Origin of the sequence: Scytonema hofmannii PCC 7110, assembly GCF_000346485.2 — a bacterium.
In the GTDB taxonomy this organism is placed as follows: Bacteria; Cyanobacteriota; Cyanobacteriia; order Cyanobacteriales; family Nostocaceae; genus Scytonema; species Scytonema hofmannii.
In genome coordinates, this window is the sequence record NZ_KQ976354.1 from 5,903,693 (window position 1) to 6,019,035 (window position 115,343).

At 42.4% G+C, this 115,343-nt stretch carries 104 protein-coding genes and 5 pseudogenes (2 of these 109 running past the window's edge); 54 read left to right on the forward strand and 55 right to left on the reverse strand.

The genetic code is table 11. The annotated features are described in order from the left end of the window. Positions 1–222: the final stretch of a GNAT family N-acetyltransferase gene (locus WA1_RS24570; RefSeq protein ID WP_017739879.1), read on the forward strand. Its footprint begins 354 nt before the window's first position; the window shows 222 of its 576 coding nt (coding positions 355–576); its start codon lies beyond the left edge, outside the window; the stop codon is at positions 220–222. Positions 223–251: 29 nt separating this feature from the next. After that, positions 252–584: a helix-turn-helix domain-containing protein gene (locus WA1_RS24575; RefSeq protein ID WP_017739878.1), complete on the forward strand. Its 333-nt coding sequence runs from the start codon at positions 252–254 to the stop codon at positions 582–584. A gap of 58 nt (positions 585–642) precedes the next feature. Here the strand turns inward: WA1_RS24575 and WA1_RS24580 are convergent, their stop codons facing one another. Continuing rightward, positions 643–3,411: an NACHT and WD repeat domain-containing protein gene (locus WA1_RS24580; RefSeq protein WP_017739877.1), complete on the reverse strand. Its 2,769-nt coding sequence runs from the start codon at positions 3,409–3,411 to the stop codon at positions 643–645. Between the two features lie 107 nt (positions 3,412–3,518). On the opposite strand from WA1_RS24580, the gene WA1_RS24585 reads away from it, so the two are divergent. From WA1_RS24585 to WA1_RS24635, 15 genes are all read left to right on the forward strand, one after another. Continuing rightward, positions 3,519–4,598: a CHAT domain-containing protein gene (locus tag WA1_RS24585; RefSeq protein WP_017739876.1), complete on the forward strand. Its 1,080-nt coding sequence runs from the start codon at positions 3,519–3,521 to the stop codon at positions 4,596–4,598. A 42-nt stretch (positions 4,599–4,640) separates the two neighbouring features. Continuing rightward, on the forward strand, positions 4,641–4,853 hold the full coding sequence (locus WA1_RS57235; protein ID WP_158516687.1) for a hypothetical protein: 213 nt from the start codon (positions 4,641–4,643) through the stop codon (positions 4,851–4,853). A 384-nt stretch (positions 4,854–5,237) separates the two neighbouring features. After that, positions 5,238–6,407: a metallophosphoesterase family protein gene (locus WA1_RS24590; protein ID WP_026134307.1), complete on the forward strand. Its 1,170-nt coding sequence runs from the start codon at positions 5,238–5,240 to the stop codon at positions 6,405–6,407. Continuing rightward, entirely contained in the window at positions 6,394–9,429 is a 3,036-nt protein-coding gene (locus WA1_RS24595; RefSeq protein ID WP_017739873.1) for an AAA family ATPase, read from the forward strand. The genes WA1_RS24590 and WA1_RS24595 overlap by 14 nt, the downstream gene beginning before the upstream one ends. Positions 9,430–9,579: 150 nt before the next feature. Then, positions 9,580–9,831: a UPF0175 family protein gene (locus WA1_RS24600; RefSeq protein WP_017739872.1), complete on the forward strand. Its 252-nt coding sequence runs from the start codon at positions 9,580–9,582 to the stop codon at positions 9,829–9,831. Next, positions 9,824–10,318, forward strand: coding sequence for a PIN domain-containing protein (locus WA1_RS24605; protein ID WP_017739871.1), 495 nt, complete (start codon positions 9,824–9,826; stop codon positions 10,316–10,318). Before WA1_RS24600 ends, WA1_RS24605 begins: the two co-directional genes overlap by 8 nt. 184 nt (positions 10,319–10,502) lie before the next feature. Further along, positions 10,503–11,693 (forward strand): P-loop NTPase family protein, encoded by a 1,191-nt coding sequence (locus tag WA1_RS24610; protein WP_272819219.1) that lies wholly within the window; start codon positions 10,503–10,505, stop codon positions 11,691–11,693. Between the two features lie 23 nt (positions 11,694–11,716). Continuing rightward, positions 11,717–13,225 carry a WD40 repeat domain-containing protein gene (locus WA1_RS24615; RefSeq protein ID WP_017739869.1) on the forward strand — a complete coding sequence of 503 codons (1,509 nt, stop codon included), beginning with the start codon at positions 11,717–11,719 and terminating at the stop codon, positions 13,223–13,225. Positions 13,226–13,538: 313 nt separating this feature from the next. Then, positions 13,539–13,691 (forward strand): hypothetical protein, encoded by a 153-nt coding sequence (locus WA1_RS58200; protein ID WP_169886876.1) that lies wholly within the window; start codon positions 13,539–13,541, stop codon positions 13,689–13,691. An 85-nt stretch (positions 13,692–13,776) separates the two neighbouring features. After that, positions 13,777–14,199, forward strand: a complete 423-nt coding sequence (locus WA1_RS53180) for a hypothetical protein (RefSeq protein WP_051076982.1) — start codon at positions 13,777–13,779, stop codon at positions 14,197–14,199. Continuing rightward, complete coding sequence (locus WA1_RS53185; protein WP_051076981.1) at positions 14,189–14,866, forward strand: hypothetical protein; 678 nt, start codon at positions 14,189–14,191, stop codon at positions 14,864–14,866. Before WA1_RS53180 ends, WA1_RS53185 begins: the two co-directional genes overlap by 11 nt. Positions 14,867–14,881: 15 nt before the next feature. Further along, complete coding sequence (locus WA1_RS60185; RefSeq protein ID WP_272819479.1) at positions 14,882–15,013, forward strand: hypothetical protein; 132 nt, start codon at positions 14,882–14,884, stop codon at positions 15,011–15,013. Between the two features lie 408 nt (positions 15,014–15,421). After that, positions 15,422–16,048 carry a hypothetical protein gene (locus WA1_RS24625; RefSeq protein ID WP_026134306.1) on the forward strand — a complete coding sequence of 209 codons (627 nt, stop codon included), beginning with the start codon at positions 15,422–15,424 and terminating at the stop codon, positions 16,046–16,048. A 23-nt stretch (positions 16,049–16,071) separates the two neighbouring features. Beyond that, positions 16,072–17,088: a DUF1822 family protein gene (locus tag WA1_RS24630; RefSeq protein WP_017739865.1), complete on the forward strand. Its 1,017-nt coding sequence runs from the start codon at positions 16,072–16,074 to the stop codon at positions 17,086–17,088. Positions 17,089–17,115: 27 nt separating this feature from the next. Beyond that, the gene (locus WA1_RS24635) at positions 17,116–18,498 is read left to right on the forward strand and encodes a CHAT domain-containing protein (RefSeq protein WP_017739864.1); all 1,383 of its coding nucleotides are present in this window, start codon (positions 17,116–17,118) and stop codon (positions 18,496–18,498) included. Here WA1_RS24635 and WA1_RS24640 read toward each other — a convergent pair. From WA1_RS24640 to WA1_RS24650, 3 genes are read right to left on the reverse strand one after another with little or no spacing between them, the layout of a single operon-like run. After that, positions 18,419–21,223, reverse strand: coding sequence for a CHAT domain-containing protein (locus WA1_RS24640; RefSeq protein WP_017739863.1), 2,805 nt, complete (start codon positions 21,221–21,223; stop codon positions 18,419–18,421). The two genes, WA1_RS24635 and WA1_RS24640, sit on opposite strands and share 80 nt — an antisense overlap. Continuing rightward, positions 21,208–23,205: a ShlB/FhaC/HecB family hemolysin secretion/activation protein gene (locus tag WA1_RS24645; RefSeq protein ID WP_017739862.1), complete on the reverse strand. Its 1,998-nt coding sequence runs from the start codon at positions 23,203–23,205 to the stop codon at positions 21,208–21,210. Before WA1_RS24645 ends, WA1_RS24640 begins: the two co-directional genes overlap by 16 nt. Then, positions 23,195–26,455 carry a beta strand repeat-containing protein gene (locus tag WA1_RS24650; protein WP_017739861.1) on the reverse strand — a complete coding sequence of 1,087 codons (3,261 nt, stop codon included), beginning with the start codon at positions 26,453–26,455 and terminating at the stop codon, positions 23,195–23,197. Before WA1_RS24650 ends, WA1_RS24645 begins: the two co-directional genes overlap by 11 nt. A 383-nt stretch (positions 26,456–26,838) precedes the next feature. Here WA1_RS24650 and WA1_RS24655 point away from each other — a divergent pair, with 383 nt between their 5' ends. From WA1_RS24655 to WA1_RS24685, 6 genes are all read left to right on the forward strand, one after another. Further along, the gene (locus tag WA1_RS24655; protein WP_017739859.1) at positions 26,839–27,423 is read left to right on the forward strand and encodes an RICIN domain-containing protein; all 585 of its coding nucleotides are present in this window, start codon (positions 26,839–26,841) and stop codon (positions 27,421–27,423) included. Between the two features lie 151 nt (positions 27,424–27,574). Beyond that, a complete protein-coding gene (locus tag WA1_RS24660) occupies positions 27,575–28,171 on the forward strand; it encodes a hypothetical protein (RefSeq protein WP_017739858.1) in 597 nt (198 codons plus the stop codon). Positions 28,172–28,322: 151 nt separating this feature from the next. Next, a complete protein-coding gene (locus tag WA1_RS58780; RefSeq protein ID WP_017739857.1) occupies positions 28,323–29,405 on the forward strand; it encodes a CHAP domain-containing protein in 1,083 nt (360 codons plus the stop codon). A 230-nt stretch (positions 29,406–29,635) separates the two neighbouring features. Further along, on the forward strand, positions 29,636–30,247 hold the full coding sequence (locus tag WA1_RS24675; protein ID WP_017739855.1) for a hypothetical protein: 612 nt from the start codon (positions 29,636–29,638) through the stop codon (positions 30,245–30,247). Positions 30,248–30,259: 12 nt separating this feature from the next. After that, on the forward strand, positions 30,260–30,451 hold the full coding sequence (locus WA1_RS24680; protein WP_272819220.1) for a hypothetical protein: 192 nt from the start codon (positions 30,260–30,262) through the stop codon (positions 30,449–30,451). Positions 30,452–30,636: 185 nt separating this feature from the next. After that, the gene (locus WA1_RS24685) at positions 30,637–31,422 is read left to right on the forward strand and encodes a Uma2 family endonuclease (RefSeq protein ID WP_017739853.1); all 786 of its coding nucleotides are present in this window, start codon (positions 30,637–30,639) and stop codon (positions 31,420–31,422) included. Between the two features lie 380 nt (positions 31,423–31,802). Here the strand turns inward: WA1_RS24685 and WA1_RS24690 are convergent, their stop codons facing one another. Both WA1_RS24690 and WA1_RS24695 read right to left on the reverse strand, forming a co-directional pair. Next, positions 31,803–35,834, reverse strand: coding sequence for a hypothetical protein (locus tag WA1_RS24690; protein ID WP_017739851.1), 4,032 nt, complete (start codon positions 35,832–35,834; stop codon positions 31,803–31,805). Positions 35,835–36,093: 259 nt separating this feature from the next. Then, positions 36,094–36,618 carry a DUF937 domain-containing protein gene (locus WA1_RS24695; RefSeq protein ID WP_017739850.1) on the reverse strand — a complete coding sequence of 175 codons (525 nt, stop codon included), beginning with the start codon at positions 36,616–36,618 and terminating at the stop codon, positions 36,094–36,096. A 137-nt stretch (positions 36,619–36,755) separates the two neighbouring features. Between WA1_RS24695 and WA1_RS24700 the strand changes: the two genes are divergently transcribed. Further along, positions 36,756–37,976 carry a DUF4336 domain-containing protein gene (locus WA1_RS24700; protein WP_017739849.1) on the forward strand — a complete coding sequence of 407 codons (1,221 nt, stop codon included), beginning with the start codon at positions 36,756–36,758 and terminating at the stop codon, positions 37,974–37,976. A gap of 309 nt (positions 37,977–38,285) precedes the next feature. Here WA1_RS24700 and WA1_RS24705 read toward each other — a convergent pair whose 3' ends face one another. Then, positions 38,286–39,191, reverse strand: a complete 906-nt coding sequence (locus WA1_RS24705) for a carbohydrate ABC transporter permease (RefSeq protein WP_017739848.1) — start codon at positions 39,189–39,191, stop codon at positions 38,286–38,288. 121 nt (positions 39,192–39,312) lie between these two features. Here WA1_RS24705 and WA1_RS24710 point away from each other — a divergent pair, with 121 nt between their 5' ends. Together WA1_RS24710 and WA1_RS55320 are read left to right on the forward strand one after the other, a co-directional pair. Beyond that, the gene (locus tag WA1_RS24710; RefSeq protein WP_017739847.1) at positions 39,313–40,035 is read left to right on the forward strand and encodes a DUF3891 family protein; all 723 of its coding nucleotides are present in this window, start codon (positions 39,313–39,315) and stop codon (positions 40,033–40,035) included. A gap of 751 nt (positions 40,036–40,786) precedes the next feature. Next, positions 40,787–40,948 (forward strand): helix-turn-helix domain-containing protein, encoded by a 162-nt coding sequence (locus WA1_RS55320; protein ID WP_158516690.1) that lies wholly within the window; start codon positions 40,787–40,789, stop codon positions 40,946–40,948. Positions 40,949–41,074: 126 nt separating this feature from the next. Here WA1_RS55320 and WA1_RS24715 read toward each other — a convergent pair. From WA1_RS24715 to WA1_RS24750, 8 genes and pseudogenes are all read right to left on the reverse strand, one after another. Further along, positions 41,075–41,629 (reverse strand): annotated as a pseudogene (locus tag WA1_RS24715) (iron uptake porin); the annotation flags it as partial. Positions 41,630–41,675: 46 nt separating this feature from the next. Then, positions 41,676–42,674, reverse strand: a complete 999-nt coding sequence (locus tag WA1_RS24720) for an ABC transporter permease subunit (protein WP_017739845.1) — start codon at positions 42,672–42,674, stop codon at positions 41,676–41,678. Then, on the reverse strand, positions 42,671–44,224 hold the full coding sequence (locus tag WA1_RS24725) for a sugar ABC transporter ATP-binding protein (protein ID WP_017739844.1): 1,554 nt from the start codon (positions 44,222–44,224) through the stop codon (positions 42,671–42,673). Before WA1_RS24725 ends, WA1_RS24720 begins: the two co-directional genes overlap by 4 nt. Positions 44,225–44,361: 137 nt before the next feature. Further along, positions 44,362–45,384, reverse strand: coding sequence for an ABC transporter substrate-binding protein (locus tag WA1_RS24730; RefSeq protein WP_017739843.1), 1,023 nt, complete (start codon positions 45,382–45,384; stop codon positions 44,362–44,364). A gap of 85 nt (positions 45,385–45,469) precedes the next feature. Beyond that, positions 45,470–45,841: pseudogene (locus WA1_RS24735) on the reverse strand (substrate-binding domain-containing protein); the annotation flags it as partial. A 798-nt stretch (positions 45,842–46,639) separates the two neighbouring features. Continuing rightward, on the reverse strand, positions 46,640–47,599 hold the full coding sequence (locus WA1_RS24740) for an inositol oxygenase family protein (RefSeq protein WP_017739841.1): 960 nt from the start codon (positions 47,597–47,599) through the stop codon (positions 46,640–46,642). A 137-nt stretch (positions 47,600–47,736) separates the two neighbouring features. Next, the gene (locus WA1_RS24745) at positions 47,737–50,001 is read right to left on the reverse strand and encodes a PAS domain-containing hybrid sensor histidine kinase/response regulator (RefSeq protein ID WP_017739840.1); all 2,265 of its coding nucleotides are present in this window, start codon (positions 49,999–50,001) and stop codon (positions 47,737–47,739) included. Between the two features lie 556 nt (positions 50,002–50,557). After that, the gene (locus WA1_RS24750; RefSeq protein WP_017739839.1) at positions 50,558–51,043 is read right to left on the reverse strand and encodes a gluconokinase; all 486 of its coding nucleotides are present in this window, start codon (positions 51,041–51,043) and stop codon (positions 50,558–50,560) included. Between the two features lie 81 nt (positions 51,044–51,124). On the opposite strand from WA1_RS24750, the gene WA1_RS24755 reads away from it, so the two are divergent. Then, positions 51,125–52,162: a LacI family DNA-binding transcriptional regulator gene (locus WA1_RS24755; RefSeq protein ID WP_017739838.1), complete on the forward strand. Its 1,038-nt coding sequence runs from the start codon at positions 51,125–51,127 to the stop codon at positions 52,160–52,162. Positions 52,163–52,174: 12 nt separating this feature from the next. Here the strand turns inward: WA1_RS24755 and WA1_RS24760 are convergent, their stop codons facing one another. After that, positions 52,175–52,414, reverse strand: coding sequence for a hypothetical protein (locus WA1_RS24760; protein ID WP_017739837.1), 240 nt, complete (start codon positions 52,412–52,414; stop codon positions 52,175–52,177). A gap of 151 nt (positions 52,415–52,565) precedes the next feature. Between WA1_RS24760 and WA1_RS24765 the strand changes: the two genes are divergently transcribed. Further along, the gene (locus WA1_RS24765; protein WP_017739836.1) at positions 52,566–53,009 is read left to right on the forward strand and encodes an AMIN domain-containing protein; all 444 of its coding nucleotides are present in this window, start codon (positions 52,566–52,568) and stop codon (positions 53,007–53,009) included. Between the two features lie 90 nt (positions 53,010–53,099). On the opposite strand, the gene WA1_RS24770 is transcribed toward WA1_RS24765, so the two are convergent. Next, a complete protein-coding gene (locus tag WA1_RS24770; protein ID WP_017739835.1) occupies positions 53,100–54,662 on the reverse strand; it encodes a cryptochrome/photolyase family protein in 1,563 nt (520 codons plus the stop codon). 8 nt (positions 54,663–54,670) lie between these two features. Further along, entirely contained in the window at positions 54,671–55,480 is an 810-nt protein-coding gene (locus WA1_RS24775) for a DUF4058 family protein (protein WP_017739834.1), read from the reverse strand. 245 nt (positions 55,481–55,725) lie between these two features. Between WA1_RS24775 and WA1_RS57245 the strand changes: the two genes are divergently transcribed. After that, the gene (locus WA1_RS57245; RefSeq protein ID WP_158516691.1) at positions 55,726–55,869 is read left to right on the forward strand and encodes a hypothetical protein; all 144 of its coding nucleotides are present in this window, start codon (positions 55,726–55,728) and stop codon (positions 55,867–55,869) included. A gap of 18 nt (positions 55,870–55,887) precedes the next feature. On the opposite strand, the gene WA1_RS24780 is transcribed toward WA1_RS57245, so the two are convergent. The 3 genes from WA1_RS24780 to WA1_RS24790 all read right to left on the reverse strand — a co-directional run bounded on the left by WA1_RS24780 (position 55,888) and on the right by WA1_RS24790 (position 57,242). Next, positions 55,888–56,127, reverse strand: coding sequence for a hypothetical protein (locus WA1_RS24780; RefSeq protein WP_201789118.1), 240 nt, complete (start codon positions 56,125–56,127; stop codon positions 55,888–55,890). Between the two features lie 46 nt (positions 56,128–56,173). Then, a complete protein-coding gene (locus WA1_RS24785) occupies positions 56,174–56,611 on the reverse strand; it encodes a hypothetical protein (RefSeq protein ID WP_017739832.1) in 438 nt (145 codons plus the stop codon). Between the two features lie 262 nt (positions 56,612–56,873). Continuing rightward, positions 56,874–57,242 (reverse strand): hypothetical protein, encoded by a 369-nt coding sequence (locus tag WA1_RS24790; RefSeq protein ID WP_017739831.1) that lies wholly within the window; start codon positions 57,240–57,242, stop codon positions 56,874–56,876. Between the two features lie 302 nt (positions 57,243–57,544). Between WA1_RS24790 and WA1_RS53195 the strand changes: the two genes are divergently transcribed. From WA1_RS53195 to WA1_RS60195, 4 genes and pseudogenes are all read left to right on the forward strand, one after another. Further along, positions 57,545–57,724 (forward strand): type II toxin-antitoxin system antitoxin, encoded by a 180-nt coding sequence (locus WA1_RS53195; RefSeq protein WP_033334403.1) that lies wholly within the window; start codon positions 57,545–57,547, stop codon positions 57,722–57,724. Continuing rightward, positions 57,693–58,073 (forward strand): hypothetical protein, encoded by a 381-nt coding sequence (locus WA1_RS24795; protein WP_017739830.1) that lies wholly within the window; start codon positions 57,693–57,695, stop codon positions 58,071–58,073. Before WA1_RS53195 ends, WA1_RS24795 begins: the two co-directional genes overlap by 32 nt. A gap of 456 nt (positions 58,074–58,529) precedes the next feature. Beyond that, positions 58,530–58,655 (forward strand): annotated as a pseudogene (locus WA1_RS60190) (IS701 family transposase); the annotation flags it as partial. 152 nt (positions 58,656–58,807) lie between these two features. Beyond that, positions 58,808–59,110, forward strand: coding sequence for a hypothetical protein (locus WA1_RS60195; RefSeq protein WP_272819221.1), 303 nt, complete (start codon positions 58,808–58,810; stop codon positions 59,108–59,110). Positions 59,111–59,283: 173 nt separating this feature from the next. Here the strand turns inward: WA1_RS60195 and WA1_RS24805 are convergent, their stop codons facing one another. Together WA1_RS24805 and WA1_RS24810 are read right to left on the reverse strand one after the other, a co-directional pair. Beyond that, positions 59,284–59,721: a type II toxin-antitoxin system VapC family toxin gene (locus WA1_RS24805; RefSeq protein WP_017739827.1), complete on the reverse strand. Its 438-nt coding sequence runs from the start codon at positions 59,719–59,721 to the stop codon at positions 59,284–59,286. Next, positions 59,718–60,101 carry a type II toxin-antitoxin system HicB family antitoxin gene (locus tag WA1_RS24810; RefSeq protein ID WP_017739826.1) on the reverse strand — a complete coding sequence of 128 codons (384 nt, stop codon included), beginning with the start codon at positions 60,099–60,101 and terminating at the stop codon, positions 59,718–59,720. The genes WA1_RS24805 and WA1_RS24810 overlap by 4 nt, the downstream gene beginning before the upstream one ends. A 178-nt stretch (positions 60,102–60,279) precedes the next feature. On the opposite strand from WA1_RS24810, the pseudogene WA1_RS24815 reads away from it, so the two are divergent. The 7 genes and pseudogenes from WA1_RS24815 to WA1_RS24835 all read left to right on the forward strand — a co-directional run. Beyond that, positions 60,280–60,420: pseudogene (locus WA1_RS24815) on the forward strand (transposase); the annotation flags it as partial. Between the two features lie 22 nt (positions 60,421–60,442). Continuing rightward, positions 60,443–60,595 (forward strand): hypothetical protein, encoded by a 153-nt coding sequence (locus WA1_RS60200; protein ID WP_272819222.1) that lies wholly within the window; start codon positions 60,443–60,445, stop codon positions 60,593–60,595. Positions 60,596–60,699: 104 nt separating this feature from the next. Further along, the gene (locus tag WA1_RS53200; RefSeq protein WP_081402936.1) at positions 60,700–60,951 is read left to right on the forward strand and encodes a DUF6760 family protein; all 252 of its coding nucleotides are present in this window, start codon (positions 60,700–60,702) and stop codon (positions 60,949–60,951) included. 199 nt (positions 60,952–61,150) lie between these two features. Then, positions 61,151–62,332, forward strand: coding sequence for a phosphoserine transaminase (locus WA1_RS24820; RefSeq protein WP_017739824.1), 1,182 nt, complete (start codon positions 61,151–61,153; stop codon positions 62,330–62,332). Between the two features lie 226 nt (positions 62,333–62,558). After that, positions 62,559–63,749 carry a glycosyltransferase family 4 protein gene (locus WA1_RS24825; RefSeq protein WP_017739823.1) on the forward strand — a complete coding sequence of 397 codons (1,191 nt, stop codon included), beginning with the start codon at positions 62,559–62,561 and terminating at the stop codon, positions 63,747–63,749. 485 nt (positions 63,750–64,234) lie between these two features. Then, complete coding sequence (locus WA1_RS24830) at positions 64,235–64,900, forward strand: SDR family oxidoreductase (RefSeq protein ID WP_017739822.1); 666 nt, start codon at positions 64,235–64,237, stop codon at positions 64,898–64,900. A 58-nt stretch (positions 64,901–64,958) separates the two neighbouring features. Continuing rightward, positions 64,959–65,210, forward strand: a complete 252-nt coding sequence (locus WA1_RS24835) for a hypothetical protein (protein ID WP_017739821.1) — start codon at positions 64,959–64,961, stop codon at positions 65,208–65,210. Between the two features lie 75 nt (positions 65,211–65,285). Here the strand turns inward: WA1_RS24835 and WA1_RS24840 are convergent, their stop codons facing one another. From WA1_RS24840 to ispE, 3 genes are all read right to left on the reverse strand, one after another. Beyond that, positions 65,286–66,050 carry a pentapeptide repeat-containing protein gene (locus tag WA1_RS24840; RefSeq protein ID WP_017739820.1) on the reverse strand — a complete coding sequence of 255 codons (765 nt, stop codon included), beginning with the start codon at positions 66,048–66,050 and terminating at the stop codon, positions 65,286–65,288. Between the two features lie 140 nt (positions 66,051–66,190). Next, positions 66,191–66,511, reverse strand: coding sequence for a DUF3082 domain-containing protein (locus WA1_RS24845; RefSeq protein ID WP_017739819.1), 321 nt, complete (start codon positions 66,509–66,511; stop codon positions 66,191–66,193). Between the two features lie 38 nt (positions 66,512–66,549). After that, a complete protein-coding gene (gene ispE, locus WA1_RS24850; protein ID WP_017739818.1) occupies positions 66,550–67,500 on the reverse strand; it encodes a 4-(cytidine 5'-diphospho)-2-C-methyl-D-erythritol kinase in 951 nt (316 codons plus the stop codon). Between the two features lie 173 nt (positions 67,501–67,673). On the opposite strand from ispE, the gene WA1_RS24855 reads away from it, so the two are divergent. Beyond that, positions 67,674–67,982 (forward strand): hypothetical protein, encoded by a 309-nt coding sequence (locus tag WA1_RS24855; RefSeq protein ID WP_017739817.1) that lies wholly within the window; start codon positions 67,674–67,676, stop codon positions 67,980–67,982. Positions 67,983–68,192: 210 nt separating this feature from the next. Next, complete coding sequence (locus WA1_RS24860; protein WP_017739816.1) at positions 68,193–69,254, forward strand: serine hydrolase; 1,062 nt, start codon at positions 68,193–68,195, stop codon at positions 69,252–69,254. Between the two features lie 63 nt (positions 69,255–69,317). Here the strand turns inward: WA1_RS24860 and rsmA are convergent, their stop codons facing one another. After that, positions 69,318–70,160 (reverse strand): 16S rRNA (adenine(1518)-N(6)/adenine(1519)-N(6))-dimethyltransferase RsmA, encoded by an 843-nt coding sequence (gene rsmA, locus WA1_RS24865; protein ID WP_017739815.1) that lies wholly within the window; start codon positions 70,158–70,160, stop codon positions 69,318–69,320. Positions 70,161–70,232: 72 nt separating this feature from the next. After that, positions 70,233–70,871: a bifunctional 4-hydroxy-2-oxoglutarate aldolase/2-dehydro-3-deoxy-phosphogluconate aldolase gene (locus WA1_RS24870; RefSeq protein WP_017739814.1), complete on the reverse strand. Its 639-nt coding sequence runs from the start codon at positions 70,869–70,871 to the stop codon at positions 70,233–70,235. A gap of 293 nt (positions 70,872–71,164) precedes the next feature. Between WA1_RS24870 and WA1_RS24875 the strand changes: the two genes are divergently transcribed. The 6 genes from WA1_RS24875 to WA1_RS24900 all read left to right on the forward strand — a co-directional run bounded on the left by WA1_RS24875 (position 71,165) and on the right by WA1_RS24900 (position 75,482). Then, positions 71,165–72,007 (forward strand): DUF2382 domain-containing protein, encoded by an 843-nt coding sequence (locus WA1_RS24875; protein ID WP_017739813.1) that lies wholly within the window; start codon positions 71,165–71,167, stop codon positions 72,005–72,007. Positions 72,008–72,225: 218 nt separating this feature from the next. After that, positions 72,226–73,167: a DUF2382 domain-containing protein gene (locus tag WA1_RS24880; RefSeq protein ID WP_017739812.1), complete on the forward strand. Its 942-nt coding sequence runs from the start codon at positions 72,226–72,228 to the stop codon at positions 73,165–73,167. 121 nt (positions 73,168–73,288) lie between these two features. Beyond that, on the forward strand, positions 73,289–74,176 hold the full coding sequence (locus WA1_RS24885) for a DUF2382 domain-containing protein (RefSeq protein ID WP_017739811.1): 888 nt from the start codon (positions 73,289–73,291) through the stop codon (positions 74,174–74,176). Between the two features lie 172 nt (positions 74,177–74,348). Next, complete coding sequence (locus WA1_RS58205) at positions 74,349–74,825, forward strand: hypothetical protein (protein WP_017739810.1); 477 nt, start codon at positions 74,349–74,351, stop codon at positions 74,823–74,825. Between the two features lie 153 nt (positions 74,826–74,978). Next, the gene (locus tag WA1_RS24895) at positions 74,979–75,176 is read left to right on the forward strand and encodes an NblA/ycf18 family protein (RefSeq protein WP_017739809.1); all 198 of its coding nucleotides are present in this window, start codon (positions 74,979–74,981) and stop codon (positions 75,174–75,176) included. A 57-nt stretch (positions 75,177–75,233) separates the two neighbouring features. Continuing rightward, entirely contained in the window at positions 75,234–75,482 is a 249-nt protein-coding gene (locus WA1_RS24900) for a hypothetical protein (protein WP_017739808.1), read from the forward strand. Positions 75,483–75,554: 72 nt separating this feature from the next. Here WA1_RS24900 and WA1_RS24905 read toward each other — a convergent pair whose 3' ends face one another. The 13 genes and pseudogenes from WA1_RS24905 to WA1_RS24960 form a co-directional block, all read right to left on the reverse strand. Next, positions 75,555–76,598 carry a S66 peptidase family protein gene (locus tag WA1_RS24905; RefSeq protein ID WP_017739807.1) on the reverse strand — a complete coding sequence of 348 codons (1,044 nt, stop codon included), beginning with the start codon at positions 76,596–76,598 and terminating at the stop codon, positions 75,555–75,557. Further along, complete coding sequence (locus tag WA1_RS24910) at positions 76,582–78,591, reverse strand: ATP-binding response regulator (protein WP_017739806.1); 2,010 nt, start codon at positions 78,589–78,591, stop codon at positions 76,582–76,584. Before WA1_RS24910 ends, WA1_RS24905 begins: the two co-directional genes overlap by 17 nt. 862 nt (positions 78,592–79,453) lie before the next feature. Continuing rightward, the gene (locus tag WA1_RS24915) at positions 79,454–80,383 is read right to left on the reverse strand and encodes an EthD domain-containing protein (protein WP_017739805.1); all 930 of its coding nucleotides are present in this window, start codon (positions 80,381–80,383) and stop codon (positions 79,454–79,456) included. A gap of 153 nt (positions 80,384–80,536) precedes the next feature. Then, positions 80,537–81,703, reverse strand: a complete 1,167-nt coding sequence (locus tag WA1_RS24920) for a low temperature requirement protein A (protein ID WP_017739804.1) — start codon at positions 81,701–81,703, stop codon at positions 80,537–80,539. Between the two features lie 39 nt (positions 81,704–81,742). After that, positions 81,743–82,003 (reverse strand): ubiquitin carboxyl-terminal hydrolase 14, encoded by a 261-nt coding sequence (locus WA1_RS53205; RefSeq protein ID WP_201789119.1) that lies wholly within the window; start codon positions 82,001–82,003, stop codon positions 81,743–81,745. 12 nt (positions 82,004–82,015) lie between these two features. Further along, positions 82,016–83,452 carry an ATP-binding protein gene (locus tag WA1_RS24925; RefSeq protein ID WP_017739803.1) on the reverse strand — a complete coding sequence of 479 codons (1,437 nt, stop codon included), beginning with the start codon at positions 83,450–83,452 and terminating at the stop codon, positions 82,016–82,018. A 175-nt stretch (positions 83,453–83,627) separates the two neighbouring features. Next, positions 83,628–85,286, reverse strand: coding sequence for a response regulator (locus tag WA1_RS24930; protein ID WP_017739802.1), 1,659 nt, complete (start codon positions 85,284–85,286; stop codon positions 83,628–83,630). Positions 85,287–85,400: 114 nt separating this feature from the next. Next, positions 85,401–87,572 carry an AGE family epimerase/isomerase gene (locus WA1_RS24935; protein WP_017739801.1) on the reverse strand — a complete coding sequence of 724 codons (2,172 nt, stop codon included), beginning with the start codon at positions 87,570–87,572 and terminating at the stop codon, positions 85,401–85,403. A 37-nt stretch (positions 87,573–87,609) separates the two neighbouring features. Next, positions 87,610–89,730, reverse strand: a complete 2,121-nt coding sequence (gene glgX, locus WA1_RS24940) for a glycogen debranching protein GlgX (RefSeq protein WP_017739800.1) — start codon at positions 89,728–89,730, stop codon at positions 87,610–87,612. A gap of 151 nt (positions 89,731–89,881) precedes the next feature. Next, positions 89,882–90,133: pseudogene (locus tag WA1_RS24945) on the reverse strand (DUF1830 domain-containing protein); the annotation flags it as partial. Positions 90,134–90,168: 35 nt separating this feature from the next. Next, the gene (locus WA1_RS24950) at positions 90,169–90,795 is read right to left on the reverse strand and encodes a DJ-1/PfpI family protein (RefSeq protein WP_017739798.1); all 627 of its coding nucleotides are present in this window, start codon (positions 90,793–90,795) and stop codon (positions 90,169–90,171) included. A gap of 73 nt (positions 90,796–90,868) precedes the next feature. Continuing rightward, complete coding sequence (locus tag WA1_RS24955; protein ID WP_017739797.1) at positions 90,869–91,435, reverse strand: hypothetical protein; 567 nt, start codon at positions 91,433–91,435, stop codon at positions 90,869–90,871. Positions 91,436–91,463: 28 nt separating this feature from the next. After that, positions 91,464–91,856 carry a carboxymuconolactone decarboxylase family protein gene (locus tag WA1_RS24960; RefSeq protein ID WP_017739796.1) on the reverse strand — a complete coding sequence of 131 codons (393 nt, stop codon included), beginning with the start codon at positions 91,854–91,856 and terminating at the stop codon, positions 91,464–91,466. Between the two features lie 1,180 nt (positions 91,857–93,036). On the opposite strand from WA1_RS24960, the gene WA1_RS24965 reads away from it, so the two are divergent. The 3 genes from WA1_RS24965 to WA1_RS57250 all read left to right on the forward strand — a co-directional run bounded on the left by WA1_RS24965 (position 93,037) and on the right by WA1_RS57250 (position 95,379). After that, positions 93,037–93,549, forward strand: a complete 513-nt coding sequence (locus WA1_RS24965; protein WP_017739795.1) for a glycine zipper family protein — start codon at positions 93,037–93,039, stop codon at positions 93,547–93,549. Positions 93,550–93,731: 182 nt separating this feature from the next. Further along, positions 93,732–94,274 carry an SMP-30/gluconolactonase/LRE family protein gene (locus WA1_RS24970; protein WP_272819224.1) on the forward strand — a complete coding sequence of 181 codons (543 nt, stop codon included), beginning with the start codon at positions 93,732–93,734 and terminating at the stop codon, positions 94,272–94,274. A gap of 928 nt (positions 94,275–95,202) precedes the next feature. After that, positions 95,203–95,379 carry a hypothetical protein gene (locus tag WA1_RS57250; RefSeq protein WP_158516693.1) on the forward strand — a complete coding sequence of 59 codons (177 nt, stop codon included), beginning with the start codon at positions 95,203–95,205 and terminating at the stop codon, positions 95,377–95,379. Positions 95,380–95,571: 192 nt separating this feature from the next. On the opposite strand, the gene WA1_RS61365 is transcribed toward WA1_RS57250, so the two are convergent. Beyond that, complete coding sequence (locus WA1_RS61365) at positions 95,572–95,820, reverse strand: hypothetical protein (RefSeq protein WP_336389857.1); 249 nt, start codon at positions 95,818–95,820, stop codon at positions 95,572–95,574. On the opposite strand from WA1_RS61365, the gene WA1_RS61370 reads away from it, so the two are divergent. From WA1_RS61370 to WA1_RS24985, 3 genes are all read left to right on the forward strand, one after another. Next, positions 95,796–95,987: a thiamine pyrophosphate-binding protein gene (locus WA1_RS61370; protein WP_336389811.1), complete on the forward strand. Its 192-nt coding sequence runs from the start codon at positions 95,796–95,798 to the stop codon at positions 95,985–95,987. The genes WA1_RS61365 and WA1_RS61370 overlap by 25 nt on opposite strands. Positions 95,988–96,142: 155 nt before the next feature. Continuing rightward, positions 96,143–96,991: a hypothetical protein gene (locus WA1_RS24980; protein WP_017739792.1), complete on the forward strand. Its 849-nt coding sequence runs from the start codon at positions 96,143–96,145 to the stop codon at positions 96,989–96,991. A gap of 100 nt (positions 96,992–97,091) precedes the next feature. Then, positions 97,092–97,310, forward strand: a complete 219-nt coding sequence (locus tag WA1_RS24985) for a hypothetical protein (RefSeq protein ID WP_017739791.1) — start codon at positions 97,092–97,094, stop codon at positions 97,308–97,310. Positions 97,311–97,884: 574 nt separating this feature from the next. Here the strand turns inward: WA1_RS24985 and WA1_RS24990 are convergent. The 13 genes from WA1_RS24990 to WA1_RS25050 form a co-directional block, all read right to left on the reverse strand. After that, complete coding sequence (locus tag WA1_RS24990; RefSeq protein ID WP_017739790.1) at positions 97,885–101,421, reverse strand: WD40 domain-containing protein; 3,537 nt, start codon at positions 101,419–101,421, stop codon at positions 97,885–97,887. A gap of 443 nt (positions 101,422–101,864) precedes the next feature. Then, the gene (locus WA1_RS24995) at positions 101,865–102,212 is read right to left on the reverse strand and encodes a hypothetical protein (protein ID WP_017739789.1); all 348 of its coding nucleotides are present in this window, start codon (positions 102,210–102,212) and stop codon (positions 101,865–101,867) included. A 596-nt stretch (positions 102,213–102,808) separates the two neighbouring features. After that, on the reverse strand, positions 102,809–105,577 hold the full coding sequence (locus WA1_RS25000) for an MGH1-like glycoside hydrolase domain-containing protein (protein WP_017739788.1): 2,769 nt from the start codon (positions 105,575–105,577) through the stop codon (positions 102,809–102,811). A gap of 30 nt (positions 105,578–105,607) precedes the next feature. Then, positions 105,608–106,375 carry a glucose 1-dehydrogenase gene (locus WA1_RS25005; RefSeq protein WP_017739787.1) on the reverse strand — a complete coding sequence of 256 codons (768 nt, stop codon included), beginning with the start codon at positions 106,373–106,375 and terminating at the stop codon, positions 105,608–105,610. A 128-nt stretch (positions 106,376–106,503) separates the two neighbouring features. Next, a complete protein-coding gene (locus WA1_RS25010; RefSeq protein WP_017739786.1) occupies positions 106,504–107,088 on the reverse strand; it encodes a flavodoxin domain-containing protein in 585 nt (194 codons plus the stop codon). Between the two features lie 72 nt (positions 107,089–107,160). Continuing rightward, positions 107,161–107,964: an MIP/aquaporin family protein gene (locus WA1_RS25015; RefSeq protein ID WP_017739785.1), complete on the reverse strand. Its 804-nt coding sequence runs from the start codon at positions 107,962–107,964 to the stop codon at positions 107,161–107,163. Further along, a complete protein-coding gene (gene pgl / locus WA1_RS25020; protein WP_017739784.1) occupies positions 107,957–108,745 on the reverse strand; it encodes a 6-phosphogluconolactonase in 789 nt (262 codons plus the stop codon). Before pgl ends, WA1_RS25015 begins: the two co-directional genes overlap by 8 nt. Positions 108,746–108,801: 56 nt before the next feature. Further along, positions 108,802–109,722: a class I fructose-bisphosphate aldolase gene (locus WA1_RS25025; protein WP_017739783.1), complete on the reverse strand. Its 921-nt coding sequence runs from the start codon at positions 109,720–109,722 to the stop codon at positions 108,802–108,804. Then, positions 109,719–110,654 carry a Cof-type HAD-IIB family hydrolase gene (locus WA1_RS25030; protein ID WP_017739782.1) on the reverse strand — a complete coding sequence of 312 codons (936 nt, stop codon included), beginning with the start codon at positions 110,652–110,654 and terminating at the stop codon, positions 109,719–109,721. The genes WA1_RS25025 and WA1_RS25030 overlap by 4 nt, the downstream gene beginning before the upstream one ends. Then, the gene (gene glk, locus WA1_RS25035; protein ID WP_017739781.1) at positions 110,651–111,673 is read right to left on the reverse strand and encodes a glucokinase; all 1,023 of its coding nucleotides are present in this window, start codon (positions 111,671–111,673) and stop codon (positions 110,651–110,653) included. The genes WA1_RS25030 and glk overlap by 4 nt, the downstream gene beginning before the upstream one ends. Beyond that, positions 111,670–113,184 carry a glucose-6-phosphate dehydrogenase gene (zwf, locus tag WA1_RS25040; protein ID WP_066613008.1) on the reverse strand — a complete coding sequence of 505 codons (1,515 nt, stop codon included), beginning with the start codon at positions 113,182–113,184 and terminating at the stop codon, positions 111,670–111,672. Before zwf ends, glk begins: the two co-directional genes overlap by 4 nt. 61 nt (positions 113,185–113,245) lie before the next feature. Then, entirely contained in the window at positions 113,246–114,226 is a 981-nt protein-coding gene (gene gnd / locus WA1_RS25045; protein WP_017739779.1) for a phosphogluconate dehydrogenase (NAD(+)-dependent, decarboxylating), read from the reverse strand. 27 nt (positions 114,227–114,253) lie between these two features. Beyond that, positions 114,254–115,343, reverse strand: partial view of a bifunctional transaldolase/phosoglucose isomerase gene (locus WA1_RS25050; protein ID WP_017739778.1) — the final stretch only. The gene runs 1,802 nt beyond the window's last position; the window shows 1,090 of its 2,892 coding nt (coding positions 1,803–2,892); its start codon lies beyond the right edge, outside the window; its stop codon occupies positions 114,254–114,256.

Here is a 115,343-nt window from a genome sequence, read left to right on the forward strand (position 1 = left end):
CTAATTAATTACTTATTTAAGGTTATTGGGTTAAATAAAGTGATGGCAGATACTGGTGCGTTTAATCAAGCTTCAATTGCTCTGCTCAAGTCTTTGGGATTTCAACTTGATGGCTGTTTGCGTCAGCATCAATTACTGGATGGCGTGTTGCATAACCAGTTACTCTTCAGTTTGTTAGCTCAAGAGTGGAAGGAGAACGGCTATAGTCGGAATATGAGTTAAAGGTGATATTTTAATTAGAATGGACTCCTATGAAAACTAAGCCTTTTAGCGAACTTCGTAAAAAAATGATGCCTCAGCAGCAGGCAGAAAGTGAGATGCAGGCAAATCTTGCACTATTACTATTCTATTTGAGATTTTCTGAAGTGAGAGAATCTGTCGGCAAAACTCAAAGTGAAGTTGCTGAAGAGATGGAAGTAGGACAATCTGCTCTTTCAAAGATTGAGCATCAAGAGGATATTCAGGTTTCCACGCTCTCAAGATATATTACATCTCTTGGCGGAAGTCTTACCATAACAGCACGTTTTCCTGACAGGGAAATTGTTATCACTCAATTTGGAGTGACAGACTCATTACAGCACTGATTTGAGGACAGGGCTAATTTGCTCATTTGCAATCCACCCTATGTCTGACATCATTAACTTACCAATTGGCGGAACGCACTTGTAACATGGTTACGATCGTCAAGCAACGCCATAGCCTGTGTAAGGGCGTTTCAACTGAACCAGACGTGACGACAAAGTTGCTATCAGGACTAAATGCTGCACTCCAAACCCAATTTGAATGACCCGTAAAGGTAGAAATCCTTTCGCCTGAACTCACATTCCATACTTGTGCTATTTTACCTCCACTAGCAGTAGCGATCAGTTGACTGCGAGAGTCAAAGCCTAGCCCATATACCCTGTCATCCCCAGTAGGTAGTTCATGAAAGAGTTCAAATGTAGCACCCTTTTTTTTCCAGATCCTGACTGTACCGTCAAATTCAGCAATACCGTCACCGTCCAAATCATACCCTCTAGCAAGGTAACAACCAGCTCCAAAACCACAGGCTGTTGCGATGTAATTGCCATTGAGACTGAACTGTACAACTGTCACCTCTCCTAGACTTTCCTTAGATGTATTTCCAGGTAACTCTCGGATAAACTCTCCTGTTTTGACATTCCACAGTCGTGCCTTCCAGTCATCACTAACACTGACCAAGAATTGGTTGTCAGGGCTGAAGCTTGCTTCTACCACATTTCCCGTGCTTTTGTTCAAGATTATCACTACGCCTGTGACAATATTCATTATCTGTCCTGGCTTTTCACCTCTGCCGATTAGGACAAATTTGCCGTCAGAGCTAAAGACGGCGTTAGTAACTTCTATCAATTTCTCATTCAAGGTTTGGACTTGATTGGTTCTGAAATTCCGTACCTCCGCTCTGCCGTTATCATTAACTACAAGCACAAAATCGCCATTTGTGAAAGCTTTACCTTTTGCTAAACTAGTGTGTCCATCCAATGTGTCGATATTCAACACCTTTACTGTGCCGTTTTCCATATTTGTTGCTACTACCTGCTTGCTATCAGAAGTGAAAGCTATTGTCCATATCAGATTATTGTGTTGGTAATTAGGAATTTGGATTTTAGCTCGCACACGCGATTCAAAAAGGGCTTTTCTCAAAATATCCTCGGCTTCAGGGGTATGATATGTGTCTATTGCACGAGTTGCCAACTGTAAACTCTGTTCGGGATCGATTGCCAGCTGCAATTTTGCGTTCGCTGCAAGTTCACGAGATACAGAAATTTCCCGTTGCCAAGCTGCAACTCCAGCAAACGTGAATGCCACTGCTGAAAAGCTAGTAAGTACGATCGTAGTTCTGCGTTTTCGCCGATCGCGCAACTCCAAACTAGCATCAATAAACTGGTTTGCCGTCTCACTAAATCCACCCAGCACTTGATTAAACGTCACGTCTTTCCTTAGTTCTCGAATTTTCTCCAACTTCGAGCCACTCCACAGTTCATCCTCTGCTTTAGAAGCTTGCCACCTTGCCACATCATCATTTAATCGATTACGAAGCGCTATAGCTTGACGATTTGTTTTAATCCAGTTATTTAAAGTTGTCCAAGAAGTAAGAAGAGTTTCATGGGCAATTTCTACAGTAGATTGTTGGGATTGCTTTGGGCGGTCACTCACTAACAAATTATTATTAATCAACTTAACCAGCACATCTTGCTCAAGCTCCACGCTAAACTCAGAACGCAGCGCCCGTCTGCGAACGGGCTTCCACTCAATACCAGAGTCTTCATCCCCACCAATATCAACCAGTTTGAGGAAGATTCTCTGGGTAGCAATTTTTTCCTGTGCTGGTAAATCCTCATAAATTTTATCCACCCGTTGCTGAAGCGCACCCCTAACCCCACCTAACTTCCGGTAAGTACTGCTATTCAATGTGCGGTCATTGATACTGCCAGTTTTTACTTCCGTTTCCCACAGTAGATTCAGTGTGTACTGCAACAAAGGCAAATAACCTGCTTGTCCTTGTACATCCTTAATGATTTCCTCAACGAGCCCTGTTTCAAAAACTACACCATGATGAGCCGCAGGTTGTTCTATCGCCAAACGCAACTCATCTGATTGCATTTCTGCAATCAGCGGACGATGTTTATTTGTAGCTTTCACCAATGCTGGATAGGGGCTTAACTTATCAAGAAAATCAGCCCGCATTGTTGCCATGATTTTGACTTTTAGAACATTGGCTTTGGCTATTTGTACCAAACTAGCGATAAAGCGATCGCGTTTTTCTGAGTGACTGGTAGTAAACAACTCCTCAAACTGGTCAATTAAGATAAACCAATAATCATCAGCTTGCTTTAGCCTCGTCACTACTTGAGTTAATGTGTCAGCTTTAGCCTCACGGGCGATTTGGGCTTTTTGTTGCGTATTTTTACTAAGTAAACTAGCATATAAAGATTCAAATGGGTCTTGGTCAGGGGTAAATATCAGGTTAACTAACCGCGTTCCGTGTTTTTGGGAAAGCCAGGGAATCAAACCCGCACGCACTACCGATGATTTGCCACTACCACTAGCACCTAAAAGTAAAACTAGGTTAGTTTGTTCGAGTTCATCCACCAACCCTTGTAGAAATTGGTCGCGACCAAAAAATAAGTCTTTATCCTCTGGCTCAAATTTCTTTAAACCTTTGTAAGGAGAAGTTTCTATAAATTTACGAGTTTTAATCTCATCAATAGAGATTTGCAAAATCTCCGTATTGTTGATAGTAACATTGTTACTATCACCTTGAATTTGAATATTATCATTACCTATTGCAGCTTGCACCCCACCACTCAAAGTAGAATTTTCTACCTGCTGCTGAATCATTGGCTTAGCTATGGGTAGTAAGTTTTCCTCGGAATGCTCTTGCTGGCTCATAGGCTATTTTCGGTCAAATTATCCTTGGAAATCAACATTCTAGATTAACAAGTTATAACATTCAAGAATTTTATATAATATTTTCATATTCTAAAATTTTATAGATTATGAATATTAAAAAAATCTTAATTTTATCTGCCAATCCCAAAGATACAAATCAGTTGCGTCTCAATGAAGAAGTGCGGAATATTCAGGCTGCACTTGAACGAGCCAAAAATCGAGAACAATTTGAAGTTTTCACCTCTTGGGCAGTCCGAGTTGAGGACTTGCGTCGTGCATTGTTAGACCATCAACCAACAATTGTTCACTTTTCTGGGCATGGTTCAGGAACTACTGGATTGATTTTAGAAAATAATTTTGGGCAAGTGCAACTGGTAAGTAGTGAATCTCTAGCCCGATTATTTAAGTTATTTCAAAACAAAGTTGAGTGTGTTTTACTGAATGCCTGCTACTCAGAAGTACAAGCAGATGCCATTTATCAACATATTGATTGTGTTATAGGTATGACCCGTCCAATTGGAGATGTTGCCGCCACTGAATTTGCTGTTGGCTTTTATGATGCATTAGGGGCAGGAAGTTCCTATGATGTTTGTTTTGAAGTCGGTTGTGCTTCGATCGATCTAGCGGGAATTCCAGAGTCAGAAACTCCTGTACTTAAGTTTAGACCGCGTTTACCTCAAGCTTTAGATAAACAGACAGAACAACAAATAGATACAGAAGAATATGTTGCTAAGGGAAAAAATTCACCACCAAGAAATAATGGTGGTATTTCTCAAAACGTTAATGGAGGAACTGTGTACGGTGGGATGCAGGCTGCTATTGGTAAGAATAATCAACAGAGAATGACAACCCAAGCAGCTACTGGCAAACAGCCAACTAAAGAAGAAGCGATCCAGATGCTTGCAGAAATCGAGCAGATGATTAGCAGCGCAGAACTCCCAGTAAATATAAAAGAAGAAGCGATGATGTATTTGGGTGCAGCGAGAATTGCAACTGCAAAAGCAGAACCGAACAAAGCACTGATTACAACCAACCTTGGAGGTGTTGTTGAAATCTTGCAAAATGCTAGTCAAAACCAAGGAAAGGGTGAAACACTTTGGGAAAAGACAAAGCCTGTCTTATTGAACATAACTGATTGGTTGAATCAAGCGATCGCTCTTTCGATACTAGGAATGCTTGTAAACTAAAATTGAATCACTTGAACTAAAGGAATATTTTAAACTTAATCAATGATGCCACACCAGCGATCGCACACGAATAGAGAGATGGAAATCCAATTACCGCAAGCTGAGCAATCTGAAAGACCTTGGATGAAATTTGCAGGCGTGTTCAAAGACGATCCAGACTTTGATGCAGTTCAGCAGTATATTCAAGAGTATCGTCAGGAATTGGATGCTGCTCTTAATTTAGAAGATTCCGATCTAGAGAGAGACGCCAGTTGAACCTTTGGATTCAAGGGAATCGATTTTGTTTCTCTTTTTCAAAGTTATTTGCCTCAAGGCAAATTTTTGTAACAAATCTTGCTTTAATTACCACTCTCTGAATAAAACAGACATCAAGGTAACTTATTTTAGTAAAACTTATACCATTTTGGATTTTATATTTTAGATTTTGGATTGAGAAAGTGTCTAACCTCACTTTTGACCAACTATCTGTCGCACTCTGTATTCAAACTGGTATTACGCACTGATAAAATAAACGAGATGTATGTTAGCGCAATAAAAATGAAGGGAATATACTAGATTTCTAATAGGGAATTTTATGTTGAGATGGAAGTAATCCAAAATCCAAAATCTAAAATCCAAAATCTAAAATCCAAAATATATATGCGCTTAATCCATACCTCTGATTGGCATTTAGGAAAACGACTCAAAGGTGAAGACCGCACGCCGGAAATTGCGGCTGCACTTGATGAATTGCTCGAACAAGCCATAGCGCGACAAGTGGATGCTGTTTTAGTAGCAGGTGATATTTATGATGTCCCAAATCCGCCTGCTGAAGCCGAACAAGTCGCCTATAATTTTTTCTGCAAGCTGAAAGAGGCGAAAATTCCTGCAGTTGCGATCGCAGGAAATCACGACTCTGCTTTTCGTATTGATGGGATCGCAAAGCTGCTATCATTTGTGGGAGTCCAAGCATTAGGTAGACCCCAACCGCCAAATAAAGGCGGTGTGATTCACGTTGATACTCCTGGTGGAAAGTTGTGCGTCGCAGCAATGCCATTTGCTTCCGAACGTAGATTATTGAAATATGACGATTTGTGGGATAAAGACGATCTAGAACAACGCCAATATTACCGCTTTGCAGTTCAAAAAATCTTGAGTAAATTAGCAACTGAGTTCCGAGACGATCGCGTTAACGTCATCCTAGCACACATGACAATTGAAGGGTCTTTACGCGCTCACTCGGAAGTCGATTACTATACACGAGATACATATCTTATCTCTGGGCAAACTTTACCACCCACAGCCCAGTATATTGCCCTCGGTCACATTCACAAACCCCAAAAAATTTCTCACGCCGCACCGACTTGTTATGCAGGTTCTTTAGTTCAGATTGATTTTGGCGAAGCAGGGGAAGAAAAAGGATTTTATCTTGTTGAAGTAGAACCAGGACGCCCTGCAAAACCCGAATTTATCCCTATTTCTTGCCAAAAGCCTTTAAAAATTGTTCGATGTCATGACAACGATTTAGAAGAACATTTAGAAGCCAATCGGACACATCCAGGATTTTTAAAGTTGGTAGTTGAACTAACAGCACCTAAAATAGGTTTAGCTGAGATGGTGCGTAAAGTTTGTCCCCAGACATTGATTGTTGAACCTCATTATTTAAAAACCGAGCCAGAAAATCCTACTGAGTACCGCGAAGACAATCAATTTGATGCTGTTGAAGAGTTTCGTCGCTACTACTTGCAGCGTCACGAAACCACAGTACCGCCATCAGTGTTAGAAGCATTTGAAAAATTATATCAGGAGATGAGTGATGCGAGCGCTTGAATTATCCCTTGAAGGTTTTACCAGTTTTCGCTCTCGGGAAACTCTTGATTTCTCCGAACTCGATTTGTTTGCCATCACAGGACCAACAGGCGCAGGCAAAACTTCTCTTCTTGATGCTATCACTTTTGCACTGTACGGTCATGTCGCTCGGTTTGGCAAGGATGCTACTGCTAAAGAACTTGTGAGTCTTGGAAGCCAAAATCTCAAAGTCAGTTTTCGCTTCTCAGTGCGTGGGGTGGAGTATCGAGTCACTCGGACTTGGCGAGATCGTCCTAAAACTCCTGAGAGTAAAGTTTTGTTGGAATGGCTCCAAAATGACACTTGGGAAAAACTGGAAACAAAGAATGTGACCAAGCGAGTCGAGCAAGTGTTGGCGATGGATTATGAAACTTTTACTCGTGTCATTTTATTACCTCAAGGTAAGTTTGATGAATTTATTAAAGGAAGTAAAGTTAAACGTCGGGAAATATTGCGTGATTTAGCTGGATTTCAGATTTTTGAAAGAATGCGCCAACAAACTCAAGGACAAGCTGATGGCTTAAAAAAGGAATACCAAATTCTTGAGCGTCAGTTGGAGGAGTTAGAGTTACCCTCAGCAGAGCTATTTGCGGAAAAACAACAGCAGTGCAAGACTGTTGAACAGCAAATACCTGGATTTAATCAAGCAGTCTTCAAAGCACAAAAAGCTCTGGATGAAGAGGAAACTCTGTTCAAGCAAATAGAGCGTTTAAATGATTTGCGATCGCAGTTAGCTCAACTCATTGCTAAATCTGGAAAAATTGAAGAATATAAATTACATCTGCAACAATCCCAAGCTGCTGACCAAATTAAGGACACTTATGCTTTGGTGAAAGCTGCTAGAGACAGATTTAAAAAAGCACAGGCTGATGTTGTCTCCACACAAAAGAATCTCAGTCAAGCTATACAGGAATTAGAGCAAAAGAAGACAAAACTTAATGAAGTTACAAAATACCAAAAACAGGTAGAACCTCAGTTCAAGGCGAGAGAAGAAGCTTTAACTTCAGCGCGAAATTATGAAGAACAAAGACAGCAGCATCAAACGGAATTAACACGCAGCCGTCAAACACTCTCCCAACGACAAAATAATCTAGCTTTAGCCAAGCAAGACTTAAGTGATGCTGAGAAGAAATTGCAAGCAGCTAGCCACCAAGTCGAAGAAGCGGAAAAGGAATTGACTCAATATTCTCTAGGTGGTACTCGTTTAGAGCAACTTCAGGAGGTTTCACAACGGCTTGGTTCTTATAAGTTATTACAGGAGCAGACTGATAATTTTCGGCAAAAATTAGAGAAAGCAACTTTAGAACGACAAAAATCTGAGAAAAAATATCAGGAAATTCTGGCAAAATTAGAAAAAGCAAAATTAGTTTTCCAACAAAAGCAAAAACTTTTACAAGAAGCAGAAGCAGTCAATCATCTCGCATTACAAAGTAACCATGCTGCTGCTTTACGTCAGGCATTACATGATGGAGATAACTGTCCTGTTTGTAATGGAACATATGTAACAGCACAGTTGCTAAGTTTACCAAATATTGAACAAGTTAATACAACAGAATTATTATCTCAGAAAGATGAAGCGGAACAACAATATACAGCAACAGAGAAAGCTGTTGCTAAAGCCGAAACAAATTTAGAAAACTCCAAGCAAAAAGAAGCTGAAGCCCAACAGGAATTAGCCAATTCTGAAAGTCAATTAACTCAGTTAAAACAGGAAATTAGCTCTGTACTGGAAACAGATGGTTGGGAAATCAATGCGTTGAACCAAGAGTTCAAAGAACTGCAAGAAAGCGATCGCTTATATCATCAAACTTTAGCCAAGCAAAAAGATGCAGCAGCACGGGTGCGCGAAACCCAACAAGCATTAGAAGCCACTCGCAAAACTCATACAACAGCTTTAACAGAATGTAACCAAGCTCAACAAGAAGTCCAACGTTGGGAACAGCAGTTACAAGAAGTGGAAACCAAACTGCATGAAATCACTGGGGGTAAATCCTATGCAGAGTTGCAAACAGAACTAGAAAAAGACAAACAGAAGCTGGAAAAACAACTGAAACAAATCACTGAGGCTTATCAAACTGCAGAGAAAAAAGTGATTCGGTGTGAAGCTGAAGACAAAAAAGCTCGCGATGATGCAGATGCAGCACGTCTTCAGGAACAACAGTTGGAATCGACTTGGCAAGTTGCACTTGTTTCTGAAGGATTTACAGAGGATAGTTTTCTGACAGCGCGGGCTGATTCCAAACAGCAAAGTTTTTGGAAAGGAGAGATTTCAGATTATGATACAGGGAAAGTGGAGATAGAAACACGAGTTGAAGAAGCCAAGTCACAGGTAGGTGATCGCACCACGAATTCAGGTACTATCCAATCTTTGCGTGATGCCAAAATTGCAGCTGATGAACGACTCAAGCAAGCACAAAATCAACTGGCTCAATTCATGGCTTGGATACAAGACGCTCAATCTAAACAGAAACAAGCTGAAAAACGCCAAGAAGAATTGTCTTTAGTGAGGACACAAGTGGATACTTATACAAATCTTGCTCGCAGCCTCAAAACTGATGAATTTCAAGCTTTTGCTCTAGAACATTTAGAAAGAGATTTGGTAACTCGTGCAACCCATGTTTTGCAAGAACTCACAGATTCTCGCTATGCGCTGAGAATTCAAGATGGAGATTACTCGGTTGAGGATAATTGGAATGGTGGTGAATTGAGACGAGTGCAAACTCTTTCAGGTGGTGAAACATTCGCTGCATCTCTTTCTATGGCACTTGCTTTGTCAGAAAAGTTATCCATGGGTGCAGAGTTAGGCAGTTTATTTTTAGATGAAGGATTTGGTACTTTAGATGCAGATACGCTAGAAACTGTCTACCAAATTTTACAATCTCTACGACAGCAAGACCGATTGATTGGGGTCATTACTCATGTTAAGGCATTGGGAGAGCGATTGCCGCAAGTCAAGGTTTATAAGCGTCCAGAGGGATCGAGGATAGAAGTTGAGATCTTTTAATGTTGCATAACCAGTTACTCTTCAGTTTGTTAGCCAAGAGTGGAAGGAGAACGGCTATGTTTGTGTAAATTAAGCAATCGCTATCCTGGTTGGACTGGTGTAAGCCATAATCAAGAAAGAATTAGGAACCAGGAACACTAGAGGCGAACCATGCATATTTTATCCCTTCATTATCCCGATGACTTACTCATTACCTCCGGCAAATCACCCCAAGCATTAGAAGCAGAACTCACATTTTTGCTCGCCGTCAAACTATTTGAGCTACGCCGACTATCGCTTGGTAAAGCCGCCGCCTTTTGCAGTATGAACAAACCTCAGTTTATGTACGAACTAGGGCGTTTGCATATCCCAGTTATCAACCTAGATGATGATCAAATCGCCGAGGAATTGCGCGATGATTAACTCTGTCATTGTTGCCGATAGTAGCCCCCTTATCTCCTTATCAATTATCGGGCAACTGGAGCTTCTACCCCAACTGTATGAGCGAATATTACTTCCCCCAGCTGTGTGGGATGAAGTAACAGTGCAAGGTGTGGGTTTAGCTGGCGCACAAGCCGTCAGTCAATTAACTTGGTTGGAAATTCAAACCCCTGAAGCCCTGGTATTAGAACCATTATCAATCCTAGTCGATCGTGGAGAAGCTGAAGCTATTGCCTTGGCTCAGTCCACTCCAAATAGTACGGTACTTTTGGATGATGCTCAAGCACGACGGGTTGCAGAACGCTTAGGAATTCGCCGGATAGGTACTCTTGGCATTTTGCGTAAGGCGAAAAAAGCGGGTTTGATTGTTGAGATTAAAGCATACGTTGAGCAGCTACGCACAAATGGAATTTATATCCGATCTAGCATCATTGATGCAGTGCTACGGGATGTCGGAGAAATAGACTAATTGCGGGTTCAGATAATTTAAGGGTAAAGAGAGGCGTGCTGTTTTTACGAAGATGCACTCGCTCTGGTACAAAGCATCGCTGGTTACACAGAAGTGCAGAGCAACTTATACGCTTGAATGAGATCGCCTTCCCTTCACTTTTGTCAGCCAACTAGTTACTTTGGGATGTCACATGGGAATACTAATGATAAACAAGGTTACGTATATTCTTATGAATGACAGCTTAAACACTTACACCGTTATTATGCTTGGGCCACGGGGTTCTGGTAAAACCGTCTATCTGGCTAGTATGTATAAAAAGCTATCTACACAAGGAAAACAGGGTTTTTTCTTGGAAGTTGATAGCGCGGAAAAACGTAAGCGTCTCTATAACACATACACCCAAATCGCCATTGATGAAAAATGGCCAAAAGGAACAACTTACGATGAGGTGTCAGAATGGACTTTCACCTGTCGTGTTCAGACAGAAAATTTACCGATTTATTCAGCTTGTCGATTTAAATATCTTGATTATGCGGGTGGCAGACTTACAGACGAGATGGAAGATGAGGATACTTCTTTTGAGAGTCAACTGCAAAATGCTGATGCTTTACTAGGACTGTTGGATGGTCAAAGACTAAGGGCATTAATGCGTAATGAAAAGCTAGGGTTATTTTGGGTAGTCAATGAATTACCTAATATGTTGAACATAATGCAGGGCAGTCAAAAACCCATTCATTTTGTCATTAGCAAATGGGACACTCTCATCAATGAATATAGCCTAGAGCAACTACGAGAGCGTTTACTAGAGATTGACGAATTTAGAAACTTAATTCAAGCACGTAATGAAGCCCGTTTACCAGTTCGACTTATCCCAATTAGTTCAGTAGGAATGAACTTTGCAGAACTTCTGCCAGATGGAAGTATGGCTAAAACAGGCAGTTTACCTAATCCATTTTTGGTAGAAATGCCTCTAGCTTGTATTTTACCTGACATGATTAAAATTACCTTAGAGGAATTGATAAAGAAAAAGGAAGAAGGACTAAGCAAAAGAATTGAAGTTAAACCAAATTTGAGTTTTTGGGAGAGGTTAGGACAGATTGCTGGGGGCGTAGGGAAAATTGGTATTGGCATAGTCAAACAATTTTTACCGAAAAAATACAGTTTTGCTGAAGATATTTTAGAGGACTTAATTGATTTTCTTGATGATCTGGAGAAACCAGCCAAACAAAAACAAGAAGCAGCACTAAGAAGAGCCGAGGAACTCCGTCGTAAACAAGCCGAATCTTTGAAAAAAGTTACTAATGAAGAAACAGCACTTAAGCACGTTGTGAATTGTTTTATTTCGCTTACGGATGAACTTGAATCTAAATTTCCTGCATCTAATCTAAAATAACTCTAGACAACCAAAGATTTTTTATGACAGATATTCAAGCTTGGGCTTTTCTAGTTGGGTGTAATCAATACCTTGACTATAGAACCATAGTTGCTCCCAGTTTTATGTGTGAATCAAAAACGACAAGCCTACTAGCTAAAGCAGCAGGTGGAGGCTTAACCGAAGTTGGAACGGCGTACTACCGTGAAATTCATAATTCTAAAGTGGATGAGATCACTTTGGTTTTCCGTATCATTGAAGCAACATCGGAAGATACAGGAATTGAAGGACAGGGAGTGTTGAAAGATTTATTTGGGAGAGAAATTGATTTAATAGAAGGTATTGTTTTTCAAGGATTACAACCAGATATTATAGTCACACAGGAAAATCTTGAAAAAATTCATCAAAAGATAATAGTTCATTATCGGGATTTTTGGAATACTACAACTTCTCAACCTGCTATCGCTTCAGAAACTCTGGCTTGGATAGAAGATAATCACTCAAATAACTGCTTGCAATATATTAAGCTCAAAAATTATTATCTAGATTTTAGACAACAGAAGGTAATTGAAAAATCATCTAAATTTCAGCAGAGCCAATCATGGAAGAGTTTGGGGACGAAAGAATATGATGGAGAAATTACTTCTGTAGTGTACGTACCTAACCAAGAAAGTATCATATATCGTTATGAAAGAACAGTGATGATTGCTAACTGGAAAAAAAAGCAATCTAAAAAATTGTTTGTACAGAGAAAAGTGTTTGGTGATTGTCCTACTCCTGTAAATATCAGTCAGAATGGTGAATTTGTGGCTACTGCAATTATTGAAAAGCAAGATAGAAACATTGTAAAACTTTGGAATATCAATAATATTTGGAAATCTAATGACGATAAAATAAGTCCTATTGTGGAGTTTGAAAGTTCTTCATTTGGAATATTTGGAAGTACGGTTTTGGGTAGAATTCATACAGTAACTTTTTCTCCTGATAACACTATTTTAGTGATTGCTGGTGCAAATCAAACAATTGTTGTGTTAGATGTCAGCAGTGGAGGTGAATTAGAAAGGCTATATGGACATTCAAGTACAATTAGAACTATAGCAATTAGTCCAGATGGAAAATTAATGGCTAGTGGCGATGAGCTTGGAGATATTAAGATTTGGAATTGGCAAACGAGACAAGAAATTGACCATATTAATATTCGTTTACCAGTTAGAACTATAGCAATTAGTCCTGACAGCAAAACTTTGGTGAGTGGTGGAGATGATTGTAGTGTAAAGCTTTGGGATTCTTATACAAGAAAAGAAATTACTACTCTTGCACAACATATAGAACCGATAAACACAGTGGTTTTTAGTCCTGATGGTCAAATGCTTGCTATTGGGAGTGATGACTGTACTATAAAACTTTGGGATGTTCAAAGACAAACAAAAATCGCTGAACTAGAAGGACATACTAAAGGAGTAACATCAGTATCCTTTAGCTCTGATGGTCGAACTTTAGTAAGTGGAAGCAAGGATAAAACAATTAGAGCGTGGGAACGTTTACCAGATTGAATAATAAAATTTCTCACTAATAATTACGTAATGTGTTAAAAAGTACCTATATGGGGCGTGCTGATACTCATCGAGGTAAACCTTTCCGATTTATCCTGAATCATTCAATGGTGACTGCAACTCTGCAATGGGTTGATCGGGGTGAGTTTACAAAGAACAAATTGTCAGACCTTTTGGATTATTGCCGGTTCCTTTAGTAGAGGTCTTCTATGTTGACCACCTTTACCAAGCAGTTGTTTAAAGAATGTATATCCAATTTGAGAAAATGATTGGTATGATTAAAAATAAAAGTATTGTGTAGATGTTCCTAGCTATGGAAACTAAGAAATACGTTTACTGGCAAGATGAAGAAATGTGGATCGGGTATTTGGAAGAATATCCGGATTACTGGACTCAAGCAGAAACTGAAGAGGAATTGAAAGAAAACTTAGTGGATATTTACAAAGAGTTGACAAATAGAATCTGAATATGCGCTGAAAAGCATAAGTTACAATATGATAAGATAAACTGAACATTTGTAAACATTGCTTGATATAGCGTAGAAGGGATTTATGAACGAACAAGAATGTGCAGTCGCCTATCAGGAACTTGTAGAAATCCTTAATCAGTTTCAGTTGGGGTGGTTAGTTGAAAAGGTAGCTGATGTTATTAAAAGAGGAAAACAAGTTATCGTGCAAGACAATGGTCAAAAGGCTTCTCACCTAGAAGTTGAACCATTAACAAACCGGGAACAATTATTTCTCTTAATAGATGCGATAGAACGGGCGTTAGTTGAAACGGCAGCGATGGAGGTGGAAATTTCTGATTTTTTGAGAGAACAAAATCTGGAGTCAAAAATTATTACTTCAGATGGTAAGCAAGAAACAGTACATGATTATCGAAGGTCGGTTGTTTATCCTCGGAAAGAAAATGCTGATGCGTTAAAAGAACTGCTTGAAGAATTGCGTCAGGATGCTTTAGCCCATGTCGATTAATTCTCGGTTAAAGCAAGCAATTAGCAGTTTGATCGCTGGATCTATAGACCCTGGTTACGCATCTGATAGTAAAACCTCAGAACTATATGAAAGATATATTTTTGAAATTATCCTCGGTGCTGCTAAAAATGAGGGGGCGTCAATTTTTTACTTAGATACTTTTGGAAATCAGCCTCAGTCTTTACTGTTTCGTGAAAGTCCGGGTCAAATTTATGCAACAGATAAACCTTATACCTACTCGATAATTGAATTTCCAGGTAAACCTTTATTAGAAGTTCATGTGGGAGTAAGAGTTCAAGGAGTTTCCCAGGTATCTCATGAATGCGATGTCTGTGTTTTGTATCAAGAAGAGGCGAATCGTTGTCGAGTAGAAAGACAAGAACCAGATTGTTCAAGAATTGTTATTGCGGTTGAATGTAAACATTACGAATCAGAACTGAATCTCGATTTAGCTCGTTCTTTTATTGGTTTAACTTCCGAGTTACAAGTAGAAGGAGATTGTTATTTTGTTTCCAATACGAACAGTACGTCTGTTGCTAAATTACTGGCAATTCGCCGTCTAAAGTGGGAACAAAATATGACTCCAGGTTCAAGGAATAACGTCAATCGGCTAAGGTACGCTTTTCAAAGTAACTTTAAGGATTTTAAGGCAAGATACGGAATCTAACACCAAGACGTGATTGTGGCATCTCTGGATGGGATGAAAATCCTGGATGTGGAGGTTTGCTTGCGCGATCGCCAAGGCTGGGTAGTATGGGAGGAAGAAGGGCGCTATCCCGATGTGATTATTGAGTTACTGCTTGCGCTTCTTTGAGCGACAGAAGAAGTTAATTTTGCTATCAGAAGAAATAGCAGAACAAGAGCAGCAACGATCTGAACGGCTTAGCTGTATTTAATGCAATCGCTATAGAATCAAATAAAAACTCCAGTTCTCAAGATGGATGAGGTTTATCATTAAGCGTGACTTCCTAGAAAAAAAATTCTGGCTATTTGAATAAAATCTCAAAAATCACTCCATAAGTAAATAAAGGGATGAGTTCCCAAGTAGGAAACCACAAACAAGGAGGTCTATAAGTCTGAAAAAATCTCAATAGATGATAGATCGCTAAGGTCTCACTCTGTTGCGCTTTATCTGCAAAAATTTGCCTTAAACAATGAGGATGGAGTTGGTGTTGTGATTTATGATACTTTAAAGCCTATCATTTTGACCAACCAGGATGCTATGGATAAATTGGACGAAAAGCTTTTTAAACTCATCGAAGATACCTGTCAACAACCGCGTGGCAGTCTTGAGCGCCAAAAAGGGTTGAATGAGATTGTTCGACTTATCAAAGGCAAACTGTGGAAAGATAACTCTCATCATTATGAGGATGCATTGCAAAGAACTTGGCTGTATCTCTGCCGCAATCTTTGCGAAGCAAATACAGGTAAAAAATTTGACACACATCAAACAAGTGTGATCACTTGGCTCAATGCTTATCTTAAATTTGAACTGCAAAAGTTTTACACTCAGGATCGGGAAAAATTGCAGCGGTTTGTAAGTGAAATTGTTTCAGATCCGGATGAAATCTTAGACTCTGTGGCAGCCCCTATCGATGTTCCTTCCATGCTGGAATTAACGAGAGAGTGGGTGGAGACAGATCCGACAGGAGAGTTACGCAGCACCCATATCAAAGGACACCCAGAAGTTAACTGCCAAGCTATTATATTGCGACGATTACCTCCGGAAATGAGTTGGAAAGAGATATCGGCAGAATTTAATGTTCCATTAGCGACTTTAAGTTCGTTTTATCAACGGCATTGCCTACCCCGTTCAAAGAAGTTTGCCGAAGAACAAGGATATTTGTAGAAGTTAATAAGAGGTTTTTTCGCATGGCTGGAATTACGGATGAAATGTTTGAACGTACTGTCGTGTTACCTATAACTAAGGAAGCACATTATATTGCCTGTCAGTTGGCAGATGTTCAGCTAACGCCGCAAAAAGCAGAACAGGTGCGGTTGAATACTTTAGCGGTGACGGTAGTCAATAACTACTTGCAGATGATGGATATTCCTACGGATGTTTCAGCTAGTTACAGCCGCAAACCTTTTATGCTTATGTTTAATGACGTAGCAGATTTGGTTATTCCAGAAGCAGGGCGTTTGGAATGCCGTCCGGTAAAGGCAAATGCGGAAACTTGTTATTTTCCGTTGGAAGTTTGGAATGACAGGATTGGTTATATTGCGGTGCAGATGGATGAAGCTTTGAAAGAAGCAGCGCTGGTAGGTTTTACGCCAAAGGTAGAAACTGAGGAGTTACTGCTTGAGCAATTTCAGCCATTACAAGATTTTCTTCAGTACATCAACCAACTTTTACAAGGAGTGGTTGCGTTGTCATCGGTAGATGCTGTTCAACTAACGAATCTCAGCCAATGGTTACAGGATATTTTTGAGCCTGGTTGGCAAACACTTCATTCGCTGATGAAAACATCACAAGCAAATCTAGCTTATGGGGGTGCGTGGAGAAGTACAAAAGATAGTGCTACATCCAATGAAGATACACAATCAAATACTGTCAAACGTGTCAAGGTTATCAATTTAAATACTCCGCAGGGAAATTACTCGGTTGTTTTAGAAGTTTCGATTACACCAGATTACAAATCTGTACCGATACAGAAAGAACAAGAAACAAATATTTGCTTACGAATCAAACCTGCTGTGCGCCAAACTTTTTTGCCTCTGGGGTTGGAAATGATGATTTTAGATGATAAAGGAGATGTTTTTGATCGAGTTCAAGCTGCGCGTGAATTTGATTATATCCAGCTACAAATAGGTGGTCATCCCGAAGAACGATTTAGCGTTCGGGTTGCACTTGATGATACCAATGTTACTGAGGATTTTATTATCTAACAGATATTTAATTTGTGAGGAAGTGCTGTGAGGAAATTAGTTGTATTTGAGATTGGAGAAGGAGACTTTGAGCGCGGGTTTCCGTTGACTTTGCAGATTGGAGAAGAGGGGAAAAACTCTTCGATGGCAATCCCAGGGAAGCTACCACCAAACCCTGATGTCCTTAAAAATTTTGAGTTGTGGCGGTCTGCTTATCTCGATTTAGAGAACTTATACCGTCTGTCAAAAAAACAAGAACAGCCCTCCAGTGGTTCTTTTCTCAATGATTGTAACCGCGCAGCTAATATATTAAGAAATAGCTTCAACGATTGGCTAAATTCTGATGCCCTACGGTCAATTAGGGAAAAATTTATCCAAAATGTTAAAGCATCAGATGAGATGCGGGTACTGGTGAAAACGGATGACTTACAAATACAACGTTTACCTTGGTCTCTTTGGACTTTATTTGAATCCTATCCAAAAGCGGAAGTTGCAGTAATTCCTTGTGCTTATGAATCTGTAGGCACAACATCTGTCAAGCCAAAGGTGAGAATTTTAGCAATTTTGGGTGATAGTACAGGCATTGATACGCAAGCTGATGCTAGTTCCTTAAAAGAGCAGCTACCCGATGCAGAGATTGAATTTTCCCCTGAACCAAGCCGTCAAGAATTAACTGAGCATTTATGGTCAGAAAAAGGTTGGCATATCTTATTTTTTGCTGGGCATAGTTCGAGTGAAATTAATGGTAAAAATGGCTGGATAAAGATTAATGAAAATGATAATTTAACAATTAAAGACTTAAAGCAGTCGTTAAAGAAAGCTGTTGATAATGGTTTAAAGTTAGCAATATTTAATTCTTGCGATGGGTTAGGTTTGGCACGTTCCTTAACAGAGTTATGTATTCCCCACATTATCGTGATGCGAGAACCTGTTCCCGATAAAGTTGCACAAACGTTTTTAAAATACTTTTTAGAAGCTTTTTACAGGGGCGAATCTTTATATGCTGCGGAGAAAGAAGCACGGGGAAAATTGGAAGGGTTAGAAAATGAATTTCCTTGCGCGACTTGGCTGCCAGTTATTTACCAAAATTCTCAAGAAGCACCACCAAGTTTGAAAGATTGGCTAGAAGATGGGATCCAAAATCAGCGCCGTCGCTTGAAACTGCGTAATGTGTTTGCTACAAGTTTGGTAGTTGCGAGTATGGTGCTTGGTGCTAGGTGGCTGGGGATGTTACAGCCTATGGAACTGGGTGCTTATGACCAATTAATGCGGTTACGAGCAATAGTTGAAGAACCAAAGCCAGATAATAAGTTATTAGTTGTTGCTGTAAACCAAGAAGACCGTGATTTACTTAATCAAAGTCCAGATGATACAGGGCGAGGAGCAAGAACTTTATCTGACCTAAATCTGGAAATAAAGCATTTATATTGATTGAAAATTTATCTATCTTTGTTTTATTGCCCTGAAAATCATTGTTATCTAACTTTATTTGAGGCTGGTCATCTGTCAATATAAAAGTGTTTTTTAGATTAGAGCTAAAAGTTCCATGAGTAATTAAATGAACTATGTTATAACTAGATTTATTGAGTTTTTCTTCAAAATTTTCTTTAGTAAATTCTCCATTAGAAAGAACTAAGGGATTATATTTACCTAAGGCTTTCTGAATTACTTCACTAGGTTTTGGGTTTTGTATAAGGGGATCATAGACATCTCCACGAGCCACGGTAGATTCTGCAATCAAAGCTTTAAATTGTAACTTTTGGGAATTATTTTGAGATGTTTTTAGCAATTGAACACTGGGAGAAATTGACACAGTATAATCAGTATCTATAAAAAAACTTTTACCATTATGAAGAGAGGCTATGGGTATACTGCGTAAAGAACTATCTAAGATGAATACTAGCTGTTTTAATTTTAAAGGTTTTGATTTCGCACTACTACTTTCTAAATCTTTACTATAAGGCTCAATTAACCATTGATATAATTCTTTATATGGTTCTATGATATCTGGCAAAAGCTCTTGTTTTTGGTCGCGTGTTAAATTATGTCTAACCTGAAGTATTTTATTTAGTACTTCTTTTGCCTTTTTTTTGGTTACATAGTAACTTAATTTTTTCGCTCCTGGTAATTTGACTATAACAGCCAGCTTATTCTTCAATATCAGTGGAAAAATTAATGCTGTATCTTTTTCTTTTTCCTGGAATTTTTCAAGATTATCTATTAATATCTCTTGATTGTCTTTTTGAGAGCTATTAAGGTTAACCTTCTCTATTCCAAGATTTTGTAAAGTGCAATCAAAAAAGTTTTCTAATTCTGCTAACTGAAGAGAATCAGCATAATATAAAGATTTTTTAAGATTAAGTTGTAGTTGTTCTAGGCTTAACTTATTTTGATAATTTGGCTTATCATCTGGCAATAACAAATCTATTAACTCTCGATAAACTGGTTCAATATTATCCCGGAAAGAAAACTGCACATCTCTATTATTCGCCAGCAAATCACCGCGAATTGTTCTCAGAGTCTCAGCAGCTTCTTCGTAAACTTTAATTGCTTCATCGAGTCTCTTTTCTCCTGAATTTTTAACTATTATGCGTCCTAATTGCCATTGCCATTGATAAGTTATATCAGGAGCACTAATAGATTGAGCTAGGGAGAGTGCTTGTCTGGTAACTTTTTCTGCTTCGGAAAACTGCTTTGTCTTCTCGTATAAGCGACCTAAACTACCAAGTGCATAAGACATTGCACGTTTATCTCCAACTTTTTTTCCATCTTTGTCTTCTTCACCTAGTTTTTGAGCATCTTTATATGCATCAGATATAAGTTCGGCACTTTCTTCGTATGAATAATTTTTGGATTGATTTTTGGATTCTTCTAAACACATCAAAGATTGTGCTAAATTTATTTGGGCAAATATTTTTATTCTACCCTCTGGTAATTCTTTTAGCTTTGGCTTAATTTCGCTGGATATCTTTTCAGCTTCAGACTTTGCATTACTTTCTAATAACTCAGAGAGTAAGCTAATTTGATTTAGCTGTATTTGTAGTTTAGTTATAAGTAAGTTATTTGAAGAATTGTTACTATTATTATTTACAGTATAAGCAATAGCTTGGTTTAAATTGTCCACAGCTTGTTGATAAGACTTGAAAGCATCTTTGATATATTGGCTTTCTGATTGTTTATCTTCATCCTGTTGCGTGATTTCTTGATTTTGCTCAGATTCGTACCATTTGCAGTCTTTATATTCTTTGTATTCGTTGGCTTCTCGTAATTCTCTTAAGTTTTTGGCTTTAGCTCTTTGGGTATTTCCTAAGCTCAGTAATACTGCTGCTTTTTCTTCTGCTGTCAAATTTAGGTTTTTTGCTTTTTGTAATACTTGTTCTGATTCATCTAAGTTTCCAAGTAGTGTATAAGTATTACTAAGAATGCGTAATCCTTGAGATTGGATTTTAGAATCAACTTGATTTTTTTGTGTAGGCTTTAATAATTGCCGCCAATTACTATTACTAGTTGTTAATATTTCTTTCCATTCGCAAAGAATTTTCTGTGCCTGCAGGTGAGAACCTAAAATTTGAAGCGCTTGAGCTTGGTTTAACTGGTTAACCATTAACCCAAAGTTATCTTTAATATGACTATATATTTGTTCTGCTTGTTTCCAAGTTTTTAAGGCTTCTGTCGGTAGACTTTGTGTATATGCTAAATTGGCTTGAATATCTAAAGCTTGAGCGTAGGCTTGCAATTGGTTGTAACTGGTATTTTGATTCTTTCCAGGACGTAATAGCTGAAGACTAGCTTGGATGTGTCTTTCTGCTTGTTTCCATCCCTCAAGTTTTTGATAGCTCAACGAAAGATTGCTAAGTGCCAAACCTTGATTTATCTTATCTCCTATTCTCTGGTAAGCTTTAGCTGTTTGTTCCCAGCTTCGGGCTGCTTCTTCGTATCTACCTGTTTCGTAAAGGCATTTACTTTGTGTTTCTAATACTATTGGACTTATAGAAGTTTTTAATTGACAAATATCGCCATTTTCTGAAGTCTTCGCAGATATTTTTGTAGTGTTAGATACTGGAATTTCTGAAAAGAAAGTTAGTAGCAGCGCTAAGGTTAGGATAGATATTGATTTAAATATTGATTTAGATACTAATTTTAAAAAGGATTCCATAGGACTGTAAAATATAAACCTTGTTCTTGTAATGTTTTGTTGTTATCTTTTGCGTAAATTAGGGGAATACCCCAATCAAAACGGGCGGTGAGATTGTTGCCCATTTGCCAGCGTAAACCCAAGCCAGTGGAGAGTAAATTACTGGGGTTTGGGTTTGGTCTATCGACGTTCCTGCCCATGCCAAACTCCACAAATGGAGTAACTTGTAATACACCCTTTATTTCAGGTATGCGGAGAATTGGTAAACGCACTTCGGCAGATGTAAAGAAGCCGTTGTCGGTAAGTAATGCGTCTTGACGATAACCGCGCACGCTGTCGAGTCCACCAATACCGAATTGTTCGCTAGATAACAGGGGACGATCTGCGAATTGTAAGTCTGTACGTAACAGAATTAATGAATTTATATCGCGTCCAATGACACGCACCCATTGTCCTTGTCCGCGCCAAGCAAAAAAGCGACTATCGGGTGCTTTGGGGTTGATGGTAGCATCTAAAGCATCAAGTCCAAAGATAAATTGGGAACGGAAGGCTAGTACCTGACGGCTGCTGCGCTGCGTCCATTCTTGAAAAAAGCGGATAGCTGAAATGCGGGTGCGTCCTTTTTCGTCAGTACCAGGGGAGAGGGGGTAGGGTCCAATATTTTCAAATTTCAATGAACTTTCACTTTCACGGCGGGAGGTGGTTAAGCCAAGGGTAAAATCTGATGTGGATGTTTTGAAAATGGGATGGCTGAGGGTCAGTTCGTAGTAGCGGGACTGAGATTCTATACCCAAAGTATCAAAGGGTGCTTCGATAACATTGCTGCTAGTAGTGCCATAACTGAGGGTAACTTTGGTATCGTAGGGGCTGATGGGTATGCTATAGCTGGCATTGATACTGTTACTACCTTCGGTGTTGGTGTAATCCAAGCTGATGTTATCTCCCAAACCAAGTAAGTTAGCTTCGCTCAGTTGGATACTGCGACGGAAACTACCGACACTGGGGGAACGTCCGTTATTAAGGTTAACTAGGGCATCAAAGGTTGGTGCTTCAACAACTGTGATTTCTAACAGACTTTTACCAGGGGTGGAAGTAGCGGATAATTCTGCCGATAGGCTTTTAAACAACGGGTTAAGGCGTAATACTTGCAGTCCTTTCACTAAACGCTTTTGATTGAGAGGATTGCCAGCAGCTATGGCAACACGACTGCAGATATAGTTGGGATTAAGACGGCGATTTCCTTGAATTTTGATTTCTTCTAGTTCTCCCTCTAGTACTTCAATAGTAATTTTATCTCCTTCTTGAAAGTCTCGTTGAAGTGGGATGTAAGCACCGGAGGTAATGTAACCTTCTTTGACATATAGTTGAGTAATTATAGAGCGTGCTTTTATTAAGTCAGCAAAAGAAATGGGAGCATTTTCAAAGTTGATCACTTTTTTTATTTCCGCAGTTAGGCGTTCGTCGCTAAATACGGTATTATCCTCAAATTTAAAGCCTCCTATAATGAATTTTTCTTCGGAAGTACCTGGTAATTCGTCCGGAGGTGTGTTCGAGGGAGAAGTAGGTTTGAGTAGTTCTTCTGAGGGTGGTAGGGGCTGTGGTTGAATTTCTTCCTGAGGTTTGGTTGAGGGTGGTTGCAAGTCTCTGTCAGTAGGAACGGGTTGGGTGGTGTCAATATTTTGGGCTAATTGTATCCTTTTACCGTTACTAAAAATATTGTCATCGAATTGCAGACCTAACTTCTCAACCGTGAGGGAAGGGGAAGACGGAAAGCTTTTGTCTTCTTCTCGTTTATCCTTCTGTTGTTCTCTGGCTGTTTCATGTGCTGTTAGCGTGGAATTTTCCCCGTTTTTTAGTTTTACATCTGTTAAAGCGTCAATAATTGAGAAAGAGGTAGTATCAGCAGCCTTAGTAGAAGTGATGCTGGTTGCAAGATTGGATAGGGTAGCAAAGGTAACTAGCAGCCAGGTTTGGTAGAATTTTTGTAAATGTCTAACGTACATAGCAACCAGAAGAACTCTGCCAATTTTGTTGAGGTGTAGCGGTAGAGGTTTGCGAGACAAATTTGATACGCCCATTCGGCAGTTTTGTCCAACCTTGCACTTCTACAATATTCTTGGGCTGATTGTTGTTTTGTTTTGGTAGGTTTGCCTGGGTTGAACGGTTTGCAAATTGATTGTTAATAGTTGCGAGTCGGGTAATAGTTGTGTCGTCGTTGAGGGGATCGCTAGGACTGGGTGGAAGTCCACCGCGTCCAGTGTTGATGAATTGGCTGGGGGTTTTGCTATTGCTAGTTGCAGTACTGTAACAACTTGTATCGATACGATTTGAAGGGTCGTCAAAAGAACTGGGAAGAGGTGTCAGTCCTCGGTTCAAGTCTATATCAAGTGAGTTGATAGCTAATACACCATTTAAAGAAGGATTTTGTTGCGAAATAGCGGTAATATCATTTGCTGACAAGCGTTCGGGTTTTAGTGGGTAAGAACCCAGTCGCTGTAATAACTCATCCCGACTAAGCGGTTCCATCCAAAAAATCTTTTCCGCTGTAATTTCAACTTTTCCTCCCTGACCGCTAAATGCATCAGCAGATATATCGCTATTTTCTAATGGAATCGAAAGAATAATTGGGGTAGAAATATTAATTCTTCCACCATTTCCACCTGCATTGGCTGTGCCTGCAGTAGTAGATATTCGACTTCCGGAACGCATGAACAGCACATCCCGCACTTTTAAGGATATATTCCCGCCATCTGTTGATTCTGTAGTGGCATTAATAGCACCTTGCTTAATTAGTGATATTGAAGCAGCATTCACTTTTATATTGCCAGCAGATCCTGTCCCTTCGCTTTCAACAGATATTTTTGCTCCGTTTCTAATACTCAAGTCTTTGCTAGTAATAATTTCAATGTTACCTCCCGTTCCATTACCAAGAGAACTTGCTAGTATAAGAGCATCATCAGCAATATAAAGTTTTCCGGTTTCTACTTCAATATCTCCTGCACTGCCTGATGCTCCTTCTAATATTCGACTGTAGACCCCACTAGAAAATGTATTAGCACCTTCACCAGTAATTTTAACCTCATCTGTTGCTTTAATATCTATATTTCCTGCTTTTTGTCTTCCAAAGGTACTAGTAGTTAAAACAGCACCATTGGTTACAGATAATTTTCTCGTATTAATACTAATATTGCCGGATTTTCTTGTATCTACTTTGTTGCTTTCATTGCGTTCTACTCGGCTAAAAGCACCACTAGAATACTTATCTGTTTGTATTGGATTGACTTTACCTCTTGGAGATATATCTTCAAAGGAAACAGTATCGCGAGCATTAATTATTATGCTTCCTGCATCTCCGTTTCCTAAACTACTAGTTTCTAACGTGCCTCCATAAGTCACATATAAATTATCGACATCAATAACAATACTTCCTCCTTGTCCTGCTCCTCCTTCCAGTATTCGACTATAAATACCACTAGGAAAAGCAGCAGGACTCTCTCCGGTTACTGTAACTTCTTTTGAGTTGATGTGTATATTACCTGCACCTTGTTTTCCAAAGCTACTGGTTGTTAAAACAGCGCCATTGGTTACAAATAATTTTCTCGTACTAATACTAATATTACCTGATTTTCTTGTATCATATTTATTACTTTCATTGCGTTCTACTCGGCTAAAAGCACCGCTAGCAAATTTATCTGTTTTTTGTGATTCTTCTGTGATCGCTTCACCACTTGGAGATACACTATCAAAAGAAACCGAATTATTAGCTATTATAGTAATGCTTCCAGTATCTCCGTTTCCAGAGCTAGTGCTTTCTAATCTAGCGCCTTTTTTCAATGACAGTGTATCTGTTTCAATTGTGATATTCCCAGCTTTTCCAATACCCGTATTCCCTACTTCACTGTATACAGCAGTAGGTACAAGCTTAGAACCAGAAACCCCCTCTCCTTGAAAAGAAATAATTAGGGTTTGAATGTTAATATTACCTGCATTTCCTTCTCCAAAAGTATATGTTTCTAATCTCCCACCTTCTCTTGCTTCAAGCGTTTTCGCTATAATATGGATATTACCACCCTGACCGATGCCACCACTTTCTACTCCGTTAAATACACCAGAAACTCTTTCGTTACTTATATCAGCGAACAATGCTTTGCCTTCAATCTCAATATTTATATTACCTACATTTCCTTCTCCAAAAGTACCAGCATATATTTGAGCACCGTTAGTTACAGAGAGTTCTCCTCCCTGAATATCTATATTTCCACCTTGTCCTACTAAACCATTTTTTTCCACAGCATTGGAAATAAAACTCTTGGCATCAGCTAGAGTAATTGTCCCAGTTGCGTTAATCTTAATATCTCCCGCTAAAGAGCTAGCAGTTCCTGTTTCTCCTATTCCAGCTTTCAATTGACTTCCTTGTGTCAAACTGAAGTCCCTAGCATTGATTGCAATGTCACCACCTTTTTTGTAGCGCACGTTGACCATAGAACCGTTTTTAAGCAAAACATCAGAGCGTTTTACCCCTAAAGGAAAACTGAAACTGAAGTTACCATCTTTATTTACCAAATTGACTGTACCTGCTTCAGCCAATCCTCCCAACTCAACTCGCCCTCCTCTAGCCCTTAAGTCGCTACCATCAAGTGTTACATTACCACCTACTAAAGCTCGTGTTACACCAGGTTCCACATCCAGCAAGTTAACATTTTGCATCTCAATACCACGGGGATTTGAGCCAAACTGTAAGCCGATGGGAAGGCTAATCTTCAGTAAAGGTAGTCCCTCGGGATTCGTAGCACTAAACTCTACTCCATCCTTAAACAGCAAACTACTAGCCGTACTCGCCACAAACGAGCCAGGAATATCCAACTTGGCATTAGGTCCAAACAGAATTCCATTCGGGTTGAGCAAAAACAAATTTGCGTTTCCCAAAACCTTTAGCGTCCCATCAATATTCGACGCATTACTACCTGTCACCCGACTGAAAATATTCTCAATTCCATCCAGGGGAGCAAATTCAACCCTTCTTCCTTCCCCAACATTAAATTCCTGAAAACTGTGGAAGAGACTCACACCCCGAACAGCGCCCCCTTCTATGCGGTCAATATTCGGACTTTGCTGTATGACGCTCGTTCCCAAAGTGCTGTCAGGTGTGATTTGTGCTACACATTTAAACTCAGTAAGTGTAAGAAGACAGCCAGTAAATAAAGAAACAGTAAGCCATGGCTTCAATAACGAACGTTGCCAGTTTATGTTCAACTTTAAACTACTCCAAAATCAATATAAGCGAATAGCCGAGCAAACAATCAGGTTGATTTCACAACTAGTGATATATAATACTAACTTTGATTTGTTTTTGCAAGCTTTTCTTGGTTCTTTTTATTTACTTAGTGTTAAAATTTACTTCTAAATATTGAGCGTGGGTAGGAAATGAACTTTTAGGTGCGATCGCCTAATTAGGTAGCTGCAAATACCGACAACCTTAAAGCTCCACAGTCGTTTACTTACAAGCTTTTCAGGATATTCGCCAAAAAAAAATCAAAAAGTTTTCGCTCATTTGAATAAAATTCTAAATTTCGGAGCATATGTTTATAGAGAGTTGCGGTTGCACCTCTAGTCAAAAAAACATAGAATTTTGGATTATGACCTGGGACAAGTTAAACAGAACTCTTGTTGTTGGTGTTGCATTAACCGTAAGCGCCATTGTAGCTCAATCTAATGCAATGGCACAAAATGAACAACAATTCAGGTTTCAATTATTCAAAGACCAAAGTTACTGCATGGATGTCGCTAATGGCAGAATTGCTAACGGCACGGCAATCCAAATTGCTAAATGCAAACAAAAAGGGCATCCTGCTCAAACATGGATAGGGGGCGACCGACTTGATATTCCCTGTGCTGACGCTGAGGGAGGATGCGCGTATCAATACAGACTAGCTGCCAATCCTGCATATTGTCTTGATTATACTTATAGTACTAGTCCACCAAAAAAAGACGGTTCTACGTTACTGCAATTGTGGCAATGTAAAGACGCAAAAGATGGAAATGCTGCATACTGGGGTGCTGTTCTTACTGCACAAGCTCAAGCGTATAGACTTTATCCTCGTATCCCAAATCATGATGTATTCAACGTTCAGATCGCGGTTCCTTTTGACGGCATTAGGGAAGGTACGAAGCTTAGATTAACTGAAGATCAAAATACTTGGCGGTTGTGGGTAGACGAATAATGAGTCAAAGCTTCGGCTGACTGGTACTTGTATAGTCTGATTTCTCATTGCTAAGTACATCTGACAAATATTCATCTTCAGATGTACTTACAGCACCACTAACCCCAACCGTTGTAGCTTATAGCTCTATGCGTTTCTAGGAGTCGTAGAGATGCTGCGTCATTTTCTAGGTTCTGCTTTTGTGGTGAGTTTCATCCTTTCTTTAATTTTTCCTCAACTTACTCAAGCAGGTGGTGGTCAAAACACTTCTACAGAAAGCAATTCTAGTTCAATTACTAACAACCAGAACACTTCATCAACATCATCTTCTTTAACTAATGTTTCTCCGCCAACTGGAGCGCCTCAATTCGATAACTTTAGCTCACATTATGGCTCTTATGGTTCCCTAAACTATCCCCATTGTAGTGGGTCTTGCATCTTTGGTATTACTAGATTTGCTCCAAGCACGAATGGAGGTATGACTCAAGAAGCAGTGATGGGTGTGGTAGTGGACTTGGACTCACCGAACAAAAGGTCTGCTCAAGCATATCAAAAGTACTACGAGGCTTTTAGTAATCGCATGGTTCAAGAAGATGAAGTTTCGTTGTTAAGCAAAATTGCAGATGCGGTGAATCAGTGTCAGGATAACCATGCAAATCTTCTTGCTCTTCCCGCTGCAAAAAGATTGGGTATAACCCCTGATGAGTTATTATCTCGCACGGATAAACAGCATCGAAATTGCAGTTCACCTCAAAATCCCGTTAAGTAACTGACTTAACTCGACGTATACGATTTTCCTGTTTTGGCACAGTCCACCCGTGAACTCTTTGGAAGTTTTTTAATGCAGATCTGATCGAGTGTGCCATGTGGATATCTATTTTTCCAATCCTACTTAATACTCAATCTTCAAGGATAGACTCATGAAATTCTTAAAACAGAACGTTGGTCAAGTTATTGCACAGGTAACGAAGCTTTCAAAACCAAACCTTCTTAAAGTCACTGCAATGCTTCTTGCAAGTACTGGAACAGGAGTTGTACAATTGACGTTTATCTTTACAGCAATGGCCGATGACTTTATGAACACCTATTTCCGCGATGGTCAAGTAATAAAGTTAGTTACGCCTAAAGGCTTCAACGTTAATCTGCCTTATACTCGGAATGGAGGAATGATTAACACTTTTGAGCCTGATAACACTGATGAATGGAAATTTCAGGTTATTAGAACGAGTAATGGTGTGAAGTTTAAGAGAATAGGTACCGACTACTTAATTACCGCTCAAAAATTTCCTTCTGACAACCTCGCTCTATTAGAAGCTTACAAAGATGTTGGAGGAGAAGATAAGTACCAAACTTGGATTCCCAAAGCCATAGAGTCTAAACCAGGTTTTTTCAATATCTGTTTGTTAGCCCAACAAGACCAATGCATGAACGTCCCTGGTTCTAACAACCGCACTAAGCTGACTACTTTTAAACATGATTTCAATGACCAAGACCAATGGTTTTCAGCGGTAGTTATTGGAAATAGCGGTTCAACGCCTATTAGTATAGGGCAACCAGATTTTAACAAGAAAGAGTACCGTCAAGATAATCCTCTTTGGAAAGCAGGATTTGCACCAAAGTCTGTTGATCCTTCCGTTTACAGTATGTCTAATCCAAACGCAAAAGGTAACTGCACTTGGTATGCAAGCGGTCGTGTCAAAGAACTCGGACGCAACACAAATCTAGTCAATCAACTTGTAGCTGACGCAAACCAATGGGATGACCAAGCTCGTGCTGCTGGTATTCAGACATCGAGAACACCTCAAGTGGGTGCAATTGCACAATGGGAGGCTAACAATAACAATGGATTTGGTCACGTAGCTGTAGTTGAGAAAGTTAATGGAGATGGAACAGTTGTGATTTCCGAATCAAGTTACTCCGCAACTAGCGGTTCTTCATGGGATTTCCTTTATAGAACAAGGACGATTTCAGCTAATAGCCCCAGTACCTACCTGCTGCCTTAATGACCGCTATTGACTCTCAAACATTTTTCAATAGAATGTTTGCATTATACACTTTGCTTGTACCAGCTTTGGTACAAGTATTTTCTGTACGCCAATACCACATTTCTGAATGTTTTAAATTAATGATTGCTGTAGTCTGACTTTCTACGTAGCAAGTTGCACTGGTTTCTGAAGGATTTACTGAGGAAAGTTTTCTGGCAGCGCGGGCTGATTCCAAACAGCAAACTTTTTTGAAAGGAGAGATCTCAGATTATGATAGAGGGCAAGTGGAAATAGAGACACGAGTTGAAGAAGCCAAATCACAGGTAGGCGATCGCACCACAAACTCAGGGACTATCCAATCTTTGCGCGATGCCAAAATTGCAGCCGATGGACAACTCAAACAAGCACAAAATCAACTGGATCAGTTAATGGCTTGGATACAAGATGCTCAATCAAAACAGAAGCAAGCTGAAAAACGACAAGAGGAATTTTCTTCACTGAAGACACAAGTCAATACTTATACAAATCTCGCTCGCAGCCTCAAAACTGATGAATTTCAAGCTTTTGCTCTGGAACATTTAGAAAGAGATTTGGTAACTCGCGCAACCCATGTCTTGCAAGAACTCACAGATTCTCGCTATGCGCTGAGAATTCAAGATGGAGATTACTTAGTTGAAGATAATTGGAATGGGGGTGAAAGGAGACGAGTGCAAACTCTTTCAGGGGGTGAAACATTTGCTGCCTCTCTTTCTATGGCACTTGCTTTGTCACTTAAACATACTGAGTGTGTTTCTAAACAAAGAATACATATCCAATTTGAGAGAATGATTGGTATGATTAAAAATAAAAGTATTGTGTAGATGTTCCTAGCTATGGAAACTAAGAAATACGTTTACTGGCAAGATGAAGAGATGTGGATTGGGTATCTGGAAGAATATCCAGATTACTGGACTCAAGCAGAAACTGAAGATGAATTGAAAGAAAACTTAGTTGATATTTACAAAGAGTTGACAAGTGGAGCAATTTCCAACGTCCGAAGATTGGCTGAACTTGAGGTATCGTGAAACGACGAGATTTAATCAAACATCTTGAAGAAATCATGCGATCGCTTTGGGCATTGGTTAAACTCTATATTCCACAAGCTTCTTTATATTATGATACGAGAAGCTGAACTGAAAAGAGAAATTGACTGTTTTCCCAGTTCAGCTAAGCCAAACCAGTCACTTGCGTAACCATACCAAAAAAGGCTATGTCCCCAGATACCACAGCTAAAAAACCGGAGACAAAATGGCCGATTGTTGAGCCATATTCGGTGCCAACACCACCGACAAATCTGATATTTGATGATGGAGAACCATTGGAAAGTAACCGCCACAGAATTGCCATAAATGTTTTGATTGATTCAGCGCAAGCGGCTCTCTGCGGACGGGAGGATTTCTTTGTAGGTGGCAATATGTTCGTCTACTACAGCAGCTTGCAGGTATTGAATCGGGATTTTCGAGGACCTGATGTGTTCGTGGTGCTGGATGTCGATGGTAAGCGCGATCGCCAAGGCTGGGTAGTATGGGAAGAAGAGGGGCGCTATCCTGACGTGATTATTGAGTTACTATCACCTAGCACAGCACGCGTAGACCGTGAGGACAAGAAGCACTTGTATGAGCGAACATTCCACACGGCAAATTACTTCATCTTCGACCCGTTTGACCCGCAATCCCTTGAAGGGTGGCAATTAGATAACCAGCAACGCTATAAACCCTTAGAGACTAATGAGTTGGGTTGGCTGTGGTGCGAAACTTTACAGCTATGGTTAGGGACATGGGAGGGACAGATTCGTCGCGAACCAGCGCAAGGTACGTGTCACTGGTTGCGGTTCTTTGACCAACAAAAGAACTTAATCCTGTTACCAGAAGAAATAGCAGAACAGGAGCAGCAACGAGTAGAACAAGAGCGACAACGAGCCGAACAGGAGCGGCAACGAGCCGAACGGCTGGCAGCACGATTGCGGGAGTTGGGAGAAGATCCAGATGCCATCTAAATTCTCACTGTAAAGCCAACATTTTTCCCGATCTGAGCGTACCATTTCCACATAGAATTGGCGCTAGTAGTCCACCACACCAACGCCTGCTAGGTTATTAAAAAACCACAAAGACGCTCATAGCACAAAGAAAGAGGGACATATGATGAGTTTGAATGTTGTTTTACCTAGCAAACTTAGTGTGGCGAAGTACTAGTAATTTCTCAACCCACTGTCGGTTTGCCTCTGATAATGCAGGATGTCTCATTATATACGATAAGATTACCAGTCTTTTTTCCTCTTTCTTCTCTTCGAGACGCTTCGCGAACGTGTCCTTTGCGTCTTTGCGGTTCATTTAAATAAGTAATCTTTGGTCAAGAAAAGAGTCAGCAAATTTGATATCATTCCCATGCTTGTAATTGCTGGCTAGCGTTGCGAAGTAAAGAATTCAGTTGTTCGCGACGAGTTTCAAAATTAGCAGCAATAGTCAGAAGTGCAATACCAACAAGCAAGCCAACAACCCATTTAAAAAATGAATATTGCAAACTCAACAGCACGAGTTGATAGAAGCTTGTGATAAAAAAGGCAGTCACTCCAATATATAGAAAAGCCCTGACTCGCAATGCTAATCCTGCAAAGACAGCAATGAGACTGAAAATTCCGGGTATGAATGGCGCATTTTGATTAAAAACAATTGCCCAACCACAAATTATACCGCAACCCAGAAGCCGCAGAAAATGACGGAAGGATTTCATGTTTGGTAATTTCAAATCGGGGTCAAATTGAGCTATGTACAGCAGTGATAAACCAATGGGTGTAACATACCACAAAGCACCAGTGAAATTTAGGACTGCAAACCAACGGAACAATGCCCAATTTCCCAAAGCTAGACTGATATATGTCAAGCGGAATTTATTACCAGTTTTGGCAACAATGGCATAAAAACTTGCAGCAACGATTAAGCTTATTGGCAAAACTTCTACTCTGGTTTGCCATAAAAATATCAGAGGTAGGAAGTATGCCGATCTACGCCAAGGTGTTCGATCCCACCCCCAAGTTTCCCAAGGCAAAATGTAGAGAAAGTAAGCAATCACGGATGCGATCGCACCAAGCCATGGAAGCAACTGTTTCTCTAGCAATTCTATAATTGGAATATCTGGTAAAAAAGCCCTCAGACAAGCGATTTGGAGTAAACCAATGTAAACCCAGAAAGAGGGAGTAGGGAGTGGGGAGTAGGGAGTAGGGGTAAGAGAATTTTTATTCTTTTGTGGCGTGATGCTATCAGATGACCGTCTACCTTGAAAGATGGCGTAGCGGATTAAAAATAACCCAGTTCCCAAACCGAGGGTTCTTGCTTCTATGGGACTCAAGCAAGCAGCAACTAACAAACTACTGCTGAAAAACCAGTGAATATGAGCGATCGCGCTGAGTTCTTGACTCGTTAAACGTAAGTAATTCAACAGCCAAGGTGAAAGAACGCGATAGGCATACATAATACCAGTTCCCAGAACAGACATGGCAATGAAACCATCGCCATAGGCTCCGGACGATGCTTGTAAGAGTTGGTATAACAAAAGTTCATATGCTGAAACCGAAACTCCAATCAGCCCTAAGTAAACCAATGGTTTATATTTTTGGTTGCGTCTCCCCACACCAATAGCAATCAAAGCTACAGCAAAGGATGATAAACCAGTCCAGTTAGTCAAGGTTTGCGTGCGTAACAAAACACCAAAAACGCCATACACTAAGGGCAAAATATGCCAACGATTTGGTAGTTTTGCCAATTGGTGTCGCCTTTGCCAGAACTCCCCTAAAAGTTGAGTCATCAAGCCTAAGGTAACATTGGCAATTGCAATCTGGATCAGAGAATGTTCGCCAAAACCAAGCAACTCAGCAATGAATAATTCCAGACACCAAGCAATACCATAAAATCCCCAATCATTGGGTTGCTGCCAACTGCGATATACAATTGCTGATAACGTGACTGTACTGGAAATTAAATACAAAAATCCTGGCTCCACGAGGTTTTGGTAGACTAACAGGGAGTGGATACTCAGCAACAATAACTCAGCAATGCATAGCGCCATCGCCCACCTATCAAATGCGATCGCGTAAATCTGTGGCAAGGTTGAGGAAGTATCGGGGACTTCGACCTTCTCTGTGTTTTTAGTTCTTTTATTATCAAACCACTTCCGTAATATCCACAAAATAGTTATGGTCACTGCTCCTACCACAAACCAACCTTGGGCTGATAGTTTTGGTAAACCAGGTACACCTTCCCATAATAAGGCTGCGATCGCACCCAACCCATACCCTACAGTCATCACCGCCCACGGCTTTTGTCGCAAATAATACGTATTAACAAACATCAAAGCGGTGGCGACAGCCAAACCAATTAACCGACCCCCAGCTAAAGGTAAAGTCAGTAACTGAGCAAGCCCCAAAGCAGCAATACTCAACCAAATGTTAGAAATGGAACGCGATGCAGCGCTGGTTTGAGTTTTATACCCCCAACTTGCAAGACTCGTCAGTGTCATTGGGGTTACGAGCCAAATAAGACCCAAATTTTCACTGCCATTACCAGAACCAATCCAGACTAAATGTGCGTTTCCCCATAATAGAATATAGCTGAGCACCGCTAACCCCAAACCCATGTGCCAAGCACTGCGCCGCCAGATTCCAAGCCCCGGACTCAATAACCACTCTGCGATCGCAATAACTAACAAAAGACTTGCCCAGACTTCCTGAGTTAAAGTTGGCAATATGCTGTCAACTACCGAGCAAATTGTCAGCACAAGAGCCATCTGAGTCATGTACACCAAATAATCTCTTGTCAGAGGGCGTCTTTGGCTAACTCTCCACAAAGCGATCGTGGATAAAACTAAGTTGACAGAACGTAGTGTAGGATTTGCCAAACTAATCGCTGTCAGTAGAATCCCAAACAGCAATGTTAGCAGTTCCGCAAAATGAGCCAATTTCACCTTGTTGGCGCGGTAACATCTATCCGCCAATGCCAACATAAGAATGATGTAGGGAAATAACGCAACACTCAATAATTCCCAAGGTGCATTCTGGGAACCAACGAGTTGAGTTGCCAGAGTTACAAGACTTTGCTGGAAATTGTCAGGTACTAACCGCCAACCCAGCCAAATTGTCTCCAACCCAATAATAAAAATTGCTCCCACATCTGCTCTGACACCATTGTGTTGCAAGCGACGATTGAAAAACCACAAACCCAAGAAACTCACCACTGTGGCTTGCCAAGGAAATGGTGTACCCACTGATACTAACCATCCCAGCAATAATAAGATACCGCCAAGAGGTTCCCAGGAAAGATGAGGAGAGGGTAAGGGAGTGAGGGGGCGAGGGGGGGATGATAACCAAGTCACTAACCAACCGCAAATGCCAAGCGCTAATCCTAGTTGCTGAATATCGACTTTGGCAATGAAGATCGCCCTGCCCAAGAGTACGATTAAGGCAAAAATAATGATGGCTGTATATAAATTAGTACTTTTTTCTTTGCTTTGGGTAGGGGAAGGAACATCACCCTCTTGTTTAAGGGGAGGCGCGCTGTTGTGAGGGCTATCCCCATAGAAGTGACTGCCTTTAGTTGGGGAGTTCTTCTGGTAATGAGTGCGATAAAGACTAGCGATCGCTGTTCCTATAGTTGCCAAATATACAGCTATAAGAGGAAATCCCGGTAATTGCCAACCCCAATGCAAGTATGATAACCCTAAGACATTAAATAAAATGGATTTTGTAATTTTATTGTTAGTTTCAAATAGGCGATTATGACTGGATAAGACGGTGACAACTGTGAGGACAGTCGAGGCTATGGCTATGACAATCCAGTTCAGGGGATTTTGCCATAGTCGAAAACTATCCATTGCCCAAAAGTTCACTGGTACTAACAAAAGGGTGACAATGAGCAACGCCCTAGTCGTCAAGCTTAAATTAGATTGTTTGCCAGTCCAAAAGCTAACTCCCCAAAAACTTAAGGTATAGGCAAGTAAAACCCCATATTGCCCAGAGGGTGGAAACCTATCCCATTGGCTAGCAGCAAGTACCCCAGAGGACACCACAACTAAGAACATCCCCAAAAACAGCAGCCAACGGACGCTTAATTCTTCTCCCAATGACTGTAACATTTGGGCAAGAATGTTGGGTTTTTGAGGTATTGGTTGTTTACCTTGAGGTAGAGATGCTACAAGCAACTTCTCTACATTATTATGGGCGACTGATTGTTGTAGTTTCGGTAATGCCTGAGGTTCTAACACCACACGACATACTAAGTGTTCCTGACAAATCTGCCGAACTTGGGCATCGGATATCAAACCCAAGTCCAGCCATATATCAAGCCCTTGCAGTAACTCAGGATGATTAGATGGCAGTCGAATTTCTATTTTGAGCGGAGGGTCAAGGTTTGGTGACATAAGCAGCACGCTAGTGGCGCGACATTTACATCATCTTTTTGATTTTGGTAAATGTGCCACTATTTTGTGCCAGTTAATTCGCTGAATGATGTAAATTTTTGCGATCGCTCGATCGCGCAAGCCGTACCCGGCTTATCGTCACTCTTGTTTCTCCTCGTAGTCTGTGGTGAGAAACAAGATCCCCGACTTCTCAAAGAAGTCGGGGATCTGAGTCTTTCAATTCTTACAAAAATACTTCTCAGACATCCTCTAAGAGAGGTTACCTTCCTAGATACCGACTCGCCATTTGCATAGCATCCATGATATCAACATCACCATCCCTATCAGAGTCAAGGAAAGAATTCAGTACAGAATTTCCTCCTGCTTGGGAACTTTGAGCATTTGCTCCCGATTTCAGTAGATTTAACACTAAAGGAACCAAAGTTGGTAAGAGTTGTTGAACCATACCAGCGTCTAAACCCGTGCGCTGAGAAACAACATCAGCCACTTGCTGCTGTATAAAAGGAGGAAATAACGAATCAACGGCTTGGGTGTTAGGAGAAGTACCACCGTATTGGTTCACCACCTCTTGTGCTGCTTCACTGCCTTCTGTATTTTGCTTTTCTTGTAACGCAGAACGCACGTAGTTCCCTACAATACCCACAGCTGACTGCATTGTTGAGGAATCTGTACCAGTACTGCCGCTTATTTGCTGTACTGTGTTAAGAATATCACCTAACTGTCCGGTGTTACCTTCTTGGTTAGGATTGTCAATTGCATTGATAATCTGGTCAAAAAGCCCCATAGGATTATTTCTCCCTTATTATGTGACCACCAAAACAAAATTGTAAAGGAATTGCGACGACTTAACTTGAAAATGGGGCATGGAGAAGCGGGCATGAGGTAAAATGACGATGACCAAAGTGTAGTGGCTCAACCTAAATGACGGTGCAGGGACAAGAGAACAATACTAGGGACTTCTCATGGCAATTCTGGCCTGCTTTGCCACTCTATCCCTTTGGTGAACGGCGGACAATTCGCAAAGAAGTGATAAAGGACACAATCTGGACTTTTGACCAACTTCAGGGTATTTTCTACGTCGTTGTGCCTATTCGCATGACAGTGGTAAAGTTAGAAGAGGGAGGGCTTCTCGTTTACGCCCCTGTTGCACCAACCCCAGAATGTATCCGCCTAGTGAATGAGTTGGTGGCAGAACATGGCAATGTCAAATACATCATCCTGCCAACCATTTCTGGTTTGGAACACAAAGTTTTTGTCGGTCCTTTTGCCAGATATTTCCCTGGCTCTCAAGTTTTTATGGCTCCCAAGCAGTGGAGTTTCCCTCTTAATCTTCCACTCAGTTGGCTTGGCTTACCTCAAAAACGCACTCAGATACTCCCAGAAGATAGCAGTCAAACTCCCTTTGGTAACCAATTTGATTATGCAATACTCGGTCCGATTGAACTGGGACCGGGTCGATTTGCAGAAGTCGCCTTCTTTCACAAGCGATCGCACTCACTCCTAGTTACAGATTCCGTCCTTTCCGTATCAGAAGAACCGCCCGCGATCGTGCAATTAGATCCATACCCCTTACTATTCCATGCCAAAGATAAGGCGTCTGATATCATCGAAGACAATCAAGCAAACCGCCGTAAGGGATGGCAGAGGATTTCGTTATTTGGTTTATATTTCCAACCAAGTATGCTGGAAATCATCAAATGGGGTGAAGTGTTTCGCAATGCCTTAAAAGCGCCTGAACGTTCTAAGAAAGCTTATTTTGGGTTATATCCTTTCAAATGGAAGCCTGATTGGAAGCAATCATTTGATGCACTGCGAGGAGATGGGCGTCTATTTGTAGCACCAATTTTACAAACTCTCATCCTCAATCGCGCACCTCAAGAAACTATCAATTGGGCTAATAAGGTAGCGAGTTGGGATTTTCAGTGGATTATTTCCTGCCATTTTGATGCACCAATTAAGGCAGAACCGCAGCAGTTTCGTCAAGCATTCTGCTTTCTGGAAAAGCATCCTGCTGTCAGTGCTGGTGTATTCACCAGTAGCAGTTATCCCCTACCTGAAGAAGATTTTAAAATACTTAGGAAACTTGATGAAGGGCTAAGCAAGTTTGGTATTGTGCCACCAGCAAAGGACAGTAACCAGTGACCAGTGACCAGTGACCAGTGACCAATGACTAGAATCCTTGCTTTGCAAAATTGTGAATACGGTGTAATTACTAAAATGCATTCAGGCTTATGACATGATGATTGGTTGTATATCAATACTACTCGGTTAACGATAATTGAGGTGTCAGAAACCGGTTTCGCACTTATTTACCGGGGTTCTAATTTCCGCTTATCCGAGTAGTATTAGGTTGTATATACGGTACAAGTCCATAAATTTATTTCTGAAAAAAGAAATTGATTCATTATTTCAATCCCCTACTTTAAAGTATGTATATTAACTGGTCACTGGTCACTGGTCACTGGTCACTGTTACACTGCGATCGAGTGCTAACCGTAAAACAGATAACGCCAAAATAATCAAAAATAGTACAAGCCCAATTGTACAAGCATAGCTAATTTCCAAGTTAGTAAATGCTTGCTCATATAAATAGTAAACAATCGTCTTCGAGCTATTACGCGGTCCGCCTTGGGTCATGATGTATATTTCTTCAAATACCTTAGTAGCAGAAATCGCTGATATCACTGCAACTAAACCCAAATAAGGTTGCATTAAAGGTACAGTCATATCCCAATGCTTGCGAATCCCATCTGAACCGTCAATGGCAGCTGCTTCATAGATATCGCTGGGAATGGATTGTAACCCAGCTAGATAAATCACCATGTAGTAACCCAATCCTTTCCAAACAGTCACAGCCATTACGCTGTACAGTGCAAATTGAGGACTGGTGAGCCAAGGAATTCCTTCTGGAAAAATACCCTTAAGCAATTGGTTCAGCAAACCTGTTTCTGCATACAACCATCTCCAAGCAATCCCAGCAACCACCATTGAAATAACAACTGGCGTGTAATAGGCAGCCCTAAACCAGTTCATGCCACGCAGTTTCTGATTAACTAAAATTGCCAGTACCAGGGGAGCGATGACCAGAATTGGTACCACACCTACAAGATATAATAGAGTATTACCCAAAGTTTTCCAAAAAACGGGGTCTTTCCACAATCTGTTAAAGTTGGCTAAACCCACCCACTGCGGCATCTGGGTTAAATCGTATTCATACCGGGTAAAGCTTAGGTAAAACGCTTGCAGTGCGGGCCAAAAAACGGTTAATCCTAAAATCACCATTGCTGGCAGCAAAAATAAGTAAGGAGTCAGTCGTTGGGTAATAATAATCCAATCTTTAGATGTCAATCTATTCATAGAATGCTTTTTTCGTAATTTTAAGTGCTAAATTCCTATCTTAGATAAGATGAATTTTCATATTGAGTCAGTGCAATATGAGAAAGCAAATCCATATTACACGAGCATCTAAGTTTAATTCATGATTGCTAATTTACACGAAAAAGGTTGGGAAGTGATTTACCATCGCGCCCATGCTTTGCTTGCTGCTCAAATTGCTGGACACTGGCATCCTACGAAACGTCCCCTACGTTGGCTGGAAACAATCGCTGCTATTTCCCATCACGACGATCTGGAGAAGGAATGGGAAGGCAATCACCTGACAGAAGCGGGCGCACCTTTAGACTTTACTCTCGCTACAAAAACTGATACAAGCAAGTTGCAACAACTCACGCACAATGCTCGATATCGAGGACGGTGGGTGGCAATGATGATTTCCATGCACATGAGCTTTCTTAACGAAGGTAAGCGTGGAGAATCGCCAGAATTGGATGACTATTTAGATGAGCAACTCCAGCATCAGGAACAATGGCGACAGGAGTTGAATATTTCAAAAGACGAAGCAGCAGAAGCCTACGAGTTTTTTCAGTGGTGCGATCGCCTGTCTCTTATCTTGTGCAATCGGATGTTACCTGTTGGCGAACGTGCTTTAGAAATTGCAACCTTGTCAGATGGCAATCGTTATGATGTCATAGAACGCAGCGATGGTGTTACAGTCAAACCATGGCCTTTTTTAGAGGACAAGTTTACTGTAAATGTAGAAGCTACTTACCTAGAGAAATTAAAATTTGACAGTAATGAAGAACTTACGCAGGCACTACAGACTTCACCCATCAAAACCTTGGAGTGGAAATTTGTTCGGTAGTTAACAATCACTCTCAATTGGAAGAGTAATCAGAAATTGTGTACCTTTACCAGGAACTGATGATCGGGGGCATCCCGTTTTGGCAACAGCCTGCAAGAATAGAATTCTAGGGCTATATAAACTAAGTACAGCTTTTCATAAACTCGTAGCGTTTTGGTTCGTAGTTGCGCTTTAGCGTATGCATCGCAACTACAAACGATTTGTACCATCTTTATTTCGTTACGAACTTGTAAAATTATGTACTAAGTCCGCCGACGCGGACTTAATATGAAGTCCACGTAGGTGGACTTTGTTTGTATAGACGCGATTTCCAATCGCGGGCGTGTTTATTATGTTGATCGACAATAATTTGATGGCTGATAGCTAATCCCAGTCCAGTTCCTTTACCTACGGGCTTTGTTGTAAACGATGGCTTATATCAAATCCGGTAGTATCGAACAATACCTTCGCCAAAAGTGAAGCCTAGACAAATTTTGCCATTTTTGCCTAGAACACAAACTTTTGCCACTTTCAACAAAAATTTCTGACTCATGTGTGTTCTTTCGCTCAAGTGCCAGAATCTCAATGTCATGCTGTGCAGGCTATTGAATCAAAATTCTTTCTGGAAAAACCTGAGGCGTTTTTAAAGGAAGAGTGATTTTTGCCCTGGAACAGAAGAACGGGCTTTCATGGTTAAAAGACCACCACTTTACCCTTCAAAAATGGCGAAGGTATTGATCGAAGTGATATAATTATTGCGAAAAAATCAAGGGTGCTGTCCTTACAAGCCATAGAACGCACACGCTTACAAATCATCTGGCTGATAGCCAAGGGGTACACAGCACAAGAAGTAGCTTTAGTTACAGGATATCGGCGCGGTTCGATTTATAAAATCGTGAGTCGTTACAACGCGATGCTACCGGATTTGATATGACTCCTTGCTTTTTAGCTTACTACATATGTGCCAATAGTTCTACCGCTTACATGGGTACACACATATTTGCGCTAAAGGCTAGGTTCTTTAATTAACAAGAGTTTAATGGTAATTAGTATATTTTAACTAGTGAAACTGAGTATCATTTTTGCTATTATTTTCTGGATTCAGAATCACCCAGAAACCAGGAGTGACTGAGATGTTGTTATTTAGACGCCAGCGATAGAATGCTTCAATATGGTAGACGCGATCGCTATCTTTACGAACATCGCTGTTAGAAACGCGTGGTGGTAACCCAAAGAGGATTCCTGGTAAATTGCCTTTCCCGCCGACATCTGGAAAGGACATACCGATTGCTCCATACCAGGCTTTTGCGTTGTCTCCACTTCTCACAAAGAGTGAATCCGTTCCACCAATCCCATTGGAAATATCGCTGAAACCAGAGTTTTTAGCATTTGCCCAGATATATCCACCCCAAGCATGGATCTGAAAATGTGGTGAAAAGCGATAGTATCCCTGCGTCCCTACTATATTGTTGGAAGTCGCAATATTGTTTCCAAAGGGAGAGTTTGCCAAGACACTACCCGTTCCACCTATAAGACTGACTGTTCCACCAGGATTATATCCGTGGGAGTAGGCGACGCCAAGCGCACCTTGTTTGCCATAATACACTAAGTGTGCTAGCGCATTGTATGGTCACTGGTCACTGTTCACTGGTCACTGTTTACTATCTTCTCGAACGTCTGCGGAGGCGATCGATCATCACCGCCACAATAATGACCAGTCCTTTGACAACGAGTTGCCAGAAGTAAGACATATTCAACAAGGTCAAACCATTGTTGAGAACAGCAATGATTAATGCGCCTAAAAGAGTTCCGCCAATAGTGCCAATACCGCCAGTAAAGCTAGTTCCACCCAAAATAACAGCAGCGATCGCATCTAACTCGTACCCCTGACCTAACATACCAGTGGCACTATAAAGACGGCTGGCACTCATGATTCCTGCCAAACCTGCTAGCAATCCACTGACACCGTAAACAAATAACAACACGTGATTGACTTTAATACCAGTCAGCCGTGCTGCTCGTTCGTTACCACCGACAGCATAAATTTGTACCCCCAAAACAGTCTGTCGCAGGACAAACCAAGTAGCGGCTACAGTTAGTAGGGCAATTATCACCAGCCAGGGAAGGGGACCTAAATAGTTATTACCTATCCAAGCAAAATTGATGTCACGGTTAATAACTGTTGTACCGTTAGCAACCAAAAAGGCAGCACCCCTTAAAGCAGTGAGCGAACCCAAGGTGACAATAAAAGGTGGCACATCCAAAAAGGTGATAAGAGCACCGTTAATTAATCCTAAAAGCAATCCTGTGAGCAACCCAGCAGGTACAGCCGCCCAACCTAAAGCAGGAAGTAGCGAGACTAACACTGCAACTACAGCCGAAACAGCCAATATTGACCCCACGGAAAGGTCAATACCTCCTGTCAGAATGACAAACGTCATGCCCGTTGCCAACACAATATTGATTGATGCTTGACGCAATATATTAACAACATTACCGACTGTGAGGAAGTTGGGAGAAACGACTGTAAATAAGATGCAAATCAGTACCAGAATTGGCAGAATCCCTGCAACCTCAAGCAGAGTGTTAATCGGTTTACGCTGGCGTGATGTTGAATTCTTGCTCAGTTTATTATTGGCAGGCTTTAAGGTTTGACTCATGATGCTAGTACCTCCGATGCTCCAGTTGCATAGTGCATAATGTTTTCTTGGGTAATTTCTTTACTAGGGCTACCATCAAGTTCGCCCACTAATTTTCCTTCCCGCATCACTAAGACGCGATCGCTCATCCCTACAATCTCCGGTAGTTCGCTGGAAACCATCAAAATAGCCACGCCCTGTGCTGCCAACTCGCTCATAATTCGGTAAATTTCGCTTTTGGCACCGATATCTACACCGCGTGTGGGTTCATCCAACATTAGGACTTTCGGTTTAATGGCTAACCACCTCGCTAGCAGTAGCTTCTGCTGATTGCCACCAGAAAGATCCACCGCTCTGATTTCCAAATTAGCAAGCCGGATATTGAAGTTTTCTACTGCTTCTGTTGCCAACTTATTCACTGAACCCCAGTTAACAACACCAGCTTTTGCATCCTCCTTGAGTGTGTTGAGGGCAATATTCTTGCGGGAACTCATTTCCAGAAATAAACCCTGGTCTTTGCGGTCTTCTGGGACGTAACCAATCCCAGCAGCAATGGCATCACTGGGTGAATGAATATTCAATTTGTTGCCATTTAGAAAAACTTCACCACTGACTTTGGGGTCTGCACCGAAAATGAGCCGGGACACTTCCGTGCGTCCTGCACCAACCAACCCTGAGAGTCCGAGAATTTCTCCAGCACGAATTTTAAAACTAGCTGGCTCAATCTTGCGTCCGTCGCTGATATTTCTGACTTCTAAAACCACCGAACCTAGATTGGTTTGCCTTTGATGCTCGTAAAAGTCCTGCATCGAGCGACCCACCATCATCTGCACCAATCGCTGTGGAGAAATTTCATCCCGTGTCAAACTACCAATGTATTGACCATCGCGCAGTACGCTAATTCGGTCAGCTAGGGCATATATTTCTTCCATGCGGTGACTGATATAGATAATAGCAATGCCGTTATTCCGCAGTTTGCGAACAATCTCAAACAAACACTCAGTTTCGCGATCGGACAGTGCTGCTGTTGGCTCATCCATCACTAAAATGCGGCTGTTGTCCTTCAGCGCCCTTGCAATTTCTACCTGTTGTTGTTCGGCGATGGACAAAGTCCCAACCACATCGCGATCTGTAAAGCTAGCTCCAAGGCTTTCTAGCACTTGCTGTGCTTCAAGTTGCATACTTTTGCGGTCTAAAAACTGACCCCGCCGCAACTCGCTACCCATAAAAATATTTTCGGCAACGGTTAAATTGGGTGCGACATTCAGTTCTTGATAAATGAGATTAATGCCCGACTTACGTGCTGTACCCGGATCGGTAATTTTTATCGGTTGACCGTTGATGCGAATTTCTCCTTCATCAGCAATGTAAGCCCCAGCAAGGATTTTCATCAATGTGCTTTTACCCGCCCCGTTCTCACCCATGAGAGCGTGAACTTCTCCCGGATAAATCGTGAGATTGACATTTTGGAGAGCAGATACACCATTAAATCGTTTCGTAATCCCTTGCATTTCCAATACAGGGGTAGTGGTGGATGCATGGGGAAACAAGGTTTCAGTATTTGTTGTCATGAGTAGACCTTGCAAAAACAAGTTACACAATTTTTATGGCTCATACCAATTTGAAACAAGAATGCGACAGATAGTTGGGTGAAAATAAGTCCAAATGAGACTCTTTCAATCCACGCATCCACGCATCCAAAATGGTATTACCAGCCTTTATAGCTGCTGACGTTCTCTCGCGTAATCAGCTTGACTGGAATTAAAATGTTCGGATTGCTGGGTTTTTTACCATACAGGATGTTGTTGCCAACCTCAACCGCTTTTCGAGTCATCCCTCTTGGATCTTGAGTCGCAGTTGCAGCATATAGACTGTTTTTGGATGCGATCGCGTCGATTGCTTCCGGCGCACCATCAACTCCAACAATGAAAAAGTCTTTGCGTTTTGCTTGACTGGCTGCGAGATCTACTCCAACACCGCTTGGATCGTTAATGGCAAAAACCGCATCAATAGACGGGAAGGTTGTCAGCAAATCGCTCATAACCCTCAGCCCTCCATCCCTGCTTCCTTCTGCGTTTTGGTCTTTTGAGAGGACTTTCATACCGGGATATTTAGACAAGACCTTTTCGCAACCACTCACTCGCTCAATAACTGAGGCGACTGGAGGACCGTTGACGATGACCACATTACCTTTGCCTTTGAGGCGATCGACAATGTATTGGCAACTCACCTCTCCTGCTTGCACATTATTGGTCGTTACTGTGGCATCCACTTCTCCACTAATGGCTGTGTCTACCGCAATCACAATCTTACCTGCTTGTCTTGCTTTCTCAACGGCTGGCGTAATTCCTTTACTGTCAGCAGCATTCAAGATGATGACGTCAGTATCAGCAGCAACGAAATTTTCGATTTGGTTGGTTTGTTGGTTCAGATCGTAGCCACTGGAAACCACCGTCACTTTGACATCATCACCTCCGATTTTCTGAGCTTCTTGCTCAGCGCCTTTCCCCATAAGAACAAAGAAGGGGTTACTTAAATCGCCAAGAGTGACGCCGACAGAGCGTAATTTTGCATCGCCGCCATCTTTGCTTTGTACACTGACGTTGGTAGCCGTATTAGTATCAGTGTTAGTAGCGGTGCTGTTATTTGGAGAAGTATTTGTGCATCCTACAATAGCACCACTGATGATACTTAATAAACTAGTTACAGTTGCGATCTTTTTCACATTCATCTTGCTCCTCAAGTTTAAATTCAAAACTTTTCAATCCAAAATCCACGCATCCAAAATTGGTCTCACCAACCTTTGTAGCTACTGAGGTTGTCAGCAAATCGCTCATAACTCTCAGCCCCCCATCCCGACTCCCTTCTGCGTTCTGGTCTTTAGAGAGGATTTTGATATCGGCATATTTGGATAATGCATTTTCGCAACCATTGACTCGCTGGATGACTGAGTCCATCGAAATACTGTTGAGGATGACTACATTGCCTTTGCCTTTCAGGCGATCGCCAATATATTGGCAAGCCAGTTCTCCCGCTTGTAGATTATTAGAGCTAACCGTTGCGTCTACATCTGCATCAACGGCTGCATCTACCGCAATGACGATTTGGGAGGTTTTTGTACAACCCATAACAGTACTGCTCATGAGAGCTAGTGTGTTGGCTGCGAGCGAAATTCTCTTCACGTTCATTTGTATTTAAATAAGGTATATCAAACAACTGCCAATGGTTATTGGTCACTGGTCACTGGTCACTGTTTTTAACTAAAGCTGATGTTATAAAGTTGGCAATTTTTTATTCTGTTTGAATTTACTTAGTTTATTTTTGTAACGTTACAAAAATAAACTCCCTTTATTGAAAGACTTTGACTAAATAAAGAAGGGTATTTCGTCTCTATGTAATTCAAACTCTTTATATCGGGGTCTTTAGAGGGCATTTATAAAGTAAATTCTCAATTTCTAAATTTATTATGTAGGTTGGGTTAAGCAACAGCAAAAACAAACATAATCGTATATTTGTTGGGTTTCGTTCCTCAACCCAACCTACAGATTCTGAATGTTTACTTTATAAATCATCCCTTAAGGATAATTAACCAATTGCGAGATTAAGTCTAATTTAACAATTTTATAGCCTAAACTTAAATTGCATTCACAAAATTTAACGGCAGAGTCGGTAAATCTTGCATTGTCAATTGTAATTTTGGTGGCTGTGAATTTGTAGTACATTATCCAATCTGAAAATCCTTCTACCTTGTTTTCAGACTCAACACAATTATACTTGCCAAATGCACTTAATTGTTATGTTAAGTTATCAAAGCTAGTTTTTTAATATATTGTTACATTAAACAAATCTTAGCAAAAACTAACTTTTCTTTTGACTGGTCAAGTGTGCAGTCGTTGCACCAAGACTTATTTGTTGATCAATAAAGCCCAATTGGATTATGATGTTTGTGCCGTTTTGTTTGAATCTTTGCCGCTACTAACGGATATTTAGAATTTTAATGTTAGAGGCAAATACTTAGCCAATAAATCTTCATAATAAGGTCTTAGTTCTTGCCAATTTGGAGGATTGGGATTTTTTGAATACAAATCGTAGGGATTGAATAACTTCACCCATTTAAACATTTGGCGATCGCGCTCGTCCATTAAATAATCGTAACCGTTTTCACGATGTTGGGGATAAAATGAATGATAGCGGAGGATATACAATGCAGGTTCGGGTAAATAGTTTTTCATCATGTGATAAAAATACTCGTCATGTCCCCATGACATATGGACTTGATTCAGCCCACAATTAGGTTTGTAAACACCATATTTAGTGTTATATTTCGGATTATTGTCATCGGGATTATGCTGGAAAAATTCAAAGAAGACAATTTTTTCGGAGAATGCACAACCTACAGGATAAGTATCGCCTACGGTAGCCCATTGGGGTTCCCCAAACAGACACAGCACCTTCCCCATATCGTGCAAGAAGCCTGTTAGTACTCTCCAGTCAGGATAACGATCTGCGTGAATAGCTTCTGATGTTTGCAAAAAGTGCTGTAATTGGTCTAAATATGTATCAGGATCTGAATCGTCCACCAATTGATTCAAAAATTCGACTGCATCCCAAACAGCCATTTCTTTCTTGTCAAACTTCAGAAATTCTGCTTTTTTCTGTAATACAAAGTCATATGTTTGGTTAATATGATTTAACCGATAGAACTCTTTGACTGTATCTCTAGTAGGCGTTTCATAATTCCTATACTCTTGAGCGGTTTTATCTTCTTTGACTATGCTAGCCGGATCGGGATAGCGGTTCAGTAAATCTTCTTCCCATTCTTCTAAGGAATCCAAGGGATTGTTTTGAGCTTGTTCGATGCAATCATTTAGAGTTTGAGACATACCTTCGCTACTTTTGTCGTTGATTTGTAAAATCGTACTTTCAGGTTTTAATTGGGGTTGCACAGGTGTGCATAAAGTGTTTTCTGCTTATTTTTTATTTTTGCACACGTGTGCAAAAGCGTGCATTAAGTTTTTTTACGAGCAGTTTTGGTCTATAGCTAAAATTGCTCAAGCTTAGGACTTAAGCATAGCCCCCTTTCTTACAGATTAAGAGCTGCTTGAGCTAACTGCATAATCCGATGGAACTCAAAGTTTTGTGATAAATGCTGTAGTTCTTTTGTCAAAGACTCGTGTTCGGGTGGAATTTGTTCAATGACAAGCAAAACCTCCTCGTCATTACACAATAATGCTGCCTGGTGTAATTGAGCAATCCAAGTTGCTGACATGACAGACAAATTGTCAGAGGTGAGTACGTTGTTGACAGGTAGGTCGCTGCTTGTTGATGGCGGTTCGCTGTCAGCATAAAGATAGGAAAGCCCTAAATATTTCGCCATCATGTTGAACAAGGTTTCTTCCTGAAAGGGTTTGCTAATATAGTCATCACAGCCTGCGTCAAGGGCAAGGTTGCGATCGCTTTCAGATGCATGAGCGGTCAGAGCAATAATCTTCGAGGGTTGGTTTTGATTTTTAGCTGCATTTTCTTGTTCTCGAATCCATTTTGTTGCTTTGTAACCGTTGAGAACGGGCATTCGGATGTCCATCCAAATTATATGGGGATGCCATACGTGCCAAAGTGCGATCGCTTCTTGTCCGTTTGTTGCTTCTTGCACGTCTAATCCCAAGTTAGTCAACAGCTTGACCAATAGCAAACGATTTTCTGGCTGGTCATCAACGACAAGAATGCGGTATTGAGGTTGACCGGGAACCAGCCCAATAACCTGACGGTTAATTTGTTCGGGCTGCATATCAGTACTGGTAGCAAGCCGAACTGGAAGGGTAAATTGAAAAGTTGTGCCTTGCCCAACTGTGCTACTGACTGTAATGTTACCTCCCATCAAACCCGCAAGGTTACGGCTAATGGTTAATCCCAACCCAGTTCCCTCTGTTGCTCCTTTTCCAGCTTCCGCTTGGACAAAGGCGTTGAAGATGAGATCCATATCCTTTGCTGGAATACCAATACCCGTATCTTTTACTTCAAACAGCAAAGAGACAGCAGAAGTTACGTTTTTCAGTTCTTGAAAGTTGGAAGTTCCTTCTTCTTCATTCACCTTGACACAGAGCGTAACATTTCCCTGCTTGGTGAACTTAATCGCATTACTGAGCAGGTTGATGAGGATTTGACGGAGTTTGCTGGGGTCAGTGGTGATGTATTGCGGCAGAATTGGGTCAATGTCGAAATTAAACTGTATGCCCTTAGCTACCGCTTTTTGCTGAAACATACTGCGAAGGGAATGTAACAAAGCAACGAGATCGATATTGTTAGTGTCAATCGAAGTATGCCCTGCTTCAATCTTCGACAAATCCAGTATATCGTTAATGAGATTGAGTAGATGATCGCCACTGCGACGAATGATTTTGAGGTTTTCTTGCTGTTCAGCGTTCAGAGAACGATCGCGCCCCATCACCTGAGTAAATCCCAGAATCACGTTTAGAGGAGTTCGTAATTCATGGCTCATGTTTGCCAGAAAAAGGCTCTTTGCTTGATTTGCCACTTCTGCGGTTTCTTTTGCCTGTTGCAGTTCTAATTCGGTTTGTTTGCGATCGGTAATATCTTTCATGAAACAGTGATGCCCAATAAATTTGTGCTGTTCGTTGTAAATTGAAATCATGACAAGCTGTTTGTAGAAAATCGACCCATTCCGGCGAATTCCTCTAGCATCAGTTTCAACCTTACCGTTTTGCAGCATCACATTGTAGGCAGCAATCATTGTTTCGATCTCGTCAGGATGAACGGTCTTTTGCCATGCCATCCCAATCATTTCTTCGGGGGTATAGCCTACTACACTAGCGTAAGCCTGGTTGACAAACACATACCGCCCCTCAACATCTAACTTTGCAATACCCGATACTGCATATTCCAGAGCCACGCTCATTTCTCGCAGTTCAACCTCTTTCTGCTTGCGTTCGGTAATATCAGTCAAAGTACCGACATATCCCTTCACTGTCCTATTAGCATCTAGTTCGGCAATTGCCTGACCCAACACCCAGGTTTCTTTACCGTCGGGACGAAGCATCCTGTACTCTGATTGAAATGGTAAATTTGATTGTGCGGCTTGTTGCCACTCGGAAAAAACTCGTTGGCGATCGTCTGGGTGCAAGCCATCGAGCCAACCTTCTCCCTGTGCTTCTGTAATTGTGATTCCGGCAACAAAACACCACCGGGGATTTACGTACAAACATTGTCCATCTGCATTGGTGTAAAAGATGCCAATGGGCGCAAGTTCTGCTAGAGCGGCATAAAACTGGGGTACACAACCCGGTGGACAATTAGGAGTGTCTTGCCCCAAGGGTAGAGTTATACTCATCACCAATCACCAATTATTTACTAATTATACTGACAAAGAACAACGATTAAGATTTTTTAAGAAATGCCTTGTGACTGTAGAGTTGGAAACAATAGCTGCTCTACAATTTTTATGAGTTTATGATAAAGATTCCCTTTCAATATCATTTTTATTATTTCCTCTTTTTCTAATTTTTGATAACGATAAAAATCTAGAATTTCTTCTTTTATACTCTATAAATTTTCTACCCAACTTTGTTGCAACAGAAAGAAGTAGAGTCTAACCATTAATTTTTATGTGTTCTTTTTTTATACTTATAATTTTACGTAATTTTACTAAAAAAAGATAGAGAGTCGATAGAACATGGCAAGTTTCTTAATATGAACCTTTTTGAAAAGGCAGATGGCAGATATACTTTGCACGATCATAAGCTGAGTATTCAAATGAACAACATGCTTTGTAGGGGCGCGGCAGCCTTGCGCCCCTACACCTGGGTTCAAAAGCGCAATCTATACTTGTGGGAAGTATAGTATTTTTCTTCTGCTTAACATCTGACGTACTTTTCGATCGCTATTTCTCACATTCCCAAAACCATTCTAATGTTTTGTACAATTACCAGGGGTGGCTCAGCAACGTCTATGTATATAGCATCTGATGGCTCTTCAAGAGTCTCAAACTGGGTGCTGAGCAATTTTTCACTCATGTAATGATTTTGACGCTCGTGCAATCGCTGTTGAATCAACTGGTAAGACCCCCTGAGGTACACCAGTTTGGTGCGATCGCTATCCAATACAAGAAATTGGCGGTAGCTGTCTTTTAATGCGGAACAAGCCAACACCATATTCTTATTTTCTTGCAACCAATGTTTAATAGCTGTCTGCAAATCTTGCAACCAAGGTTTTCTCTCGGCGTCACTTAGGGGGATACCACCTCGCATTTTCTCCACATTTTCTACCGAGTGGAAGTTATCAGCATCACTAAATTCCCACTGTAAAGACTCTGCTAGCAGTTTTCCTATGGTGGTTTTGCCAACTCCTGAAACACCCATTATGATAATAATCATTGATTTGTTGATCGCACTCACTAAAATTTTCTATACTCTATAGAGATGCACACGTGTGCAAGACAAAATTAAGTATAGCAAATGAGCAAACGAAAAATTTCCATTGAAGATATTGCTCGAAGAGCAGGCGTTTCTCATTCCACGGTTTCACGCGCCTTGCGAGATAACTCTCTCATTAGCCCCCAGGTGCGAGAGGAAATTAAGAAAATAGCGCGGGAAATGAACTATGTGCCTAATGCTGTTGCTCAAAGCCTGCAAACTCAACGTACCAATACCATTGGAGTAGTGGTCACTTCCATAGCAGATCCCTTTTTTGGGGAAGTTGTAGAGGGAATAGAACAGGTCGCCCGAACGGCGGGCTTGAGTGTGTTGTTAAGTGCTTCACACCGAGATTTTGAGCAGGAAATAGCAGCTATTGATAGTTTTCATCGCCGCAGAGTGGATGGTATCTTGGTAGCTGACTCGCGAATTACTAAACACCATACACAGCAACTCGCGCAAATTGCCGTACCAATAGTTTTTCTGAATAGTCAGACCCAAGACCAGCCCGAAATGTTTCACTTCATTGAAATAGACGACTATTTGGGTGCTCGATTGGCTGTAGAGCATCTTGTCAGTCTTGGACATACTTCCATTGGATACTTAGGCGTAGGCGATCGCAGTCGGTCAAACCAACAACGTCTAGAAGGATACCGCATGGCTCTTACGGAAACTGGTTTATCATCAAAGACTGATTGGGTTGCAATAAGTGATGAAGAATATGGCAGAACCGATGATGTTGCGATCGGTCAACAACAGCTACCTAAACTAGTCACGGCTGGGGTAACAGGCATCTTTTGTTATAACGATATGGTAGCAGTTGGTGCTTTGCTAGCTTGTCAGGAACTAGGTATTTCAGTCCCGCAAGATTTAAGCCTAGTTGGATTTGATGGTATTGCACTGTCCCGTTACGTTACGCCTCCACTGACGACAGTTTGCCAACCAATGTTGGAACTTGGTCGCTCTGCTATGCAAATGTTACTTGATGTGTTAATGGAAAAAAGTGTGGAAAACCTTGTTTTATCTCCTTTTCTAGTAAAACGGGGTAGCAGTGCGGGAACAGTGACCAGTGACCAGTGAACAGTATCGAATTCAGTAGTTATTACTATCAAAAGAATTTGAGATCAAAGTTGAACCCATCGTTTTGATTTTTAAACCAAGTTCTACCACCAAAATGCGGATAAATAGTTCAATTAATCTCGTCGCACTTTCATCTAGCGCTGCTAAAATTTGCTCGTAAGCTGGCCAACTGATATTGTGAAAAATTACTCGCTGTTCTGCTAGGAGCGTTTCTGGGGGAACATTGCTTGGTTTAGTGGGTGTACTAACCATAGAGTTTCTTTGAGTTTAGCTATTTCAAAGTATATCTTTATGGGGAATTTAAATGAAATTTATTCCCGTAGAATGATATTCTGAGAAAAATTATCAAAGATAAGTTTGTTTCTGCATCCAAATTTATTAGGATGCTGTGTGAGGAGTCATAGTGCAACAATTGCCCCTGTTAACAAGCTGTTCTATCGCAGGAGCGATCGCCTTAGTATCATTTCAGCCTGCGTGGGCTGAAATGAATCAAGTGAGTGTCGTTACTGTCAATCCTACTAAAGATGGAATTGAGGTCATCTTGCAAACAACAAATCCTCGGTTGTCAAAAGTTGTTACCTCTACCTATGAAAAGACTTATATTGCTGAACTGACCAATACTCAACTGAATTTGCGATCGGGTACGCCTTTGAATGTCAGCAATCCTGCTAATGGAATCACCAGTGTCAGTGTCACGTCCCTCAATGCAAGTAGTGTACGTGTTATAGTGACTGGCATTGATAGTCCACCTGCGGTCAAGATAGAGCAAAGCGATGGTAACTTAGTACTGACGGTTGCTGCACCATCACAGACATCCGCAAGTGCTGAACCACGATTTCTGGATTAAGCACAGACTAGAGTGAATGGGAAACATTTGAAGGATGAATATCATTTTTCCCAATCCAAAATCTAAAAATACTACCAAAAGTGAAGGTTTTCATGACAGACTAGCGTACCAATCTTGTGCTTGTTTGCGGATAATTTCTAATTCTTCTTGAGAAATGCGATCGAGGTGTCCCAAAATAAAACTCATTCGTCCTTGCGATTGTAGTTGATCGCGGTGACGGTCAAGAAAATCCCAGTAAAAGAAATTAAACGGACAGGCTTTTTCTCCAACACGTTCCTTTGGATTGCGATCGCATCCCTTACAATAATCACTCATCTTATTGACATAATTACCCGATGCTGCATATGGCTTTGATGCCAACAAGCCGCCATCAGCAAACAATCCCATACCAATAACATTGGTCTGCATCACCCAGTCATAAGCATCAATAAACGTGGCATGAAACCAATTTTCCACTTCTTGAGGTGAAATTCCTGCAATCAAAGCAAAATTACTCAATACCATTAACCTTTGGATGTGATGAGCATAGCCAGTGCGTTGCAACTGAGATAAAATTTGACGCAAACAATTCAAATTGGTGTCACCTGTCCAGAAGAATTCAGGTAAAGGTTGGGTGTGGTTAAACCAGTTTTTTTCAGGATAATCTGCACTGACAAAATGATAAATCCCGTGCATATACTCTCGCCAACCTAACACTTGACGGATAAAACCTTCAACACTATTTAAAGGCAATTTGTTTTGGTAATATGCTTTTTCTGCTGCTTGAATCACCTCTAAAGGTTGGAGTAACCCGATATTTAGATACGGAGAAAGCATGGCATGCCACATTGTTTCTTCGCCTGCGATCATTGCATCTTGGTAAGGACCAAAATTAGGTAGGCGGTTGTTGACAAACCAATCTAAGACTTCTAATGCTTCAGAACGAGTAACCGCCCAACGAAAGGGGAGTTGGGAATGGGGAGTGGAGAGTGGCGAGTTGGGATTGAGGATTTCTGTACCGTAGGTTGGGAAGGGTAAAGAATTGACGTGGGTAATGACTTTTTGAGTTATCTCATCCGGTTCAAACCATTTAGCTGGTGGTGTCTTTAACTTTCCTTTTGGAGGCTGACGATTATTTTTATCAAAGTTCCATTGTCCTCCCGTTGGTTTATTTCCTTCCATCAGAATTTGAAAACGTCGCCTTCCTTCTCGGTAGAAATCCTCCATTAACAATCGTTTGCGAGGCTTAGCCCAAGTTATAAATTCTTCAGAATTCCACAAAAACTGATTGTTGGGAATTAGGGTCAGTTGACAATCTAAAAACGAGAGGTAACGCGTTTCTAAATTTTCAATAATTTTCAGAAAGGGAATGTCATTGGGTACCATCACCCGTAATTCAGTGATTTGTTTTTCCTTAACCCACTGTTGAAGTGGGGTCTCAAAATCTTCTGACATTTGATAGGTAACTGAGTAACCAATCTGTCGCAATTCTTCAGCAAAATGCCGCATTGCTGACCACACTAAAACTAGCTTTTGCTTGTGATAGGGACGTGCTCGGACATGACACAGCGACTCAATCAGTATGACGTGTACGTTATCCCTCTCGCGACAACTTTGCAAAGCTGCTTGTTCTAACCAAAGTTGATCCCCTAATATCCAAACACCAATTGCCATTTTTTCTATTACTCAAAAACCTCTGAAATTAAATTACCATTACGTAGCCCTTTTTCTCGTAACAGTTCATCTGCCCAAACTTTGTCTTCTTTTTGAAGCGGTGGTACAGATTCAAGATTGTAGTCTATTGCCAAATCAAATCCTGCCTGTTCGTACACCTCTACTAACAAAGGTTGTAAATCTACCAATGGTTCTGTATCTTCTAATAGTAAAGGTAGGAGAAATTTAGGAATCTCCTGACGGACATTAAAAGCAAACAACTGAGCTAGAGGACGGCGATTTTTCCGAGCAACTAAGATGCGATAGTCTGTCTGTATGGTTTCACTAATGATTCTCATGGATTTCCCGCTTCTGAGCAAGTCAATCTCTATGAGATTGGTAGGACTACTTAATACAGAGCTTCGCTTTTCTTCATAAACGTCTCGTCCTTTTCCTGGACGTTTATTGGTGGGAGAAAGAACTTCAATGACTGTAACCACGCGACCAGTTGCTACTTCTCTAATTTCTAAATAACCTTCTCTGACTTCTTCTGGTACCGGAATTGTCACCGTGACACATTCAGATTGAGCAGCCAGAGTCGTAATAGATGGATTTTTAGTTGTTGACTTTTGAGTCAGTACTGATACATCAGGAATTCCTACCTCGACTGACTTTTCGCCATCGCTGAGATAGGTTCGTTTTTCAATTGCAACTCGGTATTTAGGGCGTATTGGGGGAGCTATGGCTATGGCGATCGCTGTAATCAGACGATGATGAACCTCAGGCCACAAATCAGGATTTTCTAAATAAGGGTTCATTCCAGGAAAAGGTGAAGGCATTAAGCATACCTCTGGTCATGGTGATTACATTTCCAATGATAGGAGCAATTTCTCCCTTTATCTTTGGCATGGAACAGCACTTGATGGTTTAATCAATTAATCTTTAAGTAGGACAAATGAGTTGCTATCATCGTAGAACCTGTCCTCTTCTAAGAGTAGCATGACACAGAGATAGGAGTAAATTACTGTAGGTAATTTTAGACAAAGAAGGGAGTCAGGTGACACTCACTTAGCCTAATTTAGAGTTGACAACTTCATCAATTCAAATAGGATTACTATATCACAGAAATAATGTGGGCTATGGAAACTGTGCTGTCGATGTCAATGAGGATGGTTCCGCCGTTGGAACGACAGAAGGATTCGTATTTGGTGGTTTGGGCTATGGCTAGACTACAGTTTGTGAACTGTCATTCTGGTGGATTAATAATTGAGAGATCGTAGGTGGAGAAAGCAGGTTTTTGTCTTTCAATAATCTTCCGGATGGATGCTTCATCAATTTGAGCGGGGTACTGTTGACGCAGTTCTACAATGAAATGATACGGGCGTCCACCTCCGAGCATTGAATCAATACCTATTTGGGTTGTCCCCAAAACAAAACCTTGCTCAAAAATTTCTCTAATTTTGATATGCTCCTCATCAAGTGGCAAGCCTGTGAACAAATGCAGGTAAAAGCGCAAACCCCACCGCGTACCATTACTGTGGTTCTAAAATTACCTCGATTTCAACACTGACTCCGACGTATTCGGGTGACTCTAATTTAACTTGCACTCCTAAAGGTTTGCGATCGCTCAAGTAATCCAGAATTTCTGATTTTAATTCATAGTCAAGGGCAAAATATTCTTCGGGTTTCATTCCCCGACGAAAATCAAAAGTATTTATGTCTGCCTTGTTTGGAATCAGAAGCAAGCGGACAATCCCTGCTGTAGTGTGTTCTGGCTGAGTGAGACAATGGGCGCGAGCAACTGCTCTTCCTGCCGCGCTCATGGCTAAGCGCTCAAAATTCTCTGGAGTGACGGCAGATTCAAAGGCTTGAGAAGCTTTACCATTACTTATCCCCAGCAATTCCTCTGGAACTCGGATACATTGAGTGGCATCTACTGCACCGCCAATGGCGCGTACAGCCAAACCCACAATACTAGGTGAGCTACTATAGGAGGGTTGAGCTTCATGAAGAATTGTGTAGACACATCGTATCCAATGACCGGTGTAGTTTGTGCCAAAGTTGGTTTCAGGCCATGTTTGGGGTAAATGGAGAACGACATCGGCTCCTTCTGTTGGTTGTGCTATTTCACTAAAGCTGAAACCTTTGGTTTTATCGTCGTCTTTATCTCGTAGAATCGGCTGCCAAGTTCTATCGTTCCAAGCTTCCCACTTGCGGGGAGGATCGTCCGGGTTAATCTATACCCTTTGTAAGGGCGCAATGCCTTGCGCCCCTACCCCGAATGGCACGCTCGAAGTGCGACGCGGAGACTTGGGGACGCGGAGACGCGGTGAGGAAGGACTTAATGAGTGAGAGGACTGTAAGATATGCTACTGTTCTATCTCTGGATGCTTTGCGTATTTTCCATTGCTCTCGCAGTAGTTCGGGGTAATCCAAGCGAAAATCTGGGACTTCCCGATAAGCGATCGCTTCGTAGCGTTGAATAGTTGGGCGAGAGGTTGCCAAAATTTGACTTAACGCTTGTTTTGACAGTGGCGAGTTTGAGTACAAAGCCTCTCCCACCGCAAACTCGCCCAAATTAAAGATTCTGGGGATTTGCACATATCCTCCTATGTTGTGCGATATGGACGATTTGATAATGATTTAACGGAGATGGGCGCATCGGAGCGCGATATGGACGCTTAATTATTTTTTAGAAGCCCGGAAAGCCTGAAAACCGCACTAGAGCTTTATTTATCTTCACTTCTTTGAATGATTTTGCGTTTGTCTTGGCACTCTGCTTGCGCTCATCCCTTACACTTGCTAATATAGCAATAAGTACTAATAAGTACAACACCTCTTTCCAAAACTCGCTGTAAGGGTGACAATTGCTGATAAGCGATAGCACTTATATGTACTTGTAGATGCCTACCAAAAAACCACGAGTGATGGTCTACCTCGATCCAGATAAGCATGATTTTCTTAAACAATGGGCTGAGGATGAACATCGATCGGTTAACAACCTTATAACAATGCTGTTAGAGCAAGCGATAGACAAGAAGAAGGAGGAAAATGACCAACACAGGACAACCGCCAACTACTGAGGAGCGACTTAGCCGCTTAGAGACACTGTTTGCCAACGTTGGCGAAACAGTGCTAGCCCAGAATGATGCGATCGCTGCTACTCGTTTTAACATCAACGGTCAAAGTAACACCATTGACGTTCTGGTTGCTAACATCCAGCAACTTACCGAGAATGTAGCCGCAGTCAACCAAAGAGTAGACGCACTGACTATCAATGTTGTTGAAGTAACCAACCGTGTAGATTCTTTAGCAGCCGAAGCAGCCCAAGACCGACAGCAAGCAGCTATTGACCGCCAAGAATTCCGAACCGAAATTCGGCAGATTTGGGAATATCTACGCGATCGCAATGGTGGCAGCAGTCCACTGTAAGAAATATGCTGGATTTTTCTGAATAAGCATAGAAATATTCTATGGATAACCTCATGCACGCATCATAGAAATATTCTTTGTTCACGCGAAACAGCATAGACAAAATCTATGAAAAGGTTTTTCCATAGAGATATAATCCTATAAAGACAAAAAACATAGACTTTTGTCTATAGTAAATAGCTAGCTCGCCGTTATGGAAAAGTTTCCGTAACGGTAAAGATTAGAATGCTAACTTGGAATACTAAAAAACTCAGAACGCTGTTGGCAAGCGCATCTTGACCGACGGTACAGAGCGATCTACCATTACAGAACTTACGCATTGACAAGTGAGACAATAAATGAAGTACTAAAAAACCGAAAAATATAGGTGATTCCTTTGGAGGGCTACGCCTTAGCTAATCACTAGGGAACAGAAAAGAAGGATAATTTACATTATCTCTATTGAGGGTACGGACAATGAGATCGATTACCAAGCCATCTACCGCCAAGTGCGATCTCAACATTTACACTCTGTTTTTACTAGCAGAATCAAAGTATCCAGGGTGTACACGTTTAGCAGAAATTATGAAAGATTTGTCACATTGTTTGTGGCTTGGGTGTGCGACTTACCTCACCACCAGCACAAGCGTCAGCCAGATTTCGCGATCGCGAAATCTGGCTGTACCCAGCTTATCGCCGTTGGTTAGAAATTCAACCGGGTATTGCCATTGACCTAGAGGGGAATCCAATTATTGTTGACCCCTCCACAGACCGTCAGCTATACAGCGCAACCCAAGGTATTGCAGATATCACCAGGTCAGAAGCGAATAGTTGCATTGAAGGTGAAACCTCAGAAGTGGTGGCGTCGTCACTGGCGTGGAAAAAGCTTACCCTTGACTTTTGATATTGAACTGGACAATGCTACTGTTGGGGGACAAGATTCCTTGACCCTAGCGTTACCGAAAAACTTGCCTCAAGGAACTTTAATCTGGGAATCTCATCCCTGGTGGCAATTATGGCTGTTTGTTCTATTGATAAAAGTAGCTCTGTCAAGGTAGCTCATAAAATTTTGATTCAGGTGGCAATTCCTCATCTTCACTCTCAGCGTACTCAGCGGTTCAAAAATCATTTATTTAACCGCCGAGACGCAGAGTACGCTGAGAAAAGAGGTGAGAGACCAATAGAGCGAATCCAACGAATATCTCCATCTTTGCGCCGAATTCTAGTCACGTTAAGGTATTGTCCAATCTTCTATTTGTAAATTAGGAACTTTTGCAAAATCTTTAGTATTACGTGTAACTAAAATACCTTTTATAGACAGAGTAATAGCAGCAATACGTAAGTCTCTCGTACCTATACGAATTCTCTGACGAACTAATTCTTGATAAGAATTGTAAGCAGGCAAGTCAAAGTCAAGTATTTTGAGTTTGTTAAGATATTCGACACCATCTCTTAATCCCTTGTAAGCCAGTATCAGTTTTTCAGATTGGGAAGGTCGATCGTTATACTTATTAATTACATTCAGCCATCCTTTCATTTGTTCTTCCAATGTCACAACTGTTATAGCTGTATTTACAAAATTAATTTGGTTGAGACGCCGTGTAACAGTTGGATGTTCTCTTTGAAAAAGTGATAAATGGTCAGTATCAAGCACCCGAACAACTGTCACTTTATCTCATCCTCTGCATCGATTTGCTTATAGTACTCCTCGATTTCTACATCAAGTTTATGGTGTTCTGCTTCTATATCAGCCAAAACCTCATCAAAGAGTGGATTATCTTTGTACATTCCAGCCACATTGAACCAAGGATTATCATTTTTGGGTGAATCAATTTCTAAAGTAACAATTCTTGAATTTTGTAAACGTTTCTGCAAAAGCTGCTGTAGGTTCTCCAACGCTTCATTTTCAGTTTTACCAGAGCTTTTACAGTCGGATAAGCCTAGTACCACTGCACTAAATCTACCATCATGCTCACTTTCAACCAGTACACTATAGGTTAGCTTAGACGTATCTCTCTCAGAACTCGTTGAAGGACTAAAACCGATCATACTTTTTCCTTTTATTTATATACTCTAATTTTAACGCAAAAGCCGTCCTGAAATTTGAAACGTAACTGAGAGCATACAGTCACACCTCACAGATGTAAAGCTCTTCAAAGCAAACCTCACAGGTGCAAAGCTCATGACTGCCGATCTGTGAGATGCTAATCTCAGGATGCGATCGCTCAGACCTACCAGTGGAGTAGTAGAAGGAATCAATAATAAATTGAAGTTAATAAAGAGAAGTGGATTTGGATTTAAAAACTTTCGCAATTTTGAGATTAGAGCTTTACTAGCTTGGCATTATCCTATCAATTTAGCACGTTAAGTACGCAAGAGCCGTTGTCGTTGTGGTAAACAACAACTCTACTACTATTGCCCTCTTCTTTTTTCAGGTTTTCTCACTTCACCTAGAACACCGATTCAGTAACAAGCGATCGCACTTACCTTATGATCGCTTAGCCGCAAGCCGTACCCAACTTATCGCCCCAAGAGGTGGTTGATAGCAAATTGTCTCGACCCCCTTCACCCAGCTATGTGATTTTCATTCTCTTCAACTCACTTTTGCTTTTGGATTCGTTCATACAACTATTACTTACCAACTTTTTTGACTGGGCTGACTGACTTACCTTACGATCGCCTGTTACTGAATCGGTGTTCTAGTACTACAACGAGACTTCTTACATTTCAGTGTGGAGTTAGTTTTATCGGGGGAGTCATAGGCTACCCCTTAGAGCAATTACACGAGGAGGTAGCCTGTATCGCTTATCACTTCCATTGGTCTTTAGAAGACATTCTTAACTTAGAACACGATAACCGTCGCCATTGGGTAACAGAAATAGCTAAAATCAAGCAGTAGAAAACATGAAAGGAGCTTTTTGTACATACGAACTGGGCATTGTTACTTTACCAGCTGCCTAAGATACCTACTAAGGTGTGACACCAATTGTCATTTTTTTTCCCAAACTACTAAAAAAATGTAAACAATTTTGAAGAATAAACTCGGTATGCTGTAAACTAGCTAACCTAATGCCATACTGCTGCACTAAGTTCTCTTTATGTCAGAGCATCTCTCTCTCCCAACTATTAAACCCAACATTTCTCATTTTTCCTCCGGTCCTTGTGCAAAACGCCCTGGTTGGTCGGTGGAAAAACTAGCCAATGCTTGTGTGGGTCGTTCTCACCGTTCTACAGATGGTAAAGCCAAGTTAGCAGAAGTGATTGAACGCTCCAAGAAAATTCTTGGTGTTCCCTCAGACTATCGTTTGGGTATTGTTCCTGCTTCCGATACAGGCGCAGTGGAAATGGCAATGTGGTCGTTGCTAGGAAAACTTCCCCTAGATATATTGGCATGGGAAAGTTTTGGTCAGGAATGGGTGAAAGATGTGGTAGATGAGCTAAAGTTGCCTGATGCTCGCATCATGAAGGCACCTTATGGTAGTTTACCCGATTTACACCAAGTTGATTTTAGTCATGATGTTGTGTTTTTGTGGAACGGAACAACATCTGGTGTGAGGTCACCTAATGGTGATTGGATACAAGACGATCGCCAAGGTCTGACTATTTGTGATGCGACTTCTGCGGTATTTGCAATGGATATCCCTTGGGAAAAGCTGGATGTCGTGACCTATTCTTGGCAAAAGGTCTTGGGTGGAGAAGCACAGCACGGAGTGATTGTGCTGTCACCACGCGCAGTCGAACGTTTGGAAAGCTATGACCCAGGTAGACCCATACCAAAGATTTTCCGTCTCACTCAAAAAGGCAAGTTGATTGAAGGTGTATTTAAAGGAGACACTATCAATACGCCATCAATGCTGTGCGTGGAAGATGCACTTGATGGTTTAATCTGGGCAGAAAGTATTGGTGGGCTTCCAGGTCTGATTCGCCGCAGTGAAGCCAATCTAGCAGCGATCGCCCGTTGGGTTGAGAAAAGCACTTGGGCTGCATTCCTAGCAGAGAATCCTGAAACTCGCTCCTGTACTTCTATTTGCCTGCAAATTAAGGATTCTTGGTTTGCAACTTTAAGCTCAGAGAAGCAAGCAGAATTTGCCAAAAAACTGGCTAAAGTTCTGGAACAAAAAGAGGTTGCTTACGATATTGCATCCTATCGTTCTGCTCCTCCAGGAATCAGAATTTGGGGCGGTGCAACGGTAGAAACTTCGGATATCGAAGCCTTGTTACCTTGGTTGGATTGGGCTTTTGCTACGGTTAAAGCTGATTTCGAGAAAGCAGGAGCATAAGCGATCGGCTCCATCGCAAAGCAACACTACCTGAAAAAAGAATGCGACAGATAGTTGTGTGAAATGAAGTTTAGGCTTATTCAATCCAAAATCCACGCATCTAAAATTCAAAATGCTATAAGGCTTGGTTGTATCCTCTGCAAACGTGCAGGGGAGTCATTTTGATGGCTACGCACGTCGTGCTTTAGGCTTCACTGTGAACTTTTCTAACAATTGGAGAATTTGTATGCATTCTACCGAAAAAAGAACCAAGCTGTTGCAAATATTTTCCTCCACTCAACGTGCTGGTGTTGAGGAATATGCTTTAACGATTGCATCAGCAGCAGTAAAAGAGGGTTGGGATGTTTCTGTGGCGTTTCCAAAAAGAGAAATGACCGCATCCCTAGTTCAAAATTTTCAGGAAAAGGGTGTAAGCTATCATCCCTTAGAGATAGCAGAGACAGATACCTCAACACTCAAGACAATAAGAACATACTTACCTTCCCTAATGCGTACAGTTCGTTTACTTCTGATAACGAAACCAGATGTGGTACATATAAGTCTTCCCTGGCCCGAAAACTGCTTAGGTAGCATAGTTGCATGTGGGCTATTAAAAATACCAACAGCAGTTGTGTTTCAGTTATGCCCTTTTCTGGTTCCAATGAATCAGAATCGTTTAAAAATCTATGATTGGGCAAGAGCTAGGAATCAGCAATGGATTGCTGTTTCAGAAAATAACCGAAGTATTATTTGTAAATTATTTCAGATGCCAAGCCATGAAGTTATTTGTATTTACAATGGTGCGAAAGTGACACCGACTGTCAATCAAGATAGTAATGAAGATATTGCCCTATTACGCCGTCAAGTGCGTCAAGAACTTCAAGTGCCTGAAAATAGTCAAATTGCACTAACAGTTGCTCGTCTAAATGCTCAGAAAGGACATGAAGACCTAATTCCAACCATTCCTGACTTGACTAAAGATTTCCCCGATTTGAGGTTTGTATGGATTGGAGACGGTCAACTAAGAGAACAATTACTCAATAAGGTTCGGGAGTATTGTGTAGAAGATAAAGTTTTCTTTCTTGGTTATAGAAGCAGAACTGAGGTTATAAAATTCCTCAAATCTGCTAATATTTTTGTTTTTCCTACCCGCTATGAAGGCCAGCCATTTGCACTTTGTGAAGCAATGGCATATGGGTTACCAATTGTTACCACCGATGCTAGTGGAATTCCTGAGATAGTTCAGGATAAAATGCACGGCTTACTATGCCGTAAAGAAGATAGTCGTGGATTGTTAGAAGCTATAAGTTGGGCACTTAGACATCCTACAGATATGCAGGAGATGGCTCACAAAGCGCAACAACGAATTCAGGAGTTTTCTGAAGAAAGAATGGTCACAGAGACTTTAAATATACTACACAAATTGTGTCAGTTCTAAGGGAACTTAATACAAATTAATGTTTGATATTCCGGCAGTCCTAAAGCGTTCAGCTATCCGTAAAGCAATGGGTGCTTGGTCTTCATGGAACACTAGTGATCAGAAATGGCTCACTACTGGCGTTTAGACTAAGACAGGCGATCGCGAGGAGCGAAAATTTAAATGTACGAAAAGCAGGGACGAGTGTACAGGTATAAAAAAATGATAGTCTACGGTTGATACAGAGGGATGGGAAGCATTTGTCTCTAAAGAACTTGAACACAGGACTGATGTGCTATTCACTACATTCTCTGAAAAAGCAATTTTGTACCAAAATTAGCAAGAACATGGAATATCGCGACTATTAAATCTTCTACTGTAAAGTTCAGCAGTTAAAATAATGAATGCCGCGCCAAAGATGATTTCTAACGCTTCAAAGTGAACGGTGGTGTAACGAAAGCCCTCTAATTCACTGAACTTGTCCTCTCTATATACCAGGAGAAATTATGAAACCACTTTGCATCATTGTTGGATTTGGAGCCGGAGTAGGGATGGGTATTGCTGACGCATTCGGCAAAGCTGGTTTTCAGCTAGGGCTAATTGCTCGCAATCCCTCTAAATACACCGATGCACTCCAGTCATTAACCGATATAGGCATTGAAGTGTCTATTGCAGCCGCCGATGTGAGCAATGAGTCATCGTTGACTGATGCGATCGCCAAGCTCCAACAAGAGCATGGCCTAGCAGAAGTCCTCGTTTACAATGTGGTGTCTCCGACTTTTGGTAAACCGACCACATTAACTACGACCCAACTTGCCCAAGATTTTAGTGTGAATGTTGTCGGGGCACTGGTGGCCGTGAAAGCCGTTTTACCAGCGATGCGATCTAAAGGGCAAGGAAGCCTGCTTTTTACAGGGGGTGGCTGGGCGCATTATCCTTGGGACGAAGCATCATCCATTAGTATTGGCAAGGCAGGATTGCGAAGCCTTGCCCTCACGCTTGCTCAGGAATTAGCTGACACAGGTATTCGGGTTGGCATGGTCAGTATTATGGGTCAAGTTGCTCCGGACACTCCTTTCGATCCCAATAAAATTGGAGAAGCGTTTTTGGAACTATATCGTCAGCCGACAGATAAATTTCAGTCAGAAATGTTGTTTCAAGGGGCAAGCTAACAACCGAATGGCACTAAGAAAACTCTAAAACCGTGTGACATGGAGACTTTAAGACGCAGTGACACGGAGAGTTGTCGAAACCTCTTTGACAAACGGTGCATTAGGTATTGATTTTAATCCAACTTCAATCGATTGGACATTGATAGATCGTCATGGAAACCTGAAAAAACATGGGTCAATCAAGATAAATGTCCAAGATAAACGCTCTCACCAAACTCAGGATATTATCGGTAAAACTGTTGCTCAATTGGTCAGGCTCGCCGAGCCATTTCAAGTACCAATTGTTATAGAAGACTTAGATTTTTGCTAAATTTAAGCTCAATGAACCTGCAACATGAGACGCATACAAGCGGACTCAATACCTAAATGGCAGACGTATGGAGACTTAATTTACGGAGCTGGACAAGATGAATTCGAGACCTGTTGGATGTAAACAAGCCCCAAGAAAGTTGGCTTTGCTAAAGTTCACTCTTCTTTCATTCAAATAACTCAGGTCATAGATTCCTAATTTTTCAAAATCAGGTGAACCGACCAATTTTGCATGACTGAGGTTTGCGTGTGTAAGATTGGCATTGCTGAAATCGGCTCCTCTCAAATCAGCATAGCTGAGGTCGGCTCCAAAAAGATTGGCTCCCTTCAAATCGGCGGCACAAAGATCCGCCCCAGAGAGATTAGCTCCATGAAGGTTTGCGTCGTTAAGATCTGCAAAGCGCAAACTGGCGTGATGGAGATTTGCATGACTGAGGTTGACTCCACTTAAACTCCCTCGAAACAAAAGACCGCAATCAATAACACATACCCCAAAGTCTGCTCTTGCGAGGTTTGCTCCACTCAAATTAGCTCCACTAAACTCCACTGACGCCAAAAACAGCCCATCACTAAGGTTAGCATGGCTCAGATTGGCTCCACTTAAGTCTGCAATGCTAAAATCAACACCACTTAAGTCTGCGTTGTTAAAATTCGCGTTTCGCAGTTCGGCTTCGTAAATTTTGACTCCTTTAAGATTTGCATGACTGAAGTTTATACCATCTAAGATAGTCGAAAATTCAATATTACTTAAGTCTGGTTTAATTTCAGGATTTTTTTCCCTCCATTCATTCCAAGCTTGGACACCGGACGAAATCAAAGCCAACAATTTATGACTTACCATTACAAGTTTACGTTAAGCTTCTTTAAAGATGAAATCTGAAAAATTTACTCCTTTTTGGTAGAAGGCAAAACAAATCCCTGTTTATCGTTAATTAGCTTTAATTCCTGCTGCTTTCATTTCGAGATCAAAAGCTCAGCAGTTTAGTTTTGTTTTTCTGTTTGTTTCTGCACAACCAGTTGCACTGCTAACGCCAACAATCCTATTGTTACCATGCCAAAGACTCCACTCCCTAAAGCAGTTACACCTATAACCAAAGTCCGGACAGCAGAAGCAATATTGGCCGCTAATTGGCTGTTTGATGCAATGGGTTTATTGGCATAGGTTGTAGCTATGGCAACCATTAGAGAGTACAATCCATAGGTTAATACCCCTGAAATCAAGGCTCCTATTATGCAGCGTAAAGGTGTTGCCGATACTTGCGCTTGAGAGTCTGTTTGTTGCGCGATCTTTTGGTCTGCCATAATCAGTTATTGGTTATTAGTTATCAGTTTAGCCGTAGTTAACGATTTACTGTTAACTGTACTCCATGTGTAATGGTTTGAGTAACGAATAATTCTAAATCCTTGTCAGGAATAGTTTCTCTAACACGAGTTTTCACTTGTTCCGCCTGCTGTTGAGATTCACAAATCCCAAACACGGTTGGACCAGAACCAGACATCATTGTTCCTAAAACCCCAGCAGCTGCAAATGTTTCTCGTAGTTGCAAGACTTGCGGATACTCTGGCAACACTACACGCTCTAAATCGTTGTGCAGCTTTTCGGCAATTTCTTTTGGATCTCTATTTACTATAGCTTTTACCATCGATCCGGAATGAACTGCCGCCGCACGGGCTGCCAAGCTTTCTGTATCTCTGAGATAAGTTTCCCCAAATTGCTGTCGATAGGTTTTGTATGCCCAAGCGGTAGAAACTTCTAGGCTGCGGTATTTCCCCAATACTATATATATGTTATCTAAAGCATTCAGTGGCGAAAGTTGCTCGCCTCTGCCTGTTGCGATCGCAGTCCCTCCCCCCACACAAAATGGTATATCCGAACCTAGTAGAGATCCAAGTTGCTCTAATTCTGTGAGAGTCAGACCTAAGTTCCACAGTAAATCTATTCCTACCAATACAGCTGCTGCATTTGCCGAACCTCCTGCTAACCCTGCGGCTATAGGGATCCGCTTTTGAATGTTAATGTCTACACCACCATATTTTGCGTAGGCTACTGGAAATTTTACTGTCATTAATTCAGCAGCACGGTATGCTAAATTACCTCTGTCCGTTGGTAATTCTGGATAGTTACAGCGAAGGCGGATGGCATCAATACTGCCTGCTTGTAAATGAATTTCATCTGCAAGGTCAATACTCTGGAGTATCATAACTAACTCGTGATACCCATCAGAGCGATCGCCAATAATTTCTAGATATAAGTTGATTTTGGCAGGGGCTATTAAGGTGTAACTACGCATACGTAAAGTTAAGAGCTAGGAGTTAGGAGTTGATCTTCAGCGCTAGATAAATAACAAACTCATTATGTCAGGCATTTACGTTTTTAGACCAAATGTAAATTATTTCTTGACACGACCGCTTCTTTAGTTCTAATATTACAACTACCTTAAAAAAGGAAAATTTTATCTTTCTGTTGCTAGCTGCGTACCGCACTCCTGATTTACAAAATAAAGTATTAGCAAGTTGTTATCTTGAAAAATTAATGACTCCTTACTTTTTCAAGCTAGTCCAAGAAAACGAGAACCTTTATCAAGCAGAACTGCTTAGGTATGGTGTGGAACAGAAGTTAGCATCTGAAGCGGCTAAGATTCTGGCGTCTGAAAAACCAGATGAACTCCTTAGTTCAGAAGAGTTGAGCGCGATTGTAGAAGCTTGTGAACAGTGGTCAACTCAATATTTGTACCGTAATGGGGGTCTACGAGAGAATCTGCATTTTCAATGAATTGTAAAGAAAAATAAATTCTAAATCACTATACTTTTGTCTCACGCAAAGGCGCAAAAGCAAAATTGTTGCAGAGAAGAATACATTAAAAATCTTTGAAGTGTAAAGGTTTCAAGAAAATTTTTCCCGATCTTGACAATTGCACTAATTTATGAATAAGATGCAAAAAAATTTGAGTAGCGATTACAGATAAAACCTCCTAGCACACGAATGAAATTACACTGGTTCGTATTAAACCTCACCACTATTGTATTGCTATGTTCTCCAGCAAAAGCAACTCTATCACAATCTACGTATAGTAACCAATCAAGAGCGATCGCTCAGGGTAAATACTCTAATAGCATTGCAGGTAATAATTATTCAAAAGAATTAACTAATTTACCGGAAATTGAATTTATTGCCCCAAAATCTGAAACTAATTCTGTAAATCTAGGCGATCGCGCTTCATTTGCAGAAATTGTTCCTTTAGGCAAAGAAATGTCAACGCTCAATTCTCAAATTCGAGCTTTAATGGAGCGTTACAGTTTTCTCCTCCCAGGAATGTTTTTCTTAGATTTACAAACTGGTGATTATTTGAATATTAATGGAGACAAAGCATTTCCAGCAGCTAGCACCATTAAATTCCCAATTTTGATAGCGTTATTTCAGGAAATAGAAGCTGGTAGAGTGCGTCTTGATGAACCTGTGGTTATGCGACAGGACTTAGTTGCTGGTGGTTCCGGAGATATGCAAAGTAAATCTGTTGGTAGTCGATTTACCATCTTGCAAACTGCAACTAAGATGATGACTATCAGTGATAATACCGCCACAAATATGATTATTGACCGTTTGGGTGGTAAGGCGGTACTAAATCAGCGTTTTCACAGTTGGGGATTGCAAAATACTACAATTCGCAATCTTCTAGCAGACGTTAACGGTACTAATACCACCAGTGCAAAAGACTTAGTGAAATTGTCTGCCCTAGTTACCAACAATCAATTAATCAATGACACCAGTCGTTCTCAAGTTTTGGAGATGATGCGTCATTGCCACAACCAAAGTATGCTTCCATCTGGTTTGGGTTCTGGTGCTATCATTGCCCACAAAACTGGAACGCTGAGATTTGTGCTTGGAGATGCAGGGATTATTCAGACACCAAGTGGAAAAATATACTTAGCAGGTATTTTGGTCAGAAGACCCAATCATGACTCCAGAGCAACAGAGTTTATTCGTCGAGTTTCCCAATTTGTGTATGAATACGAAAGTCATTCACAAGTAACAAGTTTGCCATAAACAGTGACCTGTGACCAGTGACCAGTAACCAGTGACCAGTACGTAGTAAGTAGAGGTGTAAGTTTACGTCGAACTCAAGTTTATTTTATTTGCTAATGTCACCCATTGTTCGACACTGAGTTCTTCTGCTCGAACTTGGGGATTTACGTCTAATTCTTCTAGCAACGTGGTTAAGTCATCGCGTTCTATAACTGATTGCAAATTATTTCGTAACATTTTGCGTTTTGCCCCAAAGCCCAACTTAACGAGTGTTTCTAACTTCCGTACATCCAAGGCTTGTGGTTCAAATTTACGGGGAACGAGGCGTACAACGGCTGAATCTACCTTTGGTGGTGGGTAAAATGCTCCCGCCGGAACCGTACAAATTAACTCAGCTTCTGCCAAATACTGGACTCTGACAGTCAGTGCTCCAAAAGCTTTTGACCCTGCTTTTGTTGTCAGTCTTTCTGCAACTTCTTTTTGTACCAGCAGCACAATTAAATCGTAGGGTTGAGGATTTGGGTTGGCTATTGTACCCAGCAATTTCTCAATAATCAGTCCTGTAATATTGTAGGGAATGTTGGCAACAACTTTGTTTTGGTTTTGAAATGCCGGAGATGATTTCAGCAGGGGTAGTAAATCTAGTTCAAGAAAATCCCCTTGTAGGAGTAAGAAATTTTCTTGATTTCCAAGCTCCTTAACCAAGCGCTTGCACAAGTCGCGATCGATCTCAACCGCTAACAAGGATTGTACTTCTGGTAAGAGGCGGCGAGTGAGAATACCTGTTCCCGGACCAATTTCCAAAACGCGATCGCAATTTTGTAGTTGTGCAGCCCGAACGATTTCGTTGAGGGCTTTATCGCTTTTTAGCCAATGCTGGGCAAAGGACTTGCGCGGTGCTATCTTTTGAAAGTCTTTACTAACCATTTTCATATCACTTATGTCATTTGTCATTGGTCACTGGTCATTGGTCACTGGTCACTGGTCACTGGTCACTGGTCACTGGTCACTGGTTATTTGTATCAAATTTCTTGCCTGTTGGGCGATCGCCTGCCAATTCCTTGCCTCTACAAACTTTTTAGGAAATAATTGACTGCTTAAACCAACAGCGATCGCACCTGCTTGTAAAAATTCCTGGGCATTTTCTAGAGTAATGCCACCTGTTGGAATCAGGGGAATATGACCTAAAGGACCTTGCAAACTTTTTATATAGCGAACACCTCCCAATGCTTCTACAGGAAACACTTTGACACAACTTGCGCCACTAGCCCAAGCGGTGACGATTTCTGTAGGAGAAAGCGCTCCCGGTACAATTGGGACATCAACAGCAACAGCGGCTTGAATCATTACTAAGTCAACGTGAGGAGTAAAGAGAAACTGCGCTCCTGCTCCAATAGCTTCTTGCATATGCTTGATATTTAATAATGTACCAGTGCCAATGAAGCAGTTAGGTAATTGTACTCTTAATTGACCAATCAGTTCAGCAGCACGATGGCTATTCCACGTAATTTCAATTAACTTGACTCCCTCAGATGCTACTGCTAAAGCCATTTGGTAGCCCAATGAAATTTCTGGAGCACGGATGACTGCGATCGCTTTATGTTCTTTTAGTTGTGATAGCCAAACTTGATTGGACATTTTTTTAGAATTTTAGATTAAGGCTAAAAACAATTAGTATTACTTATGATATTAAAATTCATATACGTTCTTTCCTGAGACTGATTTCTTCTTCTTATAAAAAGATAGCATAGCATCCTCTTCTATCTTTGGATATAAATATCGATGACTTCAAAATAATTAATAATTCTTTTCTAGGAATTCATAACTTTTGACTGCTGAAGCGTCAATTAAATTAAGTCGTCAGCAAGAGGGAAATTTTTCAATTTATTTTTACTCTACTAATTAGACGTTCTTAGTGCAGTAATAATATTATGCCTCTTTACAAGATTGCAGACTTCGATCCAAACTACAGAGATACTTTTGGCGGCGATGATGTTAAAGCTTTGGATCTCTATACCGAAGGTGGGACGAAAATTGGCTCTGTTGACGATGTGTTGGTAGATCCTGATGGTCGTTTTCGCTATCTCGTTATAGATACCGCATACGATTTTTCTAGCAAAAAGATTCTCTTACCAATTGGTCTTGCCCGTATTGATTATAATGCCAAGCGGGTTTTTGTAGATGGACTGAGCAAAGAGCAAGTACAACGTTTACCAGAATACAGAGAAAACTTGACGGTTGATTACGATTACGAAGAACAGGTGCGTAAGGCTTATCGTCCTCTATCTAGTACTACAAACCACAATCGCGATACCTACGACTACCAGCAAGACTCTGCGCTGTACAATTTAAACAACCAAAAGCAAGAAACATTCAGATTGTATGAAGAACGGTTAATTGCCAATAAGAACCGCGTTAAAACAGGCGAAGTTGCAGTTGGCAAACATATTGAAACTGAAACAGCAAGAGTTTCAGTACCCATTGAAAAAGAGCGAGTTGTAATTGAGCGTGTCAATCCTACAGATACAGGAACAGCAGTCAATCCTAGCAATTTACAGTTTCAGGAAGGAGAAGTTGCACGTATAGAAATCTACGAAGAAACACCTGATATTCATAAAGAAGCGTTTGTCCGCGAGGAAGTTCGAGTTAGAAAAGTTGTAGACCGAGACACTGTTGAAGCGCAAGAAACCATTCGTCGTGAAGAATTAGATATTCGGACTGAGGGAGATTTATTAACCAATAAATCGGATATAAATTCAAGCGATCGGATATAAGTTAGTAATTGTTAGTTGTTAGTTGTTAGTTTTTAGTTTTTAGTTGTAAAGACTATGATTTACTACTACGACGATGACTAACAACTATCCACTATCTACTATCTAATAACAACTATCCAATAACAAATTAAAATTCATTCGTAGGAGAGATGGCTAATAAGACTTATTTTTTTACCATTAAGTAACTAAGAGATGAAAATAGTTGGAGGGTAACGAGTATGCCTCTTTATAAAATATCTGATTTCGATCCAAATTATAAAGACACATTTGATGGCGATGACATCAAAGGAATGAGTGTCTATGAAGAAGCAAGCGACCAGAAAATTGGTACAGTTAGCGATGTTTTAGTTGAAGATGAAGGTCGTTTTCGCTATTTAGTTCTTGACTTAGGTTTTTGGATTTTTGGTAAGAAAGTACTGCTTCCTATTGGTCGTACTCGCATTGATTACAATACAAATCGTGTCTATGCAGTTGGAATGACTAGAGAGCAAGCAGATAATTTGCCAGAGTTCAACGAACGTGACACTGTTGACTACGATTATGAAGAGCGTGTACGCAACGTTTATCGTAATCCTGTAAATACTAATAGACCTGTAGAAGCATCTGCTCCTCTGGAAACATCCACTCCTTTAGAAGCATCTGCTCCACTAGATGCTAATTATGCGGCTGCATCTGCAATCAATCAGCCTGTAACTACAGCTAATACCCCCAGATACGATCGCGATACATACCGTTACGACACTGAACCATCTTTGTACGAGACAAACGATCGCGATCATCAAACTCTGAGACTGTACGAAGAACGATTAATTGCTAATAAAAGACGTATCAAATCTGGTGAAGTATCTATTGGCAAGCACATCGAAACTGAAACAGCAAGAGTTGCAGTTCCAGTAGAGAAAGAAAGAGTGGTTGTTGAGCGAGTGACTCCAACAGATGCAGGTAGAGCGGTTACTCCTGGCGAAGCTAACTTCCGTGAAGGAGAAGTGGCTCGTATGGAAATCTACGAAGAAACTCCTGACATCCGCAAGGAAACTGTTGTACGTGAAGAAGTCAGAGTTAGAAAAGTTGTAGACCGCGATACTGTAGAAGAACAAGATACAATTCGTCGCGAAGAATTAGATGTTAACGCTCCTGGTCTCCCAATTGACGAGCGCTAATCACTTGTGTTTTTACCTCTAGTTGAAAAGACTAGAACGGTCAGATCCCCAACTTCTCCAAGAAGTCGGGGATCTTAGAGCTTGTTAAAGCAACAAATTCTTAATATTCTTAAGAAAAACCATGAATAATACAATGCCTAGTATAGGTAATAAAAATCCTAGCAAAATTGCCAGAATTAGTACTATGCTGGAAAGCTTGCGCCAAAAAGTACATAAATTTACCGTTATAGATAGGCAACATCAGCTAGTAGGTGAAGTAAAAGATTTAATTATTGATGTCAATCGTCAAATTAGTTTCGTTGTAGGTATATCTCAAAATTTTGACGAGAATAATCAAATGTTTTTACTAAGTAGTAAGTTAGTAGAAAAAATTGATTCTCTAACTAAATCAATTTTTTTAAAAGTAAAAAAAAATGAAATAAAATATTTTTTGGAAACCACCTTAGATAAAGAAAGCAAAGTAAATACAATGGAAGAAAATTTAAAAAAATTAGAAGAAAATCCACAAGATACTTCACAAATATTAGACAAGATAGTAAATACAAATGATGGTGATAGAACTTCTGTAGACGAGATAGTTCGTTTACTTGGAGAACGCGTAATCATAGATCGCAGCAAAAGAAAAGTTGGTGAAGTGATTGTTCGCAAGCAAATAGAAACCCGAATGGTACAAGTACCTGTTCGGAGTGAAAAATTAATTGTGGAACAAGTTAGCCCAGAGCGCAAACAGCTTGCAGAAATAGATTTGAGACAAGGGGAAATATCGGCAGAATTGGAATTTCTTGAAGTAGATAACGCTCACCAAATTGATAGTTATGATGGTAGTTTAACAGTCAGTGGTGAATTTAGTTCTCCTAAAATTGCCAGTTTACTTTTAAATGCGATCGCTCTCGAACGTAACCACGGCTGTAAAGCAGTCAGAGTCACTATCGTTGTGGAAGATGAAGAACACCAGCAAACCTATCAAGAGTGGTTTGCCCGCACGTCAAAAAGTTCGTCAAAAAGTTAATGATACTAGCAATGCATACTTATAACGCTTAGAGCTAACAGGGTTATCTGTAGAAGTTACAGGTAACTCAATTTTATGAGAGCGAATCAACTAGGTGGACTTTAGCTCTACTTGTTGAGAAATGATATCCCTGCGGCTACAATCAAGAGAAACACGTCTGAGCGCAAGGAAAATGTCGGAAGAAGCCAAAGCCTTGAACGACGAGGGACACCCCATTAAATTAACTGACGTAACCAGAATAGAACCTCTCGATTTATCTCCTATCAATGTTAGAGAAATTTGTGGGGATGATAGAAAACTGCGGCTAAAAATGCATCTTGTGTTGACGCCCGAAATGGATGAAGAAAGTAAGCAACTCTTGGTTGTAGAAGAACCTCAGATCGGTCTTCACGTATTTGCGTACACTCGCGATGAACTCATCCACGAGATTAATGACCAAATATTCATGATGTGGGACGAGTACGCAAATGCTGATGTGGATGAATTGGAGTTGGATGCGCGACAATTACGAGAATCACTACTAGAAAAGTTAACAGCTTCTTGTGGGACAGCTTCTTGTGGGACAGCTTCTTGTGGGACAGCTTCTTGTGGGACAGCTTCTTGTGGGACAGCTTCTTGTGGGACGGGCATCCTGCCCGTCATTAATTAATATATTCCCACAGACAAATTTTTAACACGATAATCGTCCTTAAGATTGCCTACAGTTTAAACCTCTAGACAGGTCATTATGATGTTAAGAGAGGCTATTATCAAAATATAAATATTGAGTTCTTTTAAAAAGAATTGATAGGGTAGGTAAAAGATGAATCAGTCTGTGGAATTATCTCTAGAACAACAATTCAACCTAAGAATTTTTGAAGACTCTGTACGACAAATGTCCCGCGAACAAGCACAGAATTTTCTAATTGAGCTACACGAGCACATGATGCTTAAAGATAATATGTACAAGACTTTGCTAAAGCAAGATTGGGGAATTAATGCAGACCAAATGTCTGTGTAAAGAAAGTTCGCTTTGTTTTTAAGAAGTAAATTGAATTCATAAATAACGTAAACAGCAATGAAACCGCAACAAAACCTTGACGAAGTAACACTATACCTGACACAAACTTTGAGTGGATATGAAGTGATCCCAGCAAAATGGGGATGGCATATTCATAAAAGAGATATGTATTGTGGATATCTAGAATATCAAGATGCAAAAGGATGGAAAGGGAATGCTTTTAATTCCTTACCGGCAAAAATCAAAGAGCAACTTAAACGGTTTGTACTTTCAGCGTCTGCTCCCATATATCAAGTGATGGGTTAAAAGAACCCCGGTTTCTTCAAGAAACCGGGGTTCCAATTTTGTCAGGTTTCTAATTTTGTCACTGGTCACTGGTCACTGTACCGCAGGTTCCAGCATCCGAATTGTTCCAGCATCAGCATCTATTTCCACATCTAAACCAAGAGGTAATGTCAGCACATTTTCAAGATGCCCGATCGCAGCACCTGACCATGCAGGAATGCCTAAAGGTTTAATATGATCCCATAAAACCTCTTCAAAGGTCAAAGAGCCATAGTCAGCATCAGGCAAACAATCGGAACATTGCCCAAAAACAAAACCCGCCAGTTTATCAAATAAACCTGCTATTTTTAACTGAGTCATCATCCGATCTATACGGTATACATTTTCGTTCAAATCCTCTAAAAATAAAATAGCACCATTGAGATTTGGTAAGTAAGGAGAGCCTACAATCGCTGACAAAACTGAAAGATTACCTCCAATTAGCTTGCCTTTAGCTTTACCAGAAGATATAGTTTGGACTCGGTACTTAACCTGCATCAATCGGTCAGAATCACCGCCGTCTTTTTCATTTTTAAAGGTGACAGTTTCACCATTAAACAAAACGCGACGAAAACATTCTGTTTGAGTCGTTCTCCAAGAACTTAGCCCGTTGGGACCGTGAAATGTCACAAGATTAGTTTTCGCATTCAAGCCCAGAATTAATGATGTGATATCACTAAAACCCACGACAATTTTGGGATTTTTGCGAATGCGATCGTAATCCAGATAAGGCAACATCCGGCTGCATCCCCACCCACCACGAATTGGCAAAATAGCTGCTACAGAAGGATCGCCAAAAAATTGATTGATGTCAGCAGCACGGTCTTTGTCTTTACCTGCTAAATAACCATACCGTTCTAGAACATGAGGTGCGAGTCGGGGAACTAATCCTAAAGCTTTGACTGCATCTATAACAATATTAAGTTGTTCGCGAACAAATGTAGCACCAGCAGGGCTGACTATTCCCACGACAGATCCGGGTTGCAAGCGTTTGGGTTTTAACAGTGGTTGACTAGCTGCTCTCCCCAACTTTAACGGAGAGGCTAATACAGAAGAACTCGCAGCTAGTCCAATCAGAAAGTTACGGCGATCTATCATAAGAATTTTTGTATGAAATCGAGAGACTCGATTTATGACAAAGAACGCTATGTAGAGTCTGCAATAATTCTTCAGCCAGGTAAGGCTTGGAAATAAATGCTTTCACTCCAGTAGTCCCTGCTAATTTATCACCAGATAAACCGCTTACAGCAACAATCACAGCATTTGAATTCAGTTTTTGTATTGTGCGAATAGTGACTGCACCATCCATCAATGGCATCATCATATCCACTAACACCAAGTTGATTTCATGTTTGTGTTGGGCATAAAGCGCGATCGCGTCAATCCCATTGCCAGCTGTTAACACTTTGTAATTGTAAGCTTCCAATGAGATTTTGGTGGTCTCTAGAATATTGATTTCGTCATCTACAACGAGAATTAATTCTCCATTTCCTTTTGGTAATTCGAGATCTTCCACAAGCGGGGTTGCGGTTACTGCTACTGCAGGCAAGAATACCTTAAACTCAGTTCCTTCGCCGATCTTACTATCTACGGTGACAAAACCACTATGACTTTTAATGATACCCCTCACGGTTGAAAGACCCAGTCCTGTTCCTTTGCCAAACTCTTTTGTAGTAAAGAAAGGCTCGAATATTCTGTCTGCAATTTCTGATGACATCCCAATTCCTGTATCAGTCACCGCGATCGCAACGTAAGGTCCAACACTTGCTTCCAAATGAATGCGAGCGTAATGTTCATCAATAAATTGGTTTTCGGCGGTAAAACTCAGAATACCTCCATCCGGCATAGCATCACGAGCGTTTACAATTAAGTTCATCAGAACTTGATGCAGGTGTGTTGCATCCCCAAAAACAGCCCAAAGGTCTGGTTTTACGCTTGTATAAAATTCAATAGATTTGGGAAACGTTTCTCGAACGATCTGCTCAATTTCCAAGAACAAAGAGCCAATTTGCACAATTGTACGCTTGCCTTCAACTCCGCGTGCAAATTGCAGCACTTGTTTGACCAACGCTGCACCTCGTCTGGTGTTATTTTCGATAATTTTTAGGACTTGCAGGTTCCGCTCATCAAGATGGGGCAGTTTCATCTGTAGCAGTTGTGCTGAAGCTAAGATGGGAGTAAATATATTATTCAGGTCGTGGGCAATACCACCTGCAAGCGTTCCAATGCTTTCCAGTCTTTGAGCGCGTAACAATTGGCTTTCTAGTTGTTTTTTCTCTGTGATGTCAGTGTTAACTATAAGAATCGACTTGGGTTGCCCATCTTTATCGCGTATCAGCGTCCAACGGCTAGCAACAATAAGGCGTTGACCTTTTTTATGAACCTGATTTAATTCACCTTGCCAAGTGCCACTTTCAGTTAGTTTTTTTTTAATTTCTTGAAGTTGAGGTAAAGTTTCTATTTGATACAAAAGCTCATTGGCATTTTTACCTATTACTTCTACTGCTGTCCACCCGTACAACTGTTCTGCACCTTTGTTCCAATAATGAATTTCATTATTTAAGCCTCGAACCAGAATTGCATCTGTGGTGATATCCAACAAAGCAGCTTGTTCGTGAATTTTCTGTTCTGCTTGTTTGCGCTCAGAAATTTCTTCTTCCAAACGCAAATTTTGCTGCTGAAGTGTCTTCGTTAGATTCCGAAGTCTTAAATGGAGTTCGATCCGGGCTAAAACCTCTTCATGCATGAGCGGTTTAGTGATGTAATCCACCGCACCAAGGCTCAAACCTTTGACCTTATCTAGTGCTTCAGACAGTGCAGTCATAAAAATTATAGGAATGTCTTTTGTTGATGAATTGGCTTTTAAACGACGGCAAGTTTCAAAGCCATCCATTCCTGGCATAAGGATGTCTAAGAGAATGAGATCGGGTGGAGCATACTCTGCTCTTTCGATAGCACTCTCACCATCTTCAGCAATCAAAACCGTAAATCCAGAGTTGGATAGTAAATCAAACAGTATTTCTAAATTAGTGGGTGTGTCATCGACAATTAAGATCGCACCCTTATCAGTTGAATCTTTGTCCTTTGTCATTTGTTATTTGTATTTGTTAAGAGTTTCTTTATCCCTAATGTCCAATGCGATTATTTCCTGTGACCTCCACTTTAAAAGTTATACTGTCTTTCCATCCTAAATTGTTCTTCTTAAATTTTTGGTATACGATCAATTTTTTACATTTACTTCAAATACATAATAAATGATGTAACTAAAAGTAAAGTTACATTATTGACTGAGGCTACAAGATCCCTAACTTCTTAAAATCTTTTGGGTGCTTGCTTTTTTCGCCATCAAACCGACAGGGCTGTATAAAGCTTTGAGAAATCCACAGAACCTGCTTAATACATAATATGCGTAATTTGTCAATACCGTCTACTCGACCGGCGCTCTAGGTAATGCAGGTATTTCTGAATTGGCGAGTGGAGGCAAATAATTATCATCCAGCACCATCCAAACTGGATGGGACGAGTTTGGAATGATACCTTTTTGGACTTTCATCCTTACAAGAACCTCACTCTCTCTGATTACATTGTATTTTATATACTACAAAACGGCGAAATGCGAAAACAGCGTAGTCATAAAACTTAATATCAGCTACGCTGTTGTTGTTGTTATTATTTAAAATTTAATAAGAGATAAGGGTAGACTTTATCGAGCGGCTGGGGCTAACTGGGCAGTCGTCAATAATTGCACTAAACTGAGGTTCAAAGGTGTTTGAGCGATCGCTTTCGCATAAGATGCACTATAAAAAGGCCGTTTTTAAGTTTACAGTTACCGATTTTTTTCTTGATTATTTGTGTTTTAAACATACATTATTTGGTAGCGTTTTACAGAAAGTCGGCGCTCAAGCCCACTCCGTGACTGGGGTGGGATGAGCTTAACAGAAAATTGCTGTAACTTATTGCTGATAGCCAAGCATAAGAGAAGTGATATTCTCCTTCAATTGATTGATTGCACCAATATTTGTAATCAGTTCCGCGACCGTGGAACTTCGTTGACCCGTCAGGGTCATCTGACCGTTGTAAACAAAGGTGTAAGCTGTTCTTTCGGGAAATGTGTTAATTTGCTTGATGTACTTCGGCTGTGAATTGACTGTTGAGGTGTACTCAGGAGAAGCAAAGAAGTTAGCCATATCCAAGGGACTAGAGAAGGCAATTTCAAAAGCAGCCTGATATTGCTTCTCTAAAGGTTCAACATGAATAACCCCCGGTGCATCTGGTCTGGAATTGTCTACTTCTTCAAACAGATGCAGTCGGAACTTGAGAACTGAATCACTCTTGACAATAGCAGGAGCAAAGTTGTCTGTCATGTATTTGCGAAAAGCTACCACACTCACGCCATCTGTTTTTTTGACCATGACATGAAACTTTAAAATTCCTAACTCTCCGTTGGGGTCACCTGTGGAGATACCATCTATATAAGTTTGAGAATTGCCAGGACTGGTATTGTATCCAATTGCTTTGCTGAAGATGTTGTATTCGTCATCCATCAGAATGGCTGCGGCATTGAACCAAGTCTGACGGTCAATAACTGTTGCAAAGGTTAATTCGGCAATGCCATCGAACTGGTCTGATTCTGGGCAGTTATAATCTATGCCATCTAGAGTGGGCCACATACCGCCTTCATTATGAGCTAGGTGGAATTGCCAGTATTGGTATTGACCTGGCAATCTAGCACAGACTGGTCCATGTACATTGCGCCAGTAGTCATCAAACATCTGTAAGGTAATACCTTTTCTTTTCCACAGAAGAACGTAAAAGACTACTTTTCCATTACGATCGCGAGATGCATAGTTGACTTTTGTTGTTTTCTGGCTGATGGTTTTCATGGCTAATAACTACAATGTTTCGATTTTGTATTTGTCAGCAACTTTGAGCATTTTTTTTGATTTGATCTACAGGCATTCAGGGATGTTGGCGTATTCTTCTACTGCCGTCAAGGTTGTAGCTAAAAATACCGCTATAACTTTAATTGAGTTTCATCAAGCGACTGAGGGACGGCTTTGATACAAATCTTGAACGACTTGGACAGCAGAGACTATAGCTACAAGCCCGATTACCACAACGGGCAACAAATTTGTGCCAGCTATGGCAAGTACAACAAGGACAACCGCAGAGCGAAGGCGAAACCTAGAACGGACTTTGCAGTAGCGTATAACCCCAGTACGATGCAGAAGAGCTAAAGCCAGCAAGCACAGGGCTACTGCGCCACAAAGAAGCACACGCTCTGGAGCAGGCAGCGCTACACTAGGCTCACTGGATACAATGTGTTCCACGCCAACTCCGGTAGCAGTAAGTCCAATAACCAGCGGTAAATGCCCGTAAAGCCAGATTTGATAAACCCCGATTCGACCAGTTGCACCGACAGACCGTAAAGCTGAGCTACCGATGTTCTCAAAATAGATCCACCACAAGCTAAAAGCGATGCTAAAGCCGAATACTGCGGCAATCGCGCTCTTACCATCCCATTTCTGATTGGAAAGACCATCGACCACCGCTACGATCGCCTCGCCCAGGACAATAATGGTAAACAGCCCGAAACGCTCCGGTAAGTGTTCGACGTGGTGGGTTAACCCTAGCTGCAAGCGTTTTGCACTGAGCGGCGTAGCGAAATCCACGATTAATCCCAACGCCCAAAAGCCGAAACGCAATGGAACAGGTATAAATACTGATATCAGCCAGAAGGCGGCTGCGATCGCAAAACCCTGTGCGTAACGAGTTGCCAGTGGACGCGCTAGGGGAATATGCCTTGCAGCACGCAGATATTCGATGACAAGCACGACCCTCCCAGCAGCATAGGAAAGGGCAAAGCCATTTGAACTTTCGCCCAAGCCGTGGTGTATGTTCACCGCTAAGGCGACGATCGCGATCATTTGCACACCAATCAGCAACCGATGACCTATGTCATCGATATCAAATCGGTTGGAATAGAATGTAGTACCAATCCATGCCCACCAAATTGGCATAAACAGAAACACAAAGCCGAAAAATCCTGATAGAGAGATATTTTCGCTAAGGTTGTGGGCGACTTGTGAAACCGCTACCACAAACACTAAATCATAGAAAAGTTCAAGCCAAGTAGCGTGACCGTTTTCTTCTTCGCTTTCTGCACCAATGCGTAGGCGAGGAGGTTGCAACCAGGTTTTCACTTGTAAAGCCTCGGATTTTTTTAGATATAACTTAATAGCCTATGGTAAATACACAAAGGTTTTGTCGGTATAACACCAGCCCCAATTCTCACCAGGCTCGAAAGACTTTATGAGGGGATGACCGGTGCTGTGGAAGTGCTTGGTGGCATGCTTGTTCTTAGAAGAGTCGCAGCAACCAATGTGCCCGCAAATGAGGCACAACCGTAGATGTACCCAAGTGTCTTTACTTGCCAAGCATTCCTCACAACCATTCGCGCTGGGTATGACTGTTTGTAGCTGATTGAGATGTGTACACTCCATTGTCATTCTCCTTTATGCGCTTGCTTCAGAAAGCGCTGCTTCACTTTTAGATCTGTTCATTTCTTGGAACGAGCGGATGGGTAGACCAATCTGAAAGCGTGTATCGCCCGGTTTTGAAAAGCAGCGAATGTCTCCGCTATGCTGACCCACTACAATCCGATAAGCAATCTCCAGACCTAGCCCCGTCCCTGCACCGATACCCTTAGTTGTGAAAAACGGATCGAAGATTCGGGATTGAATTTCAGGGGGAATGCCTGGTCCGTTATCCACAATCTCTACCATAATGCAATCTTTCTGACTAAAAGTACGCACCCAAATCGTACCCCCCTCGCCCAAGGCGTCGATGGCGTTGTCAATCAAATTCGTCCATACTTGATTCAGAGCACTTCCGTATGCTTCAATGGTTGGCAGGTTTTGCTCGTATTCACGTATTACCTGGATACGGTGTTTTCTGAGCTTATAGCTCAAAATGGTGAGTGTGTTCTCGATCCCTTCATGAACAACTACCTCCTTTAGTGGAGACTGATCCATGTACGAATATGCCTTGACAGCATTGACAAGCTCGGAAATGCGAGTAACGCCCTGATCGAGAACATTCACCACACTTGCTACAGCTAGCGTTGCCTCTAGCCAAGTCAGTACACCGCTGAGTCCATTGGCACTCACCTGCTTGCCAATCACTTCTAACTGCTGAGTGTTAACTCCAGCCGCAACCAGGGTTGGAACAAGTTTCCACCCATCGGCAACACCATGTGTCTCCAGCCAGTCCGTTAGTTCATCTTCTAAATCCATCTGAACCGAAGGATCGAATTCGCCCGGTTGAGCGGTCTGCTCAATAGCTTTACGCTTGATCTCCAAGAGGTACTCTAGTTGGTCTGGGGTGAGGTGTTGCTTAATAGACTCAAGCGAGAGGTTGTGCAAGATATTCACCGTATCATGCAACTGTCCGGTAGCCCGACGTGCCGCTGCTGTTGGATTACCCAGTTCATGGGCAAGACCAGCTGCTAACGTACCTAAGGAAATGAGCTTATCGTGTTGCTGAGACAACATCTGTAACTCTTGCATTCGGTTTGCCATAAAACCGAGAACAGCTTGTCTCACCGATGGGCAGAACATGAGCATCTGCCAAAACTCTTCCTCGTGTAAACAATACACATGACATTGACCTACTGCTTGCCCGCTTGCAAGATGAAGTGTGCCAGCCAGGAGAGGGACTTCACCAAAAAACGTACCAGCCTCGTAAGTGGCTAAAACGACCTCTTGGTTACTAATCTCTCGTGTTAGCCGGATTGCTCCTTCAAATACCACGTAAAAGCATTTCGCGGGCTCTCCTTGCTTGAAGAGCAAATCTCCTGGATTCAGCCGGATGTGAGTACCGTTCATCAAACACATCAGTTGATTCTCGGTCAAGTTTTTGAACAGGGGTATTTTATGCAACAACTCAAGCATGACTAGAACCTAAAGTGTTTTTATGATACTCAATGTATGACTAGAACTTATACCATTTCTCCATGAAGATGCATTTAATAGCTTGCTTACGCAGGTTTTGTTTGTATAGCCTCAGTGCGTGAAAACTGAGAGGGATTAAAGTGCAAGGTCATAGAGAATTGGTATTAGAGCGTTTTTACAAGGATGAGAGATATTGATGTATGAATTGAATGGCGATCGAACCCTCACCTACCGCTGAAGCAACTCGTTTCACTGACTGATAGCGCACGTCACCTACCGCAAAAATTCCTGGTAAATTAGTTTCGAGAAGATACGGAGACCGAGGCAGTGTCCATCCTCGGGGATACATTTCACCATGCAAAACGTCAGACCCGGTCAGGATGTATCCTTTTGAATCTCTTTCTACAATATCTTGCAACCAGTTGGTACGCGGCATTGCACCGATAAAGGTGAAAAGGGCGCAGGCGGGGACAGTTTCGACCTCACTAGTGGTTGAGTTAGTAATGGTTATCGCCTCAAGCTTGTCTTTGCCGAACACTTCAGTAACTTCCGTTAATACCCTTACCACGATATTGTTTGTCTCTTCGATCTGATCGATCAAATACTTAGACATACTTTTCTTGAGTGAGTCCCCACGTACAAGAAGGGTAACTGAGCGAGCGTATTTAGAAAGGTGCATAGCAGCCTGTCCAGCCGAATTGCCAGCCCCAATAATAAATACGTCTTCGCCTTTGTAGCCAATTGCTTCGGTCATTGCTGCTCCGTAGTAAATGCCAGCACCTGTTAGCTTGTCGCTACCAAGTACGTTAAGCTTGCGATACGATACACCAGTTGCAATAATTAGCGTGTGACTGCTTAGTTCTGAGCCATCTGCTAGGGTCACGTATCGATATTGACCATCTACACGAAGACTAGTTACTTCCTGCGGTGTAAGAATTTCTACTCCGAACTTTTGAGCCTGTGCGACAGCACGCCTAGCTAAATCTCCCCCACTTAATCCAATTGGGAAACCAAGATAATTCTCAATCCGGGAACTGGTTCCCGCCTGTCCTCCTGGAGCCTCTTTTTCAACTATGATAGTGTCCAACCCTTCAGAAGCAGCATACACTGCGGCAGCTAGACCAGCCGGACCAGCACCCACAATGATCACATCGTAAAACGGCATGATGGCGCGCGTTTTCAGCCCAATTTTCTCAGCTATTTGGATGTTCGTTGGCTGTAGAAGATGTGAGCCATCGGGAAAAAGCAACAGCGGTAATATTAGTTCATCAGGGTTAGCGTCCATAGACAACTTGCGCCCCTCTTCTGACTCAATGTCTAGCCACTGATAAGGAATATGATGGCGGGCCAAAAAATCTTTAGCTTGGTGCGTTTTAGGTGACCATCGGTCGCCAATCACGCGAACCCCTTCAAACAATGGGAGAAACGTTTTCTTCCAAATCTCAAGTAAATCGTTAAGCACGGGGAACAAACCCTGTTCCGGGGGAGTCCACGGCTTCATCAAGTAATAATCAATCTTGGCCTTATTGATAGCACGGATAGCCTCATCGGTGTCTGCATACGCCGTAAGTAAGGCGCGTTTGGCGTCAGGGAAGAGTTCCATCGCCTGTTCAAGGAACTCCACACCAGTCATGTTCGGCATCCGTTGATCCACTAGAAACAGCGCTACTGGCTGGTTACGCAGTTTCAATTTTTTCAGTGCCTCCAGGGCCGCTTTGCCAGAGTTTGCACGCAGCACCCGGAAGTTTTCGCCGTATTCACGGCGTAAATCGCGCTCGATCGCCCGTAGAACTTCTGGATCGTCGTCTATTGTAATTAGAACAGGCTTAGCCATAATATCCTCATTCGCTAACGTAGCGAGCAAATCAATGCTCTTTCCGTGCCTTACCTACAGCTTGCTGCCAGTAGACGGAAATCCTAACCTTTTCGTGTAGGCTATTAACCTTAACTACACGCTGGCTAGTTCGACTGATTCATATTTATCTACCATCGTGATGCCTTCGCAGAATGCACTCATTCTGAGGAAGTGCTCTACCTGCACTTGTGCGCCGACTACATACAATTCCACATTAGAACCCAGTTTTTGCTTGATGAAAATGAGGGCTCGCATACCAGCAGTGGTTATACATTCTAAGTCTTGTAGCAGTAGGACGAGGCGTAGTAATGGCTTTTCTGTTGCTTTAGCTAACTCTTCCTGAAGACGTACCACACCATCTGCATCCAGTAAACCGGTTAAAGATATCTTGGCAGTACCTTCAGTAATTTCTAGCAGTGTTGCGTCAAAAAATACCTGAGTGGGGAGAAGTCTTACTCGAACCTTCAATTCGTCTTGAGAAGATGGCAGTTTGACTGTTAAGCTTTCAGCGTCAAAATCGGAATGCTTTTGCCCGTTGATCCATACTTCGCCAATCCGCACGCTGCCAGGTGGCAGGATATCTGGTGCAACCCGCAGGATGTTGTCCTTAAAGCCACCTGGCTTTGGCTTGAAGTACAAATCCATTGGCTGCTTAGTGATTAACAAGTTCGTATAAACTGTAGCTAAGTAAGCTAACTCGAAGGAGTGATAACCGCTCATCGAGTGGCTGCCTTTAGCTCGCTCCGTTCCCAACAAGTAGGGAAGCCCATTTGCCAAAACATTAAAGTAAACACCGCCAGCCTCATTATCAAGAAACCAAGCGTTATAAAAAGCTGCCGATTCCCTTGCTGACTGTTGATATTCAGGTTTATCTAATGAACCAGCCAGGATGAGGTAAGCTAAGATAGCCTGTTCCTGCTGCCACCAAGCCTTCCGGTCATGCCAGACAAAGCGGTTGACCTCTTGTCCTGGTTCTAGTATGCGCTCTACGACGTCGTACCATCCTCCACGCTGTTGGTCGCTGCCAACTGTAGGCATGATTTCTGCAATCTTTTCGGCTAGGGCGACATACTTTTCTTTTGGTTTCAGGTGATTCATCCGCATCAGGTTCCAGGCAATTTTAAGGTTGTGACCTACGACGGCTCGGTTCTGCTGCCATCCCCAAGTTGTGTCGTGGCTCCAATCCTCATAAAAACGTTCTTGAACGAATGGGCTATGGTTGTAATCTGGGAAGCGCTTTTCAATGGTGTCAAACGTGTACTCAAGGAAATTAGCGTATTTTTCCTCGCCAGTTGCTAACCATAGATTAATCAAATAAGCTGGAGCGTGGTCACCTACCGAATTCCAGTTCTTTTTAGCGCGATTATGACCCAAAGACGGAGAGTGAGCGCTGAGAGTAATCGGGTCAATGTGTGAGAAAAATCCTCCTTTATCCGTTTTGTCCTCGAAATACTTGTTAAATAGATTGACGGTCAACTCGATATCGTTCATGATACGTGGATCGCCCGTCACCCGATATGTTTGAGTAGGACCAGCCAGCGCGTAAATCTGCTCGTAAGCTGGAATAGCATCATAATCATCCCCAAATTCTGAGGAAAATATTTTTTGCTCGCTACCATCAGGTTTCACGTCAACAGCGTGGTACCAATAGCAAATCCCTTCGCCTTCATCCAGAAAACGCATATGTTGGCGAAGGTATTCGGTGCCTTTTTCAGCAGCCTCTAGGTAACGGTCATCCCCAGTCATCATGTAAGCTGTTGCAAAACCATAAACCAGGCGGGAAATGGTGTCTGTTTCTTGACGATTACTATCTTCTTTGGAACCAACCAAGCCGATACCAGTGCGATATTTCCGATAATCAATTTCACCATCTTCAAACTGGGCTTTTAGGTAAAAATTGGCAAGGCTTTGTATCTGCTTGACCCACCAATCTTGCCTTTCAAAAAGATACTCATTCTCTGTCCTGCCCAGAAGAATTATGTGTTTGGCTTCAAAGTTGTGCTGACCCGCGTCAAAATAGAAAATGCCATACACAAAAAGATACCGATTTGGAACAAGCATTGCTGCCATCTGGCTGGTGCAATCGTAGTAAGGTTCTCCTAAATTGCGTACCAATTCAGCATAGGTGGTTGGCGTTAATGCTATTTTAAAGTTCCTTCCGTCTGATGTTTTGAGACCGAAAGAGCCATAAGCTCCTTGGTGGGGGTTGAAATCAATGACATACCCAGCAAGCATATCTGAAAACGAAAAATCTATGTTAGCCATTAAATCTCCTCCTAGAAGTGAAGTTGATGAGTTGAAATTATTGGGAAATTAAAACGACAATACTGCGGTTTTTGACAACACATACATCACCTGAAACCATAGTCTCTTTCCCTCTTTCCACAACATCCATAGGGGAAGGCTCAGCAGTATCTACAACTTTATACCATCTCCTATCTTGAAGAGAGGGAATTTCAAACTCTATATCTTCCCAGTACATATTAAGCATGACGTGAATATCTGCGTTTCCGTCGAAGCCCCCCAGAGTATATGCAAGAACTCTAGCATAAGGATCGTGCCAACCTGGGCTGAACAACTTGCAACCATGCCAAGAGATATCCGCTAGACCGCGTTCATTAACTTCGCCGTTGAAGAAATAACTGCGGCGTAAGCCGGGATGGCAGTAACAACTACGGAAATCAATCATCAGCTTGAAGAACCTGAATATGTCTGCGTTCTTCTCTACAAGATTCCAGTCAAACCAACTAATTTCGTTATCTTGGCAGTAAGCATTGTTGTTTCCCTTTTGAGTGCGTCTAACTTCATCACCAGCCACTATCATTGGAACGCCTTGAGAAAGCAAAAGAATAGCTGCAAAGTTTTTAATCTGTCGCTGGCGTAATGCATCAATTGTTGGGTCGTCAGTTTCTCCTTCAACGCCACAATTCCAACTCAAATTTTCACTGATGCCATCTTGATTGCCCTCACCATTAGCTTCATTGTGCTTGTCGTTGTACGAGACCAAATCGTTGAGGGTGAACCCATCATGGCAAGTGATAAAATTAACGCTGTTAATCGGTAGATGTCCGGTGTCTTGATAGAGATCGGCACTTCCGGCAAGGCGTACAGCGACTGCCCCGACCAGTCCTGGATCTCCTTTGACAAAGCGCCGAATGTCGTCTCGGAAGCGCCCGTTCCATTCTGCCCAACGATATCCAGGGAAGTAACCAATAAGATAGAGTCCACCAGCATCCCAAGCCTCAGCAATGATTTTGGTTTCAGCCAAGGCTGCGGATGTTTCAATGTGCCAAACTACCGGTGGATGGATCATAGGTACTCCGTCTTGCCCACGGGATAAAATAGACCCTTCATCAAATCGGAAACCATCAACGTGCATTTCTTTCACCCAAAATTCTAGGCACTCCACAATTAACTTTTCCGCAATTGGGTGATTGCAGTTAAATGTATTTCCGCATCCGGAGTAGTCCATGTAGTACTGCCTAGCCCAAGGTACGAGGTGATAGTAAGTACTATTACCAAGACCTTTGAAGTTGATGGTTGGGCCCTCATGATTGCCCTCGCTGGTGTGGTTAAAGACGACATCTAGGATGACTTCGATCCCTTCCTTGTGCAACGCCTTGACCATATCCCGAAACTCGTTAATTGGGTTTTTCTCCTTAGGCGAATGACAATAAGAGGTTTCAGGCGCAAAGAAACTGTGGGGGTTGTATCCCCAGTAATCTTTCAGCGGTGTACCGTCAACTTCTCGGACAATTTCCGTTTCGTCAAAGTCAAATATTGGCAAAAGTTCAACAGCGGTTATACCCAGCTTTTTTAAGTAAGGAATTTTCTCGATGACTCCAGAGAAAGTACCTTTGTGTTTGCAGTCAGAGGAGGGTGATTTAGTAAATCCGCCAACGTGTACCTCATAGATAATAGTATCACTCATTGGTCGATTGAGAGGGCGGTCACCTTCCCAGTCATAATCCGATATATCCATGACCACACTACGCATTGAGGTGGTTAAATTGTTTTTTGATCCCAAAGCATCAATGCGGTTCCAAAGGGCATTGGCGTTTCCCTTAGAGTAGGGATCGAGCAGTACCTTATTTTTGTTGAAACGGTTTCCTGTTCGGTGTAAATCCTGAGGACCATCAACTCGATAGGCGTAGGCAGTTCCGGGTTTCAACTCTTTTACATAGATATGCCAAAAGTGGAAAGTTTTATTGTTCCTTGGGTCTAGTTTAATAATCTGGATAGGTTCCAGGTCATTAGGCTTTTCAAATAATAAGAGTTCGACAGATGTTGCATGTTCTGCAAAGATTGAGAAGTTTACTCCATTTATGCATGGTGTTGCACCTAAGGGATGCGTGCGTCCCACTTCTACTTGATACTTTTTTGTAGCCAGTTTCGTCTGGAAGTTAGGTGTTGTTGCAGTCATTTTACTCTTTTTCTCACTCTAGAGTGTCAATTAGTCATCTAAGCAGGTCGGTACAAATCAAGTTAAATGGTGAAGGTTGTCCTTTGTCATTGGTCATTTGTCGTTTGTCATTTGTTAATTACAAAGGATAGAGGAAGAAGCTAATCTCTTAATTGATGCGTAGGCGATCGCACAAGATATTATCTGATAGAATTGCACAGACTTTCGTGCCTGTATGAATTTCCAGCTGAGCATCTGGCGGCGCTTCAAACAAAATACGTTGTCCTGGGAAAATAACACGCTCCAAGTAACAATTGGGAACATTTGCGATCCGAGCAATCTGAATCTGACTAGTGGCATTAAAGTAGCCGCAGAGAATCTTACCGGACTGGTTAGAAGGTAAAGAATCAAGTGTTTGAGTCATAATTACAGGTTTCACGCTGAACTTTTGGTTTCTTACTAAGTCACTACTTGCAATTGCTGCTCCTTAATTGCCTTTAAGAAGATATTCATGAACTCTGCAACTACATTAGGGTGTTTGGCTGTAATTAGATTGCCATCGATATGTAAGTCCTTGGTACCATCACCATTGAAAATAATAATGCCTCCAGCGTTTTGGACATCACATATGATGTTATGGGCACAAGTAACCTCACGATTTTTTAGCAGTTCTGGATCGGCACAAAACAGCCAAAGGCTATGGCAGATAGTTCCAATCTTTAATCTGCCAGCATCCATAGCCTTTACAGCTTTTCGGAGAAATCTGACGGCAGGAGATTGGTTAGGTTGACCCTCTTTATGATGCTCTTCATAACGAAGACGATCCATAGCATATGCACCAATCAGAAGAATGCCTTCATAATCGGTAGGCTCAATATTGTTTACTTCTACCGTAACCGTGACTTCTTCTGTTAAGTCAATACCTTTAAAAGTCAATTGCTCTTGGTTCCAAAGATGGGATATGTACTCTACCTCGTATCCATTTGCAGGGAAAAACTCGTTGAATGCTCGGAACTCAATTTCGTCAAAGTGCTCTTCAATGAGTATACCTATTTTTCCCTTAGTCTTAGAAGCTGTAGTTGCCATGTTCTCCTTTGTCTGTGACGATCTGGGCTGATAAATTTTCAGTGTACCACCTAGTAACTTGCTACATTTCCTATTAGCGTTTGATCGACTGCAGCAATTCAGTTGGTGCAAAAACATCGCGATAAAAGGTGAGTTGCTCGCATTTTAAGTGGCATGCGCCTCTGTGTCCCCGTCGCAACCAGGTTACGTTTCCCTTAGCGATCGCTTCATTTGTCTCGTCATCCATACAGTACCATTCAAAGTAAACGACCTCACCATGAAACATAACGATAGGCCAAGTCATCGTTACATTTGGTTGGGCAATTACTGCCCACCAATTTACCTCTCTCTCTGTCCCAGCTGTTCTACCAAGAAAAGGCCCATCAGCGCATAGATAGACAAGATTATTAGCGTATTCACCTGCTAGAATGTCTCCCCTCCCTTGTCGCAGGGCTTCACAGTGGGTTGGCCACCAATCCCTGTTTTCCTTTTCTATTTGCGTTAAGCTATATTGCGGAGTTATTTCAGGTAAGGTATCTTCACGAAGAGAAATGTATTCCTCAGCGTCCTTAATCAGTTTGCCTGCTAACACATTGTCAACTAACCCTGGCCTTGAATAATCAGCAGACAGTTCTTGGTAGTAGTTGGTTCGCTTTTTCATCTGAAACCTCTGTGATAGTAGTAAAAGATTATGCTGAAGGGCCGAGAATATCATTAAGGGTACCAAAGCACCCCGCAGCCTTATTGAATCCTGCGTAAACGCACATGAACAAAAGGAGTTCCTCAATTTCTGCACGCGTAGCTCCTTGTTGCATAGCCATGTTCACATGTGCTGCAAAAGGGCTACCAGACCCTACATGATCCTGGTTTGCAACATCAACAGCGACTGTTATTAGAGCCTTGGTTTTTTGGTCAATTAATGGAAGACTCCATGCTTCGCCTGCTACACGTGTACAAAAATCTCCAAACTTTGGATTGATGCTTTTTAAAGCATCTTGAAGTTTTTTATCATCTAAAACCGCATTTTTGTATGCCGTTGCCTTTCCATCTTGAACCACTGTACCAGAATCACCCTGTTTCATGGTTTCTCTCCACCTTTTACATGAGTTTTGCTATTCTATTGCAAAGATTGCTTTGAAACACAAAGAGCCGCTAAATGAGGTCTGCTTTTGTGATAAGGCTAAAAACTTTAATAACGAACTTGGTCTGGGTTTCCATTATAAGTAATGGTGCATATATCTCAATCGTTACTCTTTTTATTGCACTCTTATCAAGAATGGAACGCTTTTCGTCTTTTAGTTTTTCAAGCTTAGAAAGTTTTAGCCAGAGAAAATCATTAGGTTAAGGATCAACTTAAGTCGTTTCGCTATAACTTAAAACTTTTTGGGTAATTTGTTGCCATTTTATGGTTTTACGAAAAATAGTGAACGCAATCCTATATTGAGAGGATGTTTTAAAAGTAGTTGCTGAGGTATCCAAGACTTTAGACCCCCCATTATCCCCCTTAAAAAGGAGGACTTTAAATACTCTCTAGTACTACAACGAAACTTTCACGAAGCAATGAATGTTGTAGACCCTAGTTTAAGAAAAAGACGAACGCTCAAAAACTGATATAACCGAGGTTGCGATCGCGAGGCGCAAGCCTTACCCGGCTTATCGCACCAATTCCGATTTCTCGTCGTAGTACTAGAGTCTCAGCTTTTGCAGCAGTCACAAAAAACCGTATGTGACAGTTTAAAGTGAAGAATATAGTGATAAACTAAGTGCTTCAGTACATTTCTATTGCAGTTAAGTTTGTCTTTAAGTTATCGATCTTTAATAGACCAAACTCCATATAGCTAAAAAATTCAGTTCCATCTCAATGTCTATTTGCCCTACAGCTTAAATTTATACCAGCAGCATTAAGTTTAACTTTAACGTGTGTATCTTAATTGGTGAAAACAGGTTTGAAGATAAATAATATTCATCATATTTTTCTCTTCTTTAATGCCACGAGCGTAATAAAGAGGCAAGGTGAAAAGTTATCTTTTTCTTCTCTTTTCACCTTTCTCTTATTCCTTAATTCCCTCTCCTCTCTTCTTTGCTCTTACAGCAGCATACTTCTGCTGAGAAAATACTGTTTGCTATACGCTATACGTTTGGCGGATACGCTGAGTAACACAGACTGGGGATGATGTTGGTAAATTTGCAATGCTTACCCCTTAGGCACTAAATACTGTTGATTCAATACTTTTCAAGTTTTTTGTATCACAAGGTAATGATATGGGAAAACATATATGTATTGGCATTTTTTCCACTCAAACTGAGGCAGAAAATGCTGTACTGGAATTACAGGACGTAGGTTTAGATGTAAACAACTTCTCGATTTTTAGTAAGGTTTTCCAAACACGTGATTTTTTTAACTGGAAAAATATTGCCAAGAAAGGAGCAACAGAAATTGGGTGCTGGGGAACCGTTTTCGGTGCAGTGTTAGGTACGATCGCCGGGGCTGAATTCCTATTGATTCCTGCAATTGCTCCGATTATTGTTGCCGGACCAATTTTTGGTTTGCTTTTGGGAGCTATAGAAGGTTTGGCTTTGGGAGTAGCTGTTGGTGCATCAGTAGGATGTTTAACAGGTGCACTGTTTGAGGAACTGGAAATTCCCATGTACGAAAACGAAATCATAGCAGGAAAATTTGCTTTGATGACGAAAGGAACGTTAAAAGAGCGAGAAAAGGCGTTACAAGTCCTTAAGGACGCTGGGCATAAAATTCATAAGGTAGTCACTGTTTAAGGCTACTTATAATTTATGGAATAGGAAGGGATTGCCAATGCATTGGGTAGCAACCACTTGGAACGAATCCTCGATTAAAGCTCGATACAGCCAGCCGTCAGAGGTTAGCTTTAAACTAGCTGTTCAGGTGAAAAATTGTCCTTGCTGTTCCCATCGACTGTTGCAACATATTTGTAATAACCGTGTGTACTGGTTCTGCCGAAGCTGCTGGCAAGAAATGCCGTTGCCTTGTCACCGCTTATATAATGAGGAGCAGAAGATCGACAAACCTTCCCTTCGGGACACTCCGTGAACGCGTAGCGTCTCCCGCCTTGATTGTTCAAGCTACCAAATATCGCACGTCTCGACTTTGGGCTAAACTCGAGGCTGCTAACGGACACAAGATTAAGCCGGATGGTACTCATATCGTTGCTGCCAAACACTCTGTTGTGCAGCTAGACGCCAATGATAATCTCTTAAAGGTAATTGCAAGCGAATTTAACGGCAAGCCTCTAAAGTATCCCAACGACATCACGATTGATGAGCAAGGAGGTTTTTACTTTACTGACTCCGGTGATTCCAACCGCCTGAGTAGCTTTTCTTCTAACTCCCCAAAAAATGGGCGAACCGGGAGTTACGACGTATTGTCACCAAAAAAAGTCGGACAAGAGGGCGGGAGTATGTCAATGCAGTTAAGTTTGTCCTTAAGTTATCCATCTTCAATAGACATAACTCTACATAGCTGAAAAACTTAGTAATAACAAACTTCAGTTCGTTAGGACAATTATGAAGACTATCGCCTATAATACACCTAAGTTTCACTTTTCAAAAAGACCACCGGATTGTTGTATTGACTTTATATAATACTAACTCTTCGAGTATGGTTTTAGATTCTTAGACCTCTATGTGAAAACTGCTATAACTGAGTATGGCTGATCCCTGGGGACATATCTCATTCGGTTTTTACCACACAACCTGTGCCTTGCTTCTGCCGCCTGCGTTGCAACCAAAAAGCTACGCAAGCAAAGCCTACCTCTGCAGGCTTTTAGCTTATGTAGGTGGGCTAAGTTCGCGTAGTCGCACCCTTCCAAGGTGTGAGTTGCGAAATTAGAATACTCCCATTGTATTGTGCCGAGTCTAGCTGCAACAGCAAGTCTCCTTTAGAACACCAAATTTGTTCTCGCGCCAAGAATTTAACGCAATCTCTAACTTTTAGGGTATTTGCTGAACTTTAAAGATTTATTGGAGAATACCTATGGGTTAACACCCCTGAGTAGTAATAAACGATCCGTATTAAGTACTTTAATGCTCTAGGACTAATGTCCCTTAAAAAAGTACTTTTGTGCTTTAGGACTTTAGAAATTATTTACCAAGAGTGCTTCTCTTGCGAGTTAAGCGCCTACTACAGATAAGTTGCACATTGCCTTTCAGCGCAAAACATCATCCGGAGTAGTTTTACTTTACATCTTGCTATGAACACACACCATACAGTTAACAAAACACGTTTCTTTTGGCTTAGCATACAGAAATCTTTGGGAATAATACCATTTCACTTTTTTGGTGATACAAATGCCCTGGTAGGGGCGCGGCTGCCGCCGCGCTCCTACGACCAATGTATATGTATCGTGCATTTCGTGAATTGGTATAACGCAGCCGCCGCCAGATATAAGGCGTTTGACGCGATTCAGCACAGCAGCACGTCTGCATATGCCATCAGTAGTGACATCTATATATGATGTGTGTGATGTCAACGGGGTTTATGGTAGGTCTCTAGCCGCGATCGCTGCTATGTTGAACGATTCGCGGACGCCACTGCAGTATTCAATTGCCTTTCTAGCGGATGCCCCATAGCTAATACACAAGTATGGCTGATTGTCAATCTATATGCATCTACCTTTACCGATTATGAGTTCTACAGATTATTCTCTCAAGACGAGTGCGACTAAAAAATTGGAACAAGACACCGTTGTTTCATTCGCACCAGATCGTGCTAAGCACCGAAAGTATTCATCTCACTCTTCCATTCCTCCTGCGGATGCCCATTTAAATCGCCCGTTGGATACCTTGCCTTCCCCTAGCAGCCTGCAATCTACCCCTGTCTCGGTAGCTTCTGCGGTGGTCAAGATGCTGGAAGAGATGGGAGTGCAGTACGCGTTTGGTGTTTCGGGAAGTGCGATTGAACAGAGCGCAGTGCCCTTTCCTCCGGGACGCCACGCGAACGGGCAATCGCACTCTTCTAGCACGCACTGCAACATAGTTCAATCGAAGTGCTTCTCTTTGGTCACGAAGCACGAGCTGCGTTTACAGCTACTGAGGCGTACTTTGCAATTAGTCGTTTGGTCGTGGTGTTTACCACAACAGGTCTGGGGATCACTAACGCGCTAACAGCGCAGATGATTTTACATTGGGATGGCTACTCGACTATGTTACTACTCTCGAATGCAGCAAGCAACTCTTAGAGATTTCTCTCTGGCTCGCCCTCGGTCTAGCACACCAGGGTGGCTTTGTAGCTCATTTTAGTATCTCTACTGTCATCCAGACAAATTCAAGCAAGGAATTTTTCTACGAGTGACTTTCTTTCATTCTGAAACAACCGTAAGTGAGGAAATAAACCATGCGTAATGACTGTTTAATCGATACTGAATCGGTATGGATTGTGCCTGATGGAATAGTGGTGAAGACTGCCAACCCCACTTTAGTGCATCGACCCAATCCCACAAGGAACGACGATTCCTTCGCCCCAAAGATGATGAACGCAAACAGCATAGCTAAAACCCGGAAGCTTTTGGATGGGGCAATAGTATTAGCCTGGAGGGATATAAAGTCAAGCCGCAGACCACCTGCCTTGACCTGCACGCGTTGGGTATGGCGGCTTGCTGGTCTCTATCATCTGTGCCATCCCACCCCGCGATTGATGGAGGAAGCCGCGAAGCGCTTTGCTGCATCTGGCCGCAAGAGTTTGGCGCAGTGGGCTGTAGAGAAAGCCAGAGAGGAAGCAGGTCACGACCAACTTGCCTTGCTCGATATCCAGTCGATGGGATATAAAGCCGAAGCTGTTGTAGAAGCGCTTGTTCCTCCCGCTGCAAAGGCTTTGATAGATCACTTTACCCAAAGCGTGCGGGACTCAGATCCAATTGATTGCGTAGGTTATTCCTATACGGGGGAACGCCTAGCGATATGCAGAGGAGTGGAGTACATCCAGATGGTGGAGGCATTGTTACCACCGGGTACCAATGCTACCCGCTGCCTGCGCGTACACAGTGCTGTTGGCACCGATGTAAAGCACGTAGAGGAGACGATTGAGATGATTGCAGCGCTTACTCCTGAGGAGCGTGTTCGCGTGGCGACCGCCTGTTACAAAGCCGCATTGTTGCGCTTCAGCCCACCCAAGGAATGCTATATATCAGATGAGGAAATTCAGAATATGTTGAAACCACTAGAGCGTATAAACAACCACAGGTGAGACCTGGTTATCAACTGCTCACGTAGTAACTGAACAACTAAGGACAACTCGTCTAAAACACCCTTAACAGTACAACTCAAATAGCTACAAGGAGAAGACAATGAAAACTACAACAGCTACAATTATCGAGCAGCAATCAATGAAAACTACAACAGCTACAGTTATCGAGCAGCAATTTTTGAATCCTGATTATTCTGCTAACAGCCTCATTAAGAGCAGCTTAGAGGTCTTGAATGACATGGAGATTGATTTGGAAAGCATCATGGACAAAGAATTCGCACGAGGATTGCCAAGCGACATTGACGGCAGTGATGTTTAGTTTTTGCTTGCTTATATAGTTTAATGGGCGTTGCATAAAATAGGGATGAATCATTGAACCGCGAAGACGCGAAGTGCGCGAAGAAGTTAGATTTTTTTGTTTACAACAATTCAAAAACATCCCGCAATTATGCAACGCCGTTTAATGAATCAGGTTTGAGTTAACAGTTGATGTCCCTGATTGTTTAGTCTCTGTCAAGTGAGTATTTAATGAAGCTCTGAGGCTGGTTAGACCTAACTACTGTGACAGATAGACGGTCAGAGATCATCCGTGACAAGTTAAATGTGGGTTCGCACATTTATATCCCCCATTCCGCACCCCAAGTATCAGATACAAATAAAGTAGTACAGACAAACTAAAAAAAGAGCCAACAAAAATCAATTAACTAAGAATTAATATCAATAAGCTACGAAGAGAAGCTAATTGTTAAAGACAAAGGAAAACAGCGCACCGATTCAACCCACGTACTGGCAGCAATTCGCAACTTGAATCGCCTGGAAAGCGTAGCCGAAACTTTGCGTGCAGCATTAAACGCAGTTGCCACGGTAATCACCCGGATTTCATATTAGATAGACTATTTTTCGGAAGTAACTGCCCCAAGAATTTTCAGCCTAGCAATCGTCGCGGCAGTTAAACCTGTTGCCTCTCTAATATTTGTTCCCTCATATAATTTCCTGGGTTTCAAAGTCTTTAAGCACTCACTCGCGCTCACATCCCAAATTCGAATTGTATCGTCAGTGCTGCTACTAGCCAAAGTTTGATTATCCGGGCTAAAAGCGACTGACCAGACAAAAGCCGAATGTCCATACAAGGTTCTTTTGCACTCACCAGTGCTGACATCCCACAACTTTACTGTGTGATCGGGGCTGCTACTGGCTATGATCTGACCATCTTCACTAAAGGCGACTGTTTTAACGATAGAATTATTCTCACCAACCTTAAAAGTCTTGAAACAAGCACTATTACTGACACTCCACAATCGGATTGTTCCGTCATAACCACCACTCGCCAGCAGTTCACCATCCGGACTAAAAGCAATTGACCAAACCCAATTTGTATGCCCTTTTAGCGTTTCCTTGCACCCACCAGTGCTAACATCCCAAAGCTTTACTGTTTGATCCCATCCGCCACTCGCCACCGTCCTCCCATCTGGACTGAAGGCGACTGACGCAACCGCCGCCCCATGCCCTAGGAAGGTTTGCAGGGCTTGACCCGTATTGACATCCCATAGCTTCACCATTTGATCGTCACTGCCGCTTACCAACATTTGCCCATCTGGGCTGAAGGCAACTGACGCAACCGCCGCACGATGTCCCAGGAAGGTTTGCAAGGCTTGACCCGCATTGACATCCCATAGCCTCACCGTTTGATCGTCACTGCCGCTTGCCAACATTTGCTCATCTGAACTGAAGGCAACCGATCGAACCGCCGCACGATGTCCCAGGAAGGTTTGCAAGGCTTGACCCGCATTAACATCCCATAGCCTCACCGTGCTGTCTTGACTGCCACTTGCCAGCTTCCTCCCATCTGAACTGAAGGCAACTGACCAGGAATGACTAGTGTACCCACTAAAAGTTTTAAGACATTGACCGGTGCTAACGTTCCATAGTTTTATCGTTTGGTCATCACTGCTACTAGCAAGAAGATCCCCTTGCAAATTAAAGACAACAGAAAGCACCCAACCGGAATGTCCCTGAAGAATTCTAAGACATTGACCAGTGCTAATATTCCATAGCCTCACCGTCTGATCGAGACTACCACTAGCAATGAGATTGCCTTGAGGACTAATGGCAGATGACCAAACCGGAGCACAATGCCCGTGTAGAGTTTCGCTACATTCACCAGTGTTTAAGTCCCACAACTTCACTGTTTGGTCATCACTGCTACTCACTAGTATCCGACCGTCAGGACTGATAGTGATTGACCGTACCCCATCATCATGTCCCTGAAAAATTTTTTTGCATTCATCAGTACCAATATCCCACAACCTAAGCGTGTTGTCATCACTACCGCTCGCTAGCGTCTGTCCGTCTGGACTAAAAGCTACTGATATTACCCAATTTGTATGTCCCCGAAAAGTTCTGAGGCATTCACCAGTGCTAACACTCCATAGCCTTATTGTGCAATCATTACTGCCACTGACTAACGTGTTACCATCCGGACTAAAGGCTACTGACCAAATCTCATTAGTATGTTTTTGAAAGGTTTGCAGGCATCGCCCCGTACCGACATCCCACAGGCGCACTGTATAGTCACTGCTTCCACTAGCAAGGATACTACCATCCGGACTAAAGGCTACTGACGGAATCCAGTTAGTGTGTCCCTTACAAGTCAGAAGGTGCTTCCAATCCGAAACTTGGTACAAGTGGATCTCACCACCAGTATCAGCCGTTGCCAAAAGTTTGCCATCAGGGCTAAAGGCTACCGAGGAAACACCACCAAACGTTTCAGCAAAAACAGACTTCGCCAGATCGGCATGAGCAAAATTGACATCATGCAACTGTACGCACTTGAGGTCGGCTTGCCAAACTGCTAAATGTGAGAAGTCATAGCCTCTCAAGTTAGTTCCCAGTTGACAAAACAGACTAATAATGTTACCAGCCGTGTACCCTGGTTCCAGCGGTGATGTCTCCCGCAGCCTCGCTATAATCTGAGTTAATTGCTCTTCAACGCCTCGTTTGCTCTTGAGGGCTACGATTAATCCGTTTAAGACAGGCTGGAGGATAAGGCGAACTTGTGTCTCTCTAATGTAGTCTTTCGCCGTCGCTTTTATCAAAGCATGGCATCTAAAAAGCTCAATCTTCTTAGTTGCAATCTCCTCACAAACTTGCTCTATGAATCGCTGAGTCACATACTCCATAACTACAGGTTGTAGCGTGAAGAGTGCTGCGCTTTTCTCAACTAGCGATCGCCTCACCAGAGACTCCAGAGCTTCCAGTAATTTTTGTGGTGGTACTGGTGATACTATATCTTCTTGCAACTCTAATAGCGAAACTTGCTCGCGATTAATTGCCAGCCAGTACATTATATCCTTTTCTAAACATGACAAGCGCTCAAACTGCTGGTCTAGTAGATCACAAATATCGCCAAAAACAGTTGTTTCTTGTTGCAAAAATTTAGTAACATTACCACAAAATACATCTTGAATGGTCGTAGCAACCACTTTCAAAGCTAAGGCATTACCAGCATAGCGATCGATAAGTGTTCCGATCTCGGACTCTGAAGCAGCGATCCCCTTAAGTTTCAAAATTTCCTGCCCGTCCACTGATTTCAGACCACCTAGCAAAAATGAGCGCACAGGGAATGCTTCTCCTTCTAGTGATGCCACTTCTTTAGGTTTTTCCCTACTTGTCAGTACTAAGCAGCTTTGGTGATTAGCTTCTCCCACCCGTCTAAGCAGATCCCCATACTCCTCATACCCCTCTCGATAAAGTCCCGCTCGACTACCACTACGCAAAATCGACTCCATATTATCTAGTACCAGCAGACAGCGTGAGGCTCGCAGACAATCAATCAGTCGCGACACTCTATCGCCTACGCTTTCTGGTAAAGAAGCTTCTGTTTCCTGCTCTTTGGACAAAAACTGAATCAGGTTAGCCAGGATAGCTTTAATAGGGGGAGCTTCTCGTAGCGATCGCCATATAATATACTCAAAACTATATTTAATCTGTTCTGCCAGCTTTACAGACAGAGCTGATTTACCAATTCCCCCCATTCCCAACAGTGCAACTAGTTTACAGCGATCCTCAAGAATCAATTGCTCTAATTTATTGAGTTCTTCTATACGTCCATAAAAAACTGACAAACAGATTGCTTCTCCCCAATCTTGACGCTGACATTGATCCGAATGTGTATAGCAATCTTTATCCAGTCCTACATTAAAAGCTTGGAAGAAATACTCAAGTGTTTTTTTGTCAACTGCGTCTTCGCGAGACAACACCTTAGAGATTGTAGCAGTATTTATTCCAATGCGTTCAGCTAAATCTTCTAATGTATACCTGTTTCCATAATTTTCATTGACTTCAGAAGCCAGTTTTGCCGCCTGAAGTTTTTGCAATCCTTGTGGCGTAAGGATAAGACCTCGTTTACGTTTCTGCTTTGGAAGATTCATAATAAAGCCCTTCTTCGTAGTCGTAACATCACTTGCTCCCCTACGCCATTACCGTAGTTGCTATGAAGCGAAATTCAGTAACTGAAAGCACTATTTGTAGCCTAGCCTTTCGGTACAGGCGCGAATAAGTTGCTACATCCACAAGTAAGAGGGTATCACAAAAGTTCTTACAGCCGTAAGCACTTAAGCTCTACTTTGTAAAGTATCTTATTTTGGTTTCCCTAGCTTCTGTCAAAAGTATTAGTTTATGCTAAGCTACTATGTATCCAATAATATTTTATTTTTTAGCGCAATAGGTAGTTAGGACGAACAGCCGTTCGCTCCTACTCGTCTGAAATAAGCATTATCCGTTAATACACATGATGTTTAATTTGTACAGTACGTAAGTCGTAAAAGTAACAAAAAAGCTATGGTTCTCATTAGATTTTTTTATAGTAATTTGATTAAAGCGGCGAAGGTTCAGAACTAGAACCACTCATTTCCACCCATTGCTTAATGAGTGCATATAAAATATAACGTATTGTAACTTGTTTCTGAGCGCAGAGCAATTTGAACTGAAGCTTTAAAGATTTTGGGACGTATGCTTTAACATCCTCAGAGTCTTGGTTAGACAAATTAATGAAGGATTTAGTAACAGGCGCATCTGCTTGTATCCATCGCCCAATCAAATCCTCCAATACCTCACTCATCTCCAATTCTTTCTGTACACAGAGAACCTTGAACTGAAGTTTTAAAGTTTTTGGTATAGCTCCCTTGACAACTACAGTTTCTTCACTATCTTTTTTAGCCACAAACTCATAAATTATGGTACACTTTTTGGTTAAGATATTTGCTTTGGTATTCTAGTACTCCTAGATAATTCATGAGCGAAGAAATCCCGTAACTTCTGAGAAACTGGGTTTCTGAGAGCGAGATTTTTTACAACTCAAGTAGGATTGCCACAGATCTTTGCTTTTTAATGCCAAAGCTAAATATCAAATGCATTCGATAAACACTTTGCAGTAAGTACGTGTTTAAGGCAGAAACAACTTCAATTTGGGGATTGTTAACTCGCTAAAAGTGGTTTTTGTCCACGTCTTGTTTTTCCTAACACTCCTATTTATTGAATAATTCAATCTAATATTATGCAGGTTGAAAATTTTGAACAGTTAAGAACGGTAAATTAAGGCGAAACTTAATGTGTATTTTAAAAAAAATGCCAGTATACAAACGTAATATAAAGAAAAATTAATATAATTCAACCTACTGAATGAGTTCGTGTTGCATATTAGATGGTTAATAACTTCACACAAAGACGCAAAGAATAAGGTTAGCGTCTTTGTATGAGATTTAAAGAAAAAGCATTACACAAGCGTGCAAAACTTGAACGGTTTATTAACGGTGGTTGTCAAGCTAACGAGCCTACAGTAGAAGGTGTAGCGTTAGCCTTCACAACTTTTGCCAAAGTATCGTCAGTTTTTGCAACAAAACCATTTTCTCCGCCATATTCTGCGTACTGCTGGATGAGTTTTGCCACTAAACCCGTCCAGCCTGTTTGATGGCTGGCACCAATTCCGGCACCGTTATCGCCATGAAAATACTCATTGAAAAGAATCAGATTGCACCAATGAGGGTTTGTTTGGAATGTTTCTGTGCCGCCATAAACAGGTCGCTGACCAGATGGTTCTTGCAAGAAAATTCGAGTCAGCCTTTGAGATAACTCAGCTGCAACTTCCCAAAGTGTCATCATTTGACCAGAACCGGTTGGACACTCCACTTTGAAATCGTCGCCCAAGTAATGATGGAACTTTTGGAGTGACTCGACGATCAGATAATTTATGGGGAACCAAATCGGTCCACGCCAGTTGGAATTGCCGCCAAACAGAGCGGTGCTGGACTCGGCGGGTTCGTAATCCACCCGGTACTCTTGGCCATCTATTGCAAGAATGTAGGGATGAGATGCATGAATTTTAGAGACAGCGCGGATGCCATAGGGACTTAAGAATTCTGTCTCATCTAGCATTTTTTGCAGGATGCGGCGGAGTTTATCTCGATACGCGATCGCTAGCAGTCTTCTGGCACCAACACCAGGTGTTTGCATACAGGCAACATTTCGGCTCAAGTCAGGGCGATTGCGAATAAACCACTCCATCCGCCGTCTAAAGCCTGGTAACATCTTCAAATCTTCTGGTTCCAGGGTGGTAACGGCAAAAAGTGGGGATAACCCTACTATCGAGCGCACTTTCATGGGACAATGGCGACCATCGGGCAAATGCAGCGCATCGTAGTAAAAGCCATCAGCTTCATCCCATAAAGCTATTTCTTCCTTGCCAATGCCGTCTATGGCATCAGCAATGTAAAGGAAATGTTCAAAAAACTTGCTGGCAATATCTTCATAGGTTGAATTGTCTTTTGCCAGTTCCAGTGCGATCGCCAGCATATTCAGACAATACATCCCCATCCAGCTAGTGCCATCCGCCTGATTAATATGTCCACCTGTAGGAAGTTCAGCACTTCTGTCAAAAACACCGATATTGTCCAATCCCAAGAAGCCGCCCTGAAAAACATTGTTTCCTTCTACATCCTTCCGATTCACCCACCAGGTAAAATTGAGCAGCAATTTCTGAAACACACGTTCCAGAAAATCTTTATCAGCGCGTCCATACATTTTTCTTTCTATCTGATAGATACGCATGGCAGCCCAAGCGTGAACAGGCGGGTTGACATCGCCAAAAGTCCACTCATATGCAGGAATTTGACCGTTAGGGTGCATATACCACTCCCGTGTCAGTACATCCAACTGGTACTTGGCAAAATCTGGGTCAATCATTGCGAGTGGGATTAGATGAAACGCCAAATCCCAAGCTGCAAACCAAGGGTATTCCCACTTGTCAGGCATGGAGAGAATGTCATCATTAAATAGATGAATCCACTCATGATTTCTGCCGTGCTTGCGTTCGGGCGGTGGCAGAGGACTCCCTGGATCGCCTTTAAGCCATTCTTCGACTACGTAGTAATAGAATTGCTTACTCCACAACATACCAGCAAATGCCTGTCGTTGGACATTTCGCATATCCTTAGATAGCTGGAAGGGACAAATACGGTGATAAAATTCATCTGCTTCCGAGATCCGATTTTGAAAAATTCTCTCAAACTCAGCACCGAATGGTTCTACATCCTTTTCTACCTCCCTTTGATAAAGGCGGGATGGGGAGATGTCGCTCAGCCGCAGCCGTACTACTTTGGTTTCGCCTGCACCAATTGACAATTCATAATAGGCTGAGGTTTTGGTGCCGATAAGATTGGGATTGACAGCTTCTTTTTGACCATGCACCACATAGTTGTTAATTCCATCTTTGACATAGGGAAAAGCATTACTCACCCCAAATAATCTTTCATGGTTAGTTTCATTTTCTGTAAAAAGCAGTTGGGTTACACCATCACAGTAAAACCATCTATCTCCTAGCGTTGGATGGGAGGCTTCTATGACGCTTAAGTGAGTATCAGATTTGAAAAGCTTAAGAAAAGGTTTTTCTTTACTGGGGTCCCAAGACCAGGTATTCCGAAACCAGAGTGTTGGCAAAAGATACAGCGTTTTCGCTTCTGGTCCCCTGTTGGTGATACTGACTTTAATTAAAATATCTTCAGGTGAATTCTTTGCATACTCTACGATGACATCAAAGTAGCGATCGTCGGCAAACACACCCGTATCAAGCAATTCAAATTCTGGACTCTTGCGATCTCTGCGTCGATTTTCTTCAACTAATTGGGCATAGGGGAAAGCAGCTTGGGGATATTTGTAAAGATATTTCATGTAGGAGTGCGTGGGGGTATTGTCTAGATAGAAGTAGTATTCTTTGACATCTTCCCCATGATTGCCTTCACGTCCCGTTAAACCAAACATTCTCTCTTTAAGAATGGTATCCTCTCCATTCCAGAGAGCAATGGCAAAACAAAGTCGTTGATGGTTATCTGAAATTCCAGCGATGCCATCCTCTCCCCAGCGGTAAGCGCGGGAACGGGCTTGGTCATGGGTGAAGTAGTCCCAAGCTTCTCCAGTCGCGCTGTAATCTTCTCGCACTGTTCCCCACTGTCGTTCACTCAAATAAGGACCCCACCGCTTCCAGTACGCTGTGCGATCGCGATCGGCTACCAATCTTGCTTCTTCTTGAGTCATAATTTTATTTCCAGATAATATTTAATCACATTACTGCTCCTGATAATTCCAGAGCAGACCACCATCCACAAAGAAGGTTGTACCTGTCACATAGTCAGCATCAGAAGAAGCCAAGAAAGAAACTACGGAAGCTACATCATGAGGTTGACCTAAGCGACCCAATGGGATATTCTTGAGTAGAGCACTCAGCTTTTCTGGGTCGTTCAAAAGCTTAGTGTTGATAGGAGTCTCAATCGCTCCTGGCGCGACGGAGTTAATGGTTATTCCAAAAGGTCCTAACTCAATAGCCAGGTTGCGCGTCATCATTTTGACGCCACCTTTGCTAGCACAGTAAGAAGTAAAATGTGGGAACGGGAGTTCCTCATGCACCGAGCTGATGTTAATAATCTTTCCAGTCCGGTTAGTTTCAATCAGGTGCTGGACGAAGGTTTGAGTTACGAAAAACACACCTTTTAAGTTGACATTGAGCACTGCGTCATAATCTGCTTCTGATACCGACCAAAAAGAGGCGTTCTTTTCAATGCCAGCGTTATTCACCAAGATATCTAGTTTGCCGAAGTGTTGGATACCCGATTCAATCAACTGGCGGACTTCGCTCACTACACCCAAATCTGCCTTAACAATAAAGCCAGAGCGTCCGGTTGCTTCCACTTTAGCTAGCGTTTCCTCGGCACCCTCCCGATGGCTGCGGTAGTCAATCACGATATCTGCGCCTTCTTGGGCGAGACGCGCTGCAATGGCTTGACCAATTCCCTGGCTGCTGCCGGTTACCAAAGCTATTTTACCTTCAAGCTTCATCTTTATTTTCCTTTTGGAATAGTGTGATGTCTGTGCGGGCTTAAGGAAAAGAAGGTTGCTTTCTTTGAAGGTTAGAGTTACTAGTGCGAACTTTTAACCTTTTTGCAACCTTCAACTTTTTAAGTTACCTATTGTGCTAAAACTGGAGTTGGCTTAGCAAACAAATCGTGACCTTTAAGAACTGAAGCGATTCTAGATACATTTGCGCCGTGATGCCTTGCAGCTTCAAGTCTTTCTTCCGTCACGCCCGTTTGCTCCATCTTTTCCCCAGCAGAGCGTGCGTATGGTCCCCACTGGAGCCCTGCTAAGTGGTAACCTGGGGTATTTTTAGGAAGAGGCACTATCACCAACCCCAGCTCAACAAGGTTATTTAGCAGAGTTAACATTGTGAGCTCGCATCCACCTCCAGCGTTTCCATAGCCACTACCAGTAGCGAATACAGCACCTACCTTGCCAATCATGCTATCTTTCATCCAAAGCCGACTGCACACTGTATCGATAAATTTTTTGACCCGCCAATCTGGACTTCCCATATGAACAGGCGTGCCAACGATGACTGCGTCACTGGCAATTAGGTCATCTTTTGTAACATCATCCGCTAATTTGACTGAGACTTGAGTATCGGGGACTGACATGGCACCTGACGCGATCGTCTCAGCCATCCTTCGTGTATTGCCATAATCTGTTGCATACACTATTAATACGTTAGTCATTTATTATCTCCTTGATTTTACGTAAAGGTGAAGTGAACAAGAGGTGGGGAGAGAGCTTAAGAGTTAAATCTACTACCTCTTAAGGTGTGGTACTTTAACATTTTTGAAAATGCAAAGGTAATGAGGAACGTGAAAAAGTTTAGCTGTCAAAATATCGAGTTTACCCATAGCAAGGAGTCGAAAGGCGACTACAGCAACCATTGCTCCCAGTGGTGAAGCAATGCAGTAAAGCCACTGGTCTTTCCAATACAATGTGACTAAAGCAGGTCCAATGCTGCGTGCAGGATTTAGACTCGTGCCAGAGATAGGTGCCTCTAAGCAGACTATTGTTGCCACTAGAAGCCACGTCATAAGTGGTGTCCAGCGCATTAGCTGATGATGACTTAAGAAGATAAAGATAGATAGCACCAGCAGAAAGGTTATGGTAACTTCAGCAAGAAAAACATACCAGAGTGGGTAACCATTCCCAGGCAAGGTCATACCATTCCTGATACTGGCGGCGTAGTTTCCCCACACAACCACTATTAGCATAGCAGCGATAATTGCACCGAGGAATTGTGCAATAATGTATCCGATCAGGTCATGTCGATGCATCTTGCCTTGAACCCAGAATGCCAGCGACAAGGAAGGATTGAGGTGAGCACCACTCAATTTCCCCAGTGGGGAAATCGCGATGAGAGACCCACTTCCAGCAAAGAACAGCCCTGTCATCAACAAACGCATACTTTCGTTGGGTATGAGAGCCTGCATTGGCAAACCCTTACCAAAATTGAAGACAACTGCACTCAGCCCAATAAAAAGATTAAACGCAGTTCCGAGAAGTTCTGCACCATATTCAGACCAGTGCAATTGTCTCCAACTTGTGAAACTATCCATGATTTTCTTCCTGCTCAAGCCGCAAAAAACGTGCTGCTGCCCGGTCTACCAGCCATAGTAGCGACCCCTGTTTTGGACGGATAATCTGAGCGGGGAAGCGATCGGGCTCCGGGTTACCCTCCAAAACTGCTCGTAGGGTTTCGGCCTTTTCCGACCCACTAACGAGAAAGATCGTGCATAAGGCATTGTTCAGCACTGGTGGTGTCAAGGTAACCCGGTAGGTATTCTGCTTTTCTACCCAGGAAGCAGCGACGAGATGTCTTTGTTCGTGGATGACATTGGTTACTGGAAAGAGGGAAGCGGTGTGTCCATCCGATCCCATTCCTAAAAGCACCAAGTCAAAGCGCGGCCACTTCCCCTCGTGCAACTTAAAGAAATGCCGTAATACTTGCTCATACTCGTCTGCTGCTTTGCCAGGGTCTGGATTTTCAGCCAAGATTCGGTGTACGTTTTCTGGTGGAACAGGCACTTGAGATAGCAGCCGCTCTTGCACCATGCGGTAGTTACTCTCGGGATGGTCAGGTGGGACGTGACGCTCATCACCCCAGAAAAAGTGTACCTTGTTCCAGGGCACCTGTTCCCGAAAGGATGCGGTATCGCTAGCCAATAGCGTGTAAAGACTTTTGGGCGTCGAGCCGCCAGCTAGGGCGATGGTAAAAATCCCTCGTGCTTGTACCGCTTCTTCAGCCCGATGGACAAATTCCTCTGCGGCTTTTAAGCTAAGCTCTTCAGCATTTGCGACAACTCGGATGTCTGACTTTACTGCTCTAATTAGATGCATATTTTCTCACAAAAACTGCTCACTTCCTGTCATGATGTAAGAGATTTTTTGATAGACTAAATAACTTCTCCGTAAATCTCCATTATGGAACTGAACAACCGCAGTGCATCAGACTTGGGACGCTGGAATGAATTGCGTCCTATAATCGAGCCAAACCCACCGCCATTATGAATAGAGCGGATCTCATTGAGTATTGTTTCATCGCTTTCGGTTGGACCACCGGAGAAGATGACAATGCGCCGTCCATTAAAAGTACACTGTACTACGTGACGTACCCGCTCAGTGAGCGTCCCAATTGGAATTTGCTCTTTTTCGTAAACTTTACGTGCCGCCTCTTGCTCGATGTGTGCGCTTGGCAGCTTGACTTTGATGATATGTGCGCCAAGTTGGGCAGCAATCTGTGCGGAATAACCGGTAACATCAATCGCGGTTTCACCCTTTTTGCTCAAACCAGCCCCACGGGCATAAGCCCAAATGACTACCACCAAGCCACAGCGCTTTGCTTCCTCAGCGTAGGCGCGGATCTGCTGATACATCTCCATCCGATGTGCCGAACCAGGGTAGATAGTAAAGCCGATGCCCACGCATCCCAAGCGTAGCGCATCCTCCACGCTGCCAGTCAAAGCCTGGTTCGGGTCTTGCTCATCGTGGAGGACATCGTGGTCGTTAACTTTGAGAAGCAGGGGGATCTCGCCAGCAAACTCCCGTGCCCCTGCCTCCAAAAAACCTAAGGGGGCAGCATAGGCGTTACAGCCAGCCTCGATTGCCAGTTCAAAGTGATAGCGGGGGTCGTAAGCAGGTGGGTTAGAAGCAAAACTACGCGCAGGCCCGTGTTCAAAGCCTTGATCTACTGGCAGGATTACTAGTTTACCAGTACCTGCGAGTTTACCGTGGTTGAGCAGTCGGGACAAGTTGGTCAGTGTCCCCGGATTGTCGCTGCCATACCAACTTAGGATTTCTTGCACATTTTTGTTCATCTTGTTTCTGTTCCCATCTGATAAAGTTCGCCTGAGGTATGAGCCGAGATTTGGCTGCCCAAAATGTAGCGTTCTACTGCGTTGGCAAAGCCTTCGTCTTCGTTGGAGGTCGTCACATATTTGGCGGCGTGTTGCACATCCAGACTGGCATTGCCCATCGCGATGCTCAGACAGCTTTTGAAGAACATTGGCACATCGTTGGGCATATCCCCGATAGTTGCAATCTCTTGAGTGGGAATTGCTAGCATTTGTGAGAGCCGCTCGACCACAAACCCTTTGTTAGCGCGTGGGTGGGTTACGTCCAGGTAATAAGGTTGGCTGCGAGCAGCAGAAACCTGCTCTGAACCACCTGAACTTGCACCAGCTTCGCAGCACACCCGATCTCTAAACTCCCTCTGGGTATCAGCTTCGCACCGCGCCACTCCCTCTAGGTCGTCGCTGACGCCAACAATCTTTGCCACATTATCAAGTAAGTTATTAAATGTTGGCACGACTATTGGCGGGAACTTGATTGTCCATTCTTCGCGGTCAACATGAGGGGCGTGGCGATCGCGCACAAACCAGTCGCGATCGCTATAGATCCAAACGTCTAGACCATGGGAATCAATAATCTCGACAACGCGCTTGGCTATCGACGCGTTCAGGAGATTCTGCTCAATGATTGAGAAATCTGGACGCAGGAACACCGCACCGTTGAAAGCAGCAATGGGTGCTGTCAAGGCGAGATCGTCGATGAGTGTTTTCATGCCTCGGGGTGGACGCCCGCTTGTGATTGTGAATGCGATGTCCGCCGCGTACAACTTACGCACCGCATTTCGAGCCCGCTCAGTGAGCACCTTCTCTTTCGTGACAAGGGTACCGTCCACATCGGCAACCAGCAGTGAGACTTTCGATGGTATTGACGAGGTATTTTTGTTACTTATTATAGTCATAATCTATGTCCTACAAGTGACAAATTGGTCTGTGTCGGTTCAACTTGGGTGTAGGCAGCCCAAAGCGCAGCGCCTAGCAGTGCCGCCTTATCATTGACAATGATGCGTACTGGCATTGCTTCCAGCAACGACTGGAGACGACCTTTAGCTGTAAACGCTTTTATAAAGGTCGAGTCCTTCAACTTCTCAATAATTTTGGGTGCAATGCCACCGCCGATAAATACTCCCCCAGTCGCCATCAATTTCAGCGCCAGGTTGCCTGCCTCTGCACCGTAGAGGGAGACAAACAGATCCAGCGCCAGCTCGCAGAGAGCACACTTTCCTGCCAAAGCGACTTGAGCAATGACTGTGGTCGGGTCTTGATGACGCAGTTCCTCTGTAAGCCAAGTTGGCTCGCGATCGTGACCAGTGTCGTGAAGGAATCGATAGATGTTATACAGACCCGGACCGGAGAGAACTCGCTCCCAACTGACGCGGGCAAATCGCCGCAATAAGTAGCGCAGCAGTTCCATCTGGAGTTCATTCCTCGGCCCAAAGTCGGCATGACCGCCTTCACAGGCAAACGGACGGTGCTGCTGACCATCCCAGTAAAGACCCGCTTCTCCCAGTCCTGTCCCAGCTGAGATGATAGCAGCGTTGCCCTCCGCTTCCTTAGCACCCTGGTTGAGGACTATAAAGTCTTTGGGCGCAAGTGCCGCAATCCCGTAGGCGTTGGCTTCAAGGTCGTTCATTAACCCAACCGTTTCCAGCCCTAACTTACTGGCTAATGCTTTAGCATCTACCACCCATGGTAAGTTGGTCGTCTCACAGCGTCCGTGTTTGACGGGTCCAGCAATCCCAAAACAGGCATGGGTGAGGGGTAAGTTGTGCGCTGACACGAACTTGCTGACAATCTCATCAAGGTTGGCGTGCTCGCGGCTGGGGAAAGTAGCTTCCACAATGGGTCTCAAACGTCCACCCTCAGCCCGGAAGAATGCTAAAATTGTCTTTGTACCGCCAATGTCACCTGCTAGAATCATGGGTCAATCCTCCGCCACTGCCGACCATCGCGCTCTAGCAAGTCTAAAGCTTCTTTCGGACCCCAGGTACCCGCTGCATAGTTGGGGAAACTACGTGGGGGTAAGGCTTTCCAGACATCCAGAATTGGTGTTACCACACTCCACCCAAGTTCAACGTTGTCGGCTCGCTGGAATAGGGTGGCGTCGCCAATCATGCAGTCGTAGAGCAGCGTCTCATAGCCAGTACTCGGCTGAGTGCCAAAGTAGTCAGCGTATTCAAAATCCATCTTCACCGCGCCCATGCGTACGGAAGGACCAGGAACTTTAGCACCAAACTGCAAACTGATGCCTTCGTTGGGTTGGATGCGTAAAACTAGAAAATTCGGTGTCAGTTGCTCGACGGGTGTCTGACGGAACAGTAAAAACGGTACGTGCTTGAACTGAATGGCAATTTCAGTCACGCGACTGGGTAGAGCTTTGCCAGTACGCAGATAAAACGGTACACCAGCCCAGCGCCAGTTGTCAAGCATCAGCTTCAGCGCTACAAAAGTTTCAGTACCGGAATCAGGAGCAACACGCGGCTCAACGCGGTAAGCAGGAACTGACAAGCCTTTCACTGTGCCTGCACCATACTGGCCGCGTACTGTCTGGGTAAGAACTTCTTCTGGGCTCAACGGTTGGATTGCTCGCAGCAGTTTAGACTTCTCATCCCGCACTGCATCGGCTTCAAACGAAAGCGGCGGCTCCATCGCCATCAGCGCCAGCAACTGAAACATATGGTTTTGCACCATGTCCCGCAACGCACCTGCTCCTTCATAGTAGCCGCCCCTGCCTTCTACGCCAACACTCTCGGCAACCGTAATTTGCACATGGTCAATGTAACGGCGGTTCCAGACAGGCTCAAATAAACCGTTGCCAAATCGAAAGACCAAGATGTTCTGCACCGTCTCCTTGCCAAGGTAGTGATCGATGCGGTAAATTTGGCTTTCTTTCAACACGGTACTGATATTTTTATTAAGAGCGCGAGCCGAATCAAAATCATGCCCAAAGGGCTTCTCGATAATCACTCGCCGCCAAGTACCTTCTTCTTCACGAGCCAGCCCAGCAGTCCCAAGTTGCCACATAATGTCGTTAAAGAAGTTGGGCGCTGTCGCTAGATAGTATAAGTAATTGCCACGCGTGCCGCATTCTTGGTCTACAGTAGCCAGTAGATCCTGCAACTGCTCGTAAGTGCTGGGGTCTTGAAAATCACCCGACAGATAGTAGAGCCGCTTTCCAAACGAATCCCAAAGGTGTGTGTCAACTGAAGTTGTCGCAAATTCATGAATCTCCCGACTCATTTTCTGGCGGAAGTCATCGCTGCTCTTTGGGGCGGGAGCCACTCCCACGACGGCAAACTCTTTAGGTAACAGGTTACTTTGTGCTAAGTTGTAAAGTGCTGGAATTAACTTGCGCTTGGTCAAATCTCCAGCAGCGCCAAAGATTACCATTACGCAGGGGTCACCGCGCCGATCCAGCCGTTCATCAGTCATGTTCATTGTTTTTACCCCGTCATGGCTTGATCTTTCTCAATGCTTAGCCTTAACACGCTTCTCATCTGCCTTTATGCTCTATGTGCCCGCCGAACTTTTGCCGCATCGCTGACAGAACCTTCTCGGCAAAAGTGTGTTCCTGGCGCGAGCGGAAGCGGGTGTAGAGTGAAGCCGACAGCACATCGGCAGGCACGGCTGACTCTATCGCTGCCATAATTGTCCAACGCCCTTCGCCAGAGTCCTGCACAAAGCCTGTATAATCGGAAAGAGTTGGGTTTTCGGCTAGAGCCATCGCCGCTAGGTCTAGTAGCCACGAGCCCACAACGCTGCCTCGACGCCAGACTTCGGCAATGTCTGCCACATTAAGGTCATAGCGGTAAGCCTCGGACAGTTCTTGCGAGTTGGCATTACGGAAGATATCGAAGCCTTCGGCGTAGGCTTGCATCAGGGCATACTCAATGCCGTTGTGAACCATCTTGACAAAATGTCCAGCACCGCTTGAACCACAGTGCAGGTAGCCAGCCTCTGCAGTGCTGCTCAGTTTTTCGCGTCCCGGCGTGCGGGGAATGTCACCCCGTCCAGGAGCAATAGTTTTGAAAATCGGATCTAGATGTTCAACACTCCCTTTTCCGCCACCAATCATTAGGCAGTAACCTCGTTCTAATCCCCACACTCCGCCACTGGTTCCCACATCGACATAGTTGATGCCCATATCTTGCAGAATCTTGGCACGGCGCACATCGTCTTTGTAGTAAGAATTGCCACCATCAATGATGATATCACCTGGCTCCATCTTCTGTGCTAGCTCGATGACGATTTGCTCTGTCGCGTCACCGGCTGGCACCATTACCCAAGCTACACGGGGTTTAGTCAATTGATTGACAAAATCGTCCAGGGAAGTTGTCCCTTGTGCCCCTTCACTTTCTAACTGCTTCACTTTATCGGGTGTCCGGTTGTATACGATACACTCGTGTCCGTCTCGTAGCAGTCGCCGGACTATATTTGCGCCCATGCGCCCCAGACCAATCATGCCTAGTTGCATATTATTTCTCCAATTGAATTGCGTAATTTAGAGCAAAACTTGCTTGATTGCTGTTTGTAGGGTCGTTAAACCTGTTTGTACATCCGAACCCAGATGGACTCGCAAAGCCCGTCGCGATCGCTCTGCCAAAACTTGAAAGTCACCGCGTGCTTGAGCCGCTTTGACTACACCAAAGCTATATTTCTGTCCCGGCACAGGCAAATCAACTGTAGAATCGCAAGTAATTTGCAAAAAGACACCAGTATTCGGTCCACCCTTATAAGCCTGCCCCGTAGAGTGTAAAAAGCGGGGACCGAAGCCCAAACAAGTTGCTACTTGCTTTGCATCGCGAATCGCTTGCCGGATTGCTTGTAGTTGCGCTTGGTGTGGGTCGTTCATCTCAACGTAAGCCAGCAGAGCAAAGTAATCACTAACTTGGATGCGGTCTAGGTGTGCCCGCAAATAGCCAAAGAGTGAGCGATCGCCTGTTGCTTCAAAGAGTGCTGCTGCATTCTTCTGGTCTGTGAACAACTGAATACCATTTTCTGCTAAAATTGGTGTTTCTGCTGGGAATGCACCCGTCTGTTCATACTCGGACGTCAACTGTCGCGTGGCAATTTTGCTCGCTTCTACATCTGGCTGGTTAAAGGCGTTAATCCCAATAATCGATCCTGCAACGGCAGTGGCGATTTCCCAACGGAAAAACTCCTGACCTAATTGATAGGGATCTCGTATTAGGATGCGTACTATCGGCTGCCCTGCTTGTTCCAAGGCATCTACTGCTGCATCCTGGTTCGGATCTGGGTCAGACTCCAGCCTCACGTAGACAAATAAGCGATCGCTGCCGTAGACCAGAGGCTTCCCTAAGGGTTCCTGGTCAATAGGAATCAATCCCTTGCCATCCTTGCCCGTTGACTCAGCCAGCAACTGCTCTAACCACGCGCCCAAGTCCGAGATACCGGGCGAGGTAATGAGGGTGACTTTGTCCCGACCCTGGTTTGCAAGCACCCCCAAAATTGTTCCCAGAACGACACCGGGATTGTCTGAGGCTGGGACGGTCGCAGCGCAAGAGTGTACCATTTCCTCAGTATAGTCTAGAAACTTTGCTACATCCACTCCCATAATCGCTGCTGGCACT

Bases quoted from the DNA above. Each gene is read 5' to 3' on its own strand.
- WA1_RS24575 (WP_017739878.1), top strand. From the start codon at position 252: ATGAAAACTAAGCCTTTTAGCGAACTTCGTAAAAAAATGATGCCTCAG.
- WA1_RS24580 (WP_017739877.1), bottom strand. From the start codon at position 3,411: ATGAGCCAGCAAGAGCATTCCGAGGAAAACTTACTACCCATAGCTAAG.
- WA1_RS24585 (WP_017739876.1), top strand. From the start codon at position 3,519: ATGAATATTAAAAAAATCTTAATTTTATCTGCCAATCCCAAAGATACA.
- WA1_RS57235 (WP_158516687.1), top strand. From the start codon at position 4,641: ATGATGCCACACCAGCGATCGCACACGAATAGAGAGATGGAAATCCAA.
- WA1_RS24590 (WP_026134307.1), top strand. From the start codon at position 5,238: ATGCGCTTAATCCATACCTCTGATTGGCATTTAGGAAAACGACTCAAA.
- WA1_RS24595 (WP_017739873.1), top strand. From the start codon at position 6,394: ATGCGAGCGCTTGAATTATCCCTTGAAGGTTTTACCAGTTTTCGCTCT.
- WA1_RS24600 (WP_017739872.1), top strand. From the start codon at position 9,580: ATGCATATTTTATCCCTTCATTATCCCGATGACTTACTCATTACCTCC.
- WA1_RS24605 (WP_017739871.1), top strand. From the start codon at position 9,824: ATGATTAACTCTGTCATTGTTGCCGATAGTAGCCCCCTTATCTCCTTA.
- WA1_RS24610 (WP_272819219.1), top strand. From the start codon at position 10,503: ATGATAAACAAGGTTACGTATATTCTTATGAATGACAGCTTAAACACT.
- WA1_RS24615 (WP_017739869.1), top strand. From the start codon at position 11,717: ATGACAGATATTCAAGCTTGGGCTTTTCTAGTTGGGTGTAATCAATAC.
- WA1_RS58200 (WP_169886876.1), top strand. From the start codon at position 13,539: ATGGAAACTAAGAAATACGTTTACTGGCAAGATGAAGAAATGTGGATC.
- WA1_RS53180 (WP_051076982.1), top strand. From the start codon at position 13,777: ATGAACGAACAAGAATGTGCAGTCGCCTATCAGGAACTTGTAGAAATC.
- WA1_RS53185 (WP_051076981.1), top strand. From the start codon at position 14,189: ATGTCGATTAATTCTCGGTTAAAGCAAGCAATTAGCAGTTTGATCGCT.
- WA1_RS24625 (WP_026134306.1), top strand. From the start codon at position 15,422: ATGGATAAATTGGACGAAAAGCTTTTTAAACTCATCGAAGATACCTGT.
- WA1_RS24630 (WP_017739865.1), top strand. From the start codon at position 16,072: ATGGCTGGAATTACGGATGAAATGTTTGAACGTACTGTCGTGTTACCT.
- WA1_RS24640 (WP_017739863.1), bottom strand. From the start codon at position 21,223: ATGGAATCCTTTTTAAAATTAGTATCTAAATCAATATTTAAATCAATA.
- WA1_RS24645 (WP_017739862.1), bottom strand. From the start codon at position 23,205: ATGTACGTTAGACATTTACAAAAATTCTACCAAACCTGGCTGCTAGTT.
- WA1_RS24655 (WP_017739859.1), top strand. From the start codon at position 26,839: ATGACCTGGGACAAGTTAAACAGAACTCTTGTTGTTGGTGTTGCATTA.
- WA1_RS24660 (WP_017739858.1), top strand. From the start codon at position 27,575: ATGCTGCGTCATTTTCTAGGTTCTGCTTTTGTGGTGAGTTTCATCCTT.
- WA1_RS58780 (WP_017739857.1), top strand. From the start codon at position 28,323: ATGAAATTCTTAAAACAGAACGTTGGTCAAGTTATTGCACAGGTAACG.
- WA1_RS24680 (WP_272819220.1), top strand. From the start codon at position 30,260: ATGGAAACTAAGAAATACGTTTACTGGCAAGATGAAGAGATGTGGATT.
- WA1_RS24685 (WP_017739853.1), top strand. From the start codon at position 30,637: ATGTCCCCAGATACCACAGCTAAAAAACCGGAGACAAAATGGCCGATT.
- WA1_RS24690 (WP_017739851.1), bottom strand. From the start codon at position 35,834: ATGTCACCAAACCTTGACCCTCCGCTCAAAATAGAAATTCGACTGCCA.
- WA1_RS24695 (WP_017739850.1), bottom strand. From the start codon at position 36,618: ATGGGGCTTTTTGACCAGATTATCAATGCAATTGACAATCCTAACCAA.
- WA1_RS24700 (WP_017739849.1), top strand. From the start codon at position 36,756: ATGACGGTGCAGGGACAAGAGAACAATACTAGGGACTTCTCATGGCAA.
- WA1_RS24705 (WP_017739848.1), bottom strand. From the start codon at position 39,191: ATGAATAGATTGACATCTAAAGATTGGATTATTATTACCCAACGACTG.
- WA1_RS24710 (WP_017739847.1), top strand. From the start codon at position 39,313: ATGATTGCTAATTTACACGAAAAAGGTTGGGAAGTGATTTACCATCGC.
- WA1_RS24720 (WP_017739845.1), bottom strand. From the start codon at position 42,674: ATGAGTCAAACCTTAAAGCCTGCCAATAATAAACTGAGCAAGAATTCA.
- WA1_RS24725 (WP_017739844.1), bottom strand. From the start codon at position 44,224: ATGACAACAAATACTGAAACCTTGTTTCCCCATGCATCCACCACTACC.
- WA1_RS24730 (WP_017739843.1), bottom strand. From the start codon at position 45,384: ATGAATGTGAAAAAGATCGCAACTGTAACTAGTTTATTAAGTATCATC.
- WA1_RS24745 (WP_017739840.1), bottom strand. From the start codon at position 50,001: ATGAGTATAACTCTACCCTTGGGGCAAGACACTCCTAATTGTCCACCG.
- WA1_RS24750 (WP_017739839.1), bottom strand. From the start codon at position 51,043: ATGATTATTATCATAATGGGTGTTTCAGGAGTTGGCAAAACCACCATA.
- WA1_RS24755 (WP_017739838.1), top strand. From the start codon at position 51,125: ATGAGCAAACGAAAAATTTCCATTGAAGATATTGCTCGAAGAGCAGGC.
- WA1_RS24760 (WP_017739837.1), bottom strand. From the start codon at position 52,414: ATGGTTAGTACACCCACTAAACCAAGCAATGTTCCCCCAGAAACGCTC.
- WA1_RS24770 (WP_017739835.1), bottom strand. From the start codon at position 54,662: ATGGCAATTGGTGTTTGGATATTAGGGGATCAACTTTGGTTAGAACAA.
- WA1_RS24775 (WP_017739834.1), bottom strand. From the start codon at position 55,480: ATGCCTTCACCTTTTCCTGGAATGAACCCTTATTTAGAAAATCCTGAT.
- WA1_RS53195 (WP_033334403.1), top strand. From the start codon at position 57,545: ATGCCTACCAAAAAACCACGAGTGATGGTCTACCTCGATCCAGATAAG.
- WA1_RS24795 (WP_017739830.1), top strand. From the start codon at position 57,693: ATGACCAACACAGGACAACCGCCAACTACTGAGGAGCGACTTAGCCGC.
- WA1_RS24810 (WP_017739826.1), bottom strand. From the start codon at position 60,101: ATGATCGGTTTTAGTCCTTCAACGAGTTCTGAGAGAGATACGTCTAAG.
- WA1_RS24820 (WP_017739824.1), top strand. From the start codon at position 61,151: ATGTCAGAGCATCTCTCTCTCCCAACTATTAAACCCAACATTTCTCAT.
- WA1_RS24825 (WP_017739823.1), top strand. From the start codon at position 62,559: ATGCATTCTACCGAAAAAAGAACCAAGCTGTTGCAAATATTTTCCTCC.
- WA1_RS24830 (WP_017739822.1), top strand. From the start codon at position 64,235: ATGAAACCACTTTGCATCATTGTTGGATTTGGAGCCGGAGTAGGGATG.
- WA1_RS24840 (WP_017739820.1), bottom strand. From the start codon at position 66,050: ATGGTAAGTCATAAATTGTTGGCTTTGATTTCGTCCGGTGTCCAAGCT.
- WA1_RS24845 (WP_017739819.1), bottom strand. From the start codon at position 66,511: ATGGCAGACCAAAAGATCGCGCAACAAACAGACTCTCAAGCGCAAGTA.
- ispE (WP_017739818.1), bottom strand. From the start codon at position 67,500: ATGCGTAGTTACACCTTAATAGCCCCTGCCAAAATCAACTTATATCTA.
- WA1_RS24860 (WP_017739816.1), top strand. From the start codon at position 68,193: ATGAAATTACACTGGTTCGTATTAAACCTCACCACTATTGTATTGCTA.
- rsmA (WP_017739815.1), bottom strand. From the start codon at position 70,160: ATGGTTAGTAAAGACTTTCAAAAGATAGCACCGCGCAAGTCCTTTGCC.
- WA1_RS24870 (WP_017739814.1), bottom strand. From the start codon at position 70,871: ATGTCCAATCAAGTTTGGCTATCACAACTAAAAGAACATAAAGCGATC.
- WA1_RS24875 (WP_017739813.1), top strand. From the start codon at position 71,165: ATGCCTCTTTACAAGATTGCAGACTTCGATCCAAACTACAGAGATACT.
- WA1_RS24880 (WP_017739812.1), top strand. From the start codon at position 72,226: ATGCCTCTTTATAAAATATCTGATTTCGATCCAAATTATAAAGACACA.
- WA1_RS24885 (WP_017739811.1), top strand. From the start codon at position 73,289: ATGAATAATACAATGCCTAGTATAGGTAATAAAAATCCTAGCAAAATT.
- WA1_RS58205 (WP_017739810.1), top strand. From the start codon at position 74,349: ATGTCGGAAGAAGCCAAAGCCTTGAACGACGAGGGACACCCCATTAAA.
- WA1_RS24895 (WP_017739809.1), top strand. From the start codon at position 74,979: ATGAATCAGTCTGTGGAATTATCTCTAGAACAACAATTCAACCTAAGA.
- WA1_RS24900 (WP_017739808.1), top strand. From the start codon at position 75,234: ATGAAACCGCAACAAAACCTTGACGAAGTAACACTATACCTGACACAA.
- WA1_RS24905 (WP_017739807.1), bottom strand. From the start codon at position 76,598: ATGATAGATCGCCGTAACTTTCTGATTGGACTAGCTGCGAGTTCTTCT.
- WA1_RS24910 (WP_017739806.1), bottom strand. From the start codon at position 78,591: ATGACAAAGGACAAAGATTCAACTGATAAGGGTGCGATCTTAATTGTC.
- WA1_RS24915 (WP_017739805.1), bottom strand. From the start codon at position 80,383: ATGAAAACCATCAGCCAGAAAACAACAAAAGTCAACTATGCATCTCGC.
- WA1_RS53205 (WP_201789119.1), bottom strand. From the start codon at position 82,003: ATGGAGTGTACACATCTCAATCAGCTACAAACAGTCATACCCAGCGCG.
- WA1_RS24925 (WP_017739803.1), bottom strand. From the start codon at position 83,452: ATGCTTGAGTTGTTGCATAAAATACCCCTGTTCAAAAACTTGACCGAG.
- WA1_RS24930 (WP_017739802.1), bottom strand. From the start codon at position 85,286: ATGGCTAAGCCTGTTCTAATTACAATAGACGACGATCCAGAAGTTCTA.
- WA1_RS24935 (WP_017739801.1), bottom strand. From the start codon at position 87,572: ATGGCTAACATAGATTTTTCGTTTTCAGATATGCTTGCTGGGTATGTC.
- glgX (WP_017739800.1), bottom strand. From the start codon at position 89,730: ATGACTGCAACAACACCTAACTTCCAGACGAAACTGGCTACAAAAAAG.
- WA1_RS24950 (WP_017739798.1), bottom strand. From the start codon at position 90,795: ATGGCAACTACAGCTTCTAAGACTAAGGGAAAAATAGGTATACTCATT.
- WA1_RS24955 (WP_017739797.1), bottom strand. From the start codon at position 91,435: ATGAAAAAGCGAACCAACTACTACCAAGAACTGTCTGCTGATTATTCA.
- WA1_RS24960 (WP_017739796.1), bottom strand. From the start codon at position 91,856: ATGAAACAGGGTGATTCTGGTACAGTGGTTCAAGATGGAAAGGCAACG.
- WA1_RS24965 (WP_017739795.1), top strand. From the start codon at position 93,037: ATGGGAAAACATATATGTATTGGCATTTTTTCCACTCAAACTGAGGCA.
- WA1_RS24980 (WP_017739792.1), top strand. From the start codon at position 96,143: ATGCGTAATGACTGTTTAATCGATACTGAATCGGTATGGATTGTGCCT.
- WA1_RS24985 (WP_017739791.1), top strand. From the start codon at position 97,092: ATGAAAACTACAACAGCTACAATTATCGAGCAGCAATCAATGAAAACT.
- WA1_RS24990 (WP_017739790.1), bottom strand. From the start codon at position 101,421: ATGAATCTTCCAAAGCAGAAACGTAAACGAGGTCTTATCCTTACGCCA.
- WA1_RS25000 (WP_017739788.1), bottom strand. From the start codon at position 105,577: ATGACTCAAGAAGAAGCAAGATTGGTAGCCGATCGCGATCGCACAGCG.
- WA1_RS25005 (WP_017739787.1), bottom strand. From the start codon at position 106,375: ATGAAGCTTGAAGGTAAAATAGCTTTGGTAACCGGCAGCAGCCAGGGA.
- WA1_RS25010 (WP_017739786.1), bottom strand. From the start codon at position 107,088: ATGACTAACGTATTAATAGTGTATGCAACAGATTATGGCAATACACGA.
- WA1_RS25015 (WP_017739785.1), bottom strand. From the start codon at position 107,964: ATGGATAGTTTCACAAGTTGGAGACAATTGCACTGGTCTGAATATGGT.
- pgl (WP_017739784.1), bottom strand. From the start codon at position 108,745: ATGCATCTAATTAGAGCAGTAAAGTCAGACATCCGAGTTGTCGCAAAT.
- WA1_RS25025 (WP_017739783.1), bottom strand. From the start codon at position 109,722: ATGAACAAAAATGTGCAAGAAATCCTAAGTTGGTATGGCAGCGACAAT.
- WA1_RS25030 (WP_017739782.1), bottom strand. From the start codon at position 110,654: ATGACTATAATAAGTAACAAAAATACCTCGTCAATACCATCGAAAGTC.
- glk (WP_017739781.1), bottom strand. From the start codon at position 111,673: ATGATTCTAGCAGGTGACATTGGCGGTACAAAGACAATTTTAGCATTC.
- zwf (WP_066613008.1), bottom strand. From the start codon at position 113,184: ATGACTGATGAACGGCTGGATCGGCGCGGTGACCCCTGCGTAATGGTA.
- gnd (WP_017739779.1), bottom strand. From the start codon at position 114,226: ATGCAACTAGGCATGATTGGTCTGGGGCGCATGGGCGCAAATATAGTC.